Origin of the sequence: Kribbella sp. NPDC058693, assembly GCF_042715335.1 — a bacterium.
Lineage (GTDB): Bacteria > Actinomycetota > Actinomycetes > Propionibacteriales > Kribbellaceae > Kribbella > Kribbella jiaozuonensis.
In genome coordinates, this window is sequence record NZ_JBHXSQ010000004.1 from 598,661 (window position 1) to 707,112 (window position 108,452).

Annotated in this window: 118 protein-coding genes and 3 tRNA genes (1 of these 121 cut by a window edge); 64 read left to right on the plus strand and 57 right to left on the minus strand. The window is 68.2% G+C overall.

The window, feature by feature from the left end; translation table 11 throughout:
• Positions 1-178: 178 nt before the first annotated feature.
• Together ACFWUU_RS29175 and ACFWUU_RS29180 are read left to right on the plus strand one after the other, a co-directional pair.
• The gene (locus ACFWUU_RS29175; RefSeq protein ID WP_380181772.1) at positions 179-1,471 is read left to right on the plus strand and encodes a cupin domain-containing protein; all 1,293 of its coding nucleotides are present in this window, start codon (positions 179-181) and stop codon (positions 1,469-1,471) included.
• A gap of 674 nt (positions 1,472-2,145) precedes the next feature.
• A complete protein-coding gene (locus tag ACFWUU_RS29180) occupies positions 2,146-2,772 on the plus strand; it encodes a sucrase ferredoxin (protein WP_380180010.1) in 627 nt (208 codons plus the stop codon).
• Between the two features lie 25 nt (positions 2,773-2,797).
• Here ACFWUU_RS29180 and ACFWUU_RS29185 read toward each other — a convergent pair whose 3' ends face one another.
• From ACFWUU_RS29185 to ACFWUU_RS29195, 3 genes are all read right to left on the minus strand, one after another.
• A complete protein-coding gene (locus ACFWUU_RS29185) occupies positions 2,798-3,397 on the minus strand; it encodes a gamma carbonic anhydrase family protein (protein WP_380180012.1) in 600 nt (199 codons plus the stop codon).
• 247 nt (positions 3,398-3,644) lie between these two features.
• Positions 3,645-4,862: an MFS transporter gene (locus tag ACFWUU_RS29190; protein WP_380180014.1), complete on the minus strand. Its 1,218-nt coding sequence runs from the start codon at positions 4,860-4,862 to the stop codon at positions 3,645-3,647.
• Positions 4,863-4,936: 74 nt separating this feature from the next.
• Positions 4,937-6,175 (minus strand): MFS transporter, encoded by a 1,239-nt coding sequence (locus tag ACFWUU_RS29195; RefSeq protein WP_380180016.1) that lies wholly within the window; start codon positions 6,173-6,175, stop codon positions 4,937-4,939.
• 93 nt (positions 6,176-6,268) lie between these two features.
• On the opposite strand from ACFWUU_RS29195, the gene ACFWUU_RS29200 reads away from it, so the two are divergent.
• From ACFWUU_RS29200 to ACFWUU_RS29230, 7 genes are all read left to right on the plus strand, one after another.
• A tRNA-Ser gene (locus ACFWUU_RS29200) sits at positions 6,269-6,357 on the plus strand.
• Between the two features lie 107 nt (positions 6,358-6,464).
• Positions 6,465-7,028 carry a dihydrofolate reductase family protein gene (locus ACFWUU_RS29205; protein WP_380180018.1) on the plus strand — a complete coding sequence of 188 codons (564 nt, stop codon included), beginning with the start codon at positions 6,465-6,467 and terminating at the stop codon, positions 7,026-7,028.
• A gap of 49 nt (positions 7,029-7,077) precedes the next feature.
• Positions 7,078-7,839 (plus strand): class I SAM-dependent methyltransferase, encoded by a 762-nt coding sequence (locus ACFWUU_RS29210; RefSeq protein ID WP_380180020.1) that lies wholly within the window; start codon positions 7,078-7,080, stop codon positions 7,837-7,839.
• Between the two features lie 69 nt (positions 7,840-7,908).
• Entirely contained in the window at positions 7,909-8,250 is a 342-nt protein-coding gene (locus ACFWUU_RS29215) for a helix-turn-helix transcriptional regulator (RefSeq protein ID WP_137255700.1), read from the plus strand.
• A 3-nt stretch (positions 8,251-8,253) separates the two neighbouring features.
• Positions 8,254-8,760, plus strand: coding sequence for an SRPBCC family protein (locus tag ACFWUU_RS29220; protein WP_380180022.1), 507 nt, complete (start codon positions 8,254-8,256; stop codon positions 8,758-8,760).
• A complete protein-coding gene (locus ACFWUU_RS29225) occupies positions 8,760-9,425 on the plus strand; it encodes a dihydrofolate reductase family protein (protein WP_137255698.1) in 666 nt (221 codons plus the stop codon). The genes ACFWUU_RS29220 and ACFWUU_RS29225 overlap by 1 nt, the downstream gene beginning before the upstream one ends.
• Positions 9,426-9,427: 2 nt before the next feature.
• The gene (locus ACFWUU_RS29230; protein ID WP_380180024.1) at positions 9,428-10,378 is read left to right on the plus strand and encodes a GNAT family N-acetyltransferase; all 951 of its coding nucleotides are present in this window, start codon (positions 9,428-9,430) and stop codon (positions 10,376-10,378) included.
• Between the two features lie 9 nt (positions 10,379-10,387).
• Here the strand turns inward: ACFWUU_RS29230 and ACFWUU_RS29235 are convergent, their stop codons facing one another.
• Positions 10,388-11,116, minus strand: coding sequence for a DinB family protein (locus tag ACFWUU_RS29235; protein WP_380180026.1), 729 nt, complete (start codon positions 11,114-11,116; stop codon positions 10,388-10,390).
• A gap of 124 nt (positions 11,117-11,240) precedes the next feature.
• Here ACFWUU_RS29235 and ACFWUU_RS29240 point away from each other — a divergent pair, with 124 nt between their 5' ends.
• Positions 11,241-12,230 carry an acyltransferase domain-containing protein gene (locus ACFWUU_RS29240; RefSeq protein ID WP_380180028.1) on the plus strand — a complete coding sequence of 330 codons (990 nt, stop codon included), beginning with the start codon at positions 11,241-11,243 and terminating at the stop codon, positions 12,228-12,230.
• Positions 12,221-12,982 (plus strand): alpha/beta fold hydrolase, encoded by a 762-nt coding sequence (locus ACFWUU_RS29245; protein WP_380180030.1) that lies wholly within the window; start codon positions 12,221-12,223, stop codon positions 12,980-12,982. Before ACFWUU_RS29240 ends, ACFWUU_RS29245 begins: the two co-directional genes overlap by 10 nt.
• Here ACFWUU_RS29245 and ACFWUU_RS29250 read toward each other — a convergent pair.
• The 4 genes from ACFWUU_RS29250 to ACFWUU_RS29265 form a co-directional block, all read right to left on the minus strand.
• Entirely contained in the window at positions 12,967-13,716 is a 750-nt protein-coding gene (locus tag ACFWUU_RS29250; RefSeq protein ID WP_380180032.1) for a YybH family protein, read from the minus strand. The genes ACFWUU_RS29245 and ACFWUU_RS29250 overlap by 16 nt on opposite strands.
• 55 nt (positions 13,717-13,771) lie before the next feature.
• The gene (locus tag ACFWUU_RS29255; protein WP_380180034.1) at positions 13,772-14,686 is read right to left on the minus strand and encodes a sigma-70 family RNA polymerase sigma factor; all 915 of its coding nucleotides are present in this window, start codon (positions 14,684-14,686) and stop codon (positions 13,772-13,774) included.
• On the minus strand, positions 14,686-15,732 hold the full coding sequence (gene trpD / locus ACFWUU_RS29260) for an anthranilate phosphoribosyltransferase (protein ID WP_380180036.1): 1,047 nt from the start codon (positions 15,730-15,732) through the stop codon (positions 14,686-14,688). Before trpD ends, ACFWUU_RS29255 begins: the two co-directional genes overlap by 1 nt.
• Positions 15,733-15,880: 148 nt before the next feature.
• A complete protein-coding gene (locus tag ACFWUU_RS29265) occupies positions 15,881-16,651 on the minus strand; it encodes a glycoside hydrolase family 16 protein (RefSeq protein ID WP_380180038.1) in 771 nt (256 codons plus the stop codon).
• Between the two features lie 85 nt (positions 16,652-16,736).
• On the opposite strand from ACFWUU_RS29265, the gene sigJ reads away from it, so the two are divergent.
• Positions 16,737-17,615: an RNA polymerase sigma factor SigJ gene (sigJ, locus tag ACFWUU_RS29270; RefSeq protein ID WP_380180040.1), complete on the plus strand. Its 879-nt coding sequence runs from the start codon at positions 16,737-16,739 to the stop codon at positions 17,613-17,615.
• Here the strand turns inward: sigJ and ACFWUU_RS29275 are convergent.
• Positions 17,596-18,333 (minus strand): aminoglycoside phosphotransferase family protein, encoded by a 738-nt coding sequence (locus ACFWUU_RS29275; protein WP_380180042.1) that lies wholly within the window; start codon positions 18,331-18,333, stop codon positions 17,596-17,598. The two genes, sigJ and ACFWUU_RS29275, sit on opposite strands and share 20 nt — an antisense overlap.
• 75 nt (positions 18,334-18,408) lie before the next feature.
• Between ACFWUU_RS29275 and ACFWUU_RS29280 the strand changes: the two genes are divergently transcribed.
• Positions 18,409-19,677 carry an FAD-binding oxidoreductase gene (locus tag ACFWUU_RS29280; protein ID WP_380180044.1) on the plus strand — a complete coding sequence of 423 codons (1,269 nt, stop codon included), beginning with the start codon at positions 18,409-18,411 and terminating at the stop codon, positions 19,675-19,677.
• A gap of 60 nt (positions 19,678-19,737) precedes the next feature.
• On the opposite strand, the gene ACFWUU_RS29285 is transcribed toward ACFWUU_RS29280, so the two are convergent.
• Together ACFWUU_RS29285 and ACFWUU_RS29290 are read right to left on the minus strand one after the other, a co-directional pair.
• Positions 19,738-20,712 (minus strand): SH3 domain-containing protein, encoded by a 975-nt coding sequence (locus tag ACFWUU_RS29285; protein WP_380180046.1) that lies wholly within the window; start codon positions 20,710-20,712, stop codon positions 19,738-19,740.
• 164 nt (positions 20,713-20,876) lie between these two features.
• Complete coding sequence (locus ACFWUU_RS29290; RefSeq protein ID WP_380180048.1) at positions 20,877-21,524, minus strand: TetR/AcrR family transcriptional regulator; 648 nt, start codon at positions 21,522-21,524, stop codon at positions 20,877-20,879.
• Between the two features lie 56 nt (positions 21,525-21,580).
• Between ACFWUU_RS29290 and ACFWUU_RS29295 the strand changes: the two genes are divergently transcribed.
• Positions 21,581-22,102, plus strand: a complete 522-nt coding sequence (locus ACFWUU_RS29295; protein ID WP_380180050.1) for an ester cyclase — start codon at positions 21,581-21,583, stop codon at positions 22,100-22,102.
• 45 nt (positions 22,103-22,147) lie between these two features.
• Positions 22,148-22,915 (plus strand): enoyl-CoA hydratase/isomerase family protein, encoded by a 768-nt coding sequence (locus ACFWUU_RS29300; protein WP_380180052.1) that lies wholly within the window; start codon positions 22,148-22,150, stop codon positions 22,913-22,915.
• Here the strand turns inward: ACFWUU_RS29300 and ACFWUU_RS29305 are convergent.
• The 3 genes from ACFWUU_RS29305 to ACFWUU_RS29315 form a co-directional block, all read right to left on the minus strand.
• Positions 22,886-23,248 carry a YciI family protein gene (locus ACFWUU_RS29305; RefSeq protein WP_380180054.1) on the minus strand — a complete coding sequence of 121 codons (363 nt, stop codon included), beginning with the start codon at positions 23,246-23,248 and terminating at the stop codon, positions 22,886-22,888. The genes ACFWUU_RS29300 and ACFWUU_RS29305 overlap by 30 nt on opposite strands.
• Before the next feature lie 82 nt (positions 23,249-23,330).
• The gene (locus tag ACFWUU_RS29310) at positions 23,331-23,486 is read right to left on the minus strand and encodes a DUF6131 family protein (protein ID WP_166679556.1); all 156 of its coding nucleotides are present in this window, start codon (positions 23,484-23,486) and stop codon (positions 23,331-23,333) included.
• Between the two features lie 96 nt (positions 23,487-23,582).
• Positions 23,583-24,977: an MFS transporter gene (locus tag ACFWUU_RS29315; protein WP_380180056.1), complete on the minus strand. Its 1,395-nt coding sequence runs from the start codon at positions 24,975-24,977 to the stop codon at positions 23,583-23,585.
• Positions 24,978-25,156: 179 nt separating this feature from the next.
• Between ACFWUU_RS29315 and ACFWUU_RS29320 the strand changes: the two genes are divergently transcribed.
• From ACFWUU_RS29320 to ACFWUU_RS29330, 3 genes are read left to right on the plus strand one after another with little or no spacing between them, the layout of a single operon-like run.
• Complete coding sequence (locus ACFWUU_RS29320) at positions 25,157-25,510, plus strand: YciI family protein (protein WP_233714929.1); 354 nt, start codon at positions 25,157-25,159, stop codon at positions 25,508-25,510.
• Positions 25,507-26,733, plus strand: a complete 1,227-nt coding sequence (locus ACFWUU_RS29325; RefSeq protein ID WP_380180058.1) for an RNA polymerase sigma factor — start codon at positions 25,507-25,509, stop codon at positions 26,731-26,733. The genes ACFWUU_RS29320 and ACFWUU_RS29325 overlap by 4 nt, the downstream gene beginning before the upstream one ends.
• Before the next feature lie 3 nt (positions 26,734-26,736).
• Positions 26,737-27,402 carry a hypothetical protein gene (locus ACFWUU_RS29330; protein WP_380180060.1) on the plus strand — a complete coding sequence of 222 codons (666 nt, stop codon included), beginning with the start codon at positions 26,737-26,739 and terminating at the stop codon, positions 27,400-27,402.
• Here the strand turns inward: ACFWUU_RS29330 and ACFWUU_RS29335 are convergent.
• The 3 genes from ACFWUU_RS29335 to ACFWUU_RS29345 form a co-directional block, all read right to left on the minus strand.
• Positions 27,399-27,950, minus strand: a complete 552-nt coding sequence (locus ACFWUU_RS29335; RefSeq protein WP_380180063.1) for a DUF4240 domain-containing protein — start codon at positions 27,948-27,950, stop codon at positions 27,399-27,401. The genes ACFWUU_RS29330 and ACFWUU_RS29335 overlap by 4 nt on opposite strands.
• A 61-nt stretch (positions 27,951-28,011) precedes the next feature.
• The gene (locus tag ACFWUU_RS29340) at positions 28,012-29,487 is read right to left on the minus strand and encodes a hypothetical protein (RefSeq protein WP_380180067.1); all 1,476 of its coding nucleotides are present in this window, start codon (positions 29,485-29,487) and stop codon (positions 28,012-28,014) included.
• Positions 29,488-29,622: 135 nt separating this feature from the next.
• On the minus strand, positions 29,623-30,426 hold the full coding sequence (locus ACFWUU_RS29345) for an alpha/beta fold hydrolase (RefSeq protein ID WP_380180068.1): 804 nt from the start codon (positions 30,424-30,426) through the stop codon (positions 29,623-29,625).
• A gap of 77 nt (positions 30,427-30,503) precedes the next feature.
• On the opposite strand from ACFWUU_RS29345, the gene ACFWUU_RS29350 reads away from it, so the two are divergent.
• The gene (locus tag ACFWUU_RS29350) at positions 30,504-31,139 is read left to right on the plus strand and encodes a TetR/AcrR family transcriptional regulator (protein WP_137255676.1); all 636 of its coding nucleotides are present in this window, start codon (positions 30,504-30,506) and stop codon (positions 31,137-31,139) included.
• Here ACFWUU_RS29350 and ACFWUU_RS29355 read toward each other — a convergent pair.
• Together ACFWUU_RS29355 and ACFWUU_RS29360 are read right to left on the minus strand one after the other, a co-directional pair.
• Entirely contained in the window at positions 31,136-32,179 is a 1,044-nt protein-coding gene (locus ACFWUU_RS29355) for a YbhN family protein (protein ID WP_380180069.1), read from the minus strand. The genes ACFWUU_RS29350 and ACFWUU_RS29355 overlap by 4 nt on opposite strands.
• Before the next feature lie 53 nt (positions 32,180-32,232).
• Positions 32,233-33,309: a LacI family DNA-binding transcriptional regulator gene (locus ACFWUU_RS29360; protein ID WP_233714816.1), complete on the minus strand. Its 1,077-nt coding sequence runs from the start codon at positions 33,307-33,309 to the stop codon at positions 32,233-32,235.
• Between the two features lie 197 nt (positions 33,310-33,506).
• Here ACFWUU_RS29360 and ACFWUU_RS29365 point away from each other — a divergent pair, with 197 nt between their 5' ends.
• The 6 genes from ACFWUU_RS29365 (at position 33,507) to ACFWUU_RS29390 (ending at position 39,014) form a co-directional block, all read left to right on the plus strand.
• Positions 33,507-33,839, plus strand: coding sequence for an L-rhamnose mutarotase (locus ACFWUU_RS29365; protein ID WP_380180070.1), 333 nt, complete (start codon positions 33,507-33,509; stop codon positions 33,837-33,839).
• On the plus strand, positions 33,836-34,999 hold the full coding sequence (gene rhaI / locus ACFWUU_RS29370) for an L-rhamnose isomerase (protein ID WP_380180071.1): 1,164 nt from the start codon (positions 33,836-33,838) through the stop codon (positions 34,997-34,999). The genes ACFWUU_RS29365 and rhaI overlap by 4 nt, the downstream gene beginning before the upstream one ends.
• On the plus strand, positions 35,000-37,033 hold the full coding sequence (locus ACFWUU_RS29375; protein WP_380180072.1) for a bifunctional aldolase/short-chain dehydrogenase: 2,034 nt from the start codon (positions 35,000-35,002) through the stop codon (positions 37,031-37,033).
• An 8-nt stretch (positions 37,034-37,041) separates the two neighbouring features.
• Positions 37,042-38,463 carry a rhamnulokinase family protein gene (locus tag ACFWUU_RS29380; RefSeq protein ID WP_380180073.1) on the plus strand — a complete coding sequence of 474 codons (1,422 nt, stop codon included), beginning with the start codon at positions 37,042-37,044 and terminating at the stop codon, positions 38,461-38,463.
• Between the two features lie 5 nt (positions 38,464-38,468).
• On the plus strand, positions 38,469-38,705 hold the full coding sequence (locus tag ACFWUU_RS29385; RefSeq protein WP_137255670.1) for a helix-turn-helix domain-containing protein: 237 nt from the start codon (positions 38,469-38,471) through the stop codon (positions 38,703-38,705).
• A 66-nt stretch (positions 38,706-38,771) separates the two neighbouring features.
• Positions 38,772-39,014 (plus strand): hypothetical protein, encoded by a 243-nt coding sequence (locus ACFWUU_RS29390; protein WP_380180074.1) that lies wholly within the window; start codon positions 38,772-38,774, stop codon positions 39,012-39,014.
• Here ACFWUU_RS29390 and ilvA read toward each other — a convergent pair.
• On the minus strand, positions 39,011-40,285 hold the full coding sequence (ilvA, locus tag ACFWUU_RS29395; protein WP_380180075.1) for a threonine ammonia-lyase IlvA: 1,275 nt from the start codon (positions 40,283-40,285) through the stop codon (positions 39,011-39,013). The genes ACFWUU_RS29390 and ilvA overlap by 4 nt on opposite strands.
• A 233-nt stretch (positions 40,286-40,518) precedes the next feature.
• Here ilvA and ACFWUU_RS29400 point away from each other — a divergent pair, with 233 nt between their 5' ends.
• A complete protein-coding gene (locus tag ACFWUU_RS29400; RefSeq protein WP_137255667.1) occupies positions 40,519-41,385 on the plus strand; it encodes an HIRAN domain-containing protein in 867 nt (288 codons plus the stop codon).
• Positions 41,386-41,432: 47 nt separating this feature from the next.
• Here ACFWUU_RS29400 and ACFWUU_RS29405 read toward each other — a convergent pair whose 3' ends face one another.
• Positions 41,433-42,257: an NAD(P)H-binding protein gene (locus ACFWUU_RS29405; protein ID WP_380180076.1), complete on the minus strand. Its 825-nt coding sequence runs from the start codon at positions 42,255-42,257 to the stop codon at positions 41,433-41,435.
• 76 nt (positions 42,258-42,333) lie between these two features.
• Between ACFWUU_RS29405 and ACFWUU_RS29410 the strand changes: the two genes are divergently transcribed.
• The 3 genes from ACFWUU_RS29410 to ACFWUU_RS29420 all read left to right on the plus strand — a co-directional run bounded on the left by ACFWUU_RS29410 (position 42,334) and on the right by ACFWUU_RS29420 (position 44,325).
• Positions 42,334-42,756, plus strand: a complete 423-nt coding sequence (locus ACFWUU_RS29410) for a MarR family winged helix-turn-helix transcriptional regulator (RefSeq protein ID WP_380180077.1) — start codon at positions 42,334-42,336, stop codon at positions 42,754-42,756.
• 24 nt (positions 42,757-42,780) lie between these two features.
• Positions 42,781-43,008 carry a hypothetical protein gene (locus tag ACFWUU_RS29415; RefSeq protein WP_380180078.1) on the plus strand — a complete coding sequence of 76 codons (228 nt, stop codon included), beginning with the start codon at positions 42,781-42,783 and terminating at the stop codon, positions 43,006-43,008.
• A 105-nt stretch (positions 43,009-43,113) separates the two neighbouring features.
• Positions 43,114-44,325: an alpha/beta hydrolase family protein gene (locus ACFWUU_RS29420; RefSeq protein ID WP_380180079.1), complete on the plus strand. Its 1,212-nt coding sequence runs from the start codon at positions 43,114-43,116 to the stop codon at positions 44,323-44,325.
• A 3-nt stretch (positions 44,326-44,328) separates the two neighbouring features.
• On the opposite strand, the gene ACFWUU_RS29425 is transcribed toward ACFWUU_RS29420, so the two are convergent.
• On the minus strand, positions 44,329-45,732 hold the full coding sequence (locus tag ACFWUU_RS29425) for an FAD-binding oxidoreductase (protein WP_380180080.1): 1,404 nt from the start codon (positions 45,730-45,732) through the stop codon (positions 44,329-44,331).
• Between the two features lie 86 nt (positions 45,733-45,818).
• Positions 45,819-48,998 (minus strand): BTAD domain-containing putative transcriptional regulator, encoded by a 3,180-nt coding sequence (locus tag ACFWUU_RS29430; protein WP_380180081.1) that lies wholly within the window; start codon positions 48,996-48,998, stop codon positions 45,819-45,821.
• A 34-nt stretch (positions 48,999-49,032) separates the two neighbouring features.
• Here ACFWUU_RS29430 and ACFWUU_RS29435 point away from each other — a divergent pair, with 34 nt between their 5' ends.
• On the plus strand, positions 49,033-49,623 hold the full coding sequence (locus ACFWUU_RS29435; protein ID WP_380180082.1) for a class I SAM-dependent methyltransferase: 591 nt from the start codon (positions 49,033-49,035) through the stop codon (positions 49,621-49,623).
• Between the two features lie 39 nt (positions 49,624-49,662).
• The gene (locus tag ACFWUU_RS29440) at positions 49,663-50,139 is read left to right on the plus strand and encodes a hypothetical protein (RefSeq protein ID WP_380180083.1); all 477 of its coding nucleotides are present in this window, start codon (positions 49,663-49,665) and stop codon (positions 50,137-50,139) included.
• Here ACFWUU_RS29440 and ACFWUU_RS29445 read toward each other — a convergent pair.
• From ACFWUU_RS29445 to ACFWUU_RS29460, 4 genes are all read right to left on the minus strand, one after another.
• Positions 50,119-51,078, minus strand: coding sequence for an alpha/beta fold hydrolase (locus ACFWUU_RS29445; protein WP_137255657.1), 960 nt, complete (start codon positions 51,076-51,078; stop codon positions 50,119-50,121). The two genes, ACFWUU_RS29440 and ACFWUU_RS29445, sit on opposite strands and share 21 nt — an antisense overlap.
• 4 nt (positions 51,079-51,082) lie before the next feature.
• A complete protein-coding gene (locus tag ACFWUU_RS29450) occupies positions 51,083-51,541 on the minus strand; it encodes a hypothetical protein (protein ID WP_380180084.1) in 459 nt (152 codons plus the stop codon).
• 34 nt (positions 51,542-51,575) lie between these two features.
• Positions 51,576-52,541 (minus strand): hypothetical protein, encoded by a 966-nt coding sequence (locus tag ACFWUU_RS29455; RefSeq protein WP_380180085.1) that lies wholly within the window; start codon positions 52,539-52,541, stop codon positions 51,576-51,578.
• Positions 52,542-52,617: 76 nt separating this feature from the next.
• The gene (locus ACFWUU_RS29460; protein ID WP_380180086.1) at positions 52,618-54,207 is read right to left on the minus strand and encodes an LCP family protein; all 1,590 of its coding nucleotides are present in this window, start codon (positions 54,205-54,207) and stop codon (positions 52,618-52,620) included.
• 278 nt (positions 54,208-54,485) lie between these two features.
• On the opposite strand from ACFWUU_RS29460, the gene ACFWUU_RS29465 reads away from it, so the two are divergent.
• Positions 54,486-54,575: transfer RNA gene (locus ACFWUU_RS29465), tRNA-Ser, on the plus strand.
• Between the two features lie 39 nt (positions 54,576-54,614).
• Here ACFWUU_RS29465 and ACFWUU_RS29470 read toward each other — a convergent pair.
• Positions 54,615-55,490, minus strand: a complete 876-nt coding sequence (locus ACFWUU_RS29470) for an LLM class flavin-dependent oxidoreductase (protein WP_380180087.1) — start codon at positions 55,488-55,490, stop codon at positions 54,615-54,617.
• A 57-nt stretch (positions 55,491-55,547) separates the two neighbouring features.
• Between ACFWUU_RS29470 and ACFWUU_RS29475 the strand changes: the two genes are divergently transcribed.
• The gene (locus tag ACFWUU_RS29475) at positions 55,548-56,204 is read left to right on the plus strand and encodes a phosphoribosyltransferase (RefSeq protein ID WP_380180088.1); all 657 of its coding nucleotides are present in this window, start codon (positions 55,548-55,550) and stop codon (positions 56,202-56,204) included.
• 58 nt (positions 56,205-56,262) lie between these two features.
• Here the strand turns inward: ACFWUU_RS29475 and ACFWUU_RS29480 are convergent, their stop codons facing one another.
• From ACFWUU_RS29480 to ACFWUU_RS29495, 4 genes are all read right to left on the minus strand, one after another.
• Positions 56,263-58,152, minus strand: coding sequence for a phosphoenolpyruvate carboxykinase (GTP) (locus tag ACFWUU_RS29480; RefSeq protein WP_380180089.1), 1,890 nt, complete (start codon positions 58,150-58,152; stop codon positions 56,263-56,265).
• A gap of 325 nt (positions 58,153-58,477) precedes the next feature.
• Positions 58,478-59,740 carry a hypothetical protein gene (locus ACFWUU_RS29485; protein WP_380180090.1) on the minus strand — a complete coding sequence of 421 codons (1,263 nt, stop codon included), beginning with the start codon at positions 59,738-59,740 and terminating at the stop codon, positions 58,478-58,480.
• A complete protein-coding gene (locus ACFWUU_RS29490; RefSeq protein ID WP_380180092.1) occupies positions 59,737-60,321 on the minus strand; it encodes a hypothetical protein in 585 nt (194 codons plus the stop codon). The genes ACFWUU_RS29485 and ACFWUU_RS29490 overlap by 4 nt, the downstream gene beginning before the upstream one ends.
• A 493-nt stretch (positions 60,322-60,814) precedes the next feature.
• Positions 60,815-61,369: a hypothetical protein gene (locus ACFWUU_RS29495; RefSeq protein ID WP_137255648.1), complete on the minus strand. Its 555-nt coding sequence runs from the start codon at positions 61,367-61,369 to the stop codon at positions 60,815-60,817.
• A 109-nt stretch (positions 61,370-61,478) separates the two neighbouring features.
• Between ACFWUU_RS29495 and ACFWUU_RS29500 the strand changes: the two genes are divergently transcribed.
• The 3 genes from ACFWUU_RS29500 (at position 61,479) to ACFWUU_RS29510 (ending at position 63,162) form a co-directional block, all read left to right on the plus strand.
• Positions 61,479-61,551 (plus strand) — tRNA-Arg (locus ACFWUU_RS29500).
• 74 nt (positions 61,552-61,625) lie between these two features.
• Positions 61,626-62,249, plus strand: a complete 624-nt coding sequence (locus ACFWUU_RS29505) for a GNAT family N-acetyltransferase (protein WP_380180094.1) — start codon at positions 61,626-61,628, stop codon at positions 62,247-62,249.
• 586 nt (positions 62,250-62,835) lie between these two features.
• Positions 62,836-63,162 (plus strand): hypothetical protein, encoded by a 327-nt coding sequence (locus ACFWUU_RS29510; protein WP_380180096.1) that lies wholly within the window; start codon positions 62,836-62,838, stop codon positions 63,160-63,162.
• A gap of 187 nt (positions 63,163-63,349) precedes the next feature.
• Here ACFWUU_RS29510 and ACFWUU_RS29515 read toward each other — a convergent pair whose 3' ends face one another.
• Together ACFWUU_RS29515 and ACFWUU_RS29520 are read right to left on the minus strand one after the other, a co-directional pair.
• A complete protein-coding gene (locus tag ACFWUU_RS29515) occupies positions 63,350-63,805 on the minus strand; it encodes a kinase (RefSeq protein ID WP_380180098.1) in 456 nt (151 codons plus the stop codon).
• Positions 63,806-63,934: 129 nt separating this feature from the next.
• Positions 63,935-64,564 (minus strand): glyoxalase superfamily protein, encoded by a 630-nt coding sequence (locus tag ACFWUU_RS29520; protein ID WP_380180100.1) that lies wholly within the window; start codon positions 64,562-64,564, stop codon positions 63,935-63,937.
• A gap of 186 nt (positions 64,565-64,750) precedes the next feature.
• On the opposite strand from ACFWUU_RS29520, the gene ACFWUU_RS29525 reads away from it, so the two are divergent.
• The gene (locus tag ACFWUU_RS29525; protein WP_380180102.1) at positions 64,751-65,203 is read left to right on the plus strand and encodes a DUF4395 domain-containing protein; all 453 of its coding nucleotides are present in this window, start codon (positions 64,751-64,753) and stop codon (positions 65,201-65,203) included.
• Here ACFWUU_RS29525 and ACFWUU_RS29530 read toward each other — a convergent pair.
• The 3 genes from ACFWUU_RS29530 to smpB all read right to left on the minus strand — a co-directional run bounded on the left by ACFWUU_RS29530 (position 65,197) and on the right by smpB (position 67,083).
• Positions 65,197-65,967 (minus strand): maleylpyruvate isomerase family mycothiol-dependent enzyme, encoded by a 771-nt coding sequence (locus tag ACFWUU_RS29530; protein ID WP_380180104.1) that lies wholly within the window; start codon positions 65,965-65,967, stop codon positions 65,197-65,199. The genes ACFWUU_RS29525 and ACFWUU_RS29530 overlap by 7 nt on opposite strands.
• 78 nt (positions 65,968-66,045) lie before the next feature.
• Positions 66,046-66,582, minus strand: a complete 537-nt coding sequence (locus tag ACFWUU_RS29535; RefSeq protein WP_380180106.1) for a GNAT family N-acetyltransferase — start codon at positions 66,580-66,582, stop codon at positions 66,046-66,048.
• 21 nt (positions 66,583-66,603) lie between these two features.
• On the minus strand, positions 66,604-67,083 hold the full coding sequence (gene smpB, locus ACFWUU_RS29540; protein ID WP_380180108.1) for an SsrA-binding protein SmpB: 480 nt from the start codon (positions 67,081-67,083) through the stop codon (positions 66,604-66,606).
• A gap of 78 nt (positions 67,084-67,161) precedes the next feature.
• Here smpB and ACFWUU_RS29545 point away from each other — a divergent pair, with 78 nt between their 5' ends.
• Complete coding sequence (locus ACFWUU_RS29545; protein ID WP_137255637.1) at positions 67,162-67,668, plus strand: DinB family protein; 507 nt, start codon at positions 67,162-67,164, stop codon at positions 67,666-67,668.
• Positions 67,669-67,673: 5 nt separating this feature from the next.
• On the opposite strand, the gene ACFWUU_RS29550 is transcribed toward ACFWUU_RS29545, so the two are convergent.
• Together ACFWUU_RS29550 and ACFWUU_RS29555 are read right to left on the minus strand one after the other, a co-directional pair.
• Complete coding sequence (locus ACFWUU_RS29550) at positions 67,674-68,888, minus strand: RNA polymerase sigma factor (RefSeq protein WP_380180110.1); 1,215 nt, start codon at positions 68,886-68,888, stop codon at positions 67,674-67,676.
• Positions 68,888-69,310 carry a YciI family protein gene (locus ACFWUU_RS29555; RefSeq protein WP_380180112.1) on the minus strand — a complete coding sequence of 141 codons (423 nt, stop codon included), beginning with the start codon at positions 69,308-69,310 and terminating at the stop codon, positions 68,888-68,890. Before ACFWUU_RS29555 ends, ACFWUU_RS29550 begins: the two co-directional genes overlap by 1 nt.
• Positions 69,311-69,554: 244 nt before the next feature.
• Between ACFWUU_RS29555 and ACFWUU_RS29560 the strand changes: the two genes are divergently transcribed.
• Entirely contained in the window at positions 69,555-70,310 is a 756-nt protein-coding gene (locus ACFWUU_RS29560) for an SAM-dependent methyltransferase (RefSeq protein ID WP_380180114.1), read from the plus strand.
• Here the strand turns inward: ACFWUU_RS29560 and ACFWUU_RS29565 are convergent.
• Complete coding sequence (locus tag ACFWUU_RS29565; RefSeq protein WP_380180116.1) at positions 70,290-70,616, minus strand: nucleotide pyrophosphohydrolase; 327 nt, start codon at positions 70,614-70,616, stop codon at positions 70,290-70,292. The two genes, ACFWUU_RS29560 and ACFWUU_RS29565, sit on opposite strands and share 21 nt — an antisense overlap.
• A gap of 33 nt (positions 70,617-70,649) precedes the next feature.
• Between ACFWUU_RS29565 and ACFWUU_RS29570 the strand changes: the two genes are divergently transcribed.
• Positions 70,650-71,405 (plus strand): phosphotransferase enzyme family protein, encoded by a 756-nt coding sequence (locus ACFWUU_RS29570; protein ID WP_380180118.1) that lies wholly within the window; start codon positions 70,650-70,652, stop codon positions 71,403-71,405.
• Positions 71,406-71,407: 2 nt separating this feature from the next.
• Here ACFWUU_RS29570 and ACFWUU_RS29575 read toward each other — a convergent pair whose 3' ends face one another.
• From ACFWUU_RS29575 to ACFWUU_RS29585, 3 genes are all read right to left on the minus strand, one after another.
• Positions 71,408-72,358 carry a threonine/serine dehydratase gene (locus ACFWUU_RS29575; protein WP_380181773.1) on the minus strand — a complete coding sequence of 317 codons (951 nt, stop codon included), beginning with the start codon at positions 72,356-72,358 and terminating at the stop codon, positions 71,408-71,410.
• A 211-nt stretch (positions 72,359-72,569) separates the two neighbouring features.
• A complete protein-coding gene (locus ACFWUU_RS29580) occupies positions 72,570-73,148 on the minus strand; it encodes a histidine phosphatase family protein (RefSeq protein WP_380180120.1) in 579 nt (192 codons plus the stop codon).
• A gap of 2 nt (positions 73,149-73,150) precedes the next feature.
• Positions 73,151-73,495 (minus strand): ClpX C4-type zinc finger protein, encoded by a 345-nt coding sequence (locus ACFWUU_RS29585; RefSeq protein WP_380180123.1) that lies wholly within the window; start codon positions 73,493-73,495, stop codon positions 73,151-73,153.
• Between the two features lie 93 nt (positions 73,496-73,588).
• On the opposite strand from ACFWUU_RS29585, the gene ACFWUU_RS29590 reads away from it, so the two are divergent.
• The 3 genes from ACFWUU_RS29590 to ACFWUU_RS29600 are packed head-to-tail and all read left to right on the plus strand — an operon-like array spanning position 73,589 to position 75,042.
• Complete coding sequence (locus tag ACFWUU_RS29590; protein ID WP_380180126.1) at positions 73,589-74,020, plus strand: hypothetical protein; 432 nt, start codon at positions 73,589-73,591, stop codon at positions 74,018-74,020.
• The gene (locus ACFWUU_RS29595; protein ID WP_380180128.1) at positions 74,021-74,533 is read left to right on the plus strand and encodes an AAA family ATPase; all 513 of its coding nucleotides are present in this window, start codon (positions 74,021-74,023) and stop codon (positions 74,531-74,533) included.
• Between the two features lie 11 nt (positions 74,534-74,544).
• Positions 74,545-75,042: a hypothetical protein gene (locus tag ACFWUU_RS29600; RefSeq protein WP_380180130.1), complete on the plus strand. Its 498-nt coding sequence runs from the start codon at positions 74,545-74,547 to the stop codon at positions 75,040-75,042.
• On the opposite strand, the gene ACFWUU_RS29605 is transcribed toward ACFWUU_RS29600, so the two are convergent.
• Positions 75,039-75,419 carry a VOC family protein gene (locus ACFWUU_RS29605; protein WP_380180132.1) on the minus strand — a complete coding sequence of 127 codons (381 nt, stop codon included), beginning with the start codon at positions 75,417-75,419 and terminating at the stop codon, positions 75,039-75,041. The two genes, ACFWUU_RS29600 and ACFWUU_RS29605, sit on opposite strands and share 4 nt — an antisense overlap.
• Positions 75,420-75,471: 52 nt before the next feature.
• Here ACFWUU_RS29605 and ACFWUU_RS29610 point away from each other — a divergent pair, with 52 nt between their 5' ends.
• Positions 75,472-75,846 carry a hypothetical protein gene (locus ACFWUU_RS29610; RefSeq protein WP_350853656.1) on the plus strand — a complete coding sequence of 125 codons (375 nt, stop codon included), beginning with the start codon at positions 75,472-75,474 and terminating at the stop codon, positions 75,844-75,846.
• Here the strand turns inward: ACFWUU_RS29610 and ACFWUU_RS29615 are convergent.
• Positions 75,843-76,772 (minus strand): phosphotransferase, encoded by a 930-nt coding sequence (locus ACFWUU_RS29615; RefSeq protein WP_380180134.1) that lies wholly within the window; start codon positions 76,770-76,772, stop codon positions 75,843-75,845. The two genes, ACFWUU_RS29610 and ACFWUU_RS29615, sit on opposite strands and share 4 nt — an antisense overlap.
• An 18-nt stretch (positions 76,773-76,790) precedes the next feature.
• Here ACFWUU_RS29615 and ACFWUU_RS29620 point away from each other — a divergent pair, with 18 nt between their 5' ends.
• Together ACFWUU_RS29620 and ACFWUU_RS29625 are read left to right on the plus strand one after the other, a co-directional pair.
• The gene (locus ACFWUU_RS29620) at positions 76,791-77,633 is read left to right on the plus strand and encodes a DUF72 domain-containing protein (protein WP_380180136.1); all 843 of its coding nucleotides are present in this window, start codon (positions 76,791-76,793) and stop codon (positions 77,631-77,633) included.
• Positions 77,634-77,652: 19 nt separating this feature from the next.
• Positions 77,653-78,111 (plus strand): hypothetical protein, encoded by a 459-nt coding sequence (locus ACFWUU_RS29625; RefSeq protein ID WP_380180138.1) that lies wholly within the window; start codon positions 77,653-77,655, stop codon positions 78,109-78,111.
• An 11-nt stretch (positions 78,112-78,122) separates the two neighbouring features.
• Here ACFWUU_RS29625 and ACFWUU_RS29630 read toward each other — a convergent pair whose 3' ends face one another.
• From ACFWUU_RS29630 to ACFWUU_RS29640, 3 genes are all read right to left on the minus strand, one after another.
• Entirely contained in the window at positions 78,123-78,623 is a 501-nt protein-coding gene (locus tag ACFWUU_RS29630) for a methylated-DNA--[protein]-cysteine S-methyltransferase (protein WP_380180140.1), read from the minus strand.
• A 36-nt stretch (positions 78,624-78,659) separates the two neighbouring features.
• Positions 78,660-79,490, minus strand: coding sequence for a carbon-nitrogen hydrolase family protein (locus tag ACFWUU_RS29635; RefSeq protein ID WP_380180142.1), 831 nt, complete (start codon positions 79,488-79,490; stop codon positions 78,660-78,662).
• A gap of 321 nt (positions 79,491-79,811) precedes the next feature.
• Positions 79,812-80,129, minus strand: coding sequence for a hypothetical protein (locus ACFWUU_RS29640; RefSeq protein WP_380180144.1), 318 nt, complete (start codon positions 80,127-80,129; stop codon positions 79,812-79,814).
• A gap of 92 nt (positions 80,130-80,221) precedes the next feature.
• On the opposite strand from ACFWUU_RS29640, the gene fgd reads away from it, so the two are divergent.
• Together fgd and ACFWUU_RS29650 are read left to right on the plus strand one after the other, a co-directional pair.
• On the plus strand, positions 80,222-81,226 hold the full coding sequence (gene fgd / locus ACFWUU_RS29645; protein ID WP_137255620.1) for a glucose-6-phosphate dehydrogenase (coenzyme-F420): 1,005 nt from the start codon (positions 80,222-80,224) through the stop codon (positions 81,224-81,226).
• A 31-nt stretch (positions 81,227-81,257) separates the two neighbouring features.
• Positions 81,258-81,836, plus strand: coding sequence for a GNAT family N-acetyltransferase (locus ACFWUU_RS29650; RefSeq protein WP_380180146.1), 579 nt, complete (start codon positions 81,258-81,260; stop codon positions 81,834-81,836).
• Positions 81,837-82,366: 530 nt separating this feature from the next.
• Here ACFWUU_RS29650 and ACFWUU_RS29655 read toward each other — a convergent pair.
• The gene (locus ACFWUU_RS29655; RefSeq protein ID WP_380180148.1) at positions 82,367-82,993 is read right to left on the minus strand and encodes a TetR/AcrR family transcriptional regulator; all 627 of its coding nucleotides are present in this window, start codon (positions 82,991-82,993) and stop codon (positions 82,367-82,369) included.
• Between the two features lie 119 nt (positions 82,994-83,112).
• Here ACFWUU_RS29655 and ACFWUU_RS29660 point away from each other — a divergent pair, with 119 nt between their 5' ends.
• The gene (locus tag ACFWUU_RS29660) at positions 83,113-83,847 is read left to right on the plus strand and encodes an SDR family NAD(P)-dependent oxidoreductase (RefSeq protein WP_380180150.1); all 735 of its coding nucleotides are present in this window, start codon (positions 83,113-83,115) and stop codon (positions 83,845-83,847) included.
• A 35-nt stretch (positions 83,848-83,882) separates the two neighbouring features.
• Complete coding sequence (locus ACFWUU_RS29665) at positions 83,883-84,506, plus strand: NADPH-dependent F420 reductase (RefSeq protein WP_380180152.1); 624 nt, start codon at positions 83,883-83,885, stop codon at positions 84,504-84,506.
• A 254-nt stretch (positions 84,507-84,760) separates the two neighbouring features.
• Here ACFWUU_RS29665 and ACFWUU_RS29670 read toward each other — a convergent pair whose 3' ends face one another.
• On the minus strand, positions 84,761-85,525 hold the full coding sequence (locus ACFWUU_RS29670) for an IclR family transcriptional regulator (RefSeq protein WP_380180154.1): 765 nt from the start codon (positions 85,523-85,525) through the stop codon (positions 84,761-84,763).
• A 112-nt stretch (positions 85,526-85,637) separates the two neighbouring features.
• Between ACFWUU_RS29670 and ACFWUU_RS29675 the strand changes: the two genes are divergently transcribed.
• The 8 genes from ACFWUU_RS29675 to ACFWUU_RS29710 all read left to right on the plus strand — a co-directional run bounded on the left by ACFWUU_RS29675 (position 85,638) and on the right by ACFWUU_RS29710 (position 91,427).
• Positions 85,638-86,825, plus strand: coding sequence for a DUF6986 family protein (locus ACFWUU_RS29675; protein ID WP_380180156.1), 1,188 nt, complete (start codon positions 85,638-85,640; stop codon positions 86,823-86,825).
• Positions 86,826-86,834: 9 nt separating this feature from the next.
• Positions 86,835-87,074, plus strand: coding sequence for a thiamine-binding protein (locus ACFWUU_RS29680; RefSeq protein WP_130445744.1), 240 nt, complete (start codon positions 86,835-86,837; stop codon positions 87,072-87,074).
• Positions 87,067-87,465, plus strand: a complete 399-nt coding sequence (locus ACFWUU_RS29685; protein WP_380180158.1) for a helix-turn-helix domain-containing protein — start codon at positions 87,067-87,069, stop codon at positions 87,463-87,465. The genes ACFWUU_RS29680 and ACFWUU_RS29685 overlap by 8 nt, the downstream gene beginning before the upstream one ends.
• 91 nt (positions 87,466-87,556) lie before the next feature.
• Positions 87,557-88,051 (plus strand): 2-oxo-4-hydroxy-4-carboxy-5-ureidoimidazoline decarboxylase, encoded by a 495-nt coding sequence (uraD, locus tag ACFWUU_RS29690; protein ID WP_380180160.1) that lies wholly within the window; start codon positions 87,557-87,559, stop codon positions 88,049-88,051.
• Positions 88,048-88,365 (plus strand): hydroxyisourate hydrolase, encoded by a 318-nt coding sequence (uraH, locus tag ACFWUU_RS29695; protein ID WP_380180162.1) that lies wholly within the window; start codon positions 88,048-88,050, stop codon positions 88,363-88,365. Before uraD (ACFWUU_RS29690) ends, uraH begins: the two co-directional genes overlap by 4 nt.
• Before the next feature lie 4 nt (positions 88,366-88,369).
• Positions 88,370-89,275 carry a factor-independent urate hydroxylase gene (pucL, locus tag ACFWUU_RS29700; protein WP_380180164.1) on the plus strand — a complete coding sequence of 302 codons (906 nt, stop codon included), beginning with the start codon at positions 88,370-88,372 and terminating at the stop codon, positions 89,273-89,275.
• 2 nt (positions 89,276-89,277) lie between these two features.
• Positions 89,278-90,621, plus strand: coding sequence for an 8-oxoguanine deaminase (locus ACFWUU_RS29705; protein ID WP_380180166.1), 1,344 nt, complete (start codon positions 89,278-89,280; stop codon positions 90,619-90,621).
• Between the two features lie 77 nt (positions 90,622-90,698).
• A complete protein-coding gene (locus ACFWUU_RS29710; RefSeq protein WP_380180168.1) occupies positions 90,699-91,427 on the plus strand; it encodes a hypothetical protein in 729 nt (242 codons plus the stop codon).
• A gap of 53 nt (positions 91,428-91,480) precedes the next feature.
• Here the strand turns inward: ACFWUU_RS29710 and ACFWUU_RS29715 are convergent, their stop codons facing one another.
• The 7 genes from ACFWUU_RS29715 to ACFWUU_RS29745 form a co-directional block, all read right to left on the minus strand.
• On the minus strand, positions 91,481-92,296 hold the full coding sequence (locus tag ACFWUU_RS29715) for a BTAD domain-containing putative transcriptional regulator (RefSeq protein ID WP_380180170.1): 816 nt from the start codon (positions 92,294-92,296) through the stop codon (positions 91,481-91,483).
• A gap of 92 nt (positions 92,297-92,388) precedes the next feature.
• Complete coding sequence (gene guaD, locus ACFWUU_RS29720; RefSeq protein ID WP_380180172.1) at positions 92,389-93,669, minus strand: guanine deaminase; 1,281 nt, start codon at positions 93,667-93,669, stop codon at positions 92,389-92,391.
• The gene (gene xdhC, locus ACFWUU_RS29725) at positions 93,666-94,532 is read right to left on the minus strand and encodes a xanthine dehydrogenase accessory protein XdhC (RefSeq protein WP_380180174.1); all 867 of its coding nucleotides are present in this window, start codon (positions 94,530-94,532) and stop codon (positions 93,666-93,668) included. Before xdhC ends, guaD begins: the two co-directional genes overlap by 4 nt.
• Positions 94,520-96,859 carry a xanthine dehydrogenase molybdopterin binding subunit gene (gene xdhB / locus ACFWUU_RS29730; protein ID WP_380180176.1) on the minus strand — a complete coding sequence of 780 codons (2,340 nt, stop codon included), beginning with the start codon at positions 96,857-96,859 and terminating at the stop codon, positions 94,520-94,522. Before xdhB ends, xdhC begins: the two co-directional genes overlap by 13 nt.
• Positions 96,856-98,295: a xanthine dehydrogenase small subunit gene (locus ACFWUU_RS29735; protein ID WP_380180178.1), complete on the minus strand. Its 1,440-nt coding sequence runs from the start codon at positions 98,293-98,295 to the stop codon at positions 96,856-96,858. The genes xdhB and ACFWUU_RS29735 overlap by 4 nt, the downstream gene beginning before the upstream one ends.
• Positions 98,292-100,220: a 2-oxo-4-hydroxy-4-carboxy-5-ureidoimidazoline decarboxylase gene (gene uraD / locus ACFWUU_RS29740; protein ID WP_380180180.1), complete on the minus strand. Its 1,929-nt coding sequence runs from the start codon at positions 100,218-100,220 to the stop codon at positions 98,292-98,294. Before uraD (ACFWUU_RS29740) ends, ACFWUU_RS29735 begins: the two co-directional genes overlap by 4 nt.
• Positions 100,221-100,344: 124 nt before the next feature.
• Complete coding sequence (locus tag ACFWUU_RS29745) at positions 100,345-101,877, minus strand: PucR family transcriptional regulator (protein ID WP_137255601.1); 1,533 nt, start codon at positions 101,875-101,877, stop codon at positions 100,345-100,347.
• Positions 101,878-102,030: 153 nt separating this feature from the next.
• Between ACFWUU_RS29745 and ACFWUU_RS29750 the strand changes: the two genes are divergently transcribed.
• The 6 genes in view from ACFWUU_RS29750 to ACFWUU_RS29775 are tightly spaced (at most 17 nt apart) and all read left to right on the plus strand, a layout consistent with a single transcriptional unit that may run on beyond the window.
• Complete coding sequence (locus tag ACFWUU_RS29750) at positions 102,031-102,843, plus strand: hydroxypyruvate isomerase family protein (protein WP_380180182.1); 813 nt, start codon at positions 102,031-102,033, stop codon at positions 102,841-102,843.
• 17 nt (positions 102,844-102,860) lie between these two features.
• On the plus strand, positions 102,861-103,745 hold the full coding sequence (locus ACFWUU_RS29755) for a 2-hydroxy-3-oxopropionate reductase (protein ID WP_380180184.1): 885 nt from the start codon (positions 102,861-102,863) through the stop codon (positions 103,743-103,745).
• The gene (gene gcl, locus ACFWUU_RS29760; RefSeq protein ID WP_380180186.1) at positions 103,745-105,520 is read left to right on the plus strand and encodes a glyoxylate carboligase; all 1,776 of its coding nucleotides are present in this window, start codon (positions 103,745-103,747) and stop codon (positions 105,518-105,520) included. The genes ACFWUU_RS29755 and gcl overlap by 1 nt, the downstream gene beginning before the upstream one ends.
• On the plus strand, positions 105,520-106,716 hold the full coding sequence (locus ACFWUU_RS29765; RefSeq protein WP_380180188.1) for a glycerate kinase: 1,197 nt from the start codon (positions 105,520-105,522) through the stop codon (positions 106,714-106,716). The genes gcl and ACFWUU_RS29765 overlap by 1 nt, the downstream gene beginning before the upstream one ends.
• Complete coding sequence (allB, locus tag ACFWUU_RS29770) at positions 106,713-108,053, plus strand: allantoinase AllB (RefSeq protein ID WP_380180190.1); 1,341 nt, start codon at positions 106,713-106,715, stop codon at positions 108,051-108,053. Before ACFWUU_RS29765 ends, allB begins: the two co-directional genes overlap by 4 nt.
• Positions 108,050-108,452, plus strand: partial view of a bifunctional allantoicase/(S)-ureidoglycine aminohydrolase gene (locus ACFWUU_RS29775; RefSeq protein WP_380180192.1) — the start only. 413 nt of this gene lie beyond the right edge of the window; only the first 403 of its 816 coding nucleotides appear in the window; the start codon lies at positions 108,050-108,052; the stop codon falls past the right edge of the window. The genes allB and ACFWUU_RS29775 overlap by 4 nt, the downstream gene beginning before the upstream one ends.

The following is a 108,452-nucleotide window of genomic DNA, read 5'->3' on the forward strand; positions in this document are numbered from 1 at the left end:
ACGGCGCTGGCGGCGGTTCCGGTGGTTATGGGGAGGGCACCGCGGATGGCGGCGCGAACGAGGGTGCGTCGGACGGCGGCGCAGATGGTGGCGCTGATGGTGGTGCCAGCGGCGGCTCGGGTGGCGGCTCGGGTGGCGGCGCGGGCGGCGGCGGGAACTCTGGGAGCTGGTGAGTGTGATGCCGGGCGCCGGGCGTGAATCCGACTCCGTGGACCCCTCGGGTGTGGCTGGTGGGTCGTGCCGGGGTGAGTTGTGGGATGAGCGCCCGGCGCTCCGGCGTTGTGTGGCGGGGGATCTGGACGAGTTCGCCAGCTCCTACTGGGGTACTCGGGCGCTCCTGTCTCACGGTCCGGAGCTACCAGCGCCGTACGACGATCTGTTCAGTCTCGAGGCCGTGGACGAGCTGTTGTCTCGTCGCGGTCTGCGGACGCCGTTCTTGCGTATCGCCAAGAACGGTGCGGTCGTGGGCGACAGTCAATTCACCGGTCCGGCTGGTGTGGGTGCGGAGGTCGCCGACCAGGTACGGGACGACAAGGTGGCCGCGTTGTTCGCCAGCGGGCACACCGTCGTACTGCAGGCGCTTCATCGGACCTGGCCGGCTCTTGTCGACTTCTCGACCCAGCTGTCTGCGGACGCTGGGCATCCGGTGCAGATCAACGCGTACATCACCCCTGCTGAGTCGCAGGGGTTCTCGGCGCACTACGACGTACACGACGTCTTCGTACTGCAAGTGGCCGGCGAGAAGCACTGGACAGTTCACGAGCCAGTCCACGTCGATCCGCTGCGGAACCAACCCTGGACAGACCACGCGTCGGCCGTCGCTGCGGCTGCGCGTGACAAGGCTCCGGTGATCGACGAGGTCCTCCGCCCGGGTGACGCTCTCTACGTGCCGCGTGGATTCCTGCACTCTGCCAAGGCGCTGGGCGGGGTCAGTGCGCATCTGACAGTCGGGCTACACACGCTTACGCGCTATCTGCTCGTCCAGGAGCTGGCCGCGCTAGCCGCCAACCAGGCCGCCCTACGCACCGCCCTGCCGCTCGGCTTCGACCCCGGCGACCCGGAGCAGCTGGCGGAACTCCTCCCTGCCGTGGCTGAGCTCTTCACTCAGGAGATCCGCTCCACAACCCCAGACGCCCTGGCCGCCCGACTGCGGCGCCGCACCTGGTCCGGCAACCGGCCTGCCCCGCTGCCGCCCCTGGCCCACGCCGCGTCGATCGCATCTCTGTCCGTAGGCACCACAGTCCGTCTACGCCCCGGTCTCCGCTGCCGCCTCGTCCCCGGCGACCCGGTGGTCCTTCAACTCCCCGACCGCACCATCACCTTCCCGCCGGCCACGGCCCCAGCCCTCGCCGAGCTGACCTCCGGCGCCGACTGCAAGGTAGGCAACCTGCCCGACTTGGACGACACCGAGCAACTGGTCCTGGTCCGCCGCCTGCTAACCGAAGCCGTCGTAGTCGCAACCGACAACTGAGGCCCCATCGAGCCGGTGTGGAATTGTGAGGTGCCGTGGACCACGGGGACGCTCGGTACCGACCGGAAACAGGCTGCGCAGCCCAAGCCGAGCTCCGGCAAGACTCCCTGACCGCCACCGCCCCACCCGCCCAACGCTGGCTCCTCATCGAATCCCAAACCCCCTGGCCCCGCCAGGCCCTAACATCCCTCGGAGCCGGCGGCGCCGAGGACCGCGCGCCAACAGGCCCCGGCGGCGGGGCAGAGCACCGCACGCCAACGAACGCCGGAGCCGGCGGGGCCGAAGGCCGCGCGCCAACGGGCGCCGGGGCCGGTGGGACAAAGGGGCAGGCGCCAACAGGCGCCGGAGGCAGTGGCGCCGAGGGTCAGGCGCTACCAAGCCTCGGAGCCGGTGGCGCCGAGGGCCGCGCACCAACAGGCCCCGGAGGCGGTGGGGTAGAGGGCCGCGCGCGAATGGGCGCCGGAGCCGGTGTGGCCGAGGGGCAGGCGCTAACAAGCGCCGGAGTCGGTGGGGCCGAAGGCCCGGCGCTAACGAGCCTCGGAGGTAGCGGGGCCGAGGCGGGTGTGGGGCTTGGGGATGTAGTTGCGCGGGCGTGTCGGGAGTTGGGGATTCGGCCGGTGCTGGTTCGGCGGTATGGGCGGGTGGATCGGGCGCGGAGTCGGCGATGGGGATTGGTGGACTGCAGGCCGGGGCGTGAAGAGATCCGATGGGGGACGCTGCCGACCGACGAGCATCTGCTCGACGTGCTCGCGGGCAAGGATCCGGGCAGCGTCAGCAACGAGCCCGTCTACCTCGTCTGCACCCACGGCCGTCACGACGCGTGCTGCGCCGTACGCGGACGTCGGGTCGCCGCAGCACTCGCCTCCGCCTACCGCGAGCGCACGTGGGAGTGCAGCCACATCGGCGGCGACCGTTTCGCGGCAAACGTCGTCGTACTTCCGCACGGACTCTTCTACGGCCACGTCCCACCAACGCGCGCGGTCGAACTCGCCCGGCAGTACGACAAGGGTCTCGTCGTACCTGATCTCCTCCGTGGATCAGGTGCCTTCACCCCACCCGTCCAAGCCGCCCAGCACTTCGCCCGCCAAGCCGGCCACGCACTAACCGTCGACAACCTCCAACCGCGATCCGTCCAGCAACTCCTCAACCACCGTTGGCGAATCCTCCTCGCATCCACCACCGGTTCGATCTCGGTCGAGGTGTCAGCTCACCTCGACACCGTCGACGCCCGACTGACCTGTGCAGGTTCCTCGCCCGCCCAGATCCGCCGCTTCGAGCTCCACACCCTCACCACCACCTGAACCCACCGAAATCCAGCGGGCTGGCTCACGACGGATCGATGAGCCGATCCTCGAGATGAGCGCCAAAGAATTCCGACTGGCGCGCCATGATTTCGCGCATAGGTGTGCCACGAGGAACGCCGTACACAGTGCCCGGGAAGTCCAGCTCGCGTTGGGTCTGCCACAGCTCTTCGTGCCGGTCTGGGGAGAAGAGTTGGGCCGGGTTGCCGGCAGCGATCCAGCCGATCGGGAGGATCGTGCCTGGCTCCAGGCGCGAGTTGACGTGCAGCACGCTGTTGATCCGCAGCTCTGCGCCTGTGCCGGCGACCGAACCGGGGAACAACGCAGCGCCCGTGGCGATGAAGACTTCGTTCTCGACCGTGGCGCCGTTCACGTGTGCATGGGGACCTATCAGGACCGCGTCGCCGATCAGGGCGGGATGGTCGGCCCGGCCGCGCACCAGGGCGTTCTCCATCACCACACTGTTCTCGCCGAGTCTGACCTCGCCGTTCTCCGCCGTCAGCACAGCACCGTGCAGGACCCTGCTGCCTTCGCCAAGGACGACGGCGCCGCAGAGCACGGCCGATGGTGCGACGTACGCGGATTCGGGCACGACCGGTCGTCGGCCGCGGTGTTCGAGCAGCATCTGTCGCTGTCCTTTCGTTGCGTGACCACCTCGCTCAAGCTGTACCAGTGTTGTCTGCGGACTCTCCACAGCCCGGGTCCTCACAACCCCGGGCGGCGGTGTCCTCCGGGCCGTCCACATCGGTGGTGGGAGACTCGGTCCATCGGACAATCCGGGTGGAGAACCGCGAACTGAGCCAACATTAGAACAGATGTTCGACGCGGCGCAACGCATCCTGACAGATCAGGAAACGGGCAGATCGGACCGCTCAGATCCGCGCGGAACTCAGCCGCGGCGCGACCCGCGCCAGCACGTAGATCGTCAGACTCGCCACCAGCGCCAGCCCGGCCAGCACCACCCACGGCAGTTCGTGCTGAACCTCGAACAGTTGCGCGAAGAACCCCGGCGCCAGCACGCTCGAGAACGCGAACGAGTACTGCCAGTAGGACAGGTACTTCCCCCGCCCGATCACCGGCGAGACCGCCGCCGACAGAGCGTTGTTGGTCGCCGCATGCAGTACGTCGGCGAACGCATAGCAAGCTGTCGCGAGCACCAGCACCGGCACGACCCATCCCGCCGGGATGTGCACCTGCAGCGCCATCAGCACCGCCCACACCGCATAGGTGATCCCAGCGACCACCATGACGTTCGTACGACGACGCCGCTCGGTGTGGCGCACCACCAGCGTCTGGCCGGTCGCCAGTACGACAGCTGTCGCCGCAATCAGCACGCCGACCAGCCACTTCGGCACAGTCAGCGCCTCAGTCACATACACGGGTACGCCGACGCCGAGCATCATCGTGCAGAGTGCCAGCAACGTGTTCGCGCCGATCAGTACCAGGAACGTCCTGTCCTTGCGGAGTAGCGGCGCCGGCCCGGTGTCCTGATTGGTCCGCTCGTGGTGCGACGGATGCAGTCGCAGCAGGAGCAATCCAGCGACGTAGAACGTCACTGCGTTCACCGCCATCGCGACCAGGAACGGTGCGTCGCCGCCGATGGCCAGCAGCCAGCCGGCCACCAGTGCACCGAGCGCGAGACCGCCGGCTTGCATCATGCCGCCCAGCCCGAACCACTTGTCCCGCTCGCCCTCGTCGGCGACATCCGCGAGCAGACTGAAGATCGCCGACCAGAACACGCGCTGTCCGGTCGTCATCACCAGCGAACACAGGAACAGGACCCAGACCGACCGCCCGAAGAAGAAGCCGGTGAACGCCAGCCCCTGGGCGAACTGCGCGGCCACGACGATGTTGCGCGGCCCGACCCGGTCGATGACCACTCCCACTGCGGCCGGCGCGGCGATCGAGAACAGCGTTGCGATGGTCAGCATCAAGCCGGCCGTGCCGAGATGAATGCCGGCGACCTTGTTGAAGAACAGCAGCAGGAGCGGTCCCGCGCAGCCGCCGCCGAACGAGTCGATCGCCAGACCGGCCAGCAGCGGGACCCGGCCGCGCACGTTCGGGAGGCCGAGTGACGTGGCTGCGGGCATAGCGAAGCGCTCCTATCGGTCATCTCGGCGGCTGGCGAACTCTAGCAAGCGCTCTCCAGTCGTACCATCCGATTTCAGTCTGCTGCAGGCACCCGCCGTACAGAGACGTGCCGGAGCGGACGCCAGGCCACCGCTGTCATGACCACCATCGCGACGAAGGCGATCGCGAACGGAGCAGCCAGTCCGTACCGCTGCGCCAGCAGGCCGCCGAGCGCCGAACCGATCGCAGCACCGCCGACCGAGGCCAGCAGGTACACGCTGTTGACCCTGCCCATCAGGGCATCCGGGGTGGCGACTTGACGCGTTGTAGTCGAGACGATGCCCCATACGACGGCGTGGACGCCGAAGACGGCCATGGTCGCGCCGGCGACCCACGGGTTCCTCGTGAGCGCCAGGACGAGATGGACCGTCGTTTCGATCACCAGGCCGGCGCGGAGCAAGGTCACGGAGCCGACGCGCGGCTCCAGGAAGTGGTACGTCGGCATGCCGAGCACGCCGCCGACTGCGCCGACAGAGATGAGCAGACCGAACTGTGTCTCGGTCAGACCGAGCCGCTCGCGGGCGAACAGCACCCAGGTCGCGAAGGCCGCGCAGAAGGTGATGTTCATGACCAGGATCGACAGCGCGAGCGTCCGTACGCCGGTGTGCCGCCAGAGCCAGCGGACTCCTTCGTGCACTTCGCGCCAGATAGCTGCACGCGTGGAGTGGTCGGGCAGTGGCGGACGTACGGCGACGCGCGCGATCAGCGCGGCCGCTGCGGCGAAGGTGACCGCATCGAACACCAGCGGGATGCCGGCGCCCGCCGCAAACAACAGCGCCCCCAGCGGCGGCCCACCGAGCTGTTGGAGGACGGTCGCGCTGGCGAACAGCCGCGCATTGGCCTCACCCAGATGCTCCTTCGGCACGGCGCTGACGAGCAATGCGCCGGACGCGTTATCTGCAAGGGTTTCCGCCGTACCGAGAAGGAACAAGGCGACGTAGATCGCCCAGAGAGGCGACGTATCGAGCAGTACGGCGATGCCGAGCGCAACCAGGACGATCGCCCGAAAGGTGTCGGCAGCAACAATCATCAGCCGACGATCGAGCCGATCCACGAGTACGCCACTGAACAACGCGAACAACAACCACGGCAGCTGCTGAATGAACGCCGCTGCCCCCACCGCCGCGGGCTCGCGGGTAATCGACGCAACGAGCAACGGCCCGGCGGCAGCCATAGCACCGTCGCCGAGATTGGAGATGATCGAGGCCGGCCAGATCTTCCGAAAATCAGATCCAAGCTCACCCGGAAACGCAACAGCGCCAAGCGAACGCATAAGACTCCTGAGGGAGGACGAACAGACCCTACCGGCCACCTCCCGCCCCCGCACACCGATTCGGCTATCCTCGACCCTCGGCGGCAACCGCCGGGAGGGTTCGCATAGTGGCCGAGTGCGCTGGTCTTGAAAACCGGTATGGCGGGTGACCGTCATCGTGGGTTCGAATCCCACACCCTCCGCCTGGTGAGAGTTTCTGTGGGGAGCTGTCGAATTCGGGGTGGGGCGTTCGTTGTAGGGGTGACGGGCGGCCGGTGAGGGCTGTCGCGATGAGGGAAGGCACGGCTCCATGCGGAAACTGGTCTATGGCATGAACTTGTCCCTGGACGGCTACATCGCCGCGCCCGGCGACGACCTCGGGTGGAGTGAGCCGAATGACGAGCTGTTCGAGTTTTGGCTCGAGCGGGAGTTGGCGATCGGGGTGTTCCTGTACGGGCGTCGGCTCTGGGAGACGATGAGTTCGTACTGGCCGACCGGCGACCAGCAGCCGGGCGCCACGCCGGCGCAGATCGAGTTCGCGCGGAACTGGCGGGATACGCCGAAGGTGGTGTTCTCCTCGACGATCGACAAGGTCGACTGGAACGCTCGCTTGTTCACCGGTGACGCTGTGCCGGAGATCGCCCGGCTCAAGGCCGAGGACGGCGGGCCGATGCGGGTCGGTGGCGCCACGCTCGCGGCTGCGGCCATGCGGGCCGGGCTGGTCGACGAGTTCGAGATCGTCACCCATCCGGTGCTGCTGGGCGGCGGCGCCCCGTTCTTCACCGCGCTGGACAGCTGGGTCAACCTGAACCTGGTGGAGACGCGCGCGTTCCCGGGCGGCGTGACCCTGAACAGGTACGAGACGAAGCGCTGACGGCGAAAACGGCAGGCGGTCGCGCCCGGGGCGGTGCCAGGATGCTGGCATGGTTGAGCGGGCGTTGAGTTTTGGGTCGGTGGCGGAGGCTTACGAGCGATTCCGGACCGGGTATCCGGTGGAGCTGCTCGAGTTGGTGATGGCGTACGCCGGGGAGCCGGTTCGGACTGCGCTCGAGATCGGGGCGGGGACGGGGAAGGCGACCCGGCTGTTCGCGCAGGGCGGGATCGCGATTACGGCGACCGAGCCGGACGCGGCGATGCTGGCGGAGTTGCGGAAGCGGCTGCCGGCGAATGTGACGACAGTGCAGGCGGCGTTCGAGGACCTGCCGCTGGATACGTCGTACGACCTGGTGTATTCGGCTGCGGCGCTGCATTGGACCGACCCTGAAGGTCGGTGGGAGCGGATGGCAGCGATCGTGCGGCCGGGTGGGGTGTTTGCCTCGTTCGGGGTGCCGATTCAATTGGCTGATCCGGCGCTCAAGGAGGCGGCGCGAGCGGCGCGGGCGCCGTACCTGGAGGAAGACGGGGTCCCGTCGCCTGACGGGACGCCTGAGGAGCTGCCGATGCAGTGGCCGGGGACTGAGCTCGAGCAGTCCGAGTGGTTCGGCGATGTCCGGCAGGCGGTGATCGAACGGCGTCTGATGATGAAGGCCGTCGACTACATCGGACAGCTGTCGACGGTCTCGGCGTACGTGCTGCTGCCGCCGGACGACCGGGACGAGGTCTTCCGGCGGACGCTCGAGGTGCTCCCGGAGACCGTGGAGATCGACGCCCAGATCACCGCCCACCTCGCCCGCCGCCTCCGCTGACCTGACGCCCGCGCAGGCCGTAGCAAGCTGCGCCTTGACGCATGCCGATATAGGCATATGATTGCGGTCATGGCACGAGCAGCGACGACCTCGGACGTGTTCAATGCGATCGCCGAGCCGCAGCGCCGGGAGATTCTGGTGCTGCTGCGGGGTGGTGAGCGGCCGGTGACCGAGTTGGCGCAGGAGCTGGGGATGACCCAGCCGGGGGCGTCGAAACACCTGCGGGTACTTCGGGAGGTCGGGCTGGTGCGGGACCGGAAGGCAGGCAAACAGCGTCTGTACGGCCTGGACGCCCGCGGGCTGCGGCCCGTCCACGAGTGGGCCGGCGGGTTCGAGCGGTTCTGGAACGAGAGCTTCGACCGGCTGGACGCGTACGTGCAGGACCTCAAGCAGGCAAGGCAGGAGGACTAGTTGATGAGCACGACAGGACAGGGAACGCCGGCGCAGTCCGCGACGGCCGACCGGGAGATCGTCATCTCCCGGGTCATCGACGCCCCGCGAGAGCTGGTGTTCGAGGCGTTCACCGAGGTCCGGCACCTGTCGCGGTGGTGGGGACCGGAGGGTTTCACCACGACCACGCGATCGTTCGAGTTCCGCGCCGGCGGGGAGTGGGACTTCCTGATGCACGGACCGGACGGGACAGACTACACCGAGTGGATCACCTGGATCGAGATCGACCCGCCGGAGCGGATCGTGCTGCTGCACGGTGAGTCCCGCGACGACCCCAACGCGTTCGACTCGGTGCTGACGTTCGAAGTCGACGGGGAGACGACCCGGATCGAGATGCACACGGTGTTCCCCAGCAAGGAAGTGCGTGACGAGGCGGTCGAGAAGTACCACGCGATCGAGGGCGGTCAGCAGACGCTGAGCAATCTCGCTGCCTACGTGGCCGAGCTTGTTCGGAAGGGAGTGGAGGACTGATGGCCGGAAAGGTGTTCTTCAGTGTGTCGATGTCGCTCGACGGTTTCGTGGCGCCGGACGACGTACCCCTCGACGTGGTGTTCTCGCCCGGCGGCCAGAGCGACCCGAGGGTTCAGCGCTGGATGGCGAAGTGGTCGGAGCTTCAGGCCTGGATCTTCCCGCAGCGGTTCTTCCGGGAGAACCTGAAGCTCGGCGAGGGCGGCGAGGAAGGGCTCGACAACGACATCGCCCGGGCGACGTACGAGCGCACCGGCGTGAGCGTGATGGGCAAGCGGATGTTCGACGGCGGCGCGTTGGCCTGGCCGGAGGAGGCGCCCTTCCACACACCGGTGTACGTCGTGACGCACGAGAAGCGTGACCCCTGGGAGCGGCCGGGTGGTACGACGTTCCACTTCGTCAACGACGGCATCGAGAAGGCGCTCGACCAGGCCCGTGAGGCTGCCGGGGACCGGGACGTGCGGATCGCGGGCGGCGGTACGACGATCCTCGAGTACGTGAACGCCGGCCTGATCGACGAGTTCACGATCGCGCTCTCGCCCGTACTGTTCGGCACCGGAATCCGGCTGTTCGAGGGGGTGGACTCGGATCGCGTGGCGCTGGAGCCGGTTCGCGCGGAGCCGGGCCCGCGGGCGACGCACCTGACCTACACGGTTCGACAGCGCTAGGCATGATGATCAGGCAGTTGGATCCGGCGGACCCGGTCGCGATGGACCAGTTGTACGACCTGACGGTCGCGGTCACGCGGTACGACGTACCCGACTTCCCCACGCCCCGCCGGCAGGCGATCGAACACGCGCTGCTGGCGTGGGACGGCGGCCGGGTGGTCGGGGCTGCGTCATACCAGCTGCCGCAGTCGGAGAACTTGATGTATCTGGACCTGATCGTGCACCCGCAGCACCGGCGTCGCGGGATCGGCACCGGGCTGTTGGAGGAGGTCTACAAGGTCGCCCGACAGCATGAGCGGAGTTTGATCGAGGTCGAGACGGTTCGCGCGCTGCCTGGCGGGGCCGAGCGCGACGAGGCCGGGTATCGCTACCTCACCAACCGCGGTCACCGGCCTGGCGCCACCAGCATCAGGTCTCGGTGCCAGATCGCTGACCACGAGGCGACGCTCGCCGACGGGTACTCGTTGGTGCAATGGCGCGACGTGGCGCCCGACGAGATCGTCGATGACGTGGCCGCGCTGCAGAGTCGCCTGATGCTCGACGCCCCGACCGGTGACCTGGCGGTCGAGCAGCAGGTGTACGACGCCGCGCGGGTACGCCGCCAGGAGGCGGACGAAATGCGCCGCGGGTACCGCTCCTACTCGACCGCCGCCCGGCACGACGCGTCCGGGCAGATCGTTGCCCGGACCAAGCTTTCGTTCGAGTCCGCCGACGATACCCATGCGCGGCAGCGGACCACGATCGTCGAGCCGGCCCATCGAGGCCGGCGCCTCGGGCTGGCCGTGAAGTCAGCCAATCACGCATATACACGGGCGAACGAGCCGGCGCTGCTCTTCATCGACGCATGGAACGCCGAGGACAACACGCACATGCGCGCCGTCAACGCAGCACTCGGCTTCCTGCCCGTGGACGGCTGGTCGGTCTTCCAACTACCGGTGCCGACCGCACGTTGAAGCCCCGGCTCAGCGGGACCCGATGGTGTCGAGGTCTCGGGTGGCGAAGCGGAGGTGTTCCCACTCCTCTTCGATGATCACGTGGAGGCAGTGGCGGACGGTCTCGGGGTGGTCGGGGTTGTGTGGGTTCTTCCGGGGCTCGTCGAGCTCGGCCGGGGTGGTGGCGGCGATGAGGTCGCGGACCATCGCGACGCGGCCGGCGCGGGCCTCGAGGACCTCGGCGTACGGCGGGGTCGTCGCGTCGGGGGCGTCGGTGCCGAGGTACTTCAGCCCGAGCGGGTGGTACGGGTCGTCGCGCTCCAGGATCGAGCGGCCCAGCCAGGTGTCGGTGGCGTGGACGAGGTGTCGCTCCGTCTGCGCAAACGACCACTCGCCGTCCACCGAGACGTCGACGGTGCCGGCGGGCATCGCCTCGGCGCGTTCGCGGGCCGTCGCCCACGCCTGCTCGACCTGCCCCCAGGCCGCGCGCAGACCGTCCGGATCCTCCGCGCGCCGGTTCTCCCGACCGGGGAACCGCTTGTTGAGCTCCGCGTCGATGAACGGCACGACGTCGACGCCGTTGATCGTCAGGCGGGCGTCGTCCGTGCCCAGCCAGGGCGCGTCGATGTCGCCGTCCTGGATGTCGATGCCGCGCATCACGGTGCCGGACAGATCGGACTCGACGAACCGAGCCCCGCTCAGGTCCACCTCGAGGAACTCCGCGCCTTTGAGGTCGTCGGACCGACCGAACTTCGTCATGTCATCTCCCAGGATTTCGATGTTGGGCAGAGCGTATCCGTGAGCTAGGACACAAAAGTCGTGCGCGAGACCTCCGGCCCGTGGTGGGGTCGAGGAACTGACGATGTGGCGGAGGGAACTGGTTGTGGACGTTCTGAGTGCGGCTGAACGAGTGGGCTTCTCCGAGCAGGCCCGATCGCGGTTCCAGGGCTTGGAGGTAGGCGACGGACTACAGGTGCCGGAGGACGCCGAGGCGTTGATCGAGTACTGCGGGGTGTCGGCGCCTGACCGGGAGCAGATGCTGGCAGCGCGCCCCGACCCGGACAACGACCCCGAGTGGTGGACGATCGCGTCCGCCCTGGCCGGCGAGGTCGAGCGGGACATGGGGCTCGCACTTCCGTCGACCGGCTTCCGCGGCTGGCCCGCAGTACCTCAGGACGCGACACCGGTCGGGCTGTTCGCGAACGCCTGGGCCCTGCTGGCCAACCTGCCGCGCCTGTTGGAGTTGCATGCGGAGCGCGGTGTGCCGGATTCGGTGACCAGAGCGACGGTCTGCGCGCTGGGTGGAGTGATGGCGACGCACCGGCAGGTCTTCGGTCGTGCGGGTGTCGGACTGATGCCGCTCTGGGGTCCACCGCTGCGATTCCGCGGCGCGGACTACGAGATCGGCCGGCACGACTTCACCCGCGCCCAGCTGGGCCTGGGCGATGGAGTCTCGGGACATCTGCTGATGATCCACATCCCACCGAGCGGACCACTCGACGTACAGGAGTCGGAGGAGTCCGTTGCGACTGCCGTCGAGTCGTTCAAGCGCTGGTACCCGGAGGAACCGATCCATGCGTTCGTCTGCCACTCCTGGCTGCTGGACCCGCAGCTGGCCGAGTACCTGCGGCCTGACTCCAACATCATCCGTTTCCAGCAGCGCTTCGACCTGCTGCCGCTACTGCCACCGGAGGACCCGACCGAGGGCGACCGTGAGCTGATGCGCCTCGGGCTGCAGCTGCCGGTGCCCGAGGGCGCGCTGGACCTGGCCGCCATGCCCCAGGACACCTCGCTGCAGCGCGCGTTCGTGTCGCACCTGCGCGCCGGGCGGCACTGGTACGGGCGCACGGGCATGCTGAGGGGATGGAGCTAAGGATTCCGGTTGGACAAGACGCCCTGTGGACCGAGCATCTGGCCGGGGACGGCGTACCGATCGTCTTCCTGCATCCAGGCACCGGGGACTCCCGGGTGTGGGACCCGGTAGTGGACGGGCTCAGCGGACGGCGCATCGTCCGGTACGACGTACGCGGCTACGGGCGCTCACCGCTGCCGACCGCGGAGTTCTCGCTGGTGGACGACCTGGTGAGCGTGTTGGAGCAGCTGGACCTGCAGCGGGCCGTCCTGGTCGGTTGCTCGATGGGCGGCGGTACTGCGATCAGCTTTGCGCTCACGCATCCGGACCGGGTGCACGCTCTCGTGCTGCTCTGTCCGAGCGTCCGCGGCTTCCCGGTACTCGAGGAGCCGGACCTGGACGCGCAGTACGACGAACTGATCGCCAACCGGGATGTGGACGGCCTGGTGGAATTCGGCCTGCCGGTGTGGGCGCCAACCGTCACGGACGACGCTGTGGTCGACCAGCTTCGTGCTGCCGCCCCGGCCTGGTTCGAACAGGGTATGTACCTCAAGCCCGAGCTTCCCGTCTACGACCGACTCAACGAGATCCACGCGCCGACCACCGTGATGGTCGGCGACAAGGACCGCCCGATCGCCATCGCCTCAGCCGGCGCAGCGGCCGCCCGCATCCCCGGCTCCCAGTTCACCTGGCTCCCCGGCGCCGACCACTACCCGAGCCTTCGCAACCCCCAACTGATAATCGATGCCATCAGCAACTACGTCGCCGGGTAGGACAGGTGCTGGTGAATCAGTTGCCAGCCACTGTTGGTCCGGCGGAAGACCCGGGTGGCGCGGGAAGTGGTCTCGGTGTTCTCGGCGGTGATGTGGTCGATGGACCATGCGACGGCCAGGTTGCCGGCTGACTCGATCGTGGGGTCGGGGATGGTGAAACTGATCGGGTCAGGGCTGGAGGCCAGTCCGGACGCGCAGACCTCGCGGACCGCTGACTTGCCGGTGTAGTTCCCGTCGATCTCGTACGAGACGACGTCGTCGACGATCGGCTCCATCAGCGCGTCCAGGTCGCCGGTTGCCGTGTCCGCGCTCCACCGGTCGAGTACTGCGACGATCTCGGAGGCGGGCGCGTCGTCGTGTGGGAACGAGTGGTGCTCGTGCGTGACGGTCCAGCGGCCGCTGACCTTCTGCAGACCGATGGTGAGGCGTAGGCGTAGCTCTGGGTTGTCGTCGGGCATCCCACATCGCAGCAGGCCAAAGGCAAACGCCACATCCGCGCCGGCCGTCACCTCCAGCGACTCCAGTGCGAATGACGCCCCGGACTTCTGCCACTCGAAGAACCCTGGCCACGTCTCGCGGTACGCCTCCAGCCCGCGCACTCCGTCGTACGGCGGTGGCACGTCGAACATCACGATGTCCGGGGCGTGGTCCGCGAGCACCGTGTCCAGGTCGCCGGTGTGTACCGCGTCGACCCAGTTCTCGATCAGTGCGCGGATCTCCTGCTCGTCAGTCATGTCTCTCCTCGGGAAGGCTGCTTTCACCCCCTACAACCCGGCCGACTCCGCAAACTCATCGCGGCAGCGACGACGGCAGTCCGAACGACGGGAAGTCCGCCTCCAGATACGACACCACCTCGACGATCACAGAGCCTCGCAGTACGACGACATCCAGTCCGCCCGGCACGTACCGGTCGCCGTCGAGCAGATACGTCCCGAACGCGAGCTGCCCGTTCGCCCGGGCCGGCAGGAACCGCCACTCGCTCTGCAGCGGTCCGTCGAGCAGGAACGTCCGGATCGCCGCATGTCCCACAAAGACGTCCGGCAACGGCGGCATCGAGTACTTCGCGTCGTCGGCCAGCATCGCCACGATCGTGTCGACGTCACGGGCCTCCCACGCGGCCATGTACCGCCGTACCAGGTCCCGCTCGCCTGACTCACCCAGCGCGTGCAGAGCCTGCTGCTGACTCGGTACTGCGCTCACCACCGCCCGCGCTCGCTGCAGCGCACTGTTGACTGCAGCAACCGATGTCTCTAGCACCTCGGCCACCTCACGGGCACTGAACGCCAGTACGTCGCGTAGTAGCAGCACTGCACGTTGCAACGCAGACAGGTGCTGCAGCGACGCGACGAACGCGAGCTCCACGGACTCCAGCGCTAGCAGCTCGGCCTCGGGGCTCAGCGAGGTGGTCCACGAGAGACGGCTCTCCGGGTAAGGCTCGAGCTCCTCCAGGGAGCGGCGGCCGATCTGCGTGAGGCAGCGGTTGGTGGCGATCTTGTAGAGCCACGGGCGGATCGAGCCGCGGTCCTCGTACCCGGACAGACCTTTCCATGCACGCACCAGCGTCTCCTGGACCGCGTCCTCCGCGTCGGCGTCGGAGCCGAGCATGCGGTAGCAGTGAGCGTGCAGCTCACCGCGCCACGGATCGACCAGCTGTGCGAAGGCGTGCTCGTCACCGGCTCGCGCAGCATCCAGGAGTTCTTGCATTACTGGCACGCTAGCGACCGGCTGGTCCAGGCATCCAGTACCTGAGCGGCCCGGCCGGTGTCGGTGGCGTGGCGGCAGCGGTCCAGCGCATCCGCCAACAGCTCGGCGAGCGGAGCCTTGCCGAGGGAGAGCGTGGCGACGGCGGCTGCGGCGTTCAGCAGTACGACGTCCCGCAGCGGGCCGGGTGCTCCATGGACAAGAGCGCGCAGAGCCTTCGCGTTGAACGCCGGGTTGCCACCTTGCAGGTCGGCCAGTGTCGATGGACGGAGACCGAGCGACCGTGGGTCGAACACCGTCTCCGTCGCAGAGCCGCCGTGCACGATCCACAGGCGTGAATAGCCAGTAGTAGTGAGCTTGTCGAGACCGTCGTCGCCACGCGCCACCAGCGCAGACTTACCCTGCTGGGCGAGCGCACCGGCCAGCACGGGCAGCATCTGAGCGTTGGCGACCCCGACGAGCTGATGTGCAGGGTCAGCCGGGTTCAGCAACGGCGCCAGCACGTTGAAGGCCGTAGGGACGGCCAGCTCCCGCCGTACGACGGCGACCTGACGCAGCGCCGGGTTGAAGCGTGGAGCGAACAGATAGGTCAGACCGACCTCAGCCGCGACCTGTGCGGCTTCGGACGCCGACAGGTCGAGCGGTACGCCCAGATGCTCCACCAGATCACCGGAGCCACCGGCCGACGACGACGCAGCACGTCCACCGTGTTTGACCACGGTGACTCCGGCAGCGGCTGCAACCACTGCAGCCATGGTGGAGATGTTCGCCGCTCCGGTCCGGTCGCCGCCCGTACCCACGATGTCCACGAACGGTCCGCGGATCCGCACCGGCGTTGCGTGCGAGCGCAGTACCTCGGCCAGACCGGTCAGCTCGTCGGGAGTCTCGCCCTTGGCGCGCAGGGCGATCAGGAACCCGGAGATCTGGGCCGGTGACGCGTCGCCCAGCACCAGTTGGTCCATCGCCCAGCCGGTGTCCGCCGCCGACAGGTCGGAGCCGGCCAGGAGTGCGGAGATCAGGCCGGACCAGGTCCGGAGTGTTGTCGCCATCGGATGTCCTCGAGGGTGCTGGGCCGCCCACGAGGAGACATCACAACGGCCGCCTCGCAGGAGACGGCCGGGTGGGTACGCGCGGAGTCAGGCCGTCAGTCGACGGCCCACCACATACCTGCGCGCTGGAACATGACACTGACCTTAGTCAGGCCACCAAAGCCTCCGCAACGTTCCATCCACGGATGGAGTCGACGGTGAACGTCGGCACATGCTCCGCACCGGACCGCTCCGGGAAGTCGAACACGGCCAGCATCAGCTGCAGCGGGTACGTCGGCGCGCCCTGACAGCTGCGGATCGCAGCGCCGTCCACGAAGAACGTCGCCTCACCACCGGTCCACTCGACCGCGTACGTGTGGAACTCACGCAGGTCGATCGGCAGCCGGACCGCCTCGAAGTCCTGCGGTACGGCGGGATCGCGGATCGTCTTCAAACCCATGCCGATGTCGGCGGGAGCATCCCCGAACACCTCCATCACGCAGATCTCGCCGCACTGATCCGGCTGCTCCTCCAGTCCGACCATCCAGAGCGACACCATCGACCGTGGACTCAGCTCGGCGCGGGCGCGGAGTTCGACGTACCCGCCGTTCGGGGTCCAGCCCCAGAACGGCTCCTGCTCCTCGCGGACGACCAGTCCCTCGCGGTACGGCTGCTGTCCGACCGCGCTGCCGACCGGGCCCGAGTAGTTGCCCGACTGGATGCCCGAGACGCGCAGGTCCGGCTTGTGGTCGCCCTCGCACCACAGTCTCTGGTCGACCGGGATGCTGAGCGTCAGGCACGAGTCGCCCAGCTGGTACATCGCCGCGGAGGCGGCACGCGAACTCCACTGCGGCAGGTAATGCGGTGACCAGACGGCCAGGTCGAGCGACGACGCATCGAAGTCGTCCTCGAACACCAAGTCACCACGCACCTGACTCATGACCCCATCATGAGCGGATCGGGCGCGTTGTCACATCATGGTGGTCCCATTCGTCAGGGAAGTGATGCGACAGGAGAAGGCACCGGTGGACGACCACGAACAGCTGGCGCGGCAGTTCGAACAGAACCGTGCGCACCTGCGGGCGGTCGCGTACCGGATGCTCGGGTCGGTGGCCGAGGCGGAGGACGCCGTACAGGAGGCTTGGCTCCGGCTGAGCCGGAGCGACGTGAGCGATGTCGGCAACCTGGCCGGCTGGCTGACCACTGTGGTCTCGCGGGTGTGTCTGGACCTGCTGCGCAGCCGGAAGTCGCGGCGGGAGGACTCACTGGACACCTTCGTCCCGGATCCGATCATCAGCGAGCTGGGGCCTGAGGAAGAGGCGGTCCACGCGGATGCGATCGGGCTGGCGCTGCTCGTCGTACTGGAGACGCTGTCGCCGGCGGAGCGGTTGGCGTTCGTACTGCACGACATGTTCGGGGTCGGGTTCGACGAGATCGCGAGGATTGTGGACAAGTCGCCCGCTGCGACGCGTCAGCTGGCCAGTCGGGCTCGGCGGCGGGTGCAGGGTGCTCCGACGAGCGACGGGGACATGACCCGGCAGAAGAAGGTTGTCGAGGCGTTCCTGGCGGCGTCGCGCGGCGGTGAGTTCGAGCCGTTGCTCGAGCTTCTCGACCCGGACGTCCTGCTGCGTGCGGACGCCGGTGCGGCGAGTGCGGAGTTCGCTGGGCCGGCTGTGTCGAAGCTGGTGCGTGGCGCGAAGGCTGTTGTCGAGCAGGCGCTCCTGTTCAGCCGGATGGCGCCGTACAACCGGGTGGCGCTGGTCAATGGTGTGCCTGGGGTCATCACTGTGGTCAACGACCGGCTGGTGGGGGTCATGGCCGTTGTTGTGAAGGACGGCAAGATCACTCAGATCGACATCCTGGCCGACCTGGAGCGACTCGAGGTCATCCCGCTACCAGCCTGAGCACCCGCTCGGCCTGTGCCTCCGCGGTACCAGGTGGATTGCGGTGGGCACTGGGTCCGCCCGGCCCGATCAGCGTCAGCCAGAACCCGGCCCAGAGGCAGCGCGCTGCCCGGAACCGCTCTGCGGCTGGGCCGAACCGTCGTACCAGTGGGGTCCAGTCGGTCTCGCGGCCGGACAGGTGCTCGACGAGGTTGGCCAGCTCGACGGTGCGGTCACCCAGGCCGGCGTCCTCGAAGTCGATGATCCGGATGCGGGTGCCGTCCCAGAGGTAGTTGGTGAGGTTCGGATCGCCGTGGGCGACCACCGGCTCCTGTACGGCGGACAGGTCAGGCGGCTCGTTCTCCAGCCAGGCGCGGGCAGCGAGGGCGATCACGCCGTCGGCGTCCTGCAGAGCGGTCAGGCCGGTGCGGGTGCGGTCTACGAGAGCGGGGAGGTCGATCTGGCGGAGGGTGTCGGGCGGGAATGACCAGAGGGCCTCGAGCGCGTCGCCCAGCGCTGTGATTTGGGCGGAGGTCAGAGGGGTCGTGAGGGGCTGGCCGGGGACGACTGTCATGGTCAGCGACGGGGCGGGGGTTCTGGCGAGAGGGTGCGGGACCAGCTCGGGGGCTGCCGCGGACAGGAGGGTGAGGGCGGCCCACTCGCGGTCGGGCTCGTTGCGGGACCAGGAGGTGTAGTGCTTGGTCAGCGTGGAGCCTGAGACCGAGATTGTGTGGGTCATCCGGAAAGTGTGTCGATAACGGGGTCTCTTCTTCGACGTATGAGCAGGAGCTGATACGGCGAGGGAGTGGGATCGATGTCTACGCAGGCGATTGCAGCGGTTGCCAGTGACGTTGTCGCGGGGCTGTTGGGGGCTGGGTTCAACGGTGCGGTCCGGCAGCCCGGAGAGGTCGAGTACGACGAGCAGCGGCGCTCTGTGATCCCGTCAGTGGACTCACGCCCGCTGCTGGTCGCCGAGGCCTTCAGCCGGACCGACGTACAAGCAGCGGTCCGGACGGCCCGCGACTACGGCGTACCGATCGCTGTGCAGGCAACCGGGCACGGGACGCGTGTGCCGGCGGACGGCGGCATCCTCCTGAAGACGACGCCGATGACGTCAGTGCTGATCGACCCCGAGCGACGGGTCGCGAAGGTCGCGCCGGGCGCTCGCTGGGGCGCCGTACTGGACGCGGCGAGGCAGTTCGGGCTGGCGCCCTTGTCCGGCTCGCACCGCGACGTCGGCGTCACCGGATACACGCTCGGCGGCGGAGTGGGCTGGCTGGCTCGCAAGTACGGGTTCGCCGCCGACAGCGTCATCCGCGCCGAGGTCGTCACCGCCGACGGACGTACGGTCACCGCGAGCGCCGAACACCACGCAGACCTGTTCTGGGCGATCCGCGGCGGCACCGGCAACTTCGGCATCGTCACCTCGCTCGAGTTCCGCCTCTACCCGGTCCGCCAGGTGCACGCAGGCATCGTGTACTACGGCATCGACCGCGCCGCCGCGATCCTGCGTACGTACCGCGACTGGACCGCGACGATCCCCAACGAGCTGAGCACCGCGGTCGTCCTGACCCGCATCCCCGGCACCGAGCAGCGCGCCGTCGCGATCAAGGTCATGTACGCCGGTGCCGCCGACGTCGCCGAACACCTGCTCAAGCCGCTCTTCGCCATCGCCGGCCAGCGCCTCGCCGGCGAACTGCAGACGATCGAGTACGCCGATGCCGCGATGGGCGGCACACCCGCGCGCCACCTGGACTTCCTGGACACGCTGACGGACGAGGTGATCGACCTCGTCACCGAGCTCGAGGACGCCACCGTCGAGGTCCGGCACTGGGGCGGCGCGATGGCCAACCCAGGCCCCGGCGCGGGACCGGTCGGTCACCGGCAGGCGTCGTACTCGCTGATCGTCGACCGCGAGGTCGCCGGTCTACCCAGCTCGGGCCGCACGTTCGTGAACTTCCTCGGCGACCCGGGCCGCGCGGACACGGCCTACGACGCCAAGGATCTGCACCGGCTGCGCGAGGTCAAGCGCGCCTACGACCCGACGAACTTCTTCCACCTGAACGCCAACATCCGGCCGTAGAAAAGCGATCCGGTCCCCAGGAGGGTCAAGGGACCGGATCGCTCAGGGCGCCTCAGATATTCAGACCGTGCCGGAGTTCCCGTACACGGACACGTGCACGTGGTCCATGTGGTTCGCGGTCGCGCCACCGCGGTCCTCCATCGCGCGCCAGCCTTCGCTGCTGCGCTGGACCGTCCAGATGTGCTGCTCCCAGATCAGCTGGCTGACGCCGAGCTTCTTGTAGTTCGCCTTCAACCAGTCCGCGATCTCCTGGCCTTCCGACGAGCTGTTGATCATGATGTCCACCGCGCGGCCGCTCGAGTGCTCCGAACCGCTGTCGCCGGACCGGAGCCCGCCGTACGACGTGATGTCCGGGAACATTGCGCAGATCGCCCGGTGCACCCTGATCGCGTCCTGGGTCAGCCCTTCCTCCATGGCGGAGCCGGACTTGCAGGCCGCCTGGGAGATCCCGCCGGCGACGGTTGCGGCCGGCTTGGTCGCGGACAGGTACTGCGCCTTGACCCAGCGGGACTTGCCGTCGCTGACGACCTCGGCCCAGATGCCGTCGATCTTGCCGCTGACCGAGACCTTGGTGCCCTTCGGCAGCACGTCCAGCAGCACGCCGGTCAGCGGGAGCGACCAGAGGTTCACGTCGGTGGTGGTGTACTTCGTGCCGCTGATCTTCGGCGGTGCGGCGTTGGCCTCGGCGGCCGCGCGGGTCTTCACCGACGTCGGCGTCGGGATCGGCGCCTGCTTCTTCAGATGCTTCGCGGTCGGCGACGCCTTCGGCTTGGGAGCCGCGCTGGGCGTCGTCGACGTGGCGCTGATCGGCGGACGCAGGGCGTCCCGGCTGATCGTGGTGTCGCGCGACAGCTGCAGGGACGAGCTGGCGATCGACGGGTCGAACTTCACGTGCTGGGCGGGGAGTGCGGCTGCCGAGCCGGTGGCCACCAGGGCCACTGCCGCGCCGGGGATCACAACCTTCGCCAGACCTGGCTGGATCACCTTCTTGCGCTGCTGCCGGTGCCGCGCCTGTCTATGCCGTCCTTCTGACACTGTGCCGAACCCAATCTGCCGAGACCAAAACGTTATCGACCCGGGGAGTCAAGCACACTTCGCCGCGCGGGTTCGAATCGGCCCCCACTCTTAACGCATTACGAACATCCACAGGCTCGTTCGGACCGTGATTTGGCCGCTATCCGGATGTGACCGTTCCGAGATCAAACGCTTGGTGGACAAATGGCCGTCGTGATCGCGGCCGCGACGTGGTCGCCGTACCGCTCGGCGCTCCAGCCGCGGAGCAGCACGAGCAGCTCGTAGAGCTCGACCGAGATGTACGTCCACAGCACGTCCGCGACCTCTTCGAGCGTGATCCCGGGGCGCAGGTCGCCGGTCTCGAGCAGGTGGCGGCCGAACATCGTCATCCCGACCAGGCGCTCGTCCAGCAAGGTCTGCCAGGTCTCCCGCAGGGTCTCGTCGCCGTGCCGGCCGTCCCGGATCAGGATCTGTACGCGCGCCGACCGCTGCTGCCGCTCGACCAGCCCGACGACGTACAGCTGGAGCTTCCGCCGTACGTCGGGCTCCTGCTGGAGCGCGAGCGCTTCGGGGCGTTCCGCGATCGGCACCGGCTCGTCGTCGCCGGCGATCACGAAGTCGAACACGGCCTTGGCCAGCGCCGCCTTGGTGCCGAATCCCTTGTAGATGCTCTCCGCGGATACCCCGGCCCGCCGCGCGACCGCGCTGATCGTCGTTGCCTGGAACCCGTCCGCCTCGAACAGCTCCTGTGCTGCGACCACGACGTCACGGCGTCGCTGCTGGGCGCGTTCGCGCCGGGTCGACGCGTCGTAATTCCTCTTGACGTCAGCCACTTCTCATCCCATGCTTTTGAGTACAGTCACACTGTATCGAATTATTGGGGGACATCATGACTACGACAGCAGGCGTGTCGGCCGGTGACCTCGCCGTCCGCAGCATCCTGATCATGGCCGACGGGGAGCGGTCCGACTTCGACGAGCTGATCCATCCGCACGCGGTGAACCGCGAGGGCAAGGTCGAGCCACCGGAGTGCCGGGTGGGTGGACCGGAGGGGTTCCACGCCACCGCACGCTGGCTGCGGACCGCGTTCGAGGGGCTGGCCTACGAGATCCACCATGTCGTTGCTGATGGCAACTTAGTGGCGGTGAACACCACGATGAGCGGGCGTCACGTGGCGCCGTTCGTCGTCTACACACCGGACGGCGAGGTCGATACCGCGTTCCCGCCGACCGGCAAGACGTTCGCGGTCACGCAGTCGCACTGGTTCCGAATCGAGGACGGCATGGTCGTCGATCACTGGGCCAACCGAGACGACCTCGGCCAGGCGCAGCAACTCGGCTGGGTGCCGCCGACCCCGGCGTACCTGTTCCGGATGGCCCGCGCGAAGTCCCGCGCCAAACGAGCGATGTGATCCATAGCGCGGCGGGTGTACGGCGGTTGCTGGTTGACTGCCCGCGTGGACTTTCGGATCGAGCGTGGCGCGGTCGCCCGGCTGGTGATCGACCGGGTCGCGAAGCGGAACGCGCTGACCCGGGCGATGTGGGCGGCGCTGCCTGAGCTCCTCGCAGAGCTGGCGGGTGACGACGCGGTCAAGGTCCTCCTCGTCACCGGTGAAGGGCCCAGCTTCTCGGCCGGTGCGGACATCCGGGAGCTGATCTCGGGTGACGATCCGGCCGATCCGATGGCCGAGTTGCGGGCGTTCAACCTGCGGGCGCAGGCGGCGTTGCGGGAGTTCCCGAAGCCGACGATCGCGGTGGTCCGCGGGCACTGCATCGGCGGCGGCCTGGAGATCGCGGTGAACTGCGATTTCCGGTTCGCCGCGCGGGATGCGAGTTTCGGGGTCACGCCGGCGCGGATCGGCGTCGTCTACCCGCCGGCCGCGATCAAGGTCCTGCTCGACCTGGTCGGCCCCGCGACCACGAAGTACCTGCTCTTCAGCGGGGAACTGCTGACCGCGGACGAGGCCGAGCTGAAGGGGCTGGTCGATCGCGTGGCCGACGACCCGATGGTGGCGGCCGAGGCGTTCGCGGAGACGTTGGTGTCGCGGTCGCAGCTGACGATCCGCTCGGCCAAGGAATCGGTGAACGCCTTGCTGGCAGGCGAAAACGCCGATGAGGCAGCGGTACGGCGGTATCGCGAGACGATCGCATCCGGTGAACTCGCGGAAGGGATCGACGCCTTCACGCAGAAGCGGTCACCCGAGTTCGTCTGGCATCCCCGCTGAGATCAGCGTGCCGCGGAGCTCGACGCGATCGCCGGCCGCGGCCGAGACCAGAGCCGCGATCGCCTGCGCGCGGTCGTCGTCGACGGCATCGACCAGGAAGTACCCGGCGAGCTGCTCCTTCGCCTCACCGAACGGCCCGTCGGTGACGACCTGCGCGCCGTCGCGGATCTGCACGATCCGGCCCTCCTCGGGCGGCAGCAGGCCCTCCGAGCTGACCAGCTCGCCGGACTCGGCAAGGTCCCGCTTGAGCCGCGTCAACCGGACGACGCCCCGCTGGTCCTCTTCGGTCCAGGCGCGGTCGAGATTGCGGAAGATCATCACGACGTACTTCATGGGTTCACCGTAGCGACGCGGACGGACAGAACCCCGCGGACTCGTGGTCCGCGAGGTCCTGTTCTGCAGGGTCAGGGGTGGATCAGTACCAGTGCCGGCGTCCGCCGACAGCACGGCCCGTCGATCCGAGCAGGAAGAGCACCGCTCCGACCACCAGCAGCACAATGCCGATGGTCCACAGGATCGGGATACTCAGCAAGAATCCTAGAATCAGCAGGATCAAACCGAGGATGAGCATGAAGCCTCCTTCGCAAGAGCCGCCGGGCGGTCGCTGGCAGCCACACGAACCAGGTGCCCACAGTTCCGGCCCCGAACCTCCAACAACCGTTTGATGTCAGGACGCGACTGCTTCGAGCCGGCGTGAACGGTTCCGGGTGAGCAGCAGTCCGCAGCCGGCCAGACCGATCGCGATGAAGATCCACACCGTCGCGAACGCGATCCGGTACCCGTGGGTCAGGTCCGCCGGCGTGGTTCCCGCCGTACTGGCTGTAGCCACCGCGGAGACGGCTGCGACGCCGATCGCACCGCCGATCTGGAAGCTGGCGTTCTGCAGACCGGATGCCACGCCGGAGTCCTCGCCGGGTACGTCGCTGAGCGAAGCGATGGAGCCTGCGACCGTTCCGGCACCCAGTCCGGCGCCGAAGATCGTCAGACCCCAGAACGCCAGCTCGAAGTACCCGGAGTCCACGGTGAGCTGAGTCATCAGCGTCGTACCGGCTCCGGCGATCAGTAGCGACACGAACGCCACCGAGCGCGGTCCGACTCGCGTGACGAGGTGCTGGCCGGTCATGGACCCGACGACTGCGGCAGCCGCGAGTACGGCGGACATGAGGCCGTAGCGGACCGCGGACAGGCCGAGTGCCAGCTGGGCGTACTGCGTGTAGACGAAGTTGAGTCCGAACGCGGCCAGGCCCCAGGCGACCGTGATGAGGTTGCCACCGACCAGTGCGCGGGAGTGGAAGATCCGCAGCGGTACGAGCGGTGCGGCGGATCGCTTCTCCACCAGGACGAATGCGGCGAACAGTCCGGCCGAGAGGACGACGAGCAGCACGGTCTGGAGCGCCGACGACTCAGGGGCCTCGATGACGGCGTACACAAGGACGATGAGTGCTGCGGTCACGGTGGCCGCACCGGCGACGTCGAAACCGCGGCGTCCTGGTCCACGGCTGTCCATCAGCAGCATGGGTGCGAGTACGACGACCAGTAGGCACACCGGCACGTTGATGAAGAAGATCCACTGCCAGCCGAGTCCGTCTGTCACCGGTCCGCCGATGAGAGACCCCGCCGTACCTCCGACTCCGCTGGTCGCGCCCCAGATGCCGAGTGCCTTGTTGCGATCCGCACCGGACGGGAACGTCGTCATCACGATCGACAACGCACTCGGTGCCAGTACGGCGGCCGCCGCGCCCTGCAGACCCCGCGCGAGCACCAGCGCGTCACCGCTCCACGCGAACCCGCACAGCAGCGAGGACCCGGCGAACAACAGCAGTCCGGTCATGAACACACGCCGGCGACCCAGCAGGTCGGAGATCCGGCCGCCGAGCAGCAGGAGGCCGCCGAACATCAGTGCGTACCCGCTGGGCACCCATTGCACCCCGCCGGTCGAGAACGTCAGTTCGCGCTCGATCGACGGCACGGCGACCAGCACGATCGACGCGTCCAGAATGATCATGAACCCGGTCAGACAGAGCAGTGCCAGCGCCAGCCAGCGCTTCGAATGCGAAACCATCGGAATCTCCAGTACACCGGGACGCCCCGGCTGAGCGTCACTCGGTGGAGACGTCGGCGCCGGTCGGGCGGAGTTCGACATTCTGGATCTGTCGAAGTTGGGACGGCTTGTTTCGACGTACCGGGTGACAGGGGGTCACAGGGGCCTCCGCGAGGGACAGGATGGTGCCTGTGAAGTACATGCTGCTGATCTACAGCAACCCCGAGAGCTGGGCGAGCCTGTCGGCCGAGCAACGCGAGGGGCTGAGCACCGCCCATGAGACGCTGACGCGGGAGCTGACCGAGCAGGGCCTCCTGGTCAGTGCGGCCGGGCTGGCCGACCCCATCACCACGCGGACCGTGCAGGTGCGCGACGACACCACGACCACCACGGACGGGCCGTACGCCGAGGCCAAGGAGCACCTGGCCGGGTTCTACCTGGTGGAGTGCGACGACATCGACCAGGCGATCGGGTACGCGGCCCGGATGCCGGACGCGGAGTACGTCGCCGTGGAGGTGCGACCTGTGATGGATGCGTCTGGGCTGGAAATGTGAGTGACTTCGAGCTCCTGTTGCGGGAGCAGGCGCCGCAGGTGCTGAGTGCGCTGGTGCGGCACTACGGGCACTTCGATCTGGCGGAAGAGGCGGTCCAGGAGGCTTTGCTCGCGGCCACACAGCAGTGGCCCAGCGAAGGCGTGCCGGACAATCCGCGTGGTTGGCTGATCCGGGTCGGGTCGCGACGGCTGACCGATCTGCTCCGCAGTGAGTCGGCGCGGCGACGGCGGGAGGAGAACGCGGCCCAGCTCTCCGCGCCGGAGGAGTTTGTTGCCTCAGGCCCGGAGATCGACGATCCGGGTGGCCGGGACGACACGCTGACGCTGTTGTTCCTGTGCTGCCACCCGGCGCTGTCGCCGGCGTCTCAGATCGCACTGACGTTGCGTGCGGTCGGCGGTCTCACCACCGCGCAGATCGCGGCCGCGTTCTTGGTGCCGGAGGCAACGATGGCGCAGCGGATCAGCCGGGCGAAGCGGAGCATCAAGCAGGCCGGCAGTTCGTTCGAGATGCCGCCGGAGGCGGAGCGGGACGAGCGGATGGGCGCAGTACTGCATGTGCTGTATCTGATCTTCAACGAGGGCTACACCGCGTCGTCCGGTACGTCGTTGCACAGCGCGGAGCTGACGACGGAAGCGATCCGGCTGGTGCGCGGCGTACGGAAGCTGCTGCCGGATGACGGCGAGGTGGCGGGGCTGCTGGCGCTGATGCTGCTGACCGACGCGCGTCGGCCGGCGCGGACCGGTCCGGAAGGGTCGCTGGTACCGCTGGCCGAGCAGGACCGGTCGAAGTGGAACAAGGCGACCATCGTCGAGGGAGAGGCGTTGGTGACCGATGCGCTGTCCCGGTCGCAGCTGGGGCCGTACCAGGTGCAGGCTGCGATCGCTGCGGTGCATGACACGGCTGAGCACGCTGACGACACAGACTGGCGGCAGATCGTCGCGCTGTACGACGTACTCGAGCAGCTGGTCGACAACCCGATGGTGAAGCTCAACCACGCCGTTGCTGTTGCTATGGCGGTGGGTCCGAAGGAGGGGCTCGCCGTACTTGAGCCACTCGAGGCGGACGACCGGATGAACCACCGGCTGGAGGCTGTCCGCGCGCATCTGCTGGAGATGTCCGGTGACGCCGCGGCCGCGCGGGAGAGCTACCTGCTGGCGGCCCGTCGTACGACGAGTGTGCCGGAACGGAACTACCTACAGTCGAAGGCGGACCGGTTAGCCTGAGGTGTGGATCTGACCAGAGCCTCGCTCCTCCGGGAGATGCTGAGCGGTACTGACCTGGGGAGCCGGACGACCGAGTTCGGCTATGCACTGCGGCGGTTCACGACGAGACGTAGTGGGCTCATGCTGTTCGGACCGGTCGACGAGGAGCCGTGGCACCTGACCGCGCATCTGGACGACGAGCTTCACCGGGCCGGCATCGAGGACGCACGGCCTTCACTGGTCCGCTGGGCACCGCCGCCGGGCGCACCGCCACACCTGGCGATCGGTCTGGACCGGCTGCAGGACGCTGGTCGTGGTGAGTCGCTGCTGGTGGTCGCGGAGGAGAATCCGGCCGACACCTTGCTGGAGCGCGTCAGCGACGTACGCCGACGCGGTACGACGATCTTCAGCATCGGGAACGGCGACAAGGAGCTGATGTCGCTCAGCCACGAGACGCTCGTACCGGAGCTGTTGGTGCCGGACGGGTTCGGGTGGAGGAACCAGTCGCTCGGGTACGACCATGACGAGCCGCAGCCGGCATTGACCGATGTCGAGCCGCAGACCGCCGAGGGCTTCGAGATGGCGCAGCATCTGGTCAGCCTGGCCGCCGCCGACGAGGAAGCCGGCCGGTCCGGTTGGCGCCGTCGCCTCCGCACCGCCATCGAACGCCTGAGCGGCGAGCCGGCCTAGCTGTCGAGGTAGAGCGCCGCCAGCCGAGGCAGGTGAGCTTCCAGATCCTCTTCGTCGTCGAAGTCGATCTCCTGGCCGACCGGCAGGTCCGGCGTGTCCGGCGCGTCGGCGTCAACAGCCTTCCAGTACGCCGCTTCGTCGCCGGTCACGTTCTTGTACGCGTGACTGCCGACGTGCAGCATCCCTTCGCCGTCGAACCCTTCGAACCCCTCCGGCCGGTCCTCGTCGACCACGTCGGCGAGCGAGTCCGGCCCCGCCAGCGCGGCGTCCCAGACCTCACGCCCCTGGGCGATCAACCACCCACGGAACGAATCGAACCCGTCCTCCGAAGCACCGGAGTTGATCAGGTACGCCGCCGCCCACAGGTCCCACCGGTACGACTCGACCTGCAACCGCGCGAGCTCGACCCCGAACCCGGCGATCTCCTCGGCCTCCGCCGCACCCAGCACCTTGGTCAACGCGTCCGCAACCCCGTCCGGATCAGCCACGGTGTCATCCACCGAGGCCCGAGCGTCCTCGACAAGACCCCAGAACCCATCCCTGTCCACCCCCAAACCATCTCACCCACCCAGGGTCCAACGGGAGCGCCAATCGAGGATTGATCTGTTGTTAGGTGGAGGTCTCGGACGTCCCGGGCCCGTCAGTAGCCAGGCTCGCCGCCATTTGTTCGGGCCGTTCGGTGTCCACCGGCTCGTTGTGACCGTCCGTCGGCGAGAACTCGCTGTCCTCAGCCCGCTGACTCGGTGGCTGTTCGGAGTCGGCTCCGTCCTGCGACGAAAGCGCCGTCGAGGTCAACGACGGACGTTCCTCCGGTTGCTCCGGCGACTCACGTAGCCGCGGCGGAGCCGCAGTCCAGGCCCGCAGGTCTTGGACGATGTCGCCGTAGAAGCTGTCGATCGCGTTCTCCACCGAGTCGATGAAAGACCCGCGGCCGCGGCCGCGCTTGCTGCCGAGTGGCGACCCGAGAGCGACCCGGAACGAGCGCAGTTCCTTCTTCGGGTCCTCGATGAGCACTGCCGGTTGATCACGGACAGCACGCAGCAGTTCCGCAGTACCCGCTCCACGACCGTGCATCACGAACGCCTCGATCCTCGTCGAGTCCGGGGCGTGCCGCAGTTGGCGGAGCAGCCAGTTCACTCGCGTCGTCGCGCGGCCGTCTCGTGGTGCCGCGATGTCGACGTGGCACGTGACAGTCCCTGCCCGCAGGTCGGCGGTGACGCCCAGCGGACCGACTGCATTCGGGATGTTGATCGAGCCTTGCAATGTTCCCTGGGTGCTCATCGACTGCACCAGCGACTGCGAGCGCAGTTCGGGCTCGGCCAGTTCCTTGCGTGACAGTGCGGGCGTGACGTCATCACCCAGCTTCCGGCCGAGTTGGAGGCTGACATACCTCAGCAGGGCGTCGAACCGGGCTGCCACTTCGGGAGCGCACTTGTCGCCGGGACGGAGCGTGCCGGATGCCACGGCTTCCCGTGTGGTCACCCAGGACGGTCCCATGTCGTCGAACTGCAACGCGCCGGACCGTGGATGCTCCAAGTACCGGATCAACTCACCAAGGATCCAGGCCTGATCGGGATCAGCGACGCCTCGATGTTCCTTCTGCAGAACGGCTTCTGCCAGGACCATCGACCACGACCAGTGGTGCAACGCGACCCGCTTCAGCTTTCGCTTGTCGACCTTGGTCGGATGTAGCCCGGCGACTGCCGGAATCTCGTTCGAGATCGTGACCACCGCATCGAAACCCTGCTCACGTGCGATATCCAGGTAGGCCTCGAGTTGCTCTGCCTCCAGAGCGTTGACGCCAGTCTTCACCTCGACGAGGGCGGTCCATTCTTTCTGCCCACGCCGGGCACGCAGGAGGCCGTCCGGGTACAGGCGCCGCTCACCCAAGTAGAACGGCACTTCGATATACGTCTCCAGTTGGCCGGCTGGGGCGCCGATCGGTTGCGTCAGTACCCGGCCGAACTCGCGCACCGACGACATCACCGCGAGCAGAGCCGACGTGGCCCGGCGCTCCTGCTCGTCGGCGCCGCTGATCCCCGAGGTCGGTATCAGGCGTGCCTGATGCCAGCTTTCCTCTGCCATTGCCATCCCCCACGAGTTTGTCCCGGCAGACCCCCCACGGGCCCGCGCCACCGTGATTACCCGTCGAGTTCGGCACGTTACGCCTCCGATCACACAACGTGAAGGGCTAGCCCGGAATCTGATCTCTCTGTGACCTCAGAGCCCGGCTGCGAAGGTCCGCAGTACCGGAGCCAGGGTGGTGGGGTCGGTGCTGTGGTTTTCGCCGGGGATGGCGTTCAGGGTGGCGGTGGGGAGGTGGGTGGCTACGGCCTGGGCGCCGGAGGAGAGGGCGGGCCAGGTTTTGTCGCCGTGGAGGACGAGGACGGGGAGTTTCACCGTGGACCAGCGGTCGGCGGGGAGGGGGTTGCCGGACATGGTGGTGCCCATGATGCGGCCGTCGTAGGCGATGGTGTGGGCGATCTTTTCGACGGGGGCCCAGTAGGGGGACTGCTTCATGCCGGCGACGGCTTCGGCGGGGAGGCCCGCGGCGGCGGTCATGAAGAGTTCGGCGGCCTTGTCGCGGCGGCCCTCGGCGACGAAGGAGTCGAGTTGCTCGACGTAGTCGGACGGGAGCGGCGGGCGGACGTCATCGACCACGACCGGCGGCTCAAAGAGGACGAGCCCGGCGATCGGGAGTCCCGCAGCGGCGGCGTCCAGGGCGAGCAGGGCGCCGGAGGACCAGCCGAAGACGATGGCGGGCTGGCCTGCGTCCTCGATCAGGGCGGCGATGTCCTCGATCTCGCGCTCGATCGCGTACGGCGCGGTGTCGGTGCTCTCGCCGCGGCCGCGCCGGTCGTACACGTACGTGCGGAACTCGTCGCTCAGCAGCTGCCCGACCTCCGCGTTGGCGGGGTTGACGGCGCGGTGTGCGGTGGCTCCGTCGATCAGGATCAGCGGCCGGCCTTCGCCGTACGCGTCGAAGGCGATCGTCGTGCCGTCGGCAGATGTCACGGTGCTCATGGTCTTCTCCTCGATTCGCAGGGAACTAGACCGTACAGTACTCGCGAGAGAACTGGACTGTCTAGTATGATTTCGGCATGGAGCAGGTAGAGATCGAAGGACGGACGCCCCGCAAACGCCGCGCGATCCTGGCTGCCGCGACCACGGCCTTCCTCCAGCACGGGTACCTCGGCGCGAGCATGGACGAGGTCGCCGCGAACGCCGGCGTCTCCAAACAGACCGTCTACAAGCAGTTCGAGAACAAGGAGCGTCTGTTCGCCGAGATCGTCCTCGGCACCAGCGACCAGTTGCTGGACGGCCTACTGCAGGCGTACGTCGACACCCTCGACGGAGCCGCCGACGCCCGGGAAGCCCTGCGCGCGCTGGCCCATCGCCTGCTCCAGAGCCTCACCGCCGACAGCGTGCTGCAGCTCCGCCGGCTGGTGATCGCCGAAGCGGACCGCTTCCCGGAGGTGTGCGGCGCCTGGTTCAACCGTGGCTTCGAGCAGTCCCTGGACGCACTCGGCCAGGCGCTGACGAGACTGAGCGACCGCGGCCTGCTGAAAGAGCTCGAAGACCCGACGCTCGCGGCGTACCAGTTCGCCGGCCTGGTCATGTACAAGCCGATGAACCGTGCGATGTTCGCCGGCACCCGCCAGCGTCCGAAGCCCGGCGAGCTGGACAAGCTCGCCGACCAGGCCGCCGAGGTGTTCCTGGCTGCGTACGGCGTCTAGCCATCCCCAGCCGGCCGGGTGATGTGCAGATGGATCCGCCAGCCCGCCCAGGCCAGCAGGCCCACCGGTATCGGTAGCCAGAACGACGCCAGCCGATACAGAAGCGTCCCGATGAGTGCGGCGTCCGGACTGATCCCGATCAGCACGAGCAGCGCAGTCAGACCGGCGTCGACGAAGCCGAGACCACCCGGCGTGATCGGGATCATCGCCAGAGCCTGTGCGACGACATAAGCGAGCAGCACCATAGAAGGACGAGCGTGTACGTCGAGCGCCGCCAACGCGGCCACAAGCGCCGCGTAGTCGAACATCCGGTTCGCCGCGGCCGCCAAGGCTGCGGACCACCAGCGGCCCTCGAACGCGGCGGCGACCCGCTCCCGCTGCGTGACCAACTGTGCCGCGCAACTGTCGGCCGTCACGCTGCGCTTGACCAGGTGAATGACGTGCCCGGCCCCGCGACCGACGACCACCACGAACCGCGGCCAGGTGAGCGCAGCCAGTCCCAGACCGACGATGAGGACCGCCATGATCAGCGAGATCAGCAGGCCGAGCTCCAGTTGCCGAGCGGGCGGCGGGCCGATCAGGACGGCGGGGACGGTCAGCACAGGCAGCAGCAACAGCACGCCGGTCGTGATCAACCCGATCGCAGTCAAGGCGGAGGCGACGACCGCAGCCGGCTGTCCGGCTTGGATCAAAAGCCTGGCTTGCAGGACGCTCCCGGTGGCGGCGCCGCCGGGGAGGACCTTGCTGGCCGCGTTCCCGGCCAGTTGGGCCGTCGCGATGGTCCCCCACCCCGCGATGACCTGGTCCTCGGTGTGCTGATCCAGTGACAGCCTGGCCAGCCACCACAGTCCGGCGAAGCTGCAAGCCTCCAGGACCACCAGGACCGGGAACCACCAGGGATTGACGTCCGCGAGTCGTGGCCACGCTCCGAAGAGCGACAGGATGCTCGGCGCGACGATGTACAGGCCGACGCCGGTGATCGCCAGGCCGACAGCGCGGCCGCCCCACCGCCGCACCAAACCCCCGCCAGCGATGCGCATGACTCACCTCGCCCAGACGACGACCCACCCTCGCTAGGCCACCATAGCGCGGCTCAGACAGTGCCCCGGGTCGACGTGCGAACCACCAACTCGGGCGTGAACGTGACGCGCTGGTGCTCGTGGTCCGGGTTCGAGGACTCGTCCAGCAACAACTCGGCAGCGGTCCGGCCCAGCAGTTGCCGCGGCTGGCGCACCGACGTCAGCGGTACGGCGGCTGCCTCGGCGAACTCGATGTCGTCGTACCCGACGATCGCGAGATCCTCCGGAACGCGCAGTCCGAGACTCACACACTGCTGTAGCAACCCCAACGCCAGCAGGTCGTTCGCGCAGAATGCGGCGGTCGGTCGCCGGTCCGCCGGGAGGCCGGCGAGTCGTTGCCCTGCGCCCCTGCCCTCGGCGACGGTCAGCGCGCCGGTGGTTAGCTCGATCAGATCCGCCGCGGGCTTTCCGGCCGTCCGCAGCGCGCGGCGGGCGCCCTCGCGCCGGTCGACGACCTGGCCGATCGTGTTCGGACCGCCGACGTACGCGATCCGTTCGTGACCGAGCTCGAGCAGATGCGAGATCGCGAGCTCGCCGCCGAGGATGTCGTTCACCGCGACCGAGCAGTGCTCGGCCTCGTCGAGAGCGCGGTCGACGACGACGACCGGCGTACCGCGGGAGGGCAGTTTGCGCAGGCGGGAGGAGTTCTGATCGATGGGCGTGATCAGGATGCCCTGCACGCGTTGCTGCTCGAGCAGATCGAGGTACGCCGCCTCGCGGTCCGCGTCCTCGCTGCTGGTGCAGAGGAACACGGACAACCCGGCCGCTTGAGCAGCCTCCTCGACGCCCTTCGCGACGTCGGTGAAGAACGGGTTGCCGGCGTCGAGCATGAGGTAGGCGAGGATCCGGCTGGAGCCCGCTCGCAGTTGCCGCGCGGACTCGTTCCGGACGAAGCCGAGCGAGGCCATCGCCGCTTCGACCTTCGCGCGGGTCAGCGGGCTGACGACCTCGGGCCGGTTCAACACGTTCGAGACGGTCCCCAGCGAGACACCGGCCGCGGCGGCCACTGCTTTCACGCCGGCCGCGTGCGGCTTCGGGGTACGACGCCGCCTGGTCCGCTCAGGCAGGGCTTCCGCATCATCGACCGACACGAGAACCTCCCTGCGCACTTGAAACGTGTTAGCTGCCGAAGAATACCCGCTTCCTGCAGATTCTCCGCGACGGCAGTCCGGGATCGGCCGCAAAAGGTGGGCAGGCACTTGACGGCCACGGGGCACCACGCTTAGCGTCATGGGACGCTGTTGAAACCTTTCATAGCCTTCCCGCCCGCTCAGATACAGGTGACGCCGTGAATCGTTACTGCTTCTGCCTGCAGGTCCGGCCGGACCGGTTGGCCGAGTACGTCGACCGGCACCGGAACGTCTGGCCCGAGATGCAGGCCGCGCTGCGGGACTCCGGGTGGCACAACTACTCGCTGTTCCTCCGCTACGACGGGCTGCTGATCGGGTACGTCGAGGCCGAGGACCTGGACGCCGCCCAGAAGGCGATGGCGGCGACGGAGGTCAACACACGCTGGCAGTCGGAGATGACCGAATTCTTCACGGGGATCGACGGCCGGCCGCCGGACGAGTCGTTCCTGCTGCTGCCCGAGATCTTCCACCTGAAGGGGACTGAGTCATGACGACCGATGCCGTGAAGGCCGCGCTGAGCCGCCAGGAGATCGAGTTGCCCTCGTGGGCGTTCGGCAACTCCGGCACCCGGTTCAAGGTGTTCGCCCAGCCCGGCGTACCGCGCTCGCCGGAGGAGAAGATCGCCGACGCGGCCGTCGTCCACAAGTACACCGGCGTCGCGCCGAGCGTCGCGCTGCACATCCCCTGGGACAAGGTCGACGACTACGCGGCGCTCGCGGCGTACGCGAAGGAGCAGGGCGTCCGGCTCGGGGCGATCAACAGCAACGTGTTCCAGGACGACGACTACAAGCTCGGCAGCGTCACGAACCCGGATCCCGCAGTACGCCGGAAGGCCACCGACCACCTGCTCGAGTGCGTCGACATCATGGACGCGACCGGGTCCCACGACCTCAAGCTGTGGTTCTCCGACGGCACGAACTACCCCGGCCAGGACGACATCCAGGATCGCCAGGACCGGCTCGCGACCGCGTTGAAGGAGGTGTACGACCGGCTCGGTGACGACCAGCGGATGCTGCTCGAGTACAAGCTCTTCGAGCCGGCGTTCTACACCACGGACGTGCCGGACTGGGGTACGTCGTACGCGCACTGTCTCGAACTGGGGCCGAAGGCAACGGTCTGTATCGACACCGGGCATCACGCGCCGGGGACGAACATCGAGTTCATCGTCGCGTTCCTGCTGCGGACCAAGAAGCTCGGCGCGTTCGACTTCAACAGCCGGTTCTACGCCGACGACGACCTGATGGTCGGGGCGGCCGACCCGTTCCAGCTGTTCCGGATCATGAACGAGATCGTCCGCGGCGGCGCGCTCGACCCCGAGCGCGGGATCGCGTTCATGCTCGACCAGTGCCACAACATCGAGGAGAAGATCCCCGCGATCATCCGCTCGGTGATGAACGTCCAGGAGGCCACCGCGAAGGCGCTGCTGGTCGACCGCGACGTACTGCGGAAGGCCCAGCGGGAAGGTGACGTGCTGGGCGCGAACGCGGCGCTGATGGATGCCTACAACACCGATGTCCGGCCGCTGCTCGCGGAGCTCCGCGAGTCGCAGGGCCTGGATGCCGACCCGGTCGCGGCGTACAAGCGCAGCGGCTACTTCGAGCAGATCACCAAGGACCGCGTCGGCGGCGAGCAAGCTGGATGGGGAGCATAAGTGAGCGACACTGCAGCCGAGCTCGTTGCGCGTAGCAACCGTCTGGGTGCCGATCCACGCAACACGAACTACGCCGGCGGGAACACGTCGGCGAAGGGTACGGCGACCGATCCGGTCACGCAGAACCCTGTGGACCTGTTGTGGGTCAAGGGATCCGGCGGGGACCTGGGCACGCTCACCCCGGCAGGCTTGGCCGTGCTCAGGCTGGACCGGCTGAACGCTCTGGTCGACACCTATCCGGGTGTCGACCGCGAGGACGAGATGGTCGCCGCGTTCGACTACTGCCTGCACGGCAAGGGCGGCGCGGCGCCTTCGATCGACACCGCGATGCACGGGCTGGTCGACGCCCCTCATGTCGACCACCTGCACCCGGACTCCGGGATCGCGCTGGCGACCGCCGCGGATGGCGAGAAACTGACCGCCGAGTGCTTCGGCGACCGAGTGGTGTGGGTGCCGTGGCGGCGGCCCGGGTTCCAGCTCGGTCTCGACATCGCTGCGGTCAAGCGCGAGAACCCGCAGGCAATCGGCTGCATCCTGGGCGGCCACGGCATCACCGCCTGGGGCAGTACGTCGGAGGAGTGCGAGGCGAACTCCCTCGACATCATCAGGACCGCCGAGCAGTTCCTCGCCGACCGTGGCAAGGCGGAACCCTTCGGCGCGGTGGTCAACGGCTTCGAGGCTCTCCCGGTGGAAGAGCGCAGGGCCAGGGCCGCCGCGCTCGCCCCGGTGATCCGGGGACTGGCGTCGACGGACAAGCCGCAGGTCGGGCACTACAACGACTCAGACGCCGTCCTGGAATTCACCGCGCGGGAACGGCTGGCGGAGCTGGCTGCGCTCGGCACCTCGTGTCCGGACCACTTCCTGCGGACGAAGGTCCGTCCGCTCGTCCTTGACCTGCCCGCGACGGCCTCGGTGGAGGATGCGGTTGCTCGGCTGCGGGAGTTGCACGCGGCTTATCGCGAGGATTATGCGGCGTACTACAACCGGCATGCCGAGCCCGACAGCCCGGCCATGCGGGGCGCGGATCCGGCGATCGTGCTGGTGCCGGGTGTGGGGATGTTCAGCTTCGGGAAGGACAAGCAGACCGCGCGGGTGGCCGGCGAGTTCTACGTGAATGCGATCAACGTGATGCGTGGCGCCGAAGCGGTGTCGACGTACGCGCCGATCGATGAGCGGGAGAAGTTCCGGATCGAGTACTGGGCGCTGGAAGAGGCGAAGCTGCAACGGATGCCGAAGCCGAAGCCGCTCGCCACCCGGGTTGCGCTCGTGACCGGTGGCGGGTCCGGGATCGGCAAGGCGATCGCGCAGCGGCTGGCCGCGGAAGGCGCATGTGTTGTCGTCGCGGATCTCGACCTGGCGGCGGCCGAGGCGGTCGCGAAGGAGATCGGTACGTCGGACGTGGCCGTTGCCGTGGGCGCCGATGTTTCGTCTGCGGATGCGGTCGAGGCTGCGCTGCGAGACGCCGTACTGGCGTTCGGCGGGGTGGACCTGATCGTCAACAATGCTGGGCTTTCCATCTCGAAGTCGTTGCTTGAGACAACGGAACGGGACTGGGACCTGCAGCACGACGTGATGGCGAAGGGTTCGTTCCTGGTGTCGCGGGCGGCCGCGAAGGTGCTGATCGACCAGGGGATGGGCGGCGACATCATCTACATCTCCAGCAAGAACTCGGTCTTCGCCGGCCCGAACAACGTCGCGTACGGCGCGGCGAAGGCGGACCAGGCACACCAGGTCCGGCTGCTTGCTGCCGAGCTCGGCGAGCACGGGATCCGGGTCAACGGCGTGAACCCCGACGGCGTGGTCCGCGGGTCCGGGATCTTCGCCGGCGGTTGGGGTGCGCAGCGGGCGGCGGTGTACGGCGTACCCGAGTCGGAGCTCGGTGCGTTCTATGCGCAGCGGACGCTGCTGAAGCGCGAGGTGCTGCCGGAGAACGTCGCTGCCGCGGTGTTCGCATTGACCGGTGGCGACCTCACCCACACGACCGGTCTGCACGTGCCTGTCGACGCCGGCGTGGCAGCCGCCTTCCTGCGGTAGGCGCTGCCATGAAGCGTGTCGCGGCGGTGGATCTGGGCGCGTCGAGCGGTCGGGTGATGCTCGGCGAGGTCGGCGCGCACGTCCTGGAGCTGCGCGAGGTCCACCGCTTCTGGAATGGCCCGGTGCGCGTCCACGGCTGCCTGCACTGGGACATCCTCCACCTCTACCGCTCGACACTGGACGGCTTGCGTACTGCGGGTGCACTCGACGGGATCGGGATCGATTCGTGGGCGGTCGACTACGGCCTGCTCGACGGGGACGGCCGCCTGCTCCGCAATCCGGTGCACTACCGCGACAGCCGCACCGACGGCGTGATGGAGCGCGTGTTGGCGAAGGTGCCTGCGGCTGATCTGTACGCGGTCACCGGCCTGCAGCAGCTCCCGTTCAACACGATCTACCAGCTGGCCGCTGAGGAGCTGGAGGGTGCAGCCAGTCTGCTGATGATTCCCGACCTGCTCGGCTATTGGCTGACCGGGGAGATCGGAGTGGAGCGGACCAACGCTTCGACTACGCAGCTGTATGACGTGGAGGCCCGGGACTGGAGTGATGAGTTGATCGCGCGGGTAGGGCTTCCGCGCCGGGTGTTTCCGCAGTTGCGGGAGCCGGGGGATGTGGTCGGGAATGTGCTGCCGGACGAGACCGGGTTGCCGGACGGGATCCCGGTGATTGCGGTCGGGTCGCATGACACGGCTTCGTCGGTGGTTGCGGTGCCGGCGTCCGACGACCGGTTCGCATACATCTCGTCCGGGACCTGGTCGCTCGTCGGGCTCGAGCTGGATGCGCCTGTCCTGAGCGACGAAGCGCGCGAGGCCAACTTCACCAACGAAGGTGGTGTCGACGGGCGGATCCGGTTCCTCCGGAACGTCATGGGACTGTGGATCCTCCAGGAATGCCAGCGGATCTGGGCCGACGACGATCTCGACGGACTCCTGCGAGACGCAGCCGGTGCCCCGCCGTTCGCCACCCTCATCGATCCGGACGCTCCCGAGTTCCTTGCCCCCGGCAACATGCCGGCGCGGATCGAGGAGCACTGCCGCGCGACCGGTCAGGAACCGCCAAGCGACAAAAGCTCCACGGTTCGCTGCATCCTGGAGAGCCTCGCGCTGGCCTACCGGCGTACGTTGCGATCCGCGCAGTCGATCGCCAACCGCGAGGTCGACGTACTGCACGTCATCGGCGGCGGCTCCCAGAACGAACTGCTCTGCCAGTTCACCGCCGACGCGTGCGGCCTGCCCGTCCTCGCCGGCCCGGTCGAGGCGTCTGCGCTCGGCAACGTACTCGTTCAAGCTCGCGCACTGGGCGAGCCCCTGCCGGACCTGGCCGCCATGCGCGCGCTGGTCCGCTCCACCCATCGCCTGCGGACCTACACCCCGCAGGGCAAACCGGCCGACTGGGACGCCGCCGAGTCCCGGATGTTCGGAACCAGGTGATTCGTATGACCGTGCTCCCCCAGGAACTTCGAACGCGGCGGGTGCCGCCGCGCGAGATCAGCCACGACGATCTGCAACTACTCCGTCTGCTCGCGACCGGGCTGCCGGTCGACGCGGTCGCGCGTCGGCTCGATCTGTCCGAGCGGACCGTACGCCGCCGTACCCGCTTGATCTGCGACCGCCTCGGCTTCAGCACCGCGATCGAGGCGATCGTCTGGGCAGCCCGCCGCGGCCTGGTCTGAGGTACGGCGTTAACCCGCGCCCGGCCCGGGTACCGGAGGGTCTGATCATCGAGCCGAGGAGGAGCGATGAACGGAACCACCATCGTCTGGATCGTCGTCGCGGTCGCCGCGCTGGTGATCGTGGTCGCCCTGATCGCCGGGGCGGTGTCGAAGAGATCCAGACGCCGGGCCGAGGTGCGGCCGCCGTCAGCCGACCGGACCGAGCTTCACGAGCCACAGGCAAAGACGCAGAACCTGTGGCCCGAGACGGACTGGGATGACGGGACTCACCCGCACGACCCGCGACGTTCGAAACACACCAAGCACTAGATCAGGTACCTGAACTCGGGGGAGTTCGGGTTGATGCGCTCGATGTCGAGCGGGGCGGCCTCCATCCGGGCCAGTAGGCCGGGGAGGTCGTCGCGGTTGCTGATCTCGATACCGACCAGCGCGACGCCGGTCTCGCGGTTGTTGCGCTTCACGTACTCGAACAGTGCGATGTCGTCGTCCGGCCCGAGTGCGCCGTCGAGGAACGTCCGCAGCGCACCGGGCTCCTGCGGGAACGTCACCAGGAAGTAGTGCTTCAAGCCCTCGTACACCAGCGAGCGCTCGAGGATCTCGCCGTACCGGCTGACGTCGTTGTTGCCGCCGGACAGCAGGCAGACGACAGTCTCACCCGGACGTACGTCGAGACCGTTGCCCAGGGCACTTGTCGACAAAGCGCCAGCGGGCTCCGCGATCAACCCGTCGGTCTGGTAGAGCTCGAGCATCTCCGAGCACACCAGTCCCTCGGGCACCGACATCAGCTCCACGCCGGCCTGCTGCACCAAGGGCAGGGTCACCGCACCGACCTGCCGTACGGCGGCGCCGTCGACGAAGCTGTCCAGGTGCGGCAGCCTCACCGGCTCACCGGCCTCCAACGCCGCCGCCATACTCGCCGCGCCGCCCGGCTCGACCCCGACGATGCGTACGCCGGGATGCCGCTCGGCGATCCACGTTGCAACCCCTGCAACGAGACCGCCGCCGCCGACCGGAACCACGAGTACGTCGGGAGCCTGGCCGAGCTGATCGATCAACTCGACGGCCACGGTCCCCTGCCCTGCAACGGTTCTCGGATCGTCGAAGGCCGGCACCATCGTTGCCCCGGTCGCCTGACCTTCGGCGAGCGCAGCGGCCGCGGCGTCGTCGTACGTGTCGCCGGTGACGATCACCTGGATCTGCTTGCCGCCGAGGGCCGCGATCCGGTCCCGCTTCTGCCGCGGCGTGGTCCGCGGAACGAACACCTTGCCCTGGACGCCGAGGATGTGGCACGAATACGCCAGGCCCTGACCGTGGTTGCCGGCGCTGGCGCAGACGACGCCGGCCGCCTTGGCGGAGTCGTCGAGCTGGGCGATCAGGTTGTAGGCGCCGCGCAGCTTGTACGAACGGCCGATCTGCAGGTCCTCCCGCTTCAGCCAGATCTGCGCGCCGGTGCGCTCCGAGAGGCGGAGGTTGCGTTGCAACGGTGTGCGCACGGCGACACCGTCCAGACGGTCGACCGCGGCCTCGATCGCTGCCGCATCAACGGTGCTGGATCGAGCGACCGAACTACTGCCGTGCATGACGTTCCTTCCCGTGCATTTGCACGATCTTCGCCGATTCGCTCGGTGCACAAGACGATCCGCGTCCACAGTCCGGACCGGCGCATACCCTTTGCGCATCAGACTCTTGCACCATGCGTGAAACGGCTCTTCACTGGGCAGTCTAGTTTTCATACGCTCACTCGGTGTAACGACCAGGCCCCTGGAACAGATGAGCCGAGTAAAGCCGGTCAGTGAGGACTGGAGGGCACAGAATGGAGCTGATTCCGTTCAGTCTGTGGGGAGACGCTCTGTGGTGCGGTCAGGAAGTCGTGCGGGAGGCCCCGCACGAGCAGGCGATCCGAAGCCTGTTCCCGGACCCCATCCCAGCGCGTGGCGCAGATCTGGACACCGAGGCGGACCTCGTCCCGGAACCGCACAACCGTTTCGACCCGCGGTCGATCGCCGTTCGGGTGCAGGGCAAGGTTGTCGGCTATCTGCCGAGGGACGACGCGCACCGGTACCACCCGGTGCTGTCAGAACTGGTGGCGCAAGGCCTGCAACCGCAGGTTCCCTGTCACCTGTGGGTCAGTGAGTGGGAGCCGGCGGACTGGGACGGTAAGGGCGCCCAGGGCACCGAGTTCCACGCCAGTGTCGCGGTCGCCCTCGGGCAGCCGCACATGCTCGTACCGGTGAACCTGCCCCCGCCGGGCAGTTTTCACCTGCTACCGCCCGGCAGCGGCATCGTCGTACCGGGCAGCGAGGTGCATCCCGACGTACTCGCGCCGTTCTTCCGGGCGGAAGGCGAGTGCTGGGTGTACGCCACCATGCACGCGATCGAGGAGGAGGACGGTATCCAGGACCGGCACCGGATCGTGGTCGAGATCCGGCTCGACGACGAACCCGTCGGCCGGCTCAGTCCACGGCTGAGCGCCGAGTTCCTGCCCGCGATCCACTACCTCGCCGACATGCGTGCCGAGACCGCCGCACGGGTCGCCGTCCGCGGCGATCGCACCGCATCGGAGGTGATCCTCTACGCGGCGCGGAGTCACGACCTGCCGGCTACCTGGCCGGACGGTTTGGCCCGCTCCCCAGTCGCGTCCCCGCAATGGCACTACTGGGCAACGAAGGAAGCCAACTAGGCGGCTGCGCAGTACTGACCATGCCTCACCAGGCCGGTACTGCGGAGCTACTTGAACAACTGCAGGTTGTCGCCGCACCAGGCCGCGAACGTCCGTGGTTCGCGCCTGGTGAGGCGGCGTACCGTGTCCGTGCGTAGGCCGATCGTGTCGGCGCGCATGAGCTTCAGCCCCTCGACGATCGCCGCGGCCAGGTCCGGCGGTGCGCCGTTCGGGTAGCGGAAGCGGACGGCCTCTTCGGGGGTCTCGATCGGGCGTACGTCGAGGCTGCGGCCGATCGCGTCGCCGAGGATCGAGACCTGCTCGGCGAGCGTGAACGCCTCCGGACCGGTCAGCGTGTACTCCTGCTTCTCGTGCCCGTCCTCGGTCAGGACGGTCGCAGCGACGGCCGCAATGTCTGCCGGGTCGATCGGCGCGGAGCGACCCGGGCCGATCGGGTCGAGCACGTACCCGCCGGCGCGGATCGTCGGCAGCCAGTCGACCGCGTTCGTCATGAAGCCGGTCGGCCGGAGGAACGTTGCCGGGATCCCCGAGTTGCAGATGAGCTGCTCGCGCTCGTGATGCCAGTGCCCCATCGCGGGGATCGGCTCGCCGAGCACGGCGTACGACGAGACGTAGACGAGGTGGCGTACGCCGGCCTCGCGGGCTGCGGCGACGACGTTGACGGTGTGGTCGAGGCCCGTGCCCGGGACGAGCAGGAACACCTTGTCGACGCCCTGGAGATCGAGCGGTCCGTCGAGGTCGCCGAGCTGTTGTTCGGCGGGCAGATCCTCGCGCGGCGTGCGGACCAGGGCGCGGAAGTCGGCGCCGCGGTCGTTGAGCTCGTCGACGAGCCTACGGCCGATGTGTCCGGTGGCGCCGGTGATGAGTAGCATGGCAAACTCCTTTACCGGTTAACGATTCCTCGAAAACGTTAACCGGTAAACGATCTGGTCGTCAAGGAGTGTGTCGATGCCCGAGTTCCTGGAGTTGCACAGCAAGACGTCGAAGCTGCTGCGCGCCGCGGCGGATGCCGCCGTACAACGCCATGGGCTGCGGCTCGGGCAGGATCATCTGCTGGCCGCGTTGTGGGCGGAGGACGGACGTACGCCGGGCGAGATCGCCGCCGCGGTCAACGTCACGACGCCGGCCGTCACCAAACTGGCCACCCGGATGGCCGAGTCCGGCTGGCTCGAACGGCGACCCGACCCGCACGACAACCGCCTCGTCCGGCTCTGGCTGACCCCGGCCGGCCGGGCCCTCCAGAAGCCGATCGAGGCCGAACGCCAGGCGCTCGAGGACCGCATCACGGCGACCCTCACCAAGACCGAACGCGCCCAGCTGATGAAGGCCCTCACGAAGATCCAGCAGGTGCTGGTGTCAGACCTCGCGTGAGCGCGACGGCGTACGCTTCGGTGTATGGCGAACGCACCGGAGTGCCCGGTCTGTGGGCAGCAAGGAGTGCCGATTCTCTACGGCCTCCCGACCCGGGTTGCCCGGGAGGCGGCCGCGGCCGGGAAGGTCCGCCTGTTCGGCTGCGTCGTACCGGCCGAGCCGGATCAGTGGATCTGCCCGGAGTCCCACAGTTGGCGGGCTGACGACGACGGCGTCCTGCTGGCCGCCATCGAGGCTGCCGTCAAGCGCTGAGAGGTAGATCACGAGCCGGCACGTCACAAGCGCGGTGGCCGGCTGTGTCCTGGAGTGCGGTGGCCAACCCATTGGGGGTGGGTCCAAGCATTCTTGGAGATCGACGTGCGACACCTCATCACCTTCATCGCCGCGGCTACGGCGGTGACCGGTCTGGCCGCGCCGGCGCAGGCGGCCGATTGCGACGTGCAATGCCAGCTGGACTTGCAACATCAGAACGCCGTACCGCGGACGTCGTTCTACGACCCGCCCGCCTCGTTGCCGTGGGCACTGCCGGGGTCGGTGATTCGCAAGCGGGAGACCACCGACTACACCGCCGGACCGGCGACCCGGATCATGTACCACTCGCGGACCTCGGCCGGCCGCGATGTCGCCGCCACAGCAGTCGTCCTGGTGCCGAAGGGCAAGGCGCCGGCCGGCGGTTGGCCCGTCGTCGTGGACGCGCACGGCTCGAGCGGAATCGGCGTGCCCTGTGCACCGTCGTTGATGAAGGACCTCTACCACGGCAACCAGATGATGGACTTCGTCAACAGTGGCTATGCGGTCGTCGCGCCGGATTACGCGGGCCTCGGCACCGACGGCCGGCCTGAGCTCGTCAACAAGACGGCCGAGGCCAACGACGTCATCTACGCCCAGCAGGCTGCGCGTCGGGTGCGGTCGGCTCTGTCGTCGCGATGGGTTCTGTGGGGTCACTCGCAGGGTGGCGGTGCGGCGATGGGCGTCGCCGAGCGGCAGCGTGTCCGCCCGCAGCCTGGGTACCTCGGCACCGTTCTCACGTCCCCGGTCGCAGACCTTTCCGAGGTCGTCGACCACGTCGCCGCCACGCCCGGGTACGGCGCCTTCGCGGCGATGATTGCCCAGGGCGCCCATTTCAGCGACTCCCGGATCCAGCCTGCGAGGTTGCTCAGCCCTGAGGCGTATTCCCGGATCGGCATCACCGCGATCGGCTGCCTCAGCGCGGCGTTCACGGCGTACGCCGATCTGAGCGGGCCGCAGCTGGTGACCCCGGCGTACTCGACCGATCCCGCCTTCCGGACGTACCTGCGGGTCAACTCCGCCGGGAACCAGCGGCTTGGCGGACCGGTCCTGTTGCTGCAGGGCGAGGCCGACACCGTCGTACCCGTTGGTGTCACCAATCAGATCGCTGCGGCGCAGTGCCGGCTCGGGACCCGCCTCACCTACAAGACGTACCCCGGTCTCGAGCACGACACCTACCCGTGGGTGCAGGGCATCGACGACGGCGCCATGCCCGACATCCTGGCCTGGACCGCTGACCGCTTCGCCGGACGCGCCGCGCCGACGTCCTGCACCCGTTGATTCCTAGCTCGGCTTGATGTTCTGGTTGAGGTGGAACAGGTTCGTCGGGTCGTACGTGTTCTTGATGCTGACGAGCCGCTGGTAGGTCGCCGCCGGGTACGAAGCCCGGACGATGTCCTCGTTGGTCTCACCGGTGAAGTTCACGTACGACGCCGCACTCGGCCCGAGCGAACTCCCCGCCGCACGAGCCCACTCGACGACCTCGTCGTACTCCGACCCGTCCTCGCTCCGGGCGACAACGTTGAGGATGTACTCGCGGTCCCGCGTGCCGAACGCCGTGGCGTCGGCCGGCACCCGGCCCATCGCGCCACCCAGGTGGTGGACGTGCAGCTCCGACAGACCGTTCGGTACTGCGGAATGCGCGGCGACGAGCGCGTCGACGGTTGTGGGACCGAGGTCGCCGAAGAACGCCGAACGGAAGTAGTTCCGCAGGCCGCGCGGGAACAGCGGATCGAGCAGCGTCTGCATCGCGTTGTACGGCATCGGTCCGAACAGATCCGCGACCACCGGTGCGAGTTCACGGAACGGCCGGGTCGCGGCGTCGCCCGCGTCCGGCTGCCCGGACCACATCCCGAGTACGGCGACGATCGGCTTGCCGTGCACCTCTTCCGGCAGGAACGGCAACGGCGGTGCGGTGGTGAGGTTGATTGCCAAGGACAACTCGTCCGGCGCCGATGCGGCCGCCGCACCGAACCCACGCAGTACGTCGGCTGCGCGATCGCCCGGGTAGAAGACCAGGCCCGCGAAGACGGTCGGACCGACCTCGTACGCCTTGAACTCGAACGAGGTGACGACACCGAAGTTGCCGCCTCCGCCGCGCAATGCCCACAGCAGTTCGGGGTTCTCGGTCTCACTCGTGTGCAGGTACCGGCCGTCGGCGGTGACAACATCAGCCCCGATGAGGTTGTCACACGCCAGGCCGGCCTTGCGGACGAGCCAGCCGATCCCGCCGCCGAGCGTGAAGCCGGCCACGCCGGTCGACGACACCAGGCCGCCGGTGACGGCGAGCCCGAAGGCCTGCGCCTCGGCGTCGACATCGCCCCAGGTGCATCCGCCCTGCGCCACGATCTGGCGCCGGTCCGGATCGATCCGGACCGAGTTCATCGGCGACAGGTCGATGACGATCCCGCCGTCGGTGGTCGAGAATCCGGGGATGCTGTGACCGCCGCCCCGGACGGCCAACGTCAACCCCTCGCTCCGGGCGAACTCCACGGCCCGGATGACGTCGGCCACCCCCTTGCACCGGACGATCAGTGCCGGTCGTTTGTCATGCGCGGCGTTCCAGATCGACCGGGCATCGTCGTACGACGGGTCGGCCGGGCGGATCAGTTCGCCACGCAGTCCTTCGGCAAGTTCACCGAGGGTGGCCTCCCCGAGCGTGTCCTGCCGCGCTTGCGTCGTTGTCATTTCCACTCCTGATTCGTTCGGCCCGGGGCGTTTCCCGGACTGACAACGACATTAGGAAGGAGGTCTTCGCAATGGCTTAGCGTGACTTAGCGTTCCATGAGCAGGGCTGCGCGGGGCCCGCCGATCCGGCATCCGAGGCGGGTGAAGATCTCCAACGCCGCCGGACCGTGCCTTTCCAGTACCTCGGTGTCACCGTCCGCGACGGCCAGCTCGGCCGCGAGCAGCCGCGTCCAGGCCTCGAGTCGGAGATATCCCTGCGGCTGAAAGGCTTCGACCGCCTGCTCCGCAAGGATTCGCGCGGTACGGCGTTCGCCGGCGAACAACTCGACGACTGCCAGGTTGAGCAGAGCCCCGCCCGCCGCGGGCGCATCGTCGACCGCCTCGCCGCGATCGAGGGCGGCACGCGTGAGGCGCCGACCCGTCCCGGGATCGCCGGACGCCGCGGCGAGCAGACCGAGATTGGCGAGCGTCAGGCTCTCACCGCGGCGATCTCCTAGTTGTTCGCGGAGCTGGAGTGCGTCACGCAGGTGCTTCTCGGCCGCCCCGAACAGTCCTTGGTCGCGCTCGATGCAGCCCAGATGGTTGAGGGCGTGGCCGAGCCCGGACGCGTCCTCGATCCCGGTGAAGGCATCGACGGACCGCCGTACGGCGTCCTGTGCGGCGTCGAGGTTTCTGGTCAGGCGATGGGCGTCGGCCAGGCCCGACAAGGCGTACCCGGTGCCTTGTACGGCGCCGACCCGGCGGCCGATCAGGAAGGTCTCCTCGAACACCGGGATCCACCAGCCGTCGATCGGTACGAGCGGCAGGCACATCGTGACGGCGGGGAAGAACCTGGTCGTGTTCGGGTCGATCTGCGCCAGCCGTCGCAGGCATTCCTCGAAGCGTTCCTGGGCGAGTTCGGCGTTCTCGCGGAAGAGTGCGGTCATTGCGCCGAGACCTTGTGCGGCAGCTGCCAGTGGGTCCGCGCCGAGGGCGTCGGCTTGTGCGAGCGAGTCGACGGCGGTCTGTTCGATCTCGTCGAGGTCGCCGCTTCCGAGCAGGAGTGTGCCGCGCAGTACCCGGGTGGTCACGAGGTCGACCTGGTCGCCGGACTGATAGGAGACCGCGACCGCCTCGTCGCCGAGTCGTGGGAGCCGGTCGGCCAGCCCGCTTCGAGCGAGCAGGATCGCGAGCGCGAAGATCGCGCGGGCTCGCTCGCGGGAGGGTTCGACCGCGACGTCGAGAACGCGTTCGAGCCAGCCTGCTCCTTCGGAGAAGTGGCCGCGCGCAAGCCAGTACGGCGAGAGGCTGAGGCCGAGCAGCAAGGCCCGCTCGTGATCGTGGCGGAGCGCCCAGTTGAGGGCGGCGCGGAGGTTGTCGTGGTCGGCGTCGAGCAGCTGAGGGCGTTCGACGACAACGCCGGCGCGCTCGGGATCTTCGGTGGCTGCGAGCTCCAGGAAGAACCTGCAGTGCGCCGCCTCCATCGGTGCTGCCTCGTGCGCCGCGGCCAGACGTTCGTGCGCGAACTGGCGAATCGTCTCCAGGAGGCGGTACCGCGAGCGCGGGCCATCGTGGTCGACGAGCAGCAGCGACTTGTCGACGAGCCGACCGAGGAGGTCTAGGACGTCTGAGCTGGGCAGGCGGTCGTCGGCGCAGACCTGCTCGGCGGATCGGAGCGAGAAGCTGCCGGAGAAGACTGCGAGCCGGCGCAGCAGCACCTGCTCGTCGTCCGACAGCAGGGCGTGGCTCCACTCGAGGGTTGCGCGCAGGGTCGCGTGGCGAGTGACCTCACCGGGGCGGCCGAGGAGCGAGAGTGCCTCGCCCAGGCGGGCGGCGATCTCTGCGGCCTCGAGGTGTGAGGCGCGGGCGGCCGCGAGTTCGAGTGCGAGTGGGATGCCGTCGAGGCAGCGGCAGATCTCGACGATGGCGGCTGCGTTGGTTGCGTCCAGTACGAAGCCGGGGCGAACGTCTTGGGCGCGGTCGACGAAGAGCCTTACCGAGGAGAGCGTGCGGAGTCGGTCGAGCTCGTCGGTTGGCTCGGGGAGTTCGAGTGAGGGCACGCGGAACGTGACCTCGCCGGGGGCATGGAGCGGTTCGCGGCTGGTGGCCAGCAGGCTGACGCCGGGGCAGCTTCGCCGTACGGCGCTTGCCAGGCCGGCGCACGCGGCGAGGAGGTGTTCGCAGTTGTCCAGTACTAGAAGGAGATTGCGGGGCGCCAGGCGGGTGATGAGGGTGCGGGTCGAATCCGATCCGGCTGCGGGGTCGAGGCCGAGGGCGGCGGCGACGGAGTCGGCTACGAGGTGTGGGTCGGCGACCGGTACGAGGTCGGCGATCCACACGCCATCGGCGTACGAGTCGACCAGGCGGCGGGCGGCTTCTTCTGCCAGGCGGGTCTTGCCGGCGCCGCCGACGCCGGTGAGGGTGACGAGGCGGCCTTGTTCCATCAGGCGATGGACGTCGGCGATCTCGCGCTCGCGGCCGACGAAGCTGGTCAACGCCGGCGCGAGGTTGTGCCTCGGTTGGCTGTCGACCTTGACGGTGCCGGTGAGCAGTTCCTGATACAGGCGCTGGGTATCGGGGTCGGGGTCGGTGCCGTACGCCGTACGTAGGTCGCTTCTCAGTCGTTCGTACTGCGCGAGCGCTTCCGAAGAACGGCCCGTCGCCGCAAGTTGTCGCATCAGGCTTCGGACGCTGTGCTCGTGCAGCGGGTCGATGGCGAGCGCGCGGGTCAGGGCGTCGAGTGCCTCCGCCTCATGGTGATCTGCCGCGGCCGCGTCAGCGAAGTCGACGAGGAGATTGCCGAAGTTGGCGCGGAGTTCCTCGCGCGGGCGGACGGCCCAGTCCTCGAACCTGTCCTCGGGTAGGAGATCGCCTGTGTACGCGGCGACTGCGGCGCGGAGGTCGTCGAGGTCACCGCTGGTGCGGCCCAGCGCGGCCAGCCGCTCGAACGTCCGTACGTCGACGTCGACGAGGCCGTCCGCGAGCAACGCCACGAAGTCATCGCGCAACTCCAGCAGTCCGTTGCTCGACTCGTCACCCGCGAGCGCCCGACGTGCCACGTGCAAGGCCTGGTGCAGATTGTTGACCGCCGACGTCGGGGGCCGGTCCGGCCACAACGCCTCGAGCAGTACGTCGCGGTGCAGCCGCTGGTCGCGCGCCAACGCGAGCAGCTTGACCAGCGTCCGCGCCTTCCGCAGCCGCCACACCTTCGGATCGACGGATCGCCCCCCGCGATCGACAGCGAAACCACCCAGCAGTTGGATCCGCACCTTCAGCCCTCCCTCCACGATCGTAGGCCCCACCTTCGACGAGGATGGTCGGATGAGCCAGCGGTGGAACCACAACATCCACTACCACTCCCGCATCCTCCAGTCCGTCCCACCCGGCGCGACGCGCGCACTCGACATCGGCTGCGGCGAGGGCATGCTGACCCGGTCGCTGCGCGACGCCGTACCGGATGTCACCGGCATCGACCTGGATACCCCGAGCCTCGAGTTGGCCCGCGGGTACGACGACGACATCTCGTACGTTCACGGCGACTTCCTGGCCTATCCCCTCGAGCTGTCGTCGTACGACGTCGTCGCCTCCGTCGCCACCCTCCACCACGTCGACGCCCGCACAGGGTTGCTCCGGATGCGCTCGCTGGTCCGTCCGGGCGGCGTCCTCGCCGTCGTCGGTCTAGCCCGCCCGAACCTGCCCCGGGACCTCCCACGCGAAGCCGCCGGCGTAGCCGCAAACCTGGCCCACCGCGCAACCAAGTCCCACTGGGAACACCCCTCCCCAATCGTCTGGCCCCCACCCACCACCTACCCCGAAGTGCAGGCCCTGACCACCGAACTCCTCCCCGGCGCCACCTACCGCCGCCACCTACTCTTCCGCTACTCAATCCTCTGGACCCGCCCCGACTGCTGACTACTGGTTCCTGCTGTAGGTGCTGCTTAGCCTGGGGTTGTGGAGAAGAAGGTTGGTGGTGGGTGGCTGCCGTTGGATATCACGGGGGATGCGCGGTATTCGGAGGAGCGGGGCCGGATTCGTGGGTTGCTGTCGCCCCTGCGGGCGTATGACGGCGAGATGCTGTGGGATTTCGAGACAGCAACGCTGACGGTGCAGATGACCACGGAGGATGCCCTCCAACAGGCCCGGCTCCTCCTGCTGGTCACGAACCCGACCTGGCTGCGTGTCCTGTTCGTCCAAGTCCAGTACTCCGCGGATGAGTTGCAGGAGCTCTCCTCCCGCCTGCTCCCACACCAGACCACGTGGACCGGCACCACAGGCATCAGCGGCGGCGTCGACCACTACACCAACCGCCTCGTGATGCTGGTCGACCGCAACGACCCAGAAGCCGACACTCTGATCCAAGCCATCAACGACCTGGGCGACCCGAGAATCACCCTGGAGCTCTACGGCTCAGAGTTTGGTGCCTATTAGTTGGTAGATGTCGTCGTGGGCGCCGGGGAGGTCGTCGTGGCCGAAGTCGGGGTAGAGGCGAGTCTCCTTGGCCGACTTGAGTTTGTTGTAGACGGCGAACTGAGTGGACGGGGGGCAGACCTGGTCCTCCAGGCCGACGAAGAGAGTCACCTCGGCCTGGATGCGAGGGGCGAGGTTCTGTACGTCGATGTAGCCCAGCGTCGTGAACACCTCGTCCTGCCGTAGGTGCCTCGGGTCGCGCTTGCGGAACCACGTGACGATCTCGTCGTACGGCCCGGTCTCGAGGTTCAGGTCCCACGTGCGCTGGTAGTCGCACAGGAACGGATACACGCTCGCCGTGTACTTGATCGACGGCGTCAGCGCCGCCGCCACCAACGACAACCCACCGCCCTGGCTCCACCCCGTGGTCGCGATCCGCGACGCATCCACCTCCGGCAAGCCACCGATGAGATCGGCCAACCGCCGCGTGTCCAGGAAGATGTGCTTGTACAGCAGCCCATCCGGCCCCGCGTCCAACCCGTGCACCAGATGGTGCTGCAGCGAGAAGCTGTTGCTCTCCTGGGACGACGTACGGAAGCCGACCTGCTCCCGCACATCCAGCGCCGCGACCGTGAACCCGCGCGCTGCATACGGCAGCAGCTCGACCCACTTCGGCTGCTCCCCGCCGTACCCGTGGAACAGCAGCACCGCCGGCCCGGTCGGCTCGGCAGGCCGCAGTACCTTCGCATGCACCCGATATCCGCCGGTCCCGGTGAAGTACAGGTGCTGCGCGGTCGCCGTCGTCAGCGGGAAGTCCGTCGCGTCCACGAACTCCGCGTCGGCAGGGACCTCGTCCAGGGACAGCAGCGCCTTGTCCCAGAACTCGTCGAAGTCCGCGGGGCGCGGGTTCGTGCCCTGGTAGGTCAGTAGCTCGTCGTACGACAGTTCGAAGGAAAGCACCGGATCATTCTGCGCTGCCGGTGTCCTCCGGCACAGTCCCGTCCCAGATCGTGTACCCGTGCGCCGCGTTCAGCTTGTCCCGCAGCGTGGCCTCCAGCACCGGCACCTGCTTCGGCGCGAGCCAGGACAGCGGCAGCAGGATCGGGTGGTCGGGCTGCTTGGTCCGCAGCACGATCGCCTCGCCGTGCGTGGTCTCCACCCGCCCGACCTCGGTGATATCGGTCCACGGTGTCCGCAGACCGCGTACTTCGATGTCGCCGTCCCGCAGCCGCGCGACCTTCGGCGGCCGGGCCAGGATCCACAGGCCGGCCAGCGTGATCACCCCGCCGAGTGAGACGAACACCGACACGGCAACCGACGGCAGCCCCAGCGCCCACAGCACTGCGGCTACCCCGAGAATGATCAGCCCGGCGGCCAGGATCCCGAGGAACCGTCCCGACCGCATCCGGTACGTCGTACGCATCGACACAGGATCTCATCCGTCCAGGGTGACCATGTCAGAAGGATTCCGTCTCCGACGACGACGCGTTGCCGAGCGGGGTCTTGGCCAGGCTGATCGTCCAGTTGTACGAGCCGTCGAAGATGTCGTCGAACTTCTGGTACGAGCAGTTCTCGGTGAACCGGTGGTTCTTCGCGTCCCAGCTCGTCCCGGACTTGAAGTAGACCCAGTAGTCCTGGCTGCGGATCCCGTTCAGCGTCGCGGTCTTGTCGGCCCGGACGTAGATCGAGGCCTGCGGCTGCCGCGGGTTGCTGCCGGCAATGACGATCACCACGTCGTCGCCGGCGTTCTTGATCTCGAGCGACCCCGATCCGCGCGGACCGGAGCGCTGGAACACGTCCCCGTTCTCGCCCCGGCCGGCGATCACGGCCGGCTGGGCCAGCTTCGGCGGCACCGACACCGCACCGAACTTCACACCCCTACCGATCGACTTCTGCACGCTCTGCGCGAGCTCGGCGTACGCGAACCGCAGCCCGCTCTTCGCCTCGTACAGCCGTACGTCGAGAGCCTTCGGGAAACCGCAGCCGGTCTTCGTACCCCCGGCCCGGCTCAGCTCGGTGCTCACGTCACCGGCGTACGCATCGAAGGCATCGAGTACGGCGGGATGCGCCGCCACCAGACCCGTCGGCGGCGTGATCTTGGCCAGCTCGGCGCGTTCGATGACGACTGCTTTGGCGAGGACGGCGCGGGACGCGTCGAAGGCGGCGATGGTCTGCGCGTTCATCACCCGGGCGACCGACGGCTTGAGCGTCTTCTCGACGTTCGTCAGCGCCCGCTGGTACATCGGCACCGAGAGCGCGACCGCACTCGGCGTGGGCTTCGGCTTGGGTGCCGTCGACGCAGGCGGTGCGCTCGTCTTCGTCGTACCGCCGGCCGAGGGCGCGGAGCCCTTCTCCGGCTCGGCGCTACAGCCCGCACAGACCAGAACCGCGGCTCCGGCCACAACCGCCAGCGAACGCCTCACAGTCACCCCCAGGTGTGACTTGGTTTCATTGAGTTGTAATGATTCCGTCGCTGGGGTTCAACCAACCGAATTTGTCTCAGTTTCCGTTGCCGGTCTGGCTCGGGTTGTAGGCGCAGGCGTCGTTCAGGTTCTCGGCCGCGCCCGGAGTCACCGTCGCCTTCGGCGCGGTCGGCTTCTTCGTCGTCGTCCCGCTCGTCGGCTTCTTGGTCGGCTTCACCGTCGGCGTCGACGCGACCGGGTTGGTCTGCGCGGCGAGCGCCTTCTGGATGATCTCCTGCATCGCGGTGTAGTCCGGGTTCTTGCCGGTGGGGAAGTTCTTGTTCTTGTCGAGGTCGATGTTGCTGACCTTGGCGTTCTTGACCTTGAGGCCGAGCTGGATGAACGCGGGCAGGATCTCCTGCGGGATGTCGGTGCGCAGCAGCTGCTTGCCGGCCGAGGCGATCTGCTGGTACTTCGTCACCAGCGTCGCCGGGTTCACGCTGTTCACCAGCGCGTGGATCGTGCAGCGCTGCCGCTCCTGCCGCGACGGGTCGCTCAGGCCGTACCGGCCGCGGGCGAACCACAGCGCGTGGTAGCCGTCGAGCTTCTGGTTCGGGCCCGGCTCGATGTAGCCGCTCGGCTTCTTCTCGGTGTTCGACCCCGGACCCTCGCCGTAGTCGCCGCCGATCGGGACCCGGTAGTTCACGTTCACCGTGATGCCGCCGACGGCGTCGATGATCTGCCGGAACCCGGCCAGGTTGACCTGCATGTAGTAGTCGATGTCCAGACCCAGCGCGGCGCTCGCGGCCAGCTTGACCACGTCCGCGCCCTCGTTGTCGGTCTGGCCGAGGATCCCCGGATGCGCCTTCGGGATGTTGTCGTACATCGCGTCGAGGTAGTACTCCGGCTGCTCGACGTTGCCCTTGTTCGGATCCCAGAACCCGTCCGGGTACACCTTGTGCAGCGGCGAGTCCTCCGGGAACGGCATCCGCATCCAGTTCCGGCTGAGCGAGATCAGCGCGGTGTTACCGGTCTTGGTGTCGATCGAGGCGACGATCACCGTGTCGGTGCGGACACCGGTCCGGCCCACGCCGTCGTCGGCGCCGAGCAGCAGCAGGTTCAGCCGCGGGGTCTTGGCCCACGGGTCGCTCGCGTTGGTCACCTTCGGCCGGGTCGCGCTCTTGGAGTTGCCCTCGGACTGGAACACGCTGCCGACCAGGTCGCGCTGCGCCATCACGGTCTGCGCGGCGACGGTCGTCGGTACGGCGATCCCGAAACACAGCAACCCGACGAACATCGAGCCCGCCAGCCGGCCCGTGTAGGTCATGCTCACCGGGCGCAGCAGCTTGTGCGACGCGACGACGACCCAGATCCAGAGCACCCCGAGCAGTACGACGGCACCGGTCGCGATCAGCAGTTGCCGCGGCGAGACCGCGAGCGCCAGGACCGAGTCGCGCTGCGTCAGACCGACGTACGCCGCGATCAGCAGCAGACCCACACTGATCGTCAGGACAAATGCACCGAGCTTCTTCCGGCCGCCCATCAACAGGCCGGAGCCTGGCACCAGGGCGCTGAGCAGGGTCAGACCGATCGCCTTCGACGTCGTCCTGGCCCGGTGCGAACGGTGCCGGGACCGGCTGGCACGAGGCGCTGCCCTCCGACCGGCTGCGCGAGTACTCCGCGACATGGCTCCGTTCCCTGATCGACGACGTGGCGACCCCTCCGTCGGCCGCGCGCAGCGGCCCACGGTACTTCAGACGCCCACCACACCAAGTTGGTTGACGCGTGATGCTGGCGACCCCCGTCGATGTCGCCACAGTACAGGGGCCGTGGGCTACTGCCCCAACGTGCCGCCTCAACCACTCAGAGTGTCCGGGGAGTTGCCACCCACCCGCTTTGCCGCCGGACCCGTCGAGCAGATACTCTTGGCCGTCGTCGCGTCCGCTCTGTGAGTGGGCCGTCGGAGGAGGCGTCGCCTAGTCCGGTCGATGGCGCCCGCCTGCTAAGCGGGTTGAGGGTAATCCCCTCTCGCGGGTTCAAATCCCGCCGCCTCCGCAGCATCTGAGGGCCGCCCAATCGGGCGGCCCTCTGCTGTTAGCTCCTCGCTTCGGCGATGCGTTCGACCGTGCGGGGGCTGATCGGCTCAGGCGAGATGATCAGGTGCTCGACGCCCAGCTTCTCGTACGCCGCCAGCGCCGCAGGTAGATCCTGTACTTCGATCGCGCGCGGATCGGGGTCGGCGACGGGTGGCTGGTCCGGGTCGCGGACGACGACGCCGACGGTCGGGGCCACCGCGCCGGCGGGCTTGCCGGCGGTCTCGATCGCCTCGCGGAGCGTCTCCAGCCGTTCCTCGACCTTGGCGTCCGCAGCGCCGTACCAGGCGGTGTTCCACAGGTCGGCCCATTGCGCGGTCAGGCGCATCATCCGGGGGCGGTGGCCGGCGATCAGGATCGGGATGCGGTGGGGCGGGGCCGGGTCGAGGTTCGCGTCCTGCGTCTTGTAGTAGGTGCCTTCGTAGGTGACTGTCTCGCCGCGGACCATCCGGGCGACGATCTCCAGCCATTCCTCGAAGCGGCCGACCCGGTGGTCGGTCGGCAGGCCGAAGGCTTCGTACTCCGGGTCGTGCCAGCCCGCGCCGACGCCGAGGATCAGCCGGCCGCCGGAGACCTCATCGAGCGTCGCCGCCATCTTCGCCGTCAGGCCGGGATCCCGGAACGAGGCGCAGAGAACCATGTTCCCGAGTTCCACCCGGGAGGTGACCGCCGCGACCGCGGTCAGCAGGGTCCACGACTCGTGCATGCCGTAGATCTGCCCTTCCGGGTCGCGGTACAGGAAATGGTCCGCGATCCAGACCGAATCCAGCCCGCCCTCCTCGGCCGCCTCCGCGACCGCCCGCACGTCCTTCCACCCGGGCATACCGCCTCCGGGCCCGTCGCCTGCACCCAGCGGGAGCATCACACCGATCTTCATGCCCGTGGTCCGATCTCAGGGATTCGCATGGGCTCAACGTAGTTGGATCATGGCGGGATGAGGAGGCCGTATTTTGATCGGGCGGCTGCCGGTGCGGTGCTTGCCGATGAGCTCGGGCAGGTCGCCGGTTCGGTCCTGGTGCTCGGCCTGGCGCGCGGCGGCGTGCCGGTAGCCGGGCCGATCGCGGAGGCCCTGGGGGCGGAGCTCGATGTGCTGATCGTGCGGAAGCTGGGGTTGCCGGGGCAGCCGGAGCTGGCGATGGGCGCGATCGCGGGGGTCGGCGAGGAACTGCATGTCGTGCGCAACGAGCAGATCGCGCGCGAGGTCGACGCGGCCGCGATGGATGAGGTACGGCGGCGCGAGGTCCTCGAGTTGCGCCGGCGGGAAGCGGCGTACCGCGGGGACCGGCCGCCGATCGACGTACGGGATCGGGTGGTGATCCTCGTCGACGACGGGCTGGCGACCGGTTCGACGATGCGAGCAGCGGTCGAGGCGGTACGGCGTCAGCGGCCGGCGCGCGTGATCGTCGCCGTACCGGTGGGTGGTGTGGAGAGCTGCCGGCGGCTGGCGCGGATCGCGGATCAGGTCGTGTGCGTGTGGATCCCGCGGTACTTCAACGCGGTCGGGCAGGCGTACCAGGACTTCTCGTCGGTGAGCGACGACGAGGTGCAGCGCGTGCTGGCCGAAAGCACAGCGCGGCGCCCCGGCAGGTGAGCCGAGGCACCGCGCTGTCGGTCCGGCCGCCGGCTTCCGATTCGGCGGCCGGCGTTCATCAGCCCAGCCGGGCCTTGAGGTTGTCGAGCTCGACCTTGAGCTCGGTCGGGACGGTGTCGCCGAGCTTGGCGAACCACTCCTCGATCAGCGGGATCTCGGCCTTCCACTCCTCGACGTCGACGTCGAGCGCGATCTCGAGGTCCTGCGCGGTCAGGTCGAGCCCGGCGACGTCGAGCGCGTCCGCGGCCGGCACCCGGCCGATCGGGGTCTCGACCGCGTCGGCCTGGCCCTCGATCCGGTCGATGACCCACTTCAGCACGCGGCTGTTCTCACCGAAGCCTGGCCAGACGAACTTGCCCGCGTCGTCCTTGCGGAACCAGTTCACGTAGAAGATCTTCGGCAGCTGCGCCGCGTCGTGTTGCTTGCCGACGGTCAGCCAGTGGTCGAAGTACTGCCCGGCGTCGTACCCGAGGAACGGCAGCATCGCCATCGGGTCCCGCCGTACGACGCCGACCTGGCCGACCGCGGCCGCGGTGGTCTCGGACGACAGCGTCGCACCCATGAACACCCCGTGCGCCCAGTCGCGCGACTCGGTCACCAGCGGGACCGTCGTGGCGCGGCGGCCGCCGAAGATGATCGCGGAGATCGGTACGCCGTTCGGGTCGTCGTACTCGTCGGCGAGGATCGGGCACTGCTCGATCGGGGTGCAGAACCGGCTGTTCGGGTGGCTCGACAGCTCGCCGTTGCCCGGCGTCCACTCGCGGCCCTTCCAGTCGGTCAGGTGGTCCGGCGGGGTCGGCGAGTAGCCCTCCCACCAGACGTCGCCGTCGTCGGTCAGGGCGACGTTGGTGAAGACCGAGTTGCCCTTCTCGATCGTGCGCATCGCGTTCGGGTTCGTCTTCCAACCGGTGCCGGGGGCAACACCGAACAGGCCGAACTCCGGGTTCACGGCGTACAGCCGGCCGTCCTTGCCGAACCGCATCCAGGCGATGTCGTCGCCGAGCGTCTCGACCTCCCAGCCCTCCAGCGTCGGGTCGAGCATCGCCAGGTTCGTCTTGCCGCAGGCGCTCGGGAACGCGGCGGCGACGTAGTGCACCTTCTTCTCCGGCGAGATCAGCTTGAGGATCAGCATGTGCTCGGCCAGCCAGCCTTCGTCGCGGGCCATCGCGGACGCGATCCGCAGCGAGTAGCACTTCTTGCCGAGCAGCGAGTTGCCGCCGTACCCGGAGCCGTAGGACCAGATCGCCCGCTCCTCGGGGAACTGCACGATGTACTTCTCGTCGTTGCACGGCCACGGGACGTCCTGCTCACCCTCTTGCAGCGGTGCGCCGACCGAGTGCAGGCAGGGGACGTACGGTGCGTCCTCACCCAGCTTCGCCAGCACGTCGGCGCCGGTACGGCACATGATCCGCATCGAGGCGACGACGTACGCCGAGTCGGTGATCTCGACCCCGAACATCGGCTTCTCCGCCGTCAACGGACCCATGCAGAACGGGACGACGTACATCGTCCGGCCGCGCATCGAACCGCGGTACAGCTCCGTCATCAGCGCCTTCATCTGCGCCGGGTCCATCCAGTTGTTGGTCGGACCGGCGTCCTTCTCGTCCGCGGAGCAGATGAACGTGCGCTGCTCGACGCGGGCGACGTCGCTGGGGTCGGTGCGGACCCAGAACGAGTTCGGCTTCTTCTCCTCGTTCAGCCGGACCATGGTGCCGGCCGCGATCAGCTCGTTCGTCAGCGTGGCGTACTCCGCCTCCGACCCGTCGACCCAGTGGATCCGGTCGGGCTGCGTGAGCTCGGCGACCTCGGCCACCCAGTTCAGCAGGCCGGCGTGTTGCGTCGGGGCCGTGGTCAGGTCGTACGGCGTGGGCTTTTCGCCGGGGAGGGGGTCCTTGGTGGCTGCTGAGGTGGCGGTCTCGGTATGGGTCGGGCTGGCGGTTGTCGTCATTCGCGGCTCATTCCCTCTCGGCTGTCGGGCCCGGCGACGTTCGGCCCCTCGACGCTGAAAGGCGGGTACGGCGTCCGGCCGCCGGGGTCTCCGGCGGTTCGATGCAGCTGGCTGGCGGTGTACTCGCTCGCATACCAGTGCGTCCAGTGGGCGTATACCAGTGTGCAAGTGGTACTACGGTACGCGAACGACCCGAGGGCTGTGAACCGCCAGAAAGTGAACCCGGTCACAAAGTTTTCGCGACAATCGCTTTCCGGTGTCGCTTGTGAAAATGAGAACGGCCCGCGCTGTTCGCGCGGGCCGTTTCAGCAGATCTTGCGGTCGATCAACTGGTCTGCCGCCAGATGTCGTTGACGATCCGCTGGACGTCCGGCGCCTCGGCCACCTGTCCGTGGACCATCGCGCCGACCAGCCACCACTGACCGCCGCTCAGGAACGCGTGCGTCATCGTGATCGTGTACGGCGCCTTCGTCGACACCGTCAGCCAGGTCCGCGCGTCCTTCGCGGTCGCCGGCGCGGTCGTCTTGTAGATCTTCGTCCACAGCTGATCGAACGAGGGCCGGTCGGCCAGGCACTGCGCCAGGCTCACGCACGGGTGCAGCGCGAGCTGCGCCTGGAACGAGTTCTTCAGGCCGTTCGGGTCGTACTCGGTCGCGGTCACGATCTTCCGCAGGATCACCTGCGAGGACTCACCCAGCCGCACCACCTGCGGCGGCCGCGGCCAGCCGAGCGCGAACGGCAGCTCGGCGTTCGCAATGACCTGGAGGTCGGCGCCGGCGGCGTACGTCGCTCCGAAGACGCCGGGTGATCCGTCGGGGCGCTTGTAGGGCGCTGTCGTGACGATGTTTATCGGTGGGATCAGGACCTTGGCCGGGTACGCCTCCGGGCTGACGGCCGGGGCAGTGGCCTCGACCGGGTCGTCCTTCTTCACGGCGCTGCCGATGGCGGAGCCGATCGAGTAGGTGATGCTGAAGACGATCAGGACGACGACGGCGACGACGGCGTAGATCCAGGAGCCGATCTTGCGGCTGTATTGACGGGCGACGTCGATCTTGGACTGGTCCGTGGGGGTCGGCTGCTGGGGTTGGTGCGGGTGGTCGGCGTACGACGGGATGGTGCCGAGTGCGCTGCCGGTGCCGGGTGCGGTGCTGGGTGTGGTGCCGGGTGCGGGTGCCGTGGTGGGGTCGTGGTCGGGCAGGGGGAGGGGTGGCGGCGTGGCGCCGTACCTGGTGAGCTGCTCGCGGACTGCCTGCAGGGACACGTCGTCGTTGCCGATGATGCCGTCGAGCGGGTCGATCAGGCGCTCCGCGCCGGTCTGCCCGGGGATCAGCTGGGTGATCGCGTACGGGCGGCTCGAGTTGAAGTTGGCCGCCCAGAGCGGGGCATCCTGCTGGCCCGGCACGAGCGCGGCGTCGCGGCTGGCGAGGGTGAGCCGCTCCACGACGGTCGCGTCACGCGCACCGTCCTCGCTCAGCACGAGTGCGACGATCTCCATCCCGGTGAACGTGCGGCCGTGCCACAACTCCGCGAGCGGGTGCTGGAGCAGTCGCTGATCCAGCTGGTAGCCCGGGATCTCCGGCGTACTCATTTGCTCTCCCAGATGACGCGATCCGCCAGCGCCAGCGCGGCCTTCTGCGCCACGTCGGCGTCGACCGGGTTGGCTGTGTAATCCACCTGTACGACGATGTCGGCGCGCTGGACCAGTGCGTGTACGGCCCATGACTCGCCGGCCATGCCGCTCGCGGTCCGGCTGACCTTCGTCGGGTACGGCCGGTCCTCGTCGAGCGTCTTCATCGGCGACCGGGTGAACACCTTCTTCGCGGTCTGCGCCGGCGTGAACGGCTTGTTGCCCGCGCCGACGTCCTGCCCGCCGTACGGCGTGATCGTGACCTTCACGCCGGCCGCGGTGTACGCGCGCACCTTCGCCCGGGAACTGCCCGCCTCGCAGGTGATCGTCGTACTCCCGACCTGCGTCATCACCACATTGGATGCCTTAGGCAACAGGCTCGAGACGTCCCCGATCCGCGCACACAGATCCGCCGGCATCGTCCGCGCCGCCACGATGTCCGCAGGCGTCACCGGCTCACCGACCGCCCACCCGATCCCCCCACCCGCAATAGCAGCCACCCCACACCCGATCGCCGTACCCCGAACCAGTCGCCTACCCATGCCCGCGACCTTAACCACGCGGAGGTCCTCCCTAACCACTCAGGCAACACCCGTACGGATGTCCCCGGCGGTCCCGGGACCCGCCTTAGACGCAAACCCCCCTCACGCGGTTCCGACAAGCCTGCTGCTGTCGTCCCCACACCTTCACCGGCCGCCGCGCACGCTCTCACCCGCCGATCGGTCTCTTGCGCGCTGCCGCGCGCGGTCTGCGGCTGCCGCCGCGTCGACTACCCCGTGGTGGGGCGTGTCTGCGGTCGGGGAGCAGGAGGTGGTGATGGGCGTGCACGCTGATCCGTCCCCTGAAACGCGGGCCCGTCCGGTGCCGCACACCGCCAACCCAGGCATGGTTGCAGCGCCGCCAACCCACGCATGGTTGCAGCGCCGCCAACCCACGCATGGTTGCCAACGGCACCTGATTGCCCAACAGGTTGGATCCGTCCGGTGCGCGCGATCCCGTCGTACGAGAGTCTCGCGCACCCCGGCGTACGCCCGGCTAACCGAGCAGCGTCTTGACCGACCCGCCGGACTCGGTGAGCTTCGTGCCCAAACCCTTCAGCGCATCGCCGACCGTCCCGAGGATGTCCGACAGGTCCTTCAGATTCCCGGCCAGGCTCTCGACCTCGGTCGCGACCCCGCCGATCTGCCCGCTCCCGTCGTTCAGCTTCTTCGCCGCCGCGTCCCCGATCCCGGGGATCTTGTCCAGCTCGCCGGCCAGCCCGGCCAGCATCCCGGCCGCGTCCTTCAGCCGGTCCTTGGCCGCGTTCATCGTGCCCGCGCTCCCGGTCAGCGCCTTCCGCGCGCCACCTTCGCCGTCATCCCCGACCAGCGCCCCAGCAGCCTTCGCCGCCTGCTCGCCGGCCTCCGCCAGCCCGGTCCCGATCGTCTTCAGCAGGTCCGGCAGCTGCCCGATGAACCCGACCGCCCCGTCCGGCAGCCCGCGTACGAGCTCCAGCACCTTCTTGAAGTCGTCCGAGTTCTCGAGCACGAACCCGACCGCCTTCTTGACGTCCCCCAGATCCCGCCCGCCCAGCAAATCCTCGATACCCATGCGCGGATCGTAGGGCTCAGAACCCACCCAACACCCGCCACCGCGCCGCCCTCCAGAGCCGATTGGCCTACACCCACCCCCTCCATGTATCGTTACTCGACGTTGTCCAGCGCTCGTAGCTCAACGGATAGAGCATCTGACTACGGATCAGAAGGTTGGGGGTTCGAATCCCTCCGAGCGCGCATAGTGAAAGCCCAGGCAGATACCCCTGACCTGGGCTTTTTCGTACTCCCGGGGAACTGTGCGAACGGAGCCGATGGACGTGCGTGAACCGGATGCCGACGTTCCGGTCGTGTCGCTCTCAGATGGTGTGGTCACTCTCCGACCTTGGTCGCGAGATGACGCCAGGTTCATGGCGGAAGCATTCGCCGATCCAGCGATCCGACGCTACAACGGGGCCCATGACCGACTCGGACGACCGGCTCCGCCGCTCTCGATCGAGGACGCTGAAGCGATCATCGACGAGTTCGCGTCGTGCTGGCGGGCGTTCGGCGCGGCGGAGCCACCATCTGGTGTTGCCTTCGCGATCACGGACGCAGCCTCTGGTGGCCTGGTCGGCTGCTGTGGCGTCGATGACTGGTCGAAGGGAGACGTAGCGCAGTTCGGCTACTGGATCGGGCCGGGCGCGCGGGGGCGCGGGTATGCGACTCGGGCGGTGGTTCTGCTCACCCAGTGGTTGTTCGAGCTCGGCGCAGCTCGCGCCTTCCTGACGGTCGAGGCGGACAATGAAGCGTCAGCCGCGGTGGCCCGCCGAGCGGGGTTCGTACACGAGGGAACGATGCGCGCACACAGCGTGTGGCAGGGCGAACGCATCGACGTGATGTGGTTCGCGGCGCTCCCGCACGAATGGACGATGCGCGAGCCGGCCGAACCGGCGTGATGTGCGACGCGATCGCAGCCGGTCTTGTCGAGTCCTTCGGCGAGGGCAACGAGTCGTCATATACGCGATGGACCGAAGGCAATACCTGACCCAGCCTGACCCGAACGACCGGTACCGGCGAGCGACGATGAGCACCTGGTCGACAACCTCCGGTGCGCAGTCGAGGGGGTCGCGATCAGAGTGCCGGCGGCCTCGGCTGATGGCGGAGCTGACGACCGCGCTCGCCTGACCCTTTACTCCGCCAATAGGTCCGCGACGCATGCCCGTCAGCTGATGTGCGACAGGCTAGACGTCTGGCGACCAACCTTGGGGCCGGCCAACGTACGCATCTGCAGATGGGCGAGTGCCGAGGTCGTGCGGGTCAGTGGCCGTCGAACGCGAAGCGCTCACCTGCCTGCGGGTCATAGAGCGGACCGCCGAGCCCGATCGCTACATTCACGATGCGGTTCATGTCGCCACCAGACATAGAGGAGTTCGTAGCTCACGCCGGGAGTCTGGCATGGGCTATCGACTGACGCCGTCCACTGGCTGGGTGTCAACGGCGGGATGGGATGCTGGAGGGGTTTTCGGCTCTTGAAGGGTGTTCATGTTCAACGTGCCGGTTCGTCCGAAGGTCGTTTGTCTGTGTGGTTCGCTGCGTTTTGGCAGGGAGTTTGCGAGCGAGCGCATGCGCTTGACGCTCGATCTGGCGATCGTTCTGGCTCCGGAGGGCGCCGAGGCGCCTGTGCTGGATCCGTTGCTCGTGCGGGCCTTGGGGGAACTGCATCTGCGCAGGATCGACCTCGCGGATGAGGTTCGGATCGTGAACCCCGGCGGGTACATCGGGGAGGCCACCCGCCGTGAGATTGCGTACGCCAATGCCTTGGGCAAGCTCGTCACGTACTTGCATGAGCCGGCGATCGGGGAGAGCTAGCCGGTCTCTCTGACTACGTCACCCAGCAGCGGATTGCCACTGATCGGCGCCAGGCTCAACTCGATCCGGGGACTGCCGAGCTGCCGGAGGACATGCCGGCCCGAAGCCGGGACGGCACCTCTCGGTTCGCCGGGCACGGATCGGTCTTGCCTGATGCGGGATGGGCCTAGAAGCTGAGGCGCTCGTTCTAGGAGTCTGATGGCCAGCAGTCTTGGAGGATGCGGGTGACCGTGGCGTCCAGGGTGTCGTCGGCCGTGATGACGCTTTCGGCGAGGTCGGGGATCGGTTGGAGTCCGCGGTACCACTGTCGCATCTCGGCTTCGCCGAAGGCTGTCGCGACCGGCTTTGTCGAGTGCCGGCGGATGGTCTCCTCGAAGGGCAGATCGTAGATGTAGCTGCGAGACACGCCGCGGTGATCTGCAACCAGGCTTGGGAGGATTTGCGAGTACCACTTCGCGTTCAGGATCCCTTCGATGATCACATCGAAGCCTCGCTCCAGCAGATATCTCCCAGCAAGGTCGATGAGCCCGATCGGGTGGCCTCCTGCGTCGTCCCCTGTTCCCAGGATGTCGCGCCTGATGACGTCTTGTCCGAGGACGGCAACCGTGCCAGCTGGGCGCGCAGCACGGATGGCGGCGGCCACCGCCGACTTCCCCGATCCGCTGTTGCCTCGCAACGTGATCAGCCGCGTCGAACTCGAACCAACAGCGTCATGACCCACCCCAGCACTCCTCTCATGACGCAACAGGTCATGCTTCGGCCGCGTCGGGTCTCAGCCGATGAATGCTATTGCGTTGCCGTCGGGGTCGCGGATTATGAAGTCGGTGCCGCCCCAGGCTTGTTTGGTTAGTTTCTGGATGATTTCGGCGTTGGCGGTCTGATATTCCGTGTAGAGGTCGCGGACGTTCGGCGTGTCGATGAATGCCATGATGAGCCCCTGCCGTTCCGCGGCGCCGGCGGCGAAAACCGGCTCGTGTACGAGCTTCAGGTGCAACGTCGCGCCGTCGCGCGATACCGAGCCGTAGAACGGCGGGTTGCCGTGTAAGAAGTCGATCCGGAAGCCGAGCTGGTCCCGATAGAACGTGGCCGCCGCAGCGACGTCGGCGACGTACAGCACCGGCTTGGCGCTCGCGACTGCCGTGTTCTGGGGCTGCGGCTGCTCGCTGGTGGGCGGGGCCACTTCCGTGCTCGCCTTGAGTTCGGCCCAGTTGGCGCAGCCTGCTTCGAGGGCGATGATCTCTTGGGCTTCGGTGAGCGGAAACTTCAGCGCGAGTGCTTCGCGGTCGGACAACGTGCGATAGCGCTCAAGCTGCCGGATGCGACCGCCGATCGAGAAGTTTCCTTCGCGGTGCCAGCGAACGAGCAGTTTCGCCTGCTTCTTGTACGTTTCGAGCTTGGGCATGGCGCTCCCTCTTCGGTCTAGAAGTAGGTGGGCCTTGCCCTTTCGGCTCGGTGAGCCGCTGCGCCCTACGACCGGGGTGAACCCGCGCCTGCGACCCTCAGATTACCATGGCGAAATTTGCCAGGTGCAGGGCCGAGTAGACTCAGTCGGGTCGGCTGGCTGGCATCTCATTCTCTGGAGTACCACATGGGCGGCTCCGGTATTGGTGCGTGTCCGCTCCGCGCCCATGTCGATCCGCGCCTGTTGCGATTCAGCGCCGGGGCCACCGCGAGCGTGCTCGCCGTCGTACTGCTCATCGTCGAGATTGCTCGGCCGTTGAGCCTCGGCCTGCTCGCCTCGCAGGTGGCTGTGTTTGCGTTCACCGCGTTCGTGAGTTTTCAGTGGTCGGTGTGGGCGCAGATCTTTGCCCGGGTGATCTGGCCGCGGATCGGAGCGCCGGCGAAATTGGAAGATGCCCGGCCGCAGAGATTCGGCCAGTTCGTCGGCTTCGTGTTCACCGCTCTGGCGCTGGCCACCTTCGTACTCGGCGTCGATGTCGCCGGCTACGGCCTCACCGCTGTCGCTTTCGGCCTGGCAGCCCTCAACGCATCCACCGGGCTGTGCCTGGGCTGCAAGGCCTACCACCGGATCCGTCAGTAGCCGGGGAAGACGTTCCGGAGTTCGTCCAGGGTGACGTTGCCGGTCACGCTGACGCCGGCGGAGTACTCGGCACGGAGCCGTCCGGTCAGTAGCCGCGTGACGGCCTCGGCCGGGCCATCGAATGTGGCTGTGGGGTCGTCGAGTGACGTGGTCACGGTGACCGTGTCGGTGATAGTGATGCCGCCGCCCGGGATCGCCAGGCGGACTTCCTGGTCGAGCTCGTCAGTCTTGGCGGAGAAGCCCAGGAGGAAGGCCAGCGGGCCGGCGAGGAGTTCGATGAGTAAGTCGGCCGAGGCCGCGTCCACGGTCGCGGACGGGTCGACTCCTACGCGTACGTCCCAGGCGTGGTTGGCGACCTCGCTGAGTCGCATGCCGAGCGCGACCTCCAGCGGTACCGGCTCGGGCAGGATGCCCAGGTCGATCGTGCTGTCGGGCTGCTCGGCGCTGAGCGCCTCGACGGCATCGACGTACGCCTGGTCGTACTTGACGAATCCGGCCGCCTGGTCGGCCGGGGACAAGGCGTTCCACCGGGCCCAGATCGACTGGTTCTCCTCAGGTTGGACCTGCTCGCCGGCCGCGATCCCGATCGGCTTGCGGAAGATCTCGGCGCCGCTGCCGAGGTGCGAGAGAACCTGCGCGACTGTCCACTCCTCCGCTCCGCTACGGCCGTTCAGCTGTTCCTGCGTCAAGGTCGGTACCAGTGCGGCGAGGGTGTCGTGATTGGCACGCAGAGCCGCAACGGTGCGGTCGACAAGTGTGATCATGCCACCCGCAACCTCGCAGGGCCCGGCTTTCTTCCGACCGACGAGAATCTCGTCCGTCGCAACAGCTCCAGCGCGAGGTCAGACGGTGCTCGCCGGAGGGCGTAGGCCGAGCCATTGTTCGGCGTTCCAGGCTTCGAAGCGTTCGAGTTCGGTGAAGCCGAGGGCTGCGGCTAGGTGCATTGAGGGGAGGTTGGCGGATTGGGTGGTGAGGATTATGGGTTCGCCGGGGTGGGTGGTGTCGAACCAGGTGAGGGCTGCGGTGCAGGCCTCGCGGGCGTAGCCGTTGCCCCAGGTGTGGGGGAGGAAGAGGTAGCCGAGGTCGGCTTTTCCGGTGGCGGCCGGGCGGCGGTGGTCGGTTGCTCGGCGGAGCAGGATCCAGCCGATCATCGTGCCGTCGAGTTCGACGACGAAGCTGCCGGGCCAGCGCTCGGGGACGTCAGGCGTTCCGCGTTCGAGCTCGTCGCGGGGGCGGGGGCCGCCGAGGTACGTGTTGACCTCGGGTGAGGCGAGGAGGTCGATGAACGTCGTACGGTCGCGGGCCTCGGGCTCTCGCAGTACGAGTCGCTCAGTCTTGATCGGTGTCGGCGGCCACGGTACGGATCCCAGATCGTCCACCGGCGCACGCTAACAAATGGATCAGTCCGAGCGGCCCTTCAGGCGGCGGTTGACCGCGCGCTCGACCTCGCGGGTCGCTTCGCGTTCGGCGAGGGCCTGGCGTTTGTCCCAGGTCTTCTTGCCGCGGGCAAGGGCGATCTCGACCTTCGCGCGGCCGTCCTTGAAGTACAGCGACGTCGGGACGATCGTCAGGCCGCTCTCGTTGACCTTGCGCTCGATCTTGTCGATCTGGGCGCGGTGCAGCAGCAGCTTCCGCTTGCGGCGGGAGCCGCCGTTGAACCAACGGGACTGCGAGTACTGCGGGATGTGCACGCCGTGCAGCCAGATCTCGCCGTTCTCGACCTGCGCGAACCCGCCGACCAGCGACGCCCGCCCGGCCCGAAGCGCCTTCACCTCCGGCCCCTCCAGCACGATCCCCGCCTCCCAGGACTCACCCAGCTGGTAGTCATGCGCAGCCTTCCGGTTGCGCGCAACCACGGGCTCGGCGTCTGGCTTCTTCACACACTGATTCTCCCGCCGTAGGGCTCAGAAGGCCTAACTCGGTAGCCGCAGGGTCGACCCACACGTAACCTCGCCGGCATGTCGACATGGACCACGCCCGAGCGGCCCGAGCCGCCGATCAACCCGGTTGACGAGCGGTCCGCTCTCGACGACCGCCTCGACTTCCAGCGCACCACGCTGCTCCAGAAGTGCGGCGGCCTCACGCCGGAGCAGCTGGCGACGCGGTCGGTGCCGCCCTCGACGCTGTCGCTGCTCGGGCTTGTCCGGCACCTGTCCGGGGTCGAGGCCTGGTTCCACGAGTACGACGACCAACCGGACCACCTGTACTTCTGGGACTATCAGCCAGGCTCGACGAACCGCAGCGACGTCGTCGACATCACGCGGGCCGCGGACGACCTGGCCAGCTACCAGGCGAGTGTCGCGCGATCGCGTACGGCGGTGGCGGGGCTCAGCCTCGACGCGGTCAGCCCGGGCGAGGACTACACGCTGCGCTGGATCTACCTGCACATGATCGAGGAGTACGCCCGCCACAACGGCCACGCAGACTTCCTCCGCGAGCGCATCGACGGCGCCACGGGCGAGTAGCCCGGTCAGCCCAGCGCGGCTGCTTTGTTCAGCAGTACTGAGCGTTCGCGTTCGTTGGTGCAGAGGCGGGCGGCCAGTTCCAGTTCGGCGCGGGCCTCGGGGAGGCGGCCGAGGCGGGTGAGGAGTTCGCCCCGTACGGTCGGGACCAGGTGTGAGCCGGGGAGTCGGTCCGACGCGACCAGCTCGTCCACCATGTCCAGGGCCTCGGCCGGACCGGAGGCCATGGCGACCGCGACGGCTCGGTTGAGCTCGACCACAGGCGACGGCGCGACCCGACCGAGGGCCTCGTAGAGCACGACGATCCGGTCCCAGTCGGTTGCCTCCACGGACGGCGCCGACGCGTGTACGGCGGCGATCGCAGCCTGCAGGCCGTACGGGCCGAGCCCGCGCACCGACGCCTTCGCCAGCGAGGCCAGCCCGCGGTGGATCGCCGAGAGGTCCCACCGCTGCCGGTCCTGGTCCTCCAGCAGGATCGGCGAACCATCCGGGCTCGTGCGGGCCGGGAACCGCGCCGCCGTCAGCTCGCACAGCGCGAGCAGACCGTGTACTTCGGGCTCGTCCGGCAGCAGCGCAGTCAGCGTGCGGGCCAGCCGGATCGCCTCGTACGCGACATCCCGGCGTACCAGCAGGTCGCCCGACGTCGCCGTCGAGCCCTCCGTGAAGATCACGTAGACGACGCTGAGTACGCCGCCCAGCCGCTCCCGGCGCTCATCGGCCGGCGGCAGCTCGAACGGTACGCCGGCCGCCGCGATCGTCTTCTTCGCGCGGGTGATCCGCGCCTGCACGGTCGGTACGGGGACCAGGAACGCGCGGGCGATCTGCTCGGACGACAGGCCGGCGACCACCCGCAGGGTCAGCGCCACCCGGGCCTCGGGCGAGAGCACCGGGTGGCAGCTGATGAACATCAACGCCAGGACGTCGTCGTCGATCCGGTCGGGGTCGATGTCCTCGTTGACGACCGGATCCGCCGCGAGCAGCGCGTACCGATCCTTCAGCGCCGTACGGCGGCGGATCGCGTCGATCGCCCGCCGCCGGGCCGTCGCCATCAGCCAGCCGGCCGGACTGGCCGGAGGGTTGCGTGGCCACGACACCAGCGCCTCGGCCACCGCCTCCTGCGCGGCGTCCTCGGCCAGCGCGAAATCCCCGGTGAACCGGGTCAGCGCGGCCACGATCCGCGCCGACTCGATCCGCCAGACGGCCTCGACATCCGCCGTATCCATCAGACCCGGCCGGCGCTCTCACTCCCAGCCCGCTCCCCGGCCTCGGCGGACTCCTCGTGACCCGGCGGCCGCTCGTCCTCGCCGGCAACCCGCCGTACCTCGATCTTGGACCCGGCAACCGACGGTAGCCGCTTGGCCCACTCGACGGCTTCCTGCTTCGACGCGACGTCGAGCATGAAGTAGCCCCCGAACAGCTCCTTCGTCTCCCCGTACGGCCCGTCCGTCACCACCGGCGCCTCACTGCTGAAGTCGACCACCACACTCTCGGCCGCATCATCCAGCCCCTCGGCCGCGATGAACACCCCGGCCGTCATCAACTCCTCGATGAAATGGTACGTCGAAGCCGCCAACTCCTCGAACCCGGCCATCACCGCCGCATTCGACTCATCGGTACCCCGCATGATCAACATGTACTTCGCCATCGCGCTCTCTCCTCGTCCCCACGAACCGCCTCTCGGCCCGCTTACACCCCCAGGTCGAACAACCAACCCCAAGATCGACAACGCCCCAAGAAACTTCTCGCCGCGCTGCATATCGTCGCAGCTGTCACTGATGAAGCGCCTGCGTCGCGGGTGGTTCGGTGAAATGGCGGAGTGCTTCGACGACAACCGTCATCTGGGGATAACCGTTTGCCTGGGATTGGGTGGGATCGGAGACTCGCGTCGTATGGATGATGGCGAGCTCGAGGTGCTGTTGAGGAACGAGCGTTACCCGCGGTCCGCGGCGTACCCGGGGCGGTGGATGGTTGATGGTGGGATGGGGCCGAATCCGGTGTGGCAGGCGGAGGCGCTGGCTGAGGTCATGGCGCTTGAGGCCGGGATGCGGGTGCTCGACCTGGGGTGTGGGGCCGCGCTCAGCTCGATCTTTCTGGCCAAGGAGTACGGCGTTGAGGTGTGGGCGGCCGACCTGTGGGTCAGGCCTGACGAGAACCTGCGCCGCGTGGCCGACGCTCACCTGGAAGACCAGGTTCATCCGATCCACGCGGAAGCCCATGCCCTGCCTTTCGCGGACGACTTCTTCGACGCGCTCGTCAGCATCGGCGCGTACCACTACTTCGGCACCGACGACCTGTACCTCGGCTACTACTCACGTTTCGTGAAACGCGGCGGCCGGCTCGGCATCGTGCAACCTGGCCTCGTCGCGGAGTACGAGACGCTTCCCCCGCCGCACCTCGCGCCGTACTGGAAATGGGACTTCTGCGCCTGGCACAGTCCCGCGTGGTGGCGTCGGCACTGGGAGAAGACCGGCCTGGTCACCGTCGAGCTCGCCGACCAGCTCCCCGACGGCTGGCGAGACTGGCTGCAATGGAACGAAGCTTGCGACCAAGACAGCGGTACGCCGGGTCGCGAGGAAGCCCAGATGCTCCGCACCGACGCCGGCCAAGCCCTCGGCCTCACCCGACTAGTTGCCCACCGCAACTGAGAGCTTGGCGTCCAGCTCGTCGGTCATGCGGGTGAACTCCGCGGCCAGGTCGATCTCGTAGCGGTCGGCAAGGACCAGGACGGACCAGAGGCAGTCGGCCAGCTCGTGGCCGATGCGGGTCCGGGCATCGTCGATCTCGCGGCGCCCGTCGACCGCCATGACGAGCTTCGCGAGGTCTCCGACGTCGCCGACGAAGCCGAGCGCGAGGTCGCCCGTCGTCCACTCGGTGCGGCCCGCGGACGTGTTGTAGCGGTCGTACAGCTTGCTGATCTCAACGGCTCGGGCCTGGCGGGCTGTTAATTCCATGCCGACAGAGCCTACGTTCGGCAGGATGGCGGGGTGGAGCGTGAAGAAGTGCTGACGGGCGGGAACGTCGCCGATCGCGTCGTGCGGATCGGGGCGACCGTGCGGAAGCCCGCACTGCCCCAGACGCCCGGGGTCGAGGCCGTGCTTGAGCACCTCGCCGAGAGGCAGTTCGACGGCGCGCCGCGCACGTACGGGCGTGACGACCAGGACAGGCACGTCCTCGAGTACGTGCCAGGCGAGCTCGCCCACGCGCAACCACCGTCGACTCTGGACGAGCTGCGGCGGATCGGCCGGCTGATTCGCGAGCTCCACGACACGATGGAGTCCTTCGAGCCACCGTCAGACGTCACCTGGAACGTGATCGTCCCCGATCCCGCCGGCGGCGACCTCATCTGCCACAACGACCTCGCGCCCTGGAACCTGGTCCGCAACGACCAGCGCTGGGTATTCATCGACTGGGACAACGCCGGCCCGTCGTCGCGACTCTGGGACCTCGGGTACGCAGCAACCGCGTTCCTCCCGTTCGTCGCGGGAGGCGACGTGGAGGTCGACGGGCCGCGGCTGCGCGCGCTCGTGGACGGCTACGGCCTCGACCTGGAGCAGCGGCGCGCCCTTCCCGCACAGATCGCGGCTCGCACGCGCGGACAGTACGACGTACTGATCCGCGGCCATGAGACCGGCGAGCAACCGTGGGCGCGCATGTACGACGAGGGCCATGCCGACTACTGGGGTCCGGCCGCCGCGTACGTCGCCGAGCACCACGACGCGTGGGTCGCGGCGCTGGTCTGACGTCAACCGCCTGGCGCGCCGATCCAGCGGTGGTACGCCGGCAGGTCGACGTTGCTGCCGCAGATGATCGTGAGTACGTGGCGGTCGGCGAAGCGCGTCGGGTCTTCGAGGACCGCGGCGACGCCAAGCGCGGCGGATGGTTCGACGATCAGCCCCGCGTGGTTGTGCAGCAGGCGCATACCGCTGATGATCGATTCCTCTTGAACGAGTACGGCGTCATCCGCGATCAGGAGAAGGTCGTCGAGGACCTCCGGGATCGGGAACCGGCCGGCCACTCCGTCGGCGATCGTGTCGGTGGAGTCGGTCGTGACAACCCGCCGCTCGTGCCACGAACGCGTCAACGCCGGCGCACCACGCGGCTGCACGCAAATCACGTCAACGTCCGGCGCCAACTCCTTCACCACATAACCCACGCCGGTCGCCATAGCCCCGCCACCAAGCGCAATCAGCACGGTGTCGAACGTCGGCGTACCCTCCATCAGCTCGAGCCCGATCGTCGCCGCGCCCTCACACGTCTCGAGATCCAGACTGTCTTCGAGCAGCCGAATTCCTTCGTACTCCGCAATCGCTGCCGCCCGCTCACGCGCCAACTCGTGATCCCCGTCAACGAGTTCCAACGTCGCGCCCAGCGCACGGATCCGATCCAGCTTCGCCTTCGTCGCAAACCGCGAAGCCACAACGGTCACCTCAAGCCCCCGGCGCCGCCCCGACCAAGCCAGCGCCTGCCCCAGATTCCCCGCACTCGCACAAACCACAGCCTGCGCCCCACCCGCCGCCAACTGGCTCGCAACCAACTCAGTCCCGCGCCCTTTGAAGCTGCGAACCGGATTAGCCGTCTCAAGCTTGACACTCACCCCGCACCCCAGCGCCCCCTCCAACGCCTCACACCGATACTGAGGCGAATCCAGAAACACCCGATCAATAACCCCCCGAGCCGCCCAAACCCGCCCCATCTCCAGCCGACTCTCTCCCACAACCCCAGAGCCTAACGGGCCCGGCTTCCCGCGGGTTGCCTTTCTTGCGGACCAGGGCCTCGGCCAACCACCAGCAGATCACCTTGGAGGGCAGCGATCGCGGCCCTCAAGCACCGCTCACGAATACCAGCCAGCCGCGGCGCGGCCGGCGCACTCCCAGCGGTCGTCGGGAACTGGTCGCCACCGACGCTCATGCGGCCGGCTTCGGTAACAGGATCGTGCCTGTGTCCGCGACTGGGAGTTGATCGAGTTCGCGTACGCCGCAGTGCTCGATGCCGAGGTCTCCGGTGAGGGACTCGATGAGCATGCTGTGGGATACGGCAATGAAGGGCGTGTTGTTGAGTGCGGACTGGCGTTGGAGGGCTTGCGTTGCTCGGCGGCGTACGGAGGATTGTGGTTCCCAGGTGCGGGTTTCGCCGGGTGGCCACTCGCCGTTGTGGAGGTGGAAGTCGGAGACGGCGGCGACGGCCTCCGCTGTGCGCCAGGAGAGTGTTGCGTCTGGCAACCATTCGCGGAGGTCGAACTCGACTGCAGTGAGCGGGAGGTGGGTCTCGGCCGCGATGACGGCGGCGGTTTGGAGGGCACGGGTCAGGGGTGAGGAGATGATGCGGGTGGCGCCGCTGTCGCGGAGCTTTTGGCCGACTTCTTTTGCTTGTTGGATGCCCACGGCAGACAACGGAGAAAAGTCACGCGCCGGGCCCCACCAACCTTCTGCATCTAATTGAGCGCCATCGACTTCACCGTGACGGACCAGGAGAATTCTCGGCACGGTTATTCCTCGCCGGAGAAGCGTTCCCAGGCTGATTGGCGGGTTGTTCCTAGGGCTTCGCCGATTCGGGCCCAGGTGACGGAGCGGGAGCGGAGGCGGAGGACGCGGTCCTGGACGGCGGCTTCGACCTGGCTGTGGGACGAGTTGATGCGGGCCAGGTCGGCGAGGAGTTCGTCGTCGGTCTTGCCGTCGAGGGGTGGGAACGTCGGCATCGGCTTCCCGCCGATCAGGTTGTCGCACAGGCCTACGCACTCGTTGCAGATGAAGACACCGGGGCCGGCGATGAGGTGTTCGACCTCGTCGCGGAGCTTGCCGCAGAACGAGCAACGCATCAGGTTGTCTGACATCACGCCTCCTCATTGTGTCAGGGCCGTCCTGACAACGCTTGTCAGGCTAAGCCTGACAACATCGGTCGGTCAAGAGTCGGGGAGAATCCGTGCATGGCGACGTACGTGCGGTACCAGAGTCCGGTGCCCGATCGACGCGGGCGGCGGATCGGGATCTTCGGGCTGGTGAACATGTTGGCGAATCGCGGGTGGTTGAGCGCGGAGGAGGAACGCTTCCGGCGTACGACGAACGATTGGTACGACGCGACGTACGTGAATCCGTCGACCGTTGATCCGACGATTTATGAGGACAATCCGCAGGCCGCGGCTTGGTTTATCCCGACGGCCGAGCATTTGCTGGAGCCGATTCCCGGGTATCTGAAGATCCTTGCCGCGCACAACCTTCCGTGCGAGCGGTTCACCTCCACTTCTCCGGGGCGCGTCGTCTACGAGGATCCGCACCAGGTGATCGTCGTACCGCACGAGCCCGAGGATCTCGACAAAGTGACGACGTTCATGTGGCTCCCGCCTCGCAGGGAGGCCTAGATGGGTCTGGTGTATCTGACCGGATCGTCCGGAGTCGGGAAGACGACGGTCGGCGGGGAGCTTCGGCGGCGGGGATACCTGGTGTACGACGTCGACGGGCTGGCGCGGTGGTTTCACAACGTGTCGGGGGTCGAGGTCAGCATGCCGGCGGAGCGGGACGACGCGTGGTTCGCGGAGTACACCTATCGGTTGCCGGTGGAGACCGTGCGACGGATCGCGGTTGAGGTTGGTGACGGGGTCGGGTTCGTGTGCGGGACGGTCGGGAACGACGGCGAGATCTGGGAGCTGTTCGACGCGGTGGTGAGTCTGAGCGTCGACGCCGGAACGCTGCGGCGGCGGTTGGTCGGGCGGGCCGGGGCGTTCGGGTCGAGTGGGGATGAGTTGGAGCGGGTGCTGGCTTGGCATGCGCGGGTGGATGTGGATAACGCGGGGTACGGCGCGTTGCTGGTCGACGCGGCGGGCCCGGTCGCGGAGATCGCCGATGCTGTTGAGCGCATTGCCGTGAGCTGCTAGTAGTACGTCCTATGACAACCGAGTGGGAAGCGTCGGAGTTGCCGCGCGGGATTGTGGCGTTGCTGGAGGAGCCGCGGACATTGGGCGAGCTGGCCGAGCGGCTGGAGGTGACGGATGCCCGGGTCCTCTGGTACCTCGACAAGCTCCGTGGCGCCGGCCGGGTCGTAGAGGACGGCGGCGCTTGGCGACGTACCGCAGCCGGCGCGGAGCTTGCGGAGAGCCCGGCGCCAGCGACAGGCGGGCGGACGGAGTTGCCGGGGCCGAGTGCGCAGGACTATGTGCAGGCGTACGCCGATGCCGCGGCGGGCATGTTCGGGACAGGATTCGTGCAGGACATGGGAGAGCACGCGGGCCGGGTGCCGGGCGAGCGGGTCGCGGAGTTCCACGAGCGGTTGCTGAGTCTGATCGGCGAGTACTTCGCCCCGGACAAGGTCTATCGCGCTGCCAGCCCGAAGTACGGCTTCCGCTGGGTGCTGACGCCGGTCGACCTGCACCCGCTCGACGACTAGGCGGGCACCCAGCACAGACAGAACGGATGCCCCGCGGGATCGGCGTACACCTGGACGCCACGCGCCGCGGTGGCGTCGTCCGCGGGTTTGAGAAGCTGGGCGCCGAGGGCGAGGGCGCGCTCGTGGGCGGCGGTGTGCGCGTCGACGCCCTCGAAATACAGGTCGAGATGGATCTGCTGCGGCGCACCGTCAGGCCAGTCCGGCGGGACGTGGTCGGGCGCGAGCTGGACACCGAGCGCCCACCCGCCGTCGACCCAGATCGCGTGCCAGCGCTCGCTCCACTTCTCGACGGTGCCGTCGAGGAAGGCCGCCCAGAACGCGCTCTCGGCCTCGATGTCGGCCGCGTCGAAGACGATCATCCGGTGCTTGATGTCCATACACGCAGTCTGACGGCTGAAGTGGCCACGCGGATCACTTACGGTGATGCACATGGCGTTTGCTGCGAAGGGGAGCAAGGGAGAGTCGTTCCTTGCGGTGGTGGTGGGTGGTGGGGCCGCGTTCGGGCTGATCGTGGTGACGTCGCGGGCGTGGAAGGCGTGTCATGTCGACGTGACCGGCAGCGTGCCGAACGGGCTGACGTTGCTGTTCCTCGGCCTGCCACTCGCGTTGATCGTCAACCTGGTGCTGTTCACCATCGTCTTCCGGTACGCCGGGAAGGCGTTCCTCTTCTCGCTGATCGCAGCCGCCATCGCGATCGCGATCGCCGACCTCGCGCTGTTCTCGTGGCAAGGCACCCCGGCCGGCTCACCCGGCACCTGCCCGGGGAACGTCCCGCCGTGGTGGCCGACCTGGATCCCCACCTAGTCCAGGAGCCGAAGTAGCGCGGCCGCACGCTCCGGGTGGCCGATGTGCGCGGTCGCGGGGAAGAGCCGGCCCCACGAACTGGCGCGGGTGAGCGGGCTGAGCCGGCGCGCGAGGGCGGCCGCCCGACGTAGATCGGACCGCGGGTGTTGGGCGGTCCACGGCTCGACGTACGCGTCCTCCAACCGCTGGACCACGTCCGGGCCGAGCTGCTCAGCCGCGCGGTCGATCGCGACGAGCAGACTGCAGAACGGGTGGCCGACGTTCGCGTCACCCCAGTCGAAGAACGTGTACCGCCCGGGCCCAGCCACCAGAATCTGTCCGTCATGGAGATCGGCGTGGTCGAGCGTCGCCGCGATCCCGAATCCGTCCAGCTCAGCGCACAACTCGACCAACTGGGGCCGGAACGCCGCCAACCGCTCGCGATCATCCACCCCAACGGTCCGCACGATCGAGTCGAAGAGCGCAGGCAGGACCCGCGCGTCAGGTACGCCGAGACGCACCAGCTCGTCGACCCGCGGCACGAGCGCCCGCTGCAGATCGGCGTACTGAACCAACACCTCTTCCCAGTGCCGCACATCCAAGGCCTGACTGCGCAGGAGCGGGCCGCCGTCCGGGAGGAGCGCCCAGCCGCGAGTGCAATCGACGGCGTACGGCGTGAGCACGTGCTCGGGCGCCCAACGTGACAGCGCCTCGGCCAGCGCCGGCTCGAACGCACTGCCAGGCGACGTCGCCTTGAACCAGACCGGACGCTCAGCGCTGACCCGGATGATGACCGACCACGGCCGCAGCCTCACCCGCCGCGGCTCCGTCTCGCTGACACCGAGCTTCGCCAGTTCCCGGTCGAGCCAGGCAAGGGCGGCCGAGCGCCACGACGGATCCTCCCAGGGCGTCTTCGCGTCCGGGTACGACCCGCGATCGATCTGCACAGGGTCAATAATCGGGGGATGACGCGCTGGCCGGACACCCAATTTCGGGTCGGCATCTCCGGATGGCGGTACCCGCCGTGGCGCAAGGTCTACTACCCCGAGGGCCTTCCGCAGCGCGCCGAGCTCGAGTACGCGTCGAACCGGCTGAACTCGATCGAGCTCAACGGCTCGTTCTACGCCCTCCAACGACCCACCTCCTACCAGCGCTGGTACGACGAGACGCCCGACGGCTTCGTCTTCTCGGTCAAAGGCCCGCGCTTCGTTACGCACATGAAGCGGCTGGCCGACGTGGACGCGCCGATGGCCAACTTCTTCGCCTCCGGAGTGCTTGCGCTCGGCAACAAACTTGGTCCGGTGCTGTGGCAACTGCCGCCGAACTTCCAGTATGACGCCGAGCGTTGCGCGACGTTCTTCGCGCAGTTGCCGCGGACAACGTCTGCCGCCGCGGAGGTTGCCAAGGGCCACGATGAGCGGATGGAAGGTCGCGCGTTGCTCGAATGCGCCGTCGACATCCCGCTCCGGTACGCGATCGAAGTACGCCACAACAGCTTCAAAACAAAGGAATTCGTCGACCTGGCGCGGGAGCACGACATTGCGGTGGTGTGTGCGGACACGGCCGGCAAGTGGCCGATGTTCGAGGATGTGACGGCGGATTTCGCGTACGTCCGGCTGCACGGCGCCGACGAGCTCTACGTCAGCGGGTACGACGACAAGTCGCTCGATCGGTGGGCTCGGAAGATCCGCTCGTGGAAATGCGACACCTATGTGTACTTCGACAACGACGTGAAGGTGCACGCGCCGTACGACGCCGAACGGCTGGCGGATCGGCTCGGGATCAGTTCGGCCGCGGCCGAAGTATGACGGGCTTACCGTCAGCGGCATGACTGAGAACCCTGGAGAACTTGTCGGACAAGCTGTGGAGCGGTCGCTGAAGTTGGTCGTAACCTGGCCGGCCTGGGACGGTGAGCCGCGGATTTCCGACGACGGCCGGACATTCACGCCGCACAAGGCGGTCCGCCGGATCGCGGACCACATGATCGATCACCTGGCCGAGGTCGAGGCACTGCTGGCCGGCGTACCGACGCAGCCTGACGAGTGGCACGCGAGCGCGCTCATGTCCGCCGCCGACCTCGCGCCGTTCTCCGAAGAGGACGTACGCGAGGCCGAGCAGCGGCTGCGCCGGCTCGGGCGGACCTTCGTACTGCGGTACGCCGCCCTCGACCCGGCCGAGTGGGACAAGGACCGCAGTCCGAACTGGACCCTCCGCCAGATCGCCGAACACCTGACCGAACTCGACTGGTACGCCGAACAGGTCGGCAACCTGTCACAACCGAACTAGTTACAAGCGAACTAGAACAGCCGAGCCCCGACCGGCTGCTCGAGGTCGAGCAGGAACTGCTTCCGCTTGAGCCCGCCGGCGTACCCGGTGAGCGAGCCGTTCTTCCCGATCACCCGATGACACGGGATCACGATCGACAACGGGTTCTGCCCGACCGCCTTACCGACGGCCTGCGCGGCGTGCGCCGGTTCACCCAGCCGCGCCGCGATCTCGCCGTACGTCGTGGTCTCGCCGTACGGGATCTCCTCGAGCACCGTCCACACGCGGTGCTGGAACTCGTCCCCGTGCAGCCGGGTCGCAACGTCGAAGGTCACCCGCCCGCCGGCGAAGTACTCCTCCAACTGCTCGACGACCGCGGCGATGAACGGGTCGATGGCTTCGACCCGTTCACCGAGCGTCTCCGCGGTCGGCTTGACCCAGTGATGCGGGAAGTAGACGCCGACCAGTACGTCGTTGTCGGCGACCACCGTGAGGTCACCGATCCGGGTGCTGACAATCGCGTGCCTGTTCATACAGGTAGAACGCACCAGCACCCGAACCTGTGAGCCCTACGACCCGATCCGCTCCCGCGTCCTCTGCCGGAAGGCGCGGCCCACAGTGGTCCGCTCGTCCGGCTGGATCTCGGCGACCGCGATCGCCGGCCGCCCGTCGGCCGACGCCTGCGCCACCCACGCGCCGCGCGGATCCGCCACCCCGGCCACCAGACCCGTCTCCGGGTTCGCGGTGACCGCCAGGCTGATCCAGCACGTGTTGTTCGCGGCGGTCCCACACACCTGGACCCCGATGTGCTCGTTCGGCCCGTGCGTGCTGGCGTACGAGACGAGCACGGCGTCGACGCCGAGCCGGTCGTACTCGGTGAACAGCTCCGGGAACAGCACGTCCAGCCCGAGCGTGAGACCGAACCGGTACCCGTCCACCTCGAAGGTCACCGGCGCGGTGCCAGGCGTGTACATCCAGGTCACCTTGGTGGTCGAGAGCGCCCGGTCGTCGTACCGGGCCACCACCTGGCCCTTGGCGGAGACGACGTACGCGCTGTTGTGCGGACGCGCGTCCGGCAGTTGGTGCACCGACGGGATCACGGTCCAGATCCCGAGCTCGCCGGCGAGCCGGGTGATCTGGCCGAGCTCGTCCTCGAGCACGGCCCAGTCGGCCTTGGTCCAGTCCGACGGACCGATCTCGTCGGGCCCGAGCGAGGACAGCACGACCTTGCTCGGGAAGCAGATCGCGCCCTCGGTGAACTGCACCAGGCGGGCGCCGGCCGCGGCCGCCTCCCGCATGAGCGAGCGGACCTCGGCGCCGCTCTCCCGGAGCAGCGTCGGGTTGGTCGGGTCTTCGTGCACCGTCGACTGGGCGACGGCGATGCGGAACGGTTCCGGCATGTCTTCTCCTGTTGGAGTCGGACGGAAGTGCCGGAGGGCAGACGTGTAGGACTCACCGGTTTTCGCGGCGCGGGCTCGGACCCGTTGCTTGAAGTTCCTGTGCGCTGTCATCTGGCCTTCCACGCACTCGCACGCGATCCCCCAGCGATCCCGTCGAGGCGGCTGACCAGGACGAGCGGCCCGAGACAGGAAGTCCCTTTGCCTTCTCACTGTGACCGCGCTGGGGCCGGTCGACGAAGGTGAGGCGCGGGCCGCGCCGGACCCATATCCTCGCCGAGCGCCGCGACCAGCGTCAACCGAACACGCGGCAGTCGACCAAGGTCAGGCGAAGTCGTCGGCGGCGTCCATGGCGACGCCGACCAGCTCCGGACTCAGCTCGACGATCGTGTTCCCGTCGACGTCCACCTGGCCGTGCTCGCTGATCGCGAAACCGATCAGCGCCAGCGCGCCGGCCCGCTGTCGCCGCTGCCGGTCGGCCGGGTTCTCGGGTCGCGGCAGCTCGCCGACGTCTTCGCGCTGCCACGCCACCACCGCATGTTCCGCGAGCGCTCGCGGCACGACCACCCGGATCCGCGGGAGCGCGGCGGTCCGGAACGTCGTACCGATCAGACCCAGCACTCGCGCGTCGTCCGTGTACACGCCATGGATGGTAGCGACCTGGGGCGGCATAAAGTCGGACCTGGACGCGGTTGTCCTCGGAGTACGACCAAGACGATGGTTGGGAGCAGAGGGTGAGCATTCGAGTCGGGTACAAGGCTTCGGCGGAGCAGTTCGGTCCGCGGGAGCTGGTGGAGTACTCCGTCCGGGCCGAGGAGCTCGGGCTCGACAGTGTGACCGTTTCGGACCATTTCCTGCCGTGGCGGCACGAGGGCGGCCATGCGCCGTTCGCGCTCGCCTGGATGGCGGCCGTCGGTGAGCGGACCGAGCGGGTGTTGCTCGGTACGTCGGTGCTGACGCCGACGTTCCGGTACAACCCGGCCGTGATCGCGCAGGCGTTCGCGACCCTCGGCGTGCTGTACCCCGGGCGTGTCATGCTCGGCGTCGGCAGCGGCGAGGCGCTGAACGAGATCGCCGTGTCCGGGATGGAGTGGCCCGAGTTCAAGGAGCGGTTCGCCCGGCTGCGTGAGTCGGTGCAGCTGATCCGCGACCTGTGGACGAAGGACGGCGTCAGCTCCGAGGGGCCGTACTACAAGACCGTCGACGCGTTCATCTACGACCGTCCCGAGACGCCGATCAAGGTGTACGTCGCCGCCGGCGGGCCGCTGGTCGCGAAGTACGCCGGGCGCGCGGGTGACGGGTTCATCGCGACGTCGGGCAAGGGGATGGAGCTGTACACGGACAAGCTGATCCCTGCCGTGAAGGAAGGTGCGGAGAAGGCCGGGAAGACGTTCGAGGACATCGACCGGATGCTCGAGGTCAAGATCTCGTACGACCGGGATCCCGAGCAGGCGCTGGAGAACACGCGGTTCTGGGCGCCGCTGTCGCTGACGCCGGAGCAGAAGCACAGCGTCACCAGCGCGACCGAGATGGAGCGGCTCGCCGACGAGCTGCCGATCGAGCAGGTCGCGAAGCGGTGGATCGTGGCGTCCGACCCCGAGGAGGTCGTGAAGCAGTTCCAGCCGTACCTCGACGCCGGCTTCAACCACTTCGTCGTACACGGTCCGGGGAACGACCAGGAGCGGTTCCTGACCCAGTTCACCGAAGACGTTCTGCCGTTGCTGCGCAAACTGTCTTGAGCTGAGGAGTCAGGCAGCTCACAATCAGCGAGTGCCCGACTATCAAATCGTTCGCGACGACGACCCGCGGTGCGCCGAGCTGGAAGCAGCCGGCTACCGCGTGGTCGCCGAGTCGTGGGCGGTGCGGTTGTTCGATCCGGACCGGGAGTTGCTGGAGTCCGCCGTACGCCGGGCAACCGCCGGCGGGCTGACGATCCGCGAACTCGGGCCCGAGTCGGCCGAGGTCCTGCACAACCTCGAGAAGGCGAACGAGCCGGACTATCCGTACACGCCGGCGACGCATCGGGTGGTCGGCGAGCTCGCCGATACCCGCGCGCTGTGGCCGGCTCATCGCGTCTTCGGCGCTTTCGACGGGAATCGGCTTGTCGGTGCGACCGTGATCCGGCAGAAGGACGGGTACGGCGACACTGCGTTCACCTCGGTGCTGGGCACCCACCGGCGGCGAGGGGTCGCCCAGGCGGTCAAGGCCGCGTCGATCCTCGCGTTCCTCGACATCGGCATCAGTCGCTTCTCCACCGGCGGTGCCGCCGCCAACCAGGCGAGCCTGCAGGCGAACCAGTCGCTGGGGTATCAGCTGACGGAGCAGTGGCGAACGTACGCACCTGAGTAGGAGCACGTACTGCGGTGAGCCCCCGGCGTACTGCGGTCCGCCCCCGCGTGCTTCGCAGCCGCCTCTCGTCGCTGCGCTCCTCGGCTCGACTGCTTCGCGCGCTGCCCACCCACCCCCGGGCTTATCGCCCGGAGCATCCTTTCCGGCTGTCGCCGGTGTCTCCGGCTGCCCCGCTTCTTCCGGCTATCGCCGGGTGTGGCGGGCTGCCGCCCGCGTTGTGCTCGCTCCGCTCGCGAGTCACGCCGGCCGGCTGTCTTCAGCTGGCCGTGGTGGCGAGCTGGTGTGAGTCCTCGCGTGCTCCGCAGTCGCCTCTCGTCGCTGCGCTCCTCGGCGCGACTGCTCCGCCCGCTACCCGCCCGCCCCCGGCTCATCGGGGGGTGTTGCGGGCCGCCACCCGCGGTTGCTCGCTCGCGGTCGAGTGACTGCCAACGGCTCGCCTGCCTTCAGGCGGCTGTGGGTGGCGGGGACAGGTGAGCCCCCGCGTGGCTCCTGCCGCCGCTTCTTCCGGCTGTCGAAGCGTGATCGGGCGATCATTCGCCACCTACCGGGACGGGAGCAGACTCGGCCGCTCCCCGGTCGGCGCTGGGCTCCGGGATGGCGTTGTCGATGAGGATCTTGGCGATGGTGGCGGCGGTGGGGAAGGTGTTGGTGTTGAGGACTCGGGTGCGGGCTGAGGCGCCGTCGATGAGTAGGGCTAGTTGTTCGCCGAGTTGTTCGGGGTTGGTGGCGCCGGCTTCGCGGGCGGTTTCGGTGAGGCGGGCGGCGATGGCGGTCTTGTAGTCGCGGGCGTACTGGGATGCCGGGTGTTCGGGGTCATGGAGTTCGACGGCCGCCGCGATGTACGGGCACAGCGGCGTGGACTCGGGCATCTCGAACGCGGCGAAGAGTCGCTCGCGGGGTGTGAGGTCATCGCGGTCGAACACCCCGGGCATGACATCGGGGTCGAACCGGCGCAGGTACTCGGCGACGAGTTCGTCCTTGTTGGTGAAGTGCTGGTACGCCGTGCGCTTGGACACCTGGGCCGCGGCGCAGAGCTGGTCCATGCCGGTGCGGTTGATGCCCTGATCGCGGAACAGTTGCTGCGACGCGCTGAGGATCCGCTCGCGTGCGCCCCTGCCCCGGCGCCGGCCCTGGGGGCCCTTCTCCAACTCCGTCATGCCTGCAGCATAGCTCGTTCGGTACCGATCGGTGTACTTAGCTTGCGCTCCGATCAACCGCCAGATACGTTACGTACACAATCTGGTGTACATAAGAACATCAAGGCAACGGAGTGATCGTGGGAAAGCTCGATGACAAGGTCGCGGTGATCACCGGCGGGTCCACCGGCATGGCACTGGCCGGCGCCAAGCTGTTCGTCGAGGAAGGAGCGCACGTCTTCATCCAGGCCCGGCGGCAGGAAGCACTGGACGACGCCGTCAAGCTGATCGGCCGCAACGTCACGGCCGTACAGGGTGACGCGGCCGACCTCGACGACCTGGATCGCTTGTACGACACCGTCAAGCGGGAGAAGGGCTCGATCGACGTACTGTGGGCCAGCGCCGGCATGGGCGAACCTGCCGTCCTCGGCGAGATCACCGAGGAACAGTTCCATCGCGCGTTCTCGCTCAACGCGCGCGGCACCCTGTTCACCGTGCAGAAGGCACTGCCGGTGATGAACGACAACGGCTCGATCCTCATGACCGGATCGAACGCCTCCCTCGGCGCGTTCCCCGGCTGGAGTCTCTACGCGGGAAGCAAAGCCGTCCAGCAGGCATGGGCTCGCGTCTGGCTCAACGAACTGCGCGACCGCAACATCCGGGTCAACGTTCTGACCCCCGGGCAGGTCGCCACCGCCAAACAGGAAGAACTGTTCGACGAGGCAACTAAGACCGCCTTTGAGTCCCTCATTCCCCGAGGGGCGATGGGCCGCCCCGAAGAAATCGCCAGCGTCGCGCTGTTCCTCGCGTCCGACGACTCCAGCTACGTCAACGGCCTGGAACTCGTCGCCGACGGCGGCACCACCGCTATCTGAGAGCCACAACCCACAACGGGAAGAGAGCACACCTCATGAACAGCATCACGCTCATCGGTACGGGGAACATGGCCCGCACCATCGGCACGCTCGCGCTCGCGGGCGGCAACACCGTCGAGGTCATGGGACGCAATCAGTCCAAGGCCGATGACCTGGCCAAGGCTCTGGGCGGCGGCGCGACGGCGGGCAAGTGGGGCGCCGTACCGGCCGGGGACATTGTCATCACGGCCCTGTTGTACGACGGCGTCGTGCCGGTCGTCGCCGAGTACGGCGACGCGCTCGCGGGCAAGGTCATCGTCGACATCAGCAACCCGTTCAACGCCACGTTCGACGGACTGGCGCACGGCGAGCAGACCTCGATCGCACAGGAAGCCGCCAAGGTGGCGCCGCCCGGCGCGAGCGTGGTGAAGGCCTTCAACACCATCTTCCGCAACGTCCTGGAGGACGGCCGCCCAAACGTCTTCCTCGCCGGCGACGACCCTGAGGCCAAGGCGCAGGTGGGGGCATTCATCGAGACCCTCGGACTACGCCCACTGGACGTCGGCGCCCTCAAAATGTCCCACTGGCTCGAAGGAATGGGCCTAGTCACAATGGGCCTAGCCCGCAACGGCGTCGGCCACTGGAATTTCGCCCTCGGCGTCAACGAATTCAACGACTGAGCCCCGCGAGAGACGTAATCGCCCCAGTCACATCGACAGATATGAACCCGCCGAACGCGGGGCTGTCACCGCGCGGTAGCGCGCACGGGTGCGGGCGGTAGCCCGCAGGTCCGGCGATAGCCGGAAAGGGTGCTCCGGGCGATGAGCCCGGGGGTGGGTGGGTGCGGCGCGGAGCACGGCGAGGAACGAGTCGCGCGTAGCACCGCGATGGGCCTACAACCCACCAGCAGCACCGCGCGGGCGAACCGCAGTACCTAGTGCAGGTCTTCGGACAAAGACTTGGCGGCTTGGGTCAGGAGGGGGACGGCTCGTTCGACGAGGTCTTCGGTCATGCGGCCGGCGGGGCCGGAGATGGAGATGGCCAGCGGGCTTGGGGCGTCGGGGACTGCTACTGCGACGCAGCGGACGCCGACTTCCTGTTCGCCTTCGTCCATTGCGTAGCCGTGGTCGGAGGCCTGGTGGAGTTGGGTGGTGAAGGCTTCGGCGGTTGTGATCGTGTTGTCGGTGTGTTTCGGCATGCCGGTGCGGTGCAGCAACTCGCGCACCTCCGACTCCGGGAACTGCGCCAGGATCGCCTTCCCCACGGCGGTGCAGTGCGGCAGAACGCGCCGCCCCACCTCGGTGAACATCCGCATCGAGTGTCGCGACGGGACCTGCGCGAGGTACACGATCTGGTCGCCGTCGAGCATTGCCATGTTGGCGGATTCGCCGAGTTCGTCGACGAGGTGGGCGAGGTGCGGGCGGGCGAACACGCTCAGCATGTGTGACGAGCTCTCGCCGAGCCGGATCAGCTTCGGGCCGAGGATGTACTGCCGGGAGGGCTCTTGACGGAGGTAGCCGAGGTCCACGAGGGTTCGGACCAGTCGGTGGATGGTCGGCAGCGGCAGGCCGGAGGCCGTGGCCAGCTGGGACAGGCCCATCATGCCGCCCGCGTCGGCCATGGTCTCGAGCAGCCCGAAGGCGCGCTCGATGGACTGCACACTGCCAGTACGGCCCTTGCTGCCGTTCGTCTCCGCCATGAAGACCGCCTTTCCGGATGACGGAAGTTTAGCGCCAGATCGCGGAAATGCCAGCTCTTGTTTCTTCCGCACAGTAGATATTAGTCTCCACAATACGGAAAAAGGAGGCCCTATGGACGACCTGCTGGCTGAGCTCGACCGGCGCCTGGCCGCCGCGGACGCGGCGCTCGCTGCCGATTATCGAGGCGATCGCGGCGTTCGCCAGCCGATCCACACCGTGTATGTGCCCGCCGATCGGTACGACGTACGCACCGTCGGCGACTGGGGTGCGCAGGCGCGCGCGGCGCTCGACGAGTACGGCGGATCGGCCGCGGACCTCGCGAAGGTGCTGGACCTCCCGGCCGAGTTCGCGGACGACGTCTACGACCGGGTCCGCGCTAAGTTGGAGCGCGAACCGATCGAGGACCTGCGGATCGACTTCGAGGACGGCTACGGCAATCGCCCGGACGACGAAGAGGATGCTGCCGCAATCGCAGCCGCTCAGGCCAACCCCGGGACCCCTTTCTACGGTCTGAGGATCAAGTCTTTGGAGGCCCCGACCCGTCGCCGCGCGGTTCGCACCCTCGACCTGTTCCTGAAAGAAGCCACGATCACCGACGGCTTCGTGATCACGCTCCCGAAGGTGACCTCGGTCGAGCAGGTCGAGGCGATGGTGCTCGTACTCGAGACGCTCGAGCAGCAGTACGGCGTACCGCGGCTGAAGTTCGAGATCCAGGTCGAGACCCCGCAGGCAATTCTCGGCGCCGACGGCACCGCGCTGATCGCCCGGATGGTCAAGGCCGGCGGCGATCGCGTCACCGGGCTGCACTACGGCACGTACGACTACTCCGCTTCCCTCGGCGTCGCGGCGGCGTACCAGAGCATGGAGCACCCGGTCGCGGACCATGCCAAGGACGTGATGCAGCTGGCCGCGGCCGGCACCGGCGTCTTCGTATCCGATGGATCGACCAACGTTCTCCCGGTCGGCGACGCCGTACACGATGCCTGGCGGCTGCATTTCCGGCTGGTACGGCGTTCGCTCGCGCGCGGCATCTACCAGGGCTGGGACATGCATCCGGCTCAGCTCCCGACCCGTTTCGCGGCGACGTACTTGTTCTACCGGGAAGGCTTCGACCAGGCCGCTCGCCGACTCCGTGCGTACCTCGGCCACGGCGAATCCGGCTACCTCGACGAACCGGCCACGGCGGTCGCGCTCGCCGGTTTCGTACTGCGTGGCATCGAGTGCGGCGCGATCGACGAGACGGAGTTCGACACCACTGGTCTCGCGAAGCTCGCGCGCAGGGCGGTGCCGGAGAGCTAGCCTCGCGACATGAGACTCGTTGCGGAGTTCACCACGGAGCCCTTCGATGTCGAGGGTTCGCCGCCCGCGCATGCGACCGAGGCGTTGCGGGCGGCCGAGGAGGCAGGTCTCGACTGCGAGTTCGGGCCGCTCGGTACGCAGGTGAGTGGTGAGCAGCACCTCCTGCTGCCCGCGCTCCCGAAGGTGCTCGAGGCTGCGTTCGCGGGCGGCGCGAGTCAGGTGACCTTGCAGGTACGGCGCGATGCCTGAGCAGCACCCGCTCGTCGACGCGATCACGCCACTGGTCGAGCGGCTGAACGCCCAACTCGTCGCGCCCGGTGACGCCCGCGCCGACGACATCCCGCTGGTGTGGGAGGGGGAGCCGGTCGCCGCCGTAAGACTGCCCAACCCCGCCCCCGCCAACAGCTCAGCCGACACGCCCGCCGCCACCGGCACGACCGGCGTCCAAGGGTTGTTGACGGAGGTCGCCGACGAGCTGGGCAGCCCCCTCGACCAGCTCTCCCGCCACGACAAGCAGCGGGCGGTCCTCATGCTCGAGGCCCGTGGCGCGTTCGAGTTCCGGAAGTCGGCCGAGATCGTGGCCGAGGCCCTCGGTGTCACCCGCTTCACCGTCTACAACTACCTCAACCGCGCTCGCTGATTTTCAACAAACTGTTGACGACAGGCGAGCCGGATGTCACGCTCTCGTCATACGGAAAGTCGATTTCGGGATTCGAGAAGGTGTGTGATCCGTGGACCTGGAGGAGTTCAACTCCACTCCGGCTGACCGGCTCCGGCCGGCCCTGGCGGCCTGCTGCGACGTACCCGAGTGGGTCGACGGAATCCTGGCCAAGCGGCCGTACGGCGACGTCGCCGCGCTGACCGCGGTCGCGGACCAGTCGCTGCGGGAGCTCGACGACAACGAGGTCGATCGTGCACTCCAGGCGCACCCGCGGATCGGTGACCGGCCGCAGGGTGTGAGCACCGAGGCGTCCTGGTCGCGAAACGAGCAGTCCGGTGTCGGCGACGACCCGGGCGCCCGGCGAGAGCTTGCCGAAGGCAACCGTCAGTACGAGGAGCGGTTCGACCGGGTGTTCCTGATCTGTGCGACCGGGCTGTCCGCGCAGGACATGCTCACCAGCCTCCGCGAGCGTCTCATGCACGACGACGCGACCGAGGCGAGGGTCGTTCACCAGGAGCTGCGCAAGATCGCGCTGCTCCGGCTGGCCAAGGTGGTGGACGCATGAGTTCGCTCAGCACGCATGTGCTCGACACCGCGCTGGGTCTCCCGGCGCAGGGTGTTCCGGTGCGGCTCTACCAGGACGACGTCGTACTCGCGACCGGTACGACGAACGAGGACGGGCGGATCGCCGAGCTCGGCCCGGTGCTTGCCCCAGGCATCTACCGGCTCTGGTTCGACGTCGCGTCGTACGCCGCCGCGACCGGCCAGGACAGCTTCTTTCCCGAGGTCTCCGTGACCTTCACGGTCGCCGACGAGCGGCACTACCACGTCCCCCTGCTGCTCAGCCCGTTCGCGTTTTCCACCTACCGAGGGAGCTGAACCCATGGCCATCCACCTGGGCGCCAACCAGTACGGCAAAGCCGAGAGCCGCGTTGTCCGGATCTACCGTGACACGCCCCGCCACCAGATCCGCGACCTGAACGTCTCGACCGCGCTGCGCGGCAACTTCGAGGCCGCGCACACGACCGGCGACCAGAGCGACGTACTGCCGACCGACACGCAGAAGAACACTGCGTTCGCGTTCGCGAAGGAGAAGGGCGTCGGCGCGATCGAGGACTACGCGCTGACCCTCGGCGCACACTTCCTCGAGGCCTCGCCGGCCGCGGAGGGCGCGCGGATCGAGGTCGAGGAGTACGCCTGGGACCGGATCCAGGTCGACGGTCAGGACCATGATCACTCGTTCGTCCGGACCGGCGGCGGCGTGCGCACGACGGTCGTCAACGTCGAGGGCCGCGGCGACGAGCGCAAGTCGTACGTGGTGTCGGGCATCAGCGATCTCGTCGTACTGAAGTCGACCGGGTCGGAGTTCCACGGGTTCCTCAAGGACAAGTACACGACGCTGCCGGAGACGAACGACCGGATCCTCGCGACGTCGCTGGTCGCGCGCTGGCGCTACGACCACACCGACGTCGACTGGGACAAGTCGTACGACGGGATCAAGGGGCTGCTGCTGTCGCGGTTCGCCACGATCCACAGCCTTGCGTTGCAGCAGACGTTGTACGGCATGGGCGAGGCCGTGCTCGAGCAGCACCCGGAGGTTGCCGAGATCAAGTTCTCCGCGCCGAACAAGCACCACTTCCTGGTCGACCTGTCGCCGTTCGGGGTCGAGAACCCGGGCGAGGTCTTCATCGCCGCGGACCGCCCGTACGGCCTGATCGAGGCGACCGTGACCCGCGACGACGCGAGCGACGCGGGCAGCGCCTGGCACGCCGTACCAGGGTTCTGCTGACCATGTCGAGGATCGTGATCGAGGGCGCCTACGTGGCGACCCTCGATCCGTCCCGGCGCGAGTTCGCCGGGCATGTCGTTGTCGAAGGCAAGCAGATCGTTGCGGTCGGCCCCGGTCCGGCGCCGCACTACGACGATGCCCGGGTCGTCGACGGCTCGGGATGCCTTGTCACACCAGGCTTCGTGAACACGCATCAGCACCTGTACCAATGGGTGACGCGCGGTCTCGCCGCGGACGCGACGTTGTTCGAATGGCTGACGACGCTGTACCCGGTCTGGGCGCGGATCTCCGAGGAGACCGTGTACGTCGCCGCGCGGGCCGCGCTCGCTCAACTCGCGCGGACCGGATGCACCACCGCAGCCGACCACCACTACGTCTTCCCGCGCGAGGGCCGCGATCTGCTCGCGGCCGAGATCGCTGCCGCAGCCGAGGTCGGCGTGCGGTTCCATCCCGCTCGCGGCTCGATGGATCGCGGTCAGAAGGACGGTGGGCTGCCGCCCGACTCCGTGGTCGAGGACCGCGATGAGATCCTTGCCGCGACCGAGGCCGCGATCGACCGCTGGCACGATCCGTCGCCGGACTCGATGCTGCAGATCGTGGTCGCGCCGTGCTCGCCGTTCAGCGTGAGCGGCGAACTGATGCGCGAATCGGCCGAGCTGGCCCGGCGTCGCGGCGTACGCATGCACACCCACCTCGCCGAAACCACCGACGAGACGGACTGGTGCCGGGAGACGTTCGACTGCACGCCTCTCGAGTACGCCGACCAACTGGGATGGACCGGCAACGACGTGTGGTTCGCCCACGGCATCCACTTCGACGACGCCGAGATCAAGCATCTCGGTAGCACCGGCACCGGCGTTGCCCATTGCCCCAGCTCCAACGCTCGCCTGGGCGCCGGCATCGCCCGCACTGCCGATCTCCGCGCGGCCGGCGCTCCTGTGGGACTCGGCGTGGACGGTGCCGCGAGCAACGAATCCGGCAGCCTGGTCGAAGAAGTCCGGCACGCGCTGCTCTTCGCCAGAGCCCGCGGCGGACCGCAATCCCTCACCGTCCGCGCCGCCCTGGAGATGGCGACGCTTGATGGTGCCCGCATCCTCGGACGTTCGGACGACATCGGGTCCCTCGAGCCGGGCAAGCTCGCCGACCTGGCCGTGTGGAACCTCAACACCCTCCCGCACGCCGGCATCCCCGACCCGATCGCCGCACTCGTCCTCAGCACCCCTCCGCCCCTCGACCTCCTCCTCGTCAACGGCCGCCCTGTAGTCGAGCGCGGCGCCGTCCGCACGGTCGACGAGCAGTCTCTGGCCGAGGAAACAGCCCGAGTTCAGCACAACCTGACGGCCTGAACCCGGCAGGACGAGCTGCCGATGGCGAGAACTCGCCATCGGTCGAATGACCCGGGCGTCATGGTCAGAATGGGGACATGGCCTCCCGGCGCGACCCGTACGCCCGGGTCTCGCATGCCCTGGACCAGGGCAAACGCCGGGTCCGGCTCGGCGTTGCCGCGCCCGCGCAGACCCTGCGCGGGTCGCAGTCGTCGCTCTGGGACTGCATCACGAAGCTGCGTGCACAGGCGCGACGAGAGATCCTGAGCTTCGACGACACCAGCTATCTGCTCGCTCACGACGTACCGGATCCAATCCAGCAGCGGGGTCCGGCCACGCTTCGCGCCGCGCTCGGTCGCGGGGCGCGGGTGCGCCAGGTGACGTCGCGGGCGGGGATCCTGGCCGACCAGCAGCTGGGTGCGATCGTGTACCGGGCCGGCGGTGAGGCGCGGGTCGTCGACGTCGTACCGCTGAAGCTCTCGATCATCGATCGGCAGACGGCTCTGCTGCCGCTGAACTCGGCGGTCCTGGCAGAGGGGTTCCAGATCATCCGGGATCCGAGTGTGGTGTCCGCCCTGGTCGCGGTGCACCGGACACTGTGGAACGAGGGGGCGGAGCCCGAGGGAATGGAACGCGATCTGCCGCCACCACACCTGGCCGCGATCCTGCCGGCGCTGGCGTCGGGTGCGACGGACGAGGTCGCGGCGTCGCGTCTCGGGCTGTCCGCGCGCACCTACAGCCGCCGGGTAGGGGAGCTGTTGACGCTGCTCGGTGTCCGCAACCGTTTCCAGGCCGGCGCCGAGGCGGTTCGCCGCGGCTGGCTCTGAGCAGCTCACCGTCAGACGATGACGGTGAGCTGACGGCGGCCTGACTCATGATCTCAGCGGACGCGAACCGCGACCGCCGCGACCGGACGGACTCCGGGCGACAAGGAGATTCCCGATGAGCAGCAAGGACATCTGACCTGATCAGCGAGCCGGCCGGTCAGCAGCGACTGGCGAACGTCGCGGAGTCCGGGCCCCGGATCGATGCCCAGCTCGGTGGCGAGGTTGCCGGCCAGGTCGTCGTACGCCGCGAGCGCCTCGGACTGCCGGCCGGTGCGGTGCAACGCGACCATCAGGTGACCCCACAGACCTTCGTGCGCCGGGTGGGCGCGAGTCAACGCCCGGAGCTCCGGAACCAGATCATGGTGGCGACCGAGCTCGAGGCGGGCGGCGATCGACAGCTCGACGGCCGCGAGCCACTCGTCGGTCAATCCCGCGACGGCATCTCGTACCAGCGGCACCTCGGCGAACTCTTCGAGCGGTACTCCGCGCCAGAGCCGCAGTCCTCCCTCCAGAACTGCGGTCCTGCACGCCAGGTCGTCCGTCGAGCGAGCCTGCTCGACCGCGTCGCGGAACTCCGCCGCGTCGAGCTCAGCCGGCCGGAGCCGGATGCGATACCCGATCCACCCGGTCTCGATCCGGCTGCGGCCGACGAGGGCGCGCAGCCGACGTACGTAGGTCTGTACGGCGTCCCGCGGGCACGCGGGCTGGTCGACCGGCCAGAGCACCTCGGCCAACTCCCCGACCGGCACCTCCCGGTGAGCACAGACCAGCAGCGTTGCCAGCAGCAACCGCAACCGCGGAGCGGTCACAGGCACCGGCACGCCATGGTCGTCGAGCACGTTCAGCGAACCGAGCATCTGGAATCGCACGCGTTCCACCTCCCCCAGTTGGCGACGCGCCTCAACTTAGGCCGCAGCTTGCCCCGGCTGGTCAGCTTGGCGTCGACTCGCCACCGCAGCGGTCACGGGTGGAGGAGGGTGCCGTTGATCCAGACGGCCTGGACGTCCGCCGGTGTTCCCAGGGTGAAGATGCGGGCCAGCGCTTCCTCGGTGTCTTCGGCGTGGGTGAGGCCGACGGCCAACGGGGAGCCGTCGGCGGGGCGGAGGAGCTGCGCGTCGAAGTGCTGACCGACGCTCAGGTGGCCGACGTGCGGGAGGTCCAGGGCCTCGGCTCCGGCCGCGGTGGACAGGTAGAGCAGGTGGGCTGCGGTCAGTGGACGGCCCTGGTCGGCAAGGAGTTGCTGGCAGAAGTACGCCTGCAGGCCCTCCTTCAACAGCGAGAAGCCCGTGCCGGCGCCCACATCGGATCCCAGGGCGACGCGTACGCCGTACTGCAGGTGTCGGCTCAACGGGAACAGGCCGCTGCCGAGCGCCGCGTTGCTCGTGGGGCAGTGGGCGACGGTCGCGCCGCTCGTGGCCAGCACCTTGAGCTCCACGTCGGTGGGGTGGACGTTGTGGGCGAGCACCGTACGGCGATCCACCAGGCCGTGCCTGTCGTACGTCGTGACGTAGTCGGCGCCACCGAACAGGTCGGCGACCGACGCGATCTCGGCCTCGTTCTCGTTCACGTGTGAGGTGAACAGGGCGCCGGGGATCGCGTCCATCAGCTCGCGGCAGGTGGCGAGGAGGTCGTCGGTGCAGGAGAGCGAGAAGCGGGGAGTCACGGCGTACCGGTTGCGGCCGACGTTGTGCCAGCGGTTGGCGAGGGCGAGCGATTCGGCGTACGCACGGACCGGGGTGGTGAGGAGCTCCGGCCGCAGGAGGCGGTCGCTGAGCACCAGACCGGAGGTGATGCGCAGACCGACGCCGGACGCGGCGTTGAACAGCGCGTCGACCGCGTCGGAGTAGTGCGCGCCGAAGACGAGCGCCGATGTGGTCCCGGCCGCGGCGAGGCCGCGGACGAACTCGTTCGCGACCCCGGTGGCATACGAGACGTCCGCCATCCGCGCCTCCTCAGGAAGCGCGTACCGGTCGAGCCACTCGAGCAGCGGCAGGCCGAGGCCGCCGACGGCGCGGATCTGCGGGAAGTGCACGTGGGTGTCGACGAAGCCCGGCAGTACGACGCCGTCGGTCAGATCGACGATCTGCTCGGCGGGGTGTGCGCTCCGGATCTCCAAGAAGGGGCCGCGAGCAACGATCAAGCCGTCCTGGACCAGGAGTCCCGTGTCGCTGTCCACGCGCAGGTTCCCGCCGTTGAAGGGGTTCTCCGGCGTGTCGATGAACGTGCCACGGAAGATAGTCATGCCTTCGCCTCACGATGAGCCGAGGCGGGGCGACGCTCGGCAGGGTGGGCCGACGCGGGATGCCGGTCGGCGGTACAACGTTCGAGCAGCCAGGCGGCGACACTGACCGCGATGACGGCCGGCTCCTTGCCGGTCACGCTCGGAATGCCAATAGGTGTGGTGATCCGGGCGATCGCTTCCGGGGTGTTGCCGTCCTCGGCGAGTTTCCGCTGGAAACGGGTCCATTTGGCGCTGGACCCGATCAGGCCGATCGTGGCGAGCGCGTCGTTGCGGATGGCAACGTCGCAGAGCGCGGCGTCCTCGGCGTGGTCGTGGGTCATGATGACGGCGTGGCTGCCGGGCGGCAGTTCGCCGACGACGAGCTCCGGGAGTACCGGCACGTTGTGTACGTGCACCTGCGCGACGGCGTCATCCAAGACAGCAAGCCGGGCCGCGGTCAGTTGGTCCGACCGCGAGTCGACAAGATGCAGCTCGATGTCGTGCCGCGCGAGAATACGCGCCAACTCGAGCCCGACGTGGCCGACTCCGAAGATCGCCACCGAAGGCACCACAGGCAACGGTTCCAGCAACAGCTTCACCTCTCCACCACAACACTGCACCCCGTGCTGGTACGGCGCTTTGTCCGACAACGCAGCCGTCAACACCTCAGGAACCGTGATCCCGTCGGCGATCATCTCCCGCGACCGCTCGATCGCCAGCGCTTCAAGGTTGCCGCCGCCAACAGTCGCCCAGACGTTGTCAGCAGCAACAACCATCTTGGCCCCGGCTTCGCGCGGCGCATGCCCACGGACAGACATCACAGTCACCAGCACGCCGGCCCGACGGCCGGACCGCAACAGCTGGATCGCCTTCAGCCATTCCATGAGACCCCACCCCGTGCGCGTTCAATAGCCCAGTAGACCGCCTCCGGTGTAGCCGGAGACGGCAGGTCGACGCTGGTGCCGGCGGGGCCGAAGGCGGCTGCGGCATGGCGCAAGGCCTCCCGTACCGAGAACGCGAGCATGAGCGGCGGCTCGCCGACGGCCTTCGAGCCGTAGACCGCGCCTTCCTCGTGCGCCTTCTGCAGCAGCCGGACGTTGAAGACCTCCGGCATCTCAGAGAAGCTCGGCAGCTTGTACGTGCTTGCCGCCTGGGTCGCCAACCGCCCGCGGCGGTCGCCGGTCGACTCGTCCCAGCGCAGATCCTCGAGCGTCAACCACCCCGCGCCCTGCACGAATCCGCCCTCGATCTGGCCGATGTCGATCAGCGGGCTCAGGCTGTCGCCGACGTCATGCACGATGTCGACCCGGCGCAACGTGTACGCCCCGGTGAACCCGTCCACCTCGACCTCGGACGCCGCCACGCCGTACGCGAAGTACTTGAACGGCTCGCCGCGCATCGCGTTCGCGTCCCAGTGCAGACCTTCGGTCCGATAGAACCCGGCCGCCCACAGCTGCACCCGTTGCATGTAGGCCATGCCGACCAGTTCGTTCCACGGCACCCCGTCGCCCGACAACCCCCGTACGTCGCCGTCGACGAACCGCACGTCGGACGGACTGATCCCGAGCCGTCCGCCGGCGACCTGCGCCAGCCGCTCCCGGATCTGCTCACACGCGTTCTTGATCGCCGCACCATTCAGATCCGCACCAGATGAAGCAGCAGTCGCAGACGTGTTCGGCACCTTGTCCGTACGCGTCGGCGCGAGCCGCACCCGCGCCAATGGCACCCCCAACGTCGTCGCCGCGACCTGCAGCATCTTCGTGTGCAGCCCCTGCCCCATCTCGGTGCCGCCGTGGTTGATCAGCACCGACCCGTCCTTGTAAACGTGGACGAGTGCACCAGCCTGGTTGAACGCAGTCAGGTTGAACGAGATCCCGAACTTCACCGGAGTCATCGCCAACCCACGCTTTACGTGCTCATGCGCCGAGTTGAAGGCCTCGATCTCAGCAACCCGCGCATCGATCTCGCCACCGGAGATGACCTGGCTCCAGCACGACTCGAGCCGATCCGCGTGCCGCACCGGTTGCCCGTACGGCGTGGAGTCGCCCGGCTGGTAGAAGTTGCGCCGGCGCAGCTCCAACGCGTCGTACCCGAGCAGCGGCGCGCACCGGCCGAGGATGTCTTCGATCACCAGCATCCCCTGCGGCCCGCCGAACCCGCGGAACGCGGTCTGCGACGTCTTGTTCGTCTGTGCGATCTGCCCGTCCACCCGCACATGCGGGATCTCGTACGCGTTGTCGATGTGACACATCGCCCGCGCCAGCACCGGCTCCGACAAGTCGAGACTCCACCCGCCGTCCGCGGTCAGCGTCGCGTCCAGCGCAACCAGTCGACCGTCGTCGGCGAAGCCAACGGTCCACGACGAGTGGAACCCGTGCCGCTTACCCGACATCGTCATGTCCTGCGTCCGGTTCAGCCGCAACCGCACCGGCCGCCCGGTCAAGGTCGCGCCGAGCGCGGCGATCGCGGCGAACCCGTGCGGCTGCATCTCCTTGCCGCCGAACCCGCCACCCATCCGGAGGCACTGCACGGTCACCGAATGACTGGACAGCCCGAGCACATGCGCGACGATCTCCTGCGTCTCCGACGGATGCTGCGTACTCGACTGCACGAAGATCTGCCCGTACTCGTCCACCAGCGCAAGCGCCGCGTGCGTCTCCAGGTAGAAGTGCTCCTGGCCGGCGAACTCGAACTCCCCGCTGAACACATGCGCCGCCCCGGCCAGAGCACCCTCGACGTCGCCGCGCTCCAGATGCCGCCCGATGCCCTGGAAGCTTCCCGCCTCGATCGCCTCGCGAACCGTCACCAACGAAGCGAGCGGCTCGTACTCGACCTCCACCGCCAAGGCCCCGAGCCGCGCAGCCTCGAGCGTGTCCGCGAGCACCCAGCACACGGCGTGCCCGTTGAACATCACCTCACCCGGGAACAATGGCTCGTCATGCTTCACCCCGGCGTCGTTCACCCCAGGTACGTCGTCCGCCGTCAACACCCGCACGACACCAGGCACGTCGTACGCCGGCTTCGCGCGCAACGCAGTCACCCGCGCGTGCGCGTGCGGCGACTGCACCGGCCACGCGTGCAGCACGTCCTTCGTCCGCATCACCAGATCGTCTGTATATAAAGCAGTTCCGGTCACATGTAGCGCAGCGCTCTCATGCGGCATCGGCACCCCGACAACCGGGTGGAGCGGCCGCTCCGACAACGAGCTCATGACGCCACCCCCTGGAAATAGAACCGCAGCAACGACTGCCCGAGCATCGCCGAGCGGTACGACGAACTCGCACGGTGATCGTCCATCGGCGTACCCTCCGCCGCCATCACTCCCGCCGCGATCCGCACGGTCTCCTCGCTCCACGGCCGCCCGACCAGCGCGGCCTCGGTCTCCCGGGCACGCAACGGGGTCGCGGCGACGCCACCGAGCCCGATCTTCGCGTCCCGCACCACGCCGTCCTGTACGTCCACGGCGTACCCGATCGCGACGCTGGAGATGTCGTCGAAGCGACGCTTGGCGATCTTGTGGAACGCCGTCATCGGTGCCAACGGCAACGGAATCACGATCGTCTTGATCAGCTCGTCGGCCGCCTTCACGGTCTGCCGATAGCCGGTGAAGTAGTCGCTGAGCGCAACCGTCCGCTCGCCGCGACTCGATGCCAGCACCAACGAAACATCCAGCGCCAGAAGCGCCGGCGGTGTATCGCCGATCGGCGATCCGGTCCCCAGGTTCCCGCCGATCGTCGCCCCGTTCCGGATCAGCCGCGACGCGAACTGCGGGAACATCTCACCCAGCAACGGCACCCGGCCCGCCAGCCGCCGCTCGATCTCGGTCAACGTCAGCGCCGCACCCAGCCGCACCTCGTCCTCCCCGAAGCTGAACTCGCGCAGCTCCTCCAGACGGTCGATCGCGATGGTCAGCGGCGGGCGTGACCCGAAGATGTTCACCTGCACACCGAGGTCGGTCGACCCGGCAACTATCACCGCATCGTTCCGATCACCCAGAACCGTCAGTACCTCGTTGAGCGATGCCGGCCGGATGAACTCGCCCTCGGGTGACGTCATGCCGGTGGATGCCGGCGCCGGCGGGGGCGAGGTGCGGCGTACTGCGAAAGCGTCGTTCTCCGGCGGGTCTTCGAGTGCGTAGGCCGCGTCGCGGATCGGGCGGTACCCGGTGCATCGACAGAGGTTGCCGCTCAACGAATGCAGATCGAAGCCGTTCGGACCGTGCTCATGGTCGCCATCCCCGCCACAGGTGCGACCCGGGCGGTAGTACTCCGCGGCCATGCTGCAAACGAAGCCTGGTGTGCAGTACCCGCACTGCGAGCCGCCGCGGACTGCCATCTCCTTCTGCACCGGGTGCAGCGCCTCGGGCGAGCCGAGGCCCTCGGACGTGATCAGCTCCTGACCGTCCAGCGACGCGATCGGCAGCAGGCACGCGTTGACCGCGGTCCATTCGGTCGGGGTATCGGTGCCGGCCCGGGCGACGAGGACCGAGCACGCGCCGCACTCGCCCTCGGCGCACCCTTCCTTGGCGCCGGTCAGGCCGCGGTCGCGCAGCCAGTCCAGCACCGTCGTGTGCACAGGAATGTCGCCAAGAGCGGTGAGCTCGCCGTTCACCGTCACAGCCGGGGCGCGCAAGGCTTGGGTAGTCATCGGTTGCTGCTCCAACGGGTTCGTGCGCTGTGGATCGGGTTGGCATCGGACACGAAGTCGTCGAACCGGTAGCCGGCGATCTTCGCGATCTCGAGCAGCGCGGCGGCGTGCTCCTGGTTCTCGCAGTTGCCCAGCCGCTCACGGCCCTGCTCGACGATCCGGTCGTACGACTCTGCATCGCGGACCGAGATCACCAACGGGAACCCGAACCGCTGCTCGTACTCCGAGGTGATCGCGGCCAGCTGGTCGCGCTCCGGATCGCCGAGGAACGTCAGACCCTTGTCCGACTGGTCCCGCAGCGACGCCTCGCCGCTGAGGCCGTCGGCAACGAACTGCGACCCGAGCTGCGGGTACGCCTGGATCAGATCCCGCTGCTCGTCACGCGAGCCCGAGAACAACGCCTCCTGGAAAGAACGTCGGAGCGCGTGGGTGTCGGCGTACGGGCGCATGTCCCAGGCACGCTCGACGGCCCAGCGCGGACCCTGGAACAGCCCACCGAACGTCTCGACGAACTCCTCACGGCTCATCTTGTTGACCTGGTCGAGCCGGACCGTGTCGCCCGGCTGACCCGCGACCGCCGGGCCGAAGTTCTTGCCGACGTGGTGGAACAGGATGTTCAGGAAGATCGCGGTCAGGCTGCCGAGCGTGATGCCGCTGCCGAAGATGATCTCGGCCCAGTCCGGGACGGCCTGCGCGACCTGCGGCTGCGCGGTCACGTACATAGCCAGGCCGACGCTGGTCGCGACGATGACGACGTTCCGGTGGTCGTGGAAGTCGACCTTGGTCAGGGTCTGGAAGCCGACCACGGCCACGGTGGCGAACATCGCCAGCGCCGCGCCGCCCAGCACCGGGTGCGGTACGCCGGCCACGATCGCACCGGCCTTCGGCAGCAGCCCGATCACGATCATGATCGCCCCGGCCGTCGCGACCACCCAGCGGCTGCGGACCCGGGTCAGCCGGACCAGGCCGACGTTCTCGGCGAAGCAGGTGTACGGGAACGAGTTGAAGACGCCGCCGATCGTGGTCGCCAGGCCGTCGGCCCGCAGCGCCCGGGCGATGTCCTCGCGGCCGATCCGCTTCTCGACGATCTCACCGGTCGCGAAGACGTCACCGGTGGTCTCCACCGCGGTGATCAGCATGACCACGACCATCGAGATGATCGCCGCCACCGAGAACTTCGGCCAGCCGAAGTAGAACGGCGTCGTGACCCCGGCCCACGCGGCGTCCCCGACAGCGCCGAAGTGTGCGTCACCGAACGCCCAGGCCACCAGGGTCCCGGCCACCAGGCCGATCAGTACGGCGATCGTCGCCATGAAGCCCTTGAAGACCCGCTGGATCAGCACGATCAAGGCCAGCGTCCCCAGCGCGTAGGCCATGTTCTTCCCGCTGGTCGGTGCGGCATCCGGACCCGCGCCGCCGACCGCATCCCCGGCCGCGACCGGCAGCAGCGCGAGGCCGATGATCGTGATGACCGAGCCGGTCACGACCGGCGGGAAGAACCGGATCAGCTTGCTGAAGAACGGTGCAATGAAGAAGGTGGCCAGACCGGCGACCAGTACGGCGCCGTAGATCACCAGCAGCCCGTCCGTCCCGCCGCCCGCGGCGAGGCCGATCGCGATCATCGGCGACACCGCCGTGAACGTCACGCCCTGCAGCAGCGGCAGCCGTACGCCGACCTTCCAGAACCCGACGGACTGGATGATCGAGGCGATGCCGCAGGTGAACAGGTCGGCGTTGATCAGGTGGATGAGCTGCTCGGTGGTGAGGCCGATCGCGCTGGCGAGCAGGATCGGTACGATCACCGCTCCGGCGTAGAACGCCAGCACGTGCTGGGCGCCGTACACCGCCAGCTTGCCCGGAGGCAGCAGCTGGTCGACGGGGTGGCGGCTGGTCTGCCGGCTACTGGGTCGCAGGACTGCCTTCATCGGGACACGCTCCTCGGGGGTTTTGACCTGCACCCGAGCATCTGCTCACCGGGCCCCGGATTGCACCCGGTGAACCTCCGAAGATGAACCGCTCATGAACACGACTCTTTGTGTGATCACACAACTAGAGCGATTTGAGCGCGAGAAACACGTCCACCCGGTCCTCGAGGCTCGACAGATCGCGACCGGTCAGTTGCTCAACGCGTTCGATCCGGTAGCGAACGGTGTTGACGTGCAGGTGCAGGGACTCCGCCGTACGGGTCCAGGAACACGAGCAGGCGAGGAACGCCTGGAGCGTGGTCAGCAGGTCGGCATGGGTACGGCGGTCGTGCTCGAGGACCGCTCCGAGGACCCGGTTGGTGTACGTACGCCGTACGTCGTCGGGCAAGGTCGCGAGCAGGAGGACGTGGGAGGCGACCTCGTCCGAGGTGACGACCGATACCGGGGCTCGACCGGCGCTGGCTGCACGCTGCGCGAAGCGGGCTTCTTCGAGTGCTCCGGCGAGGGCGTCGACCGAGGTCTCGCCGCTGATGCCGACCGCGAGCCGTCCCCGGCTCAGCCCTGGAGCGAGTCGGCTGAAGCTCCGTCGTACGTGCTCGGGCAGCTCCGGCGTATAGGGCAGGAAGCCGACCAGCAAACCGTCGCGTCCCGGCGCGACCACCGCCGGGCCGACCGTCAGTGCGACGTCCTCCAACAGGCTCAGTGCGACCTCGCTCGGCCCGTCGTCGCGCAGCTCTGCGACCGCCACGACCATCGGTCGCTCCGAGTGCGACCCTGCCTGCTTCAGCCGTGCTGCGACTTCGGCCTGCGGCGCGCCGGACTCGACCAGCGCGAGCGCATCCGCGACCAGCGGGCGTAGCGCCCGGCGGCCTTCGTCCCGGCGGGCGCGGTCCAGCGCGGCGATCGCGCACAGTTCGTGCACCGCCTCGACGTGGTCGCGGGACCATTCGTTGTGATCGCCCTCGATCACCAGGACCCACGCCGTCAGACGGTTCCCCAGTCCGGATCCGACCGGGAACAGGCTGTACGACGCATCGATCGTCATCGCGACGGCCGGCGTCCGATCCGCGGTCAAGAACTTGCGGGTCACCGCATCGATCGCGGCGGCGTCGAGCTCACCCGGCCCCGGTACGACGTGGCGCCCGGTCGGGGTGAGTACGCGGCAGTCGTGCCCGATCTCCGCGGAGATCCGCGCCGCCAACTCGTCGAGGCTGCGCCCAGCCGCGATCGACGACAACAGCTGCCGCTGGCGGACGAGACTCGCCGACAACCGGGCCCCGGTCTCGGCCGATCCTGCCGCCGCGACGTACTCCGTGACGTCCGCGAACGCGATCTCGATCGGTACCTCGATCAGCGTCACCTCGTGCCGCCGGCACGCATCGAGCAGGTCCGCCGGCACATCCCCGAGCTGCGCCTTGCCCGCCAGGATCGTCGTCGCCCCCCGGCCCGCCATCGAGGCGACGAACACCTCGCTGTCCATCGGCCGGCGCCGCCAGACCAGACCGGTCAGCACGACCTCGCCGCCGTTCAGGTACCGACCCGGCTCGAGCAGGTCGGTGGTGACGAGCCGCCCGATCGGGCGATCCAGCATCCCGCCGGCCGAATGCAGCAGGCGCAGCCCGAGCTCGGGCGCATCCAGCAGTTCGGCGAGCAGCACGGCGTACCTCCTTTAGAGGAACGTACAACGCGCGCGCCCACGTGAGACACCCCCTCGCCGTCGCGAACCCAGCCCTTGACGGTCTCGACCCGGCCAACCTATGGTTTTCGCAGAACAGAAATGAACTTCCGCAATACGGAAAATGGAGTCAGGATGAGCCACCAACTGCGGTACACGGTGAACTGTTCGCTGCTGTTCACCGAGCTGCCCCTGCTGGAGCGGCCGGCGGCTGCCCGGCGGGCCGGGTTCAGCGCGGTCGAGTTCTGGTGGCCGTTCGTCGAGGCGGTCCCGCCGGACCGGCAGGTCGACGCGTTCGTCAACGCGATCACCGACTCCGGCGTTGAGCTGACCGGTCTCAACTTCTTCGCCGGAGACATGCCCGGCGGCGACCGCGGGCTGGTGTCCTGGCCGAAGCGGTCCAGCGAGTTCCGCGACAACGTCGACGTCACCGTCGGCATCGGCGAGCGACTCGGCACCCAGGGCTTCAATGCCCTCTACGGCAACCGGGTGGACGGCAGCAGCGAGCAGGAGCAGGACGACCTCGCGGTCGAGAACCTGGCCCTCGCCGCTCGGGCTGCCGCGCGGATCGGCGCCACCGTCCTGGTCGAGCCGGTCAGCGGCGCCGACCGGTACCCGCTGAAGACGGCGGCCGACGCCCTGACCGTGATCGATCGCGTCCAGACGGCGTACGACGTACCGAACGTCGGACTGCTCGCCGACCTGTACCACCTCGCGGTCAACGGCGACGACGTGAACAAGGTGATCGCCGACAGCACCGACTGGGTCGCCCACGTGCAGATCGCCGACGCGCCGGGCCGCAACGAGCCCGGCACCGGCACGCTCCCGCTCGACCAGCAGCTCACCGCCCTGGAGGCCAACGGCTACTCCGGCTGGGTCGGACTCGAGTACAAGCCGTCCACCACCTCAGACGAAAGCTTCGGCTGGCTCCCCTTCGAGCGCCGGTAAGCCCTAGGAGACGCGACATGACGAACATTGCTTTTATCGGACTCGGCATCATGGGCAACCCGATGGCCGTCCACCTCGCCAACGCCGGGCACAGCGTGGTCGGGCTCGACCGCTCCCCGGAGCGCGCCCGGGACCTGATCGCGGCCGGCGGTCGCGCCGCGGCCTCGCTCGCCGAGGCGGTCAAGGGTGCCGACGTGGTCTGCGTGATGGTGCCCGACTCGCCCGACGTCCAGGACGTGCTCGAGGGTGAGGACGGCGTCTTCCAGCTGGCCGAGACCGGCACGCTGATCATCGACTTCTCGAGCATCCGGCCGGACGTCACCCAGCAGCTCGCCGAGCGGGCGCGCGCACTCGGGTTCCACCTGCTCGACGCCCCGGTCTCTGGCGGCGAGGCGGGTGCGAAGAACGCCGTCCTGTCGATCATGGTCGGCGGCGACGCGGACGACTTCGCGAAGGCCAAGCCCCTGTTCGACGTCGTCGGCAAGACCGTCGTCCACGTCGGTCCGAGCGGTTCGGGGCAGACGGTCAAGGCGGCCAACCAGCTGATCGTCGCCGCGAACATCCAGGCCGTCGCGGAAGCGGTCGTCTTCCTGGAGGCGTACGGCGTCGACACCAAGGCGGCGCTCGAGGTCCTCGGTGGCGGTCTGGCCGGCTCGACCGTACTGAACCAGAAGAAGGAGAACATGCTGTCGCGCTCCTTCCAGCCCGGGTTCCGGATCGACCTGCACCACAAGGACATGGGCATCGTGACCGCGGCCGCGCGCGAGGCGGGTGTCGTCGTACCGCTGGGTGCTCTCGTCGCGCAGCTCGTCGCGTCGGCGCGGGCGAACGGCGACGGCGGCCTCGACCACTCGGCTCTGCTGCGTGGCGTCGAGCGGCTGTCCGGGAAGGAGATCGGCTGATGGCACGGATGCGTGCGGTTGACGCCGCAGTACTGATCCTGGAGAAGGAGGGTTCGACGCAGGCGTTCGGGTTGCCCGGCGCCGCGATCAACCCGTTCTACGCAGCGATGCGCGACCACGGCGGCATCAAGCACGTCCTCGCCCGCCACGTCGAGGCTGCCTCGCACATGGCCGAGGGCTACACCCGGGCTCGCGCCGGCAACATCGGCATCTGCATCGGTACGTCGGGTCCCGCCGGCACCGACATGATCACCGGGCTGTACTCCGCGGCTGCGGACTCGATCCCGATCCTGTGCATCACCGGCCAGGCGCCGGTCGCGAAGCTGCACAAGGAGGACTTCCAGGCCGTCGACATCTCGTCGATCGCCAAGCCGGTCGCGAAGTGGGCGGTCACGGTGATGGAGGCCGCGCAGGTGCCGGGGACGTTCCAGAAGGCGTTCCAGGTGATGCGCGAAGGCCGGCCGGGTCCGGTGCTCGTCGACCTGCCGCTCGACGTACAGCTCGCGCAGATCGATTTCGACATCGACACGTACGAGCCGCTTCCGGTGTCGCGGCCCGCGGCGACACGGGCGCAGGCGGAGCGGGTGCTGCAGATGCTGGGGTCCGCTGCCCAGCCGTTGATCGTTGCGGGTGGTGGCGTGATCAACGCGGATGCCAGCGACCTGCTGGTGGAGTTTGCGGAGCTCACGGGGATTCCCGTCGTGCCGACGTTGATGGGGTGGGGTTCGATCGCGGATGACCACCCGTTGAGCGCGGGGATGGTCGGGCTGCAGACGTCGCATCGGTACGGGAACGCGACGATGCTCGCGTCGGATCTGGTGCTCGGGATCGGTAACCGGTGGGCGAACCGGCACACCGGCGGGCTGGACGTTTATCGCGGGGAGCGGAAGTTCATCCACGTGGACATCGAGCCGACGCAGATCGGGCGGGTGTTCGCGCCGGACTACTCGGTCGTGTCGGACGCGCGGGCTGCGCTGCAGGTGTTCGTCGAGGTGGCGCGCGAATGGGCCGCGGACGGCAGGCTGGCGGATCGCAGCGCGTGGGCCGCGGAGTGCCGCGATCGGCGTACGGCGTTGCAGCGGAAGACGCATTTCGAGAACACGCCGATCAAGCCGCAGCGGGTGTACGAGGAGATGAACCGGGCGTTCGGGCCGGATGTCCGGTACGTCAGCACGATCGGGCTGTCGCAGATCCAGGCCGCGCAGATGCTGCACGTGTATCGCCCGCGGCACTGGATCAACGCGGGCCAGGCCGGGCCGCTCGGCTGGACCGTGCCGGCGACGCTGGGGGTCGCGGTCGCGGATCCGGAGAGCACGGTAGTGGCGTTGTCGGGCGACTACGACTTCCAGTTCCTGATCGAGGAGCTGGCCGTCGGGGCGCAGTTCAACATCCCGTACATCCATGTGGTGGTGAACAACTCGTACCTCGGGCTGATCCGGCAGGCACAGCGGAACTTCGACATGGACTACTGCGTGCAGCTGTCCTTCGAGAACATCAACAGCCCAGAGGTCAACGGATACGGCGTCGACCACGTGAAGGTCGCGGAAGGCCTTGGCTGCAAGGCCCTCCGAGTCTTCGAGCCGGACGGCATCCTGCCGGCCCTCGAGCAGGCCAAGAAACTGATGGTCGAACACCAGGTCCCGATCGTCGTCGAGGTCATCCTGGAGCGCGTCACCAACGTCTCCATGGGCGTAGAAATCGACAACGTCATCGAATTCGAAGACCTGGCCATCAACCCAGAGGACGCCCCGACTGCATTGGCTCTGCTGGACTGATGGTTCGGGTAGTAGTTGCCTCCGACAAGTTCAAAGGAAGCCTGACCAGCGCGGAGGTGGCAGCCGCGGTCGGCGCCGGGGTACGACGAGTTCACCCCGACGCCACCGTGGTCGCCGTCCCGGTGGCCGACGGCGGCGACGGCACCCTCGCCGCCGCCGTGGCTGCCGGGTACCAGTTGATCCCGCTCACCGCATCCGGCCCCACCGGCGAACCGGTCGCAACCGCCTACGCCCGCCTGGGCGACACCGCAGTCGTAGAACTAGCAGACGTCTCCGGCCTGGTCCGCCTCCCCGAGGCCAGGCTCGCCCCGATGACCGCCACCTCATACGGCACCGGCGAGCTAATAGCAGCAGCAGTAGACGCCGGCTGCACCCGCGTAATCCTAGGCATAGGCGGCAGCGCCTCCACCGACGGCGGAAGAGGCCTCGTCGAGGCCCTCGCAGGCACAAGGCCCACACGGCTCTCCCACCCACCGGCCGCCGAGCGGCCAGCCCTCGAGGCGCCCACGGCACCTCCGCCCACCGCGGATGCCCCCGCCGCAGAGCGGCTCGCTGGGTGTGAGGGGCTTGACCTTGGGTCGCTTCGGCGGGGGCTTCGTGGGGTTCAGGTTGTTGTTGCTTGTGACGTCGATAACCCGCTGACAGGCCCACGGGGTGCGGCGGCTGTTTACGGCCCGCAGAAGGGGGCGACTCCGGAGCAGGTGGTTGAGTTGGACGCCCGGCTGAGTGAATGGGCTGATTTGGTTGCCGTAGCGACCGGCCGGGATCTGCGCGATGTGCCGGGTGCGGGTGCGGCGGGTGGGGTTGGGTTTGCTGCGGTTGCGCTTCTTGGCGCGGAGCTTCGGCCGGGGATTGAGCTTGTGTTGGAGATGGTCGGGTTCGAGGAGCAGTTGGCCGGCGCCGACCTGGTGATCACCGGGGAAGGGGCGCTCGACGAGCAAACGCTCCACGGGAAGGCTGTGGCTGGAGTAGCAGCGACGGCGGCCGGCATCCCAGTGGTCGCGGTTTGTGGGGTGAACCAGCTGCAGCACCACCAGCTGCAACAGGCCGGCGTGCAAGCGGCCTACGCCCTCACCGATCTCGAGCCGGACGTCCAGCGATGCATCGCGGACCCCAAACCACTCCTCGAGCAGCTTGGCGAACGGATCGCCGTCGAGCACCTTACGATGACGAGAAGGGAGAGAGGGATCGCATGAACGCTCTTGATCTGGTGATCCGCGCCCGGCGAGTCATGCGCCCCAGCGGCGAGCACCCGGCCGCGCTCGGCGTACGCGACGGCCGCATCGTCGCGATCGCGCCGTACGACGCCGACCTCCAGGCCACCACCGACGTACGCCTCCAAGACGACGAAGTCCTCCTCCCCGGCCTCGTCGACTCCCACGTCCACGTCAACGACCCCGGCCGGACCGACTGGGAAGGCTTCACCTCCGCGACCAAGGCAGCGGCAAGCGGCGGCGTCACCACGATCATCGACATGCCGCTCAACAGCATCCCGCCGACCTGCGACGTCCCGGCGCTCACCCTCAAACGCAAGACCGCCGAGACCCAGGCGTACGTCGACGTCGGCTTCTGGAGCGGCGCGATCCCGGGCAACGTCCCCGACCTGCGCCCACTCCACGACGCCGGCGTATTCGGCTACAAATGCTTCCTGCTGCATTCCGGCGTCGACGAATTCCCGCCCCTCGATCACGCGCAGCTCGAGGCCGCGATGCGCGAGATCAGCAGCTTCGACGGTCTCCTCATCGTGCATGCCGAGGACGCCCACCGCATCGACGAAGCCACCCCGCCGAACGGCGCGAACTACCAAGCCTTCCTCAACTCCCGCCCCCGCACCGCCGAGAACGATGCCGTTGCCGAAGTCATCGATCTGGCCCGCGAGACCGGCTGCCGCGTCCACATCCTGCACGTCTCCAGCGCCGAGGTCCTCCCGCTCATCGCGAAGGCCCGCAACGACGGCGTACGGATCACCGCGGAGACCTGCCCGCATTACCTGACCTTCAACGCCGAGGACATCCGCGACGGCGCCACGCAGTACAAGTGCTGCCCGCCGATCCGCGAGGCCGCCAACCGCGAGCTCCTCTGGGACGGCCTGCGTGACGGCACGATCGACCTGGTCGTCTCCGACCACTCGCCGTCGACGATCGACCTCAAGCACCTCGACACCGGCGACTTCGGCACCGCCTGGGGCGGGATCGCGTCGCTCCAGCTCGGCCTGTCCGCCGTCTGGACCGAGGCCCGCCGCCGCGGCTTCACCCTCGCCGACGTCGTCCGCTGGATGTCCGCCGCCCCCGCGAAGCAGACCGGCCTGACCGCCAAGGGCGCCCTGGAGATCGGGTACGACGCCGACTTCTGCGTCCTCGCCCCGGACGAGGCGTTCACCGTCGACGCGACGCAACTCCAGCACAAGAACGCCATCACGCCGTACGACGGACGCACGCTCACCGGCGTCGTCCGGAGTACCTGGCTCCGCGGCAGCCCCGTCGACATCGACGACGACCCGCGCGGCCGCCTGCTGACCCGAGGAGAACGATGAGCTACTACGCCCCGAAGGGCGGGCTGCCCGCGCAGACCGACCTCACCACCGACCGCGCGGTCTTCACCGAGGCGTACGCCGTCCTGCCGCGCGGCACTATGCGGGACATCGTCACCAGCCGGCTGCCGTTCTGGGACGACACGCGGTTGTGGGTGATCGCCCGGCCGCTGTCCGGGTTCGCGGAGACGTTCTCGCAGTACATCGTCGAGGTCGGGCCGGGTGGCGGGAGCGACAGGCCGGAGACCGACCCGACCGCCGAGGCCGTGGTGTTTGTTGTCTCAGGCAACATTGTGCTGACGGTCGCGGGGGAGAAGCACACGTTGACCGAGGGCGGGTACGCGTACCTGCCGCCGGGCGGCGACTGGACGGTGCGGAACACGAGCGACGCGGCCGCGACGT

Coding starts and splice junctions, on each gene's coding strand:
- ACFWUU_RS29175 (WP_380181772.1), top strand. CDS start 179: ATGCCGGGCGCCGGGCGTGAATCCGACTCCGTGGACCCCTCGGGTGTG.
- ACFWUU_RS29185 (WP_380180012.1), bottom strand. CDS start 3,397: ATGCTGCTCGAACACCGCGGCCGACGACCGGTCGTGCCCGAATCCGCG.
- ACFWUU_RS29190 (WP_380180014.1), bottom strand. CDS start 4,862: ATGCCCGCAGCCACGTCACTCGGCCTCCCGAACGTGCGCGGCCGGGTC.
- ACFWUU_RS29195 (WP_380180016.1), bottom strand. CDS start 6,175: ATGCGTTCGCTTGGCGCTGTTGCGTTTCCGGGTGAGCTTGGATCTGAT.
- ACFWUU_RS29205 (WP_380180018.1), top strand. CDS start 6,465: ATGCGGAAACTGGTCTATGGCATGAACTTGTCCCTGGACGGCTACATC.
- ACFWUU_RS29210 (WP_380180020.1), top strand. CDS start 7,078: ATGGTTGAGCGGGCGTTGAGTTTTGGGTCGGTGGCGGAGGCTTACGAG.
- ACFWUU_RS29215 (WP_137255700.1), top strand. CDS start 7,909: ATGGCACGAGCAGCGACGACCTCGGACGTGTTCAATGCGATCGCCGAG.
- ACFWUU_RS29220 (WP_380180022.1), top strand. CDS start 8,254: ATGAGCACGACAGGACAGGGAACGCCGGCGCAGTCCGCGACGGCCGAC.
- ACFWUU_RS29225 (WP_137255698.1), top strand. CDS start 8,760: ATGGCCGGAAAGGTGTTCTTCAGTGTGTCGATGTCGCTCGACGGTTTC.
- ACFWUU_RS29230 (WP_380180024.1), top strand. CDS start 9,428: ATGATGATCAGGCAGTTGGATCCGGCGGACCCGGTCGCGATGGACCAG.
- ACFWUU_RS29235 (WP_380180026.1), bottom strand. CDS start 11,116: ATGACGAAGTTCGGTCGGTCCGACGACCTCAAAGGCGCGGAGTTCCTC.
- ACFWUU_RS29245 (WP_380180030.1), top strand. CDS start 12,221: ATGGAGCTAAGGATTCCGGTTGGACAAGACGCCCTGTGGACCGAGCAT.
- ACFWUU_RS29250 (WP_380180032.1), bottom strand. CDS start 13,716: ATGACTGACGAGCAGGAGATCCGCGCACTGATCGAGAACTGGGTCGAC.
- ACFWUU_RS29255 (WP_380180034.1), bottom strand. CDS start 14,686: ATGCAAGAACTCCTGGATGCTGCGCGAGCCGGTGACGAGCACGCCTTC.
- trpD (WP_380180036.1), bottom strand. CDS start 15,732: ATGGCGACAACACTCCGGACCTGGTCCGGCCTGATCTCCGCACTCCTG.
- ACFWUU_RS29265 (WP_380180038.1), bottom strand. CDS start 16,651: ATGAGTCAGGTGCGTGGTGACTTGGTGTTCGAGGACGACTTCGATGCG.
- ACFWUU_RS29275 (WP_380180042.1), bottom strand. CDS start 18,333: ATGACCCACACAATCTCGGTCTCAGGCTCCACGCTGACCAAGCACTAC.
- ACFWUU_RS29280 (WP_380180044.1), top strand. CDS start 18,409: ATGTCTACGCAGGCGATTGCAGCGGTTGCCAGTGACGTTGTCGCGGGG.
- ACFWUU_RS29295 (WP_380180050.1), top strand. CDS start 21,581: ATGACTACGACAGCAGGCGTGTCGGCCGGTGACCTCGCCGTCCGCAGC.
- ACFWUU_RS29305 (WP_380180054.1), bottom strand. CDS start 23,248: ATGAAGTACGTCGTGATGATCTTCCGCAATCTCGACCGCGCCTGGACC.
- ACFWUU_RS29310 (WP_166679556.1), bottom strand. CDS start 23,486: ATGCTCATCCTCGGTTTGATCCTGCTGATTCTAGGATTCTTGCTGAGT.
- ACFWUU_RS29315 (WP_380180056.1), bottom strand. CDS start 24,977: ATGGTTTCGCATTCGAAGCGCTGGCTGGCGCTGGCACTGCTCTGTCTG.
- ACFWUU_RS29320 (WP_233714929.1), top strand. CDS start 25,157: ATGCTGCTGATCTACAGCAACCCCGAGAGCTGGGCGAGCCTGTCGGCC.
- ACFWUU_RS29340 (WP_380180067.1), bottom strand. CDS start 29,487: ATGGCAGAGGAAAGCTGGCATCAGGCACGCCTGATACCGACCTCGGGG.
- ACFWUU_RS29345 (WP_380180068.1), bottom strand. CDS start 30,426: ATGAGCACCGTGACATCTGCCGACGGCACGACGATCGCCTTCGACGCG.
- ACFWUU_RS29350 (WP_137255676.1), top strand. CDS start 30,504: ATGGAGCAGGTAGAGATCGAAGGACGGACGCCCCGCAAACGCCGCGCG.
- ACFWUU_RS29355 (WP_380180069.1), bottom strand. CDS start 32,179: ATGCGCATCGCTGGCGGGGGTTTGGTGCGGCGGTGGGGCGGCCGCGCT.
- rhaI (WP_380180071.1), top strand. CDS start 33,836: ATGACGACCGATGCCGTGAAGGCCGCGCTGAGCCGCCAGGAGATCGAG.
- ACFWUU_RS29380 (WP_380180073.1), top strand. CDS start 37,042: ATGAAGCGTGTCGCGGCGGTGGATCTGGGCGCGTCGAGCGGTCGGGTG.
- ACFWUU_RS29385 (WP_137255670.1), top strand. CDS start 38,469: ATGACCGTGCTCCCCCAGGAACTTCGAACGCGGCGGGTGCCGCCGCGC.
- ACFWUU_RS29390 (WP_380180074.1), top strand. CDS start 38,772: ATGAACGGAACCACCATCGTCTGGATCGTCGTCGCGGTCGCCGCGCTG.
- ilvA (WP_380180075.1), bottom strand. CDS start 40,285: ATGCACGGCAGTAGTTCGGTCGCTCGATCCAGCACCGTTGATGCGGCA.
- ACFWUU_RS29400 (WP_137255667.1), top strand. CDS start 40,519: ATGGAGCTGATTCCGTTCAGTCTGTGGGGAGACGCTCTGTGGTGCGGT.
- ACFWUU_RS29405 (WP_380180076.1), bottom strand. CDS start 42,257: ATGCTACTCATCACCGGCGCCACCGGACACATCGGCCGTAGGCTCGTC.
- ACFWUU_RS29410 (WP_380180077.1), top strand. CDS start 42,334: ATGCCCGAGTTCCTGGAGTTGCACAGCAAGACGTCGAAGCTGCTGCGC.
- ACFWUU_RS29415 (WP_380180078.1), top strand. CDS start 42,781: ATGGCGAACGCACCGGAGTGCCCGGTCTGTGGGCAGCAAGGAGTGCCG.
- ACFWUU_RS29425 (WP_380180080.1), bottom strand. CDS start 45,732: ATGACAACGACGCAAGCGCGGCAGGACACGCTCGGGGAGGCCACCCTC.
- ACFWUU_RS29435 (WP_380180082.1), top strand. CDS start 49,033: ATGAGCCAGCGGTGGAACCACAACATCCACTACCACTCCCGCATCCTC.
- ACFWUU_RS29450 (WP_380180084.1), bottom strand. CDS start 51,541: ATGCGTACGACGTACCGGATGCGGTCGGGACGGTTCCTCGGGATCCTG.
- ACFWUU_RS29460 (WP_380180086.1), bottom strand. CDS start 54,207: ATGTCGCGGAGTACTCGCGCAGCCGGTCGGAGGGCAGCGCCTCGTGCC.
- ACFWUU_RS29470 (WP_380180087.1), bottom strand. CDS start 55,490: ATGAAGATCGGTGTGATGCTCCCGCTGGGTGCAGGCGACGGGCCCGGA.
- ACFWUU_RS29475 (WP_380180088.1), top strand. CDS start 55,548: ATGAGGAGGCCGTATTTTGATCGGGCGGCTGCCGGTGCGGTGCTTGCC.
- ACFWUU_RS29480 (WP_380180089.1), bottom strand. CDS start 58,152: ATGACGACAACCGCCAGCCCGACCCATACCGAGACCGCCACCTCAGCA.
- ACFWUU_RS29485 (WP_380180090.1), bottom strand. CDS start 59,740: ATGAGTACGCCGGAGATCCCGGGCTACCAGCTGGATCAGCGACTGCTC.
- ACFWUU_RS29490 (WP_380180092.1), bottom strand. CDS start 60,321: ATGGGTAGGCGACTGGTTCGGGGTACGGCGATCGGGTGTGGGGTGGCT.
- ACFWUU_RS29495 (WP_137255648.1), bottom strand. CDS start 61,369: ATGGGTATCGAGGATTTGCTGGGCGGGCGGGATCTGGGGGACGTCAAG.
- ACFWUU_RS29505 (WP_380180094.1), top strand. CDS start 61,626: ATGGACGTGCGTGAACCGGATGCCGACGTTCCGGTCGTGTCGCTCTCA.
- ACFWUU_RS29510 (WP_380180096.1), top strand. CDS start 62,836: ATGTTCAACGTGCCGGTTCGTCCGAAGGTCGTTTGTCTGTGTGGTTCG.
- ACFWUU_RS29520 (WP_380180100.1), bottom strand. CDS start 64,564: ATGCCCAAGCTCGAAACGTACAAGAAGCAGGCGAAACTGCTCGTTCGC.
- ACFWUU_RS29525 (WP_380180102.1), top strand. CDS start 64,751: ATGGGCGGCTCCGGTATTGGTGCGTGTCCGCTCCGCGCCCATGTCGAT.
- ACFWUU_RS29530 (WP_380180104.1), bottom strand. CDS start 65,967: ATGATCACACTTGTCGACCGCACCGTTGCGGCTCTGCGTGCCAATCAC.
- ACFWUU_RS29545 (WP_137255637.1), top strand. CDS start 67,162: ATGTCGACATGGACCACGCCCGAGCGGCCCGAGCCGCCGATCAACCCG.
- ACFWUU_RS29550 (WP_380180110.1), bottom strand. CDS start 68,888: ATGGATACGGCGGATGTCGAGGCCGTCTGGCGGATCGAGTCGGCGCGG.
- ACFWUU_RS29555 (WP_380180112.1), bottom strand. CDS start 69,310: ATGGCGAAGTACATGTTGATCATGCGGGGTACCGATGAGTCGAATGCG.
- ACFWUU_RS29560 (WP_380180114.1), top strand. CDS start 69,555: ATGGATGATGGCGAGCTCGAGGTGCTGTTGAGGAACGAGCGTTACCCG.
- ACFWUU_RS29565 (WP_380180116.1), bottom strand. CDS start 70,616: ATGGAATTAACAGCCCGCCAGGCCCGAGCCGTTGAGATCAGCAAGCTG.
- ACFWUU_RS29575 (WP_380181773.1), bottom strand. CDS start 72,358: ATGGGGCGGGTTTGGGCGGCTCGGGGGGTTATTGATCGGGTGTTTCTG.
- ACFWUU_RS29585 (WP_380180123.1), bottom strand. CDS start 73,495: ATGTCAGACAACCTGATGCGTTGCTCGTTCTGCGGCAAGCTCCGCGAC.
- ACFWUU_RS29590 (WP_380180126.1), top strand. CDS start 73,589: ATGGCGACGTACGTGCGGTACCAGAGTCCGGTGCCCGATCGACGCGGG.
- ACFWUU_RS29595 (WP_380180128.1), top strand. CDS start 74,021: ATGGGTCTGGTGTATCTGACCGGATCGTCCGGAGTCGGGAAGACGACG.
- ACFWUU_RS29600 (WP_380180130.1), top strand. CDS start 74,545: ATGACAACCGAGTGGGAAGCGTCGGAGTTGCCGCGCGGGATTGTGGCG.
- ACFWUU_RS29605 (WP_380180132.1), bottom strand. CDS start 75,419: ATGGACATCAAGCACCGGATGATCGTCTTCGACGCGGCCGACATCGAG.
- ACFWUU_RS29610 (WP_350853656.1), top strand. CDS start 75,472: ATGGCGTTTGCTGCGAAGGGGAGCAAGGGAGAGTCGTTCCTTGCGGTG.
- ACFWUU_RS29620 (WP_380180136.1), top strand. CDS start 76,791: ATGACGCGCTGGCCGGACACCCAATTTCGGGTCGGCATCTCCGGATGG.
- ACFWUU_RS29625 (WP_380180138.1), top strand. CDS start 77,653: ATGACTGAGAACCCTGGAGAACTTGTCGGACAAGCTGTGGAGCGGTCG.
- ACFWUU_RS29630 (WP_380180140.1), bottom strand. CDS start 78,623: ATGAACAGGCACGCGATTGTCAGCACCCGGATCGGTGACCTCACGGTG.
- ACFWUU_RS29635 (WP_380180142.1), bottom strand. CDS start 79,490: ATGCCGGAACCGTTCCGCATCGCCGTCGCCCAGTCGACGGTGCACGAA.
- ACFWUU_RS29655 (WP_380180148.1), bottom strand. CDS start 82,993: ATGACGGAGTTGGAGAAGGGCCCCCAGGGCCGGCGCCGGGGCAGGGGC.
- ACFWUU_RS29665 (WP_380180152.1), top strand. CDS start 83,883: ATGAACAGCATCACGCTCATCGGTACGGGGAACATGGCCCGCACCATC.
- ACFWUU_RS29670 (WP_380180154.1), bottom strand. CDS start 85,525: ATGGCGGAGACGAACGGCAGCAAGGGCCGTACTGGCAGTGTGCAGTCC.
- ACFWUU_RS29675 (WP_380180156.1), top strand. CDS start 85,638: ATGGACGACCTGCTGGCTGAGCTCGACCGGCGCCTGGCCGCCGCGGAC.
- ACFWUU_RS29680 (WP_130445744.1), top strand. CDS start 86,835: ATGAGACTCGTTGCGGAGTTCACCACGGAGCCCTTCGATGTCGAGGGT.
- ACFWUU_RS29685 (WP_380180158.1), top strand. CDS start 87,067: ATGCCTGAGCAGCACCCGCTCGTCGACGCGATCACGCCACTGGTCGAG.
- uraH (WP_380180162.1), top strand. CDS start 88,048: ATGAGTTCGCTCAGCACGCATGTGCTCGACACCGCGCTGGGTCTCCCG.
- pucL (WP_380180164.1), top strand. CDS start 88,370: ATGGCCATCCACCTGGGCGCCAACCAGTACGGCAAAGCCGAGAGCCGC.
- ACFWUU_RS29705 (WP_380180166.1), top strand. CDS start 89,278: ATGTCGAGGATCGTGATCGAGGGCGCCTACGTGGCGACCCTCGATCCG.
- ACFWUU_RS29710 (WP_380180168.1), top strand. CDS start 90,699: ATGGCCTCCCGGCGCGACCCGTACGCCCGGGTCTCGCATGCCCTGGAC.
- guaD (WP_380180172.1), bottom strand. CDS start 93,669: ATGACTATCTTCCGTGGCACGTTCATCGACACGCCGGAGAACCCCTTC.
- xdhC (WP_380180174.1), bottom strand. CDS start 94,532: ATGGAATGGCTGAAGGCGATCCAGCTGTTGCGGTCCGGCCGTCGGGCC.
- xdhB (WP_380180176.1), bottom strand. CDS start 96,859: ATGAGCTCGTTGTCGGAGCGGCCGCTCCACCCGGTTGTCGGGGTGCCG.
- ACFWUU_RS29735 (WP_380180178.1), bottom strand. CDS start 98,295: ATGACTACCCAAGCCTTGCGCGCCCCGGCTGTGACGGTGAACGGCGAG.
- uraD (WP_380180180.1), bottom strand. CDS start 100,220: ATGAAGGCAGTCCTGCGACCCAGTAGCCGGCAGACCAGCCGCCACCCC.
- ACFWUU_RS29750 (WP_380180182.1), top strand. CDS start 102,031: ATGAGCCACCAACTGCGGTACACGGTGAACTGTTCGCTGCTGTTCACC.
- ACFWUU_RS29755 (WP_380180184.1), top strand. CDS start 102,861: ATGACGAACATTGCTTTTATCGGACTCGGCATCATGGGCAACCCGATG.
- gcl (WP_380180186.1), top strand. CDS start 103,745: ATGGCACGGATGCGTGCGGTTGACGCCGCAGTACTGATCCTGGAGAAG.
- ACFWUU_RS29765 (WP_380180188.1), top strand. CDS start 105,520: ATGGTTCGGGTAGTAGTTGCCTCCGACAAGTTCAAAGGAAGCCTGACC.
- allB (WP_380180190.1), top strand. CDS start 106,713: ATGAACGCTCTTGATCTGGTGATCCGCGCCCGGCGAGTCATGCGCCCC.